At 59.6% G+C, this 113392-nt stretch carries 113 protein-coding genes (2 of these 113 running past the window's edge); 54 read left to right on the forward strand and 59 right to left on the reverse strand.

The window, feature by feature from the left end; all coding sequences use genetic code 11:
- From ACA066_RS18095 to ggt, 4 genes are all read right to left on the reverse strand, one after another.
- Nucleotides 1-290 carry the 5' portion of a GNAT family N-acetyltransferase gene (locus ACA066_RS18095; RefSeq protein ID WP_497696034.1) on the reverse strand. Its footprint begins 169 nt before the window's first position, so the window shows 290 of its 459 coding nt (coding positions 1-290); it begins with the start codon at nt 288-290; its stop codon lies beyond the left edge, outside the window.
- Nucleotides 191-1297, reverse strand: coding sequence for a sterol desaturase family protein (locus ACA066_RS18100; protein ID WP_497696035.1), 1107 nt, complete (start codon nt 1295-1297; stop codon nt 191-193). Before ACA066_RS18100 ends, ACA066_RS18095 begins: the two co-directional genes overlap by 100 nt.
- Before the next feature lie 171 nt (nt 1298-1468).
- Nucleotides 1469-2002 (reverse strand): cysteine hydrolase family protein, encoded by a 534-nt coding sequence (locus tag ACA066_RS18105; protein ID WP_497696036.1) that lies wholly within the window; start codon nt 2000-2002, stop codon nt 1469-1471.
- A 65-nt stretch (nt 2003-2067) separates the two neighbouring features.
- The gene (gene ggt, locus ACA066_RS18110) at nt 2068-3795 is read right to left on the reverse strand and encodes a gamma-glutamyltransferase (protein WP_497696037.1); all 1728 of its coding nucleotides are present in this window, start codon (nt 3793-3795) and stop codon (nt 2068-2070) included.
- A 149-nt stretch (nt 3796-3944) separates the two neighbouring features.
- On the opposite strand from ggt, the gene ACA066_RS18115 reads away from it, so the two are divergent.
- A complete protein-coding gene (locus ACA066_RS18115) occupies nt 3945-4454 on the forward strand; it encodes a methylated-DNA--[protein]-cysteine S-methyltransferase (RefSeq protein ID WP_497696038.1) in 510 nt (169 codons plus the stop codon).
- A 107-nt stretch (nt 4455-4561) separates the two neighbouring features.
- Here the strand turns inward: ACA066_RS18115 and ACA066_RS18120 are convergent, their stop codons facing one another.
- Both ACA066_RS18120 and ACA066_RS18125 read right to left on the reverse strand, forming a co-directional pair.
- Nucleotides 4562-5149: an NUDIX domain-containing protein gene (locus ACA066_RS18120; protein WP_497696039.1), complete on the reverse strand. Its 588-nt coding sequence runs from the start codon at nt 5147-5149 to the stop codon at nt 4562-4564.
- Nucleotides 5150-5201: 52 nt separating this feature from the next.
- Complete coding sequence (locus tag ACA066_RS18125) at nt 5202-5639, reverse strand: hemerythrin domain-containing protein (RefSeq protein WP_497696040.1); 438 nt, start codon at nt 5637-5639, stop codon at nt 5202-5204.
- A 149-nt stretch (nt 5640-5788) separates the two neighbouring features.
- On the opposite strand from ACA066_RS18125, the gene ACA066_RS18130 reads away from it, so the two are divergent.
- On the forward strand, nt 5789-6232 hold the full coding sequence (locus ACA066_RS18130) for a GNAT family N-acetyltransferase (protein ID WP_497696041.1): 444 nt from the start codon (nt 5789-5791) through the stop codon (nt 6230-6232).
- Between the two features lie 86 nt (nt 6233-6318).
- Here ACA066_RS18130 and ACA066_RS18135 read toward each other — a convergent pair whose 3' ends face one another.
- On the reverse strand, nt 6319-6669 hold the full coding sequence (locus tag ACA066_RS18135) for a hypothetical protein (RefSeq protein WP_497696042.1): 351 nt from the start codon (nt 6667-6669) through the stop codon (nt 6319-6321).
- 161 nt (nt 6670-6830) lie between these two features.
- On the opposite strand from ACA066_RS18135, the gene ACA066_RS18140 reads away from it, so the two are divergent.
- The 9 genes from ACA066_RS18140 to ACA066_RS18180 all read left to right on the forward strand — a co-directional run bounded on the left by ACA066_RS18140 (nt 6831) and on the right by ACA066_RS18180 (nt 11839).
- Nucleotides 6831-7076 (forward strand): hypothetical protein, encoded by a 246-nt coding sequence (locus ACA066_RS18140; protein WP_084321269.1) that lies wholly within the window; start codon nt 6831-6833, stop codon nt 7074-7076.
- Between the two features lie 20 nt (nt 7077-7096).
- Nucleotides 7097-7426, forward strand: a complete 330-nt coding sequence (locus ACA066_RS18145; protein ID WP_497696043.1) for a DUF6388 family protein — start codon at nt 7097-7099, stop codon at nt 7424-7426.
- Between the two features lie 28 nt (nt 7427-7454).
- Nucleotides 7455-8159, forward strand: a complete 705-nt coding sequence (locus ACA066_RS18150) for a YoaK family protein (protein ID WP_497696044.1) — start codon at nt 7455-7457, stop codon at nt 8157-8159.
- A 208-nt stretch (nt 8160-8367) separates the two neighbouring features.
- Complete coding sequence (tusD, locus tag ACA066_RS18155) at nt 8368-8760, forward strand: sulfurtransferase complex subunit TusD (protein ID WP_497699912.1); 393 nt, start codon at nt 8368-8370, stop codon at nt 8758-8760.
- A gap of 1 nt (nt 8761) precedes the next feature.
- Entirely contained in the window at nt 8762-9124 is a 363-nt protein-coding gene (tusC, locus tag ACA066_RS18160) for a sulfurtransferase complex subunit TusC (protein WP_497696045.1), read from the forward strand.
- Entirely contained in the window at nt 9124-9417 is a 294-nt protein-coding gene (tusB, locus tag ACA066_RS18165) for a sulfurtransferase complex subunit TusB (protein WP_497696046.1), read from the forward strand. The genes tusC and tusB overlap by 1 nt, the downstream gene beginning before the upstream one ends.
- The gene (locus tag ACA066_RS18170; RefSeq protein ID WP_214377197.1) at nt 9414-9749 is read left to right on the forward strand and encodes a TusE/DsrC/DsvC family sulfur relay protein; all 336 of its coding nucleotides are present in this window, start codon (nt 9414-9416) and stop codon (nt 9747-9749) included. Before tusB ends, ACA066_RS18170 begins: the two co-directional genes overlap by 4 nt.
- Nucleotides 9746-10747 (forward strand): glycosyl transferase family protein, encoded by a 1002-nt coding sequence (locus tag ACA066_RS18175; RefSeq protein ID WP_497696047.1) that lies wholly within the window; start codon nt 9746-9748, stop codon nt 10745-10747. Before ACA066_RS18170 ends, ACA066_RS18175 begins: the two co-directional genes overlap by 4 nt.
- Before the next feature lie 90 nt (nt 10748-10837).
- Nucleotides 10838-11839, forward strand: coding sequence for a glutathione S-transferase family protein (locus ACA066_RS18180; protein ID WP_497696048.1), 1002 nt, complete (start codon nt 10838-10840; stop codon nt 11837-11839).
- A 132-nt stretch (nt 11840-11971) separates the two neighbouring features.
- On the opposite strand, the gene cysG is transcribed toward ACA066_RS18180, so the two are convergent.
- The 6 genes from cysG to ACA066_RS18210 form a co-directional block, all read right to left on the reverse strand.
- Nucleotides 11972-13366 carry a siroheme synthase CysG gene (gene cysG, locus ACA066_RS18185; protein WP_497696049.1) on the reverse strand — a complete coding sequence of 465 codons (1395 nt, stop codon included), beginning with the start codon at nt 13364-13366 and terminating at the stop codon, nt 11972-11974.
- Nucleotides 13367-14647: a serine--tRNA ligase gene (gene serS / locus ACA066_RS18190; RefSeq protein WP_497696050.1), complete on the reverse strand. Its 1281-nt coding sequence runs from the start codon at nt 14645-14647 to the stop codon at nt 13367-13369.
- Nucleotides 14648-14662: 15 nt separating this feature from the next.
- Complete coding sequence (gene crcB, locus ACA066_RS18195) at nt 14663-15037, reverse strand: fluoride efflux transporter CrcB (protein ID WP_497696051.1); 375 nt, start codon at nt 15035-15037, stop codon at nt 14663-14665.
- Nucleotides 15037-16359, reverse strand: coding sequence for a replication-associated recombination protein A (locus ACA066_RS18200; protein ID WP_497696052.1), 1323 nt, complete (start codon nt 16357-16359; stop codon nt 15037-15039). The genes crcB and ACA066_RS18200 overlap by 1 nt, the downstream gene beginning before the upstream one ends.
- A 226-nt stretch (nt 16360-16585) precedes the next feature.
- Nucleotides 16586-17209 carry an outer membrane lipoprotein periplasmic chaperone LolA gene (gene lolA / locus ACA066_RS18205; protein ID WP_497696053.1) on the reverse strand — a complete coding sequence of 208 codons (624 nt, stop codon included), beginning with the start codon at nt 17207-17209 and terminating at the stop codon, nt 16586-16588.
- An 80-nt stretch (nt 17210-17289) separates the two neighbouring features.
- Entirely contained in the window at nt 17290-19698 is a 2409-nt protein-coding gene (locus ACA066_RS18210; protein WP_497696054.1) for a DNA translocase FtsK, read from the reverse strand.
- 295 nt (nt 19699-19993) lie between these two features.
- On the opposite strand from ACA066_RS18210, the gene trxB reads away from it, so the two are divergent.
- From trxB to infA, 4 genes are all read left to right on the forward strand, one after another.
- The gene (trxB, locus tag ACA066_RS18215) at nt 19994-20953 is read left to right on the forward strand and encodes a thioredoxin-disulfide reductase (protein WP_497696055.1); all 960 of its coding nucleotides are present in this window, start codon (nt 19994-19996) and stop codon (nt 20951-20953) included.
- Between the two features lie 63 nt (nt 20954-21016).
- Nucleotides 21017-21697, forward strand: coding sequence for a leucyl/phenylalanyl-tRNA--protein transferase (gene aat / locus ACA066_RS18220; protein WP_497696056.1), 681 nt, complete (start codon nt 21017-21019; stop codon nt 21695-21697).
- 57 nt (nt 21698-21754) lie between these two features.
- Nucleotides 21755-22462 (forward strand): arginyltransferase, encoded by a 708-nt coding sequence (locus ACA066_RS18225; RefSeq protein ID WP_497397838.1) that lies wholly within the window; start codon nt 21755-21757, stop codon nt 22460-22462.
- A gap of 100 nt (nt 22463-22562) precedes the next feature.
- Nucleotides 22563-22781 carry a translation initiation factor IF-1 gene (gene infA, locus ACA066_RS18230; RefSeq protein ID WP_002553999.1) on the forward strand — a complete coding sequence of 73 codons (219 nt, stop codon included), beginning with the start codon at nt 22563-22565 and terminating at the stop codon, nt 22779-22781.
- A gap of 357 nt (nt 22782-23138) precedes the next feature.
- Here the strand turns inward: infA and clpA are convergent, their stop codons facing one another.
- Together clpA and clpS are read right to left on the reverse strand one after the other, a co-directional pair.
- Nucleotides 23139-25409: an ATP-dependent Clp protease ATP-binding subunit ClpA gene (clpA, locus tag ACA066_RS18235; protein WP_214377208.1), complete on the reverse strand. Its 2271-nt coding sequence runs from the start codon at nt 25407-25409 to the stop codon at nt 23139-23141.
- Between the two features lie 30 nt (nt 25410-25439).
- Nucleotides 25440-25802 (reverse strand): ATP-dependent Clp protease adapter ClpS, encoded by a 363-nt coding sequence (gene clpS / locus ACA066_RS18240; RefSeq protein WP_015094394.1) that lies wholly within the window; start codon nt 25800-25802, stop codon nt 25440-25442.
- Nucleotides 25803-26027: 225 nt separating this feature from the next.
- Between clpS and ACA066_RS18245 the strand changes: the two genes are divergently transcribed.
- A complete protein-coding gene (locus ACA066_RS18245; RefSeq protein WP_497696057.1) occupies nt 26028-26360 on the forward strand; it encodes a cold shock domain-containing protein in 333 nt (110 codons plus the stop codon).
- 61 nt (nt 26361-26421) lie between these two features.
- Here ACA066_RS18245 and icd read toward each other — a convergent pair whose 3' ends face one another.
- Nucleotides 26422-27678 (reverse strand): NADP-dependent isocitrate dehydrogenase, encoded by a 1257-nt coding sequence (gene icd / locus ACA066_RS18250; RefSeq protein WP_305446148.1) that lies wholly within the window; start codon nt 27676-27678, stop codon nt 26422-26424.
- Between the two features lie 505 nt (nt 27679-28183).
- On the opposite strand from icd, the gene ACA066_RS18255 reads away from it, so the two are divergent.
- The 24 genes from ACA066_RS18255 (at nt 28184) to ACA066_RS18370 (ending at nt 55420) form a co-directional block, all read left to right on the forward strand.
- On the forward strand, nt 28184-30409 hold the full coding sequence (locus ACA066_RS18255; protein ID WP_497696058.1) for an NADP-dependent isocitrate dehydrogenase: 2226 nt from the start codon (nt 28184-28186) through the stop codon (nt 30407-30409).
- Nucleotides 30410-30621: 212 nt separating this feature from the next.
- Entirely contained in the window at nt 30622-31068 is a 447-nt protein-coding gene (locus ACA066_RS18260; RefSeq protein ID WP_497696059.1) for an NUDIX hydrolase, read from the forward strand.
- Between the two features lie 59 nt (nt 31069-31127).
- Nucleotides 31128-32273, forward strand: coding sequence for a tRNA 2-thiouridine(34) synthase MnmA (gene mnmA / locus ACA066_RS18265; RefSeq protein ID WP_497696060.1), 1146 nt, complete (start codon nt 31128-31130; stop codon nt 32271-32273).
- Nucleotides 32270-32893 carry a high frequency lysogenization protein HflD gene (gene hflD, locus ACA066_RS18270; protein ID WP_497696061.1) on the forward strand — a complete coding sequence of 208 codons (624 nt, stop codon included), beginning with the start codon at nt 32270-32272 and terminating at the stop codon, nt 32891-32893. Before mnmA ends, hflD begins: the two co-directional genes overlap by 4 nt.
- A 127-nt stretch (nt 32894-33020) precedes the next feature.
- A complete protein-coding gene (gene purB, locus ACA066_RS18275; RefSeq protein WP_497696062.1) occupies nt 33021-34391 on the forward strand; it encodes an adenylosuccinate lyase in 1371 nt (456 codons plus the stop codon).
- Between the two features lie 86 nt (nt 34392-34477).
- On the forward strand, nt 34478-35647 hold the full coding sequence (locus ACA066_RS18280; protein ID WP_497696063.1) for a ribosomal protein uL16 3-hydroxylase: 1170 nt from the start codon (nt 34478-34480) through the stop codon (nt 35645-35647).
- Complete coding sequence (locus tag ACA066_RS18285; protein ID WP_497696064.1) at nt 35640-36065, forward strand: GNAT family N-acetyltransferase; 426 nt, start codon at nt 35640-35642, stop codon at nt 36063-36065. The genes ACA066_RS18280 and ACA066_RS18285 overlap by 8 nt, the downstream gene beginning before the upstream one ends.
- A gap of 288 nt (nt 36066-36353) precedes the next feature.
- Nucleotides 36354-37115: a secretin N-terminal domain-containing protein gene (locus ACA066_RS18290; RefSeq protein ID WP_497696065.1), complete on the forward strand. Its 762-nt coding sequence runs from the start codon at nt 36354-36356 to the stop codon at nt 37113-37115.
- A gap of 500 nt (nt 37116-37615) precedes the next feature.
- On the forward strand, nt 37616-38941 hold the full coding sequence (gene aceA / locus ACA066_RS18295; protein WP_497696066.1) for an isocitrate lyase: 1326 nt from the start codon (nt 37616-37618) through the stop codon (nt 38939-38941).
- Nucleotides 38942-39575: 634 nt separating this feature from the next.
- Nucleotides 39576-39989 (forward strand): NADH-quinone oxidoreductase subunit A, encoded by a 414-nt coding sequence (locus ACA066_RS18300; protein WP_008146033.1) that lies wholly within the window; start codon nt 39576-39578, stop codon nt 39987-39989.
- Nucleotides 39990-39999: 10 nt separating this feature from the next.
- Nucleotides 40000-40674 (forward strand): NuoB/complex I 20 kDa subunit family protein, encoded by a 675-nt coding sequence (locus tag ACA066_RS18305; protein WP_007946424.1) that lies wholly within the window; start codon nt 40000-40002, stop codon nt 40672-40674.
- Nucleotides 40675-40746: 72 nt separating this feature from the next.
- Nucleotides 40747-42531, forward strand: a complete 1785-nt coding sequence (gene nuoC / locus ACA066_RS18310) for an NADH-quinone oxidoreductase subunit C/D (protein ID WP_214377215.1) — start codon at nt 40747-40749, stop codon at nt 42529-42531.
- Nucleotides 42532-42533: 2 nt separating this feature from the next.
- Nucleotides 42534-43031 carry an NADH-quinone oxidoreductase subunit NuoE gene (nuoE, locus tag ACA066_RS18315; RefSeq protein WP_497696067.1) on the forward strand — a complete coding sequence of 166 codons (498 nt, stop codon included), beginning with the start codon at nt 42534-42536 and terminating at the stop codon, nt 43029-43031.
- On the forward strand, nt 43028-44383 hold the full coding sequence (nuoF, locus tag ACA066_RS18320) for an NADH-quinone oxidoreductase subunit NuoF (protein ID WP_017339604.1): 1356 nt from the start codon (nt 43028-43030) through the stop codon (nt 44381-44383). The genes nuoE and nuoF overlap by 4 nt, the downstream gene beginning before the upstream one ends.
- Before the next feature lie 137 nt (nt 44384-44520).
- Nucleotides 44521-47235 (forward strand): NADH-quinone oxidoreductase subunit NuoG, encoded by a 2715-nt coding sequence (gene nuoG, locus ACA066_RS18325; protein ID WP_497696068.1) that lies wholly within the window; start codon nt 44521-44523, stop codon nt 47233-47235.
- Entirely contained in the window at nt 47232-48239 is a 1008-nt protein-coding gene (gene nuoH / locus ACA066_RS18330) for an NADH-quinone oxidoreductase subunit NuoH (protein WP_017339606.1), read from the forward strand. Before nuoG ends, nuoH begins: the two co-directional genes overlap by 4 nt.
- 12 nt (nt 48240-48251) lie before the next feature.
- The gene (gene nuoI, locus ACA066_RS18335; RefSeq protein ID WP_177331423.1) at nt 48252-48797 is read left to right on the forward strand and encodes an NADH-quinone oxidoreductase subunit NuoI; all 546 of its coding nucleotides are present in this window, start codon (nt 48252-48254) and stop codon (nt 48795-48797) included.
- 9 nt (nt 48798-48806) lie between these two features.
- Nucleotides 48807-49310 (forward strand): NADH-quinone oxidoreductase subunit J, encoded by a 504-nt coding sequence (gene nuoJ, locus ACA066_RS18340; protein WP_497696069.1) that lies wholly within the window; start codon nt 48807-48809, stop codon nt 49308-49310.
- Between the two features lie 2 nt (nt 49311-49312).
- Entirely contained in the window at nt 49313-49621 is a 309-nt protein-coding gene (nuoK, locus tag ACA066_RS18345; protein ID WP_007940879.1) for an NADH-quinone oxidoreductase subunit NuoK, read from the forward strand.
- Nucleotides 49618-51471, forward strand: a complete 1854-nt coding sequence (gene nuoL / locus ACA066_RS18350; RefSeq protein ID WP_497696070.1) for an NADH-quinone oxidoreductase subunit L — start codon at nt 49618-49620, stop codon at nt 51469-51471. Before nuoK ends, nuoL begins: the two co-directional genes overlap by 4 nt.
- A gap of 40 nt (nt 51472-51511) precedes the next feature.
- The gene (nuoM, locus tag ACA066_RS18355; protein WP_497696071.1) at nt 51512-53044 is read left to right on the forward strand and encodes an NADH-quinone oxidoreductase subunit M; all 1533 of its coding nucleotides are present in this window, start codon (nt 51512-51514) and stop codon (nt 53042-53044) included.
- Nucleotides 53045-53051: 7 nt separating this feature from the next.
- Complete coding sequence (gene nuoN / locus ACA066_RS18360) at nt 53052-54515, forward strand: NADH-quinone oxidoreductase subunit NuoN (RefSeq protein WP_497696072.1); 1464 nt, start codon at nt 53052-53054, stop codon at nt 54513-54515.
- Nucleotides 54516-54765: 250 nt separating this feature from the next.
- Nucleotides 54766-55116 carry a toxin gene (locus tag ACA066_RS18365; RefSeq protein ID WP_497699913.1) on the forward strand — a complete coding sequence of 117 codons (351 nt, stop codon included), beginning with the start codon at nt 54766-54768 and terminating at the stop codon, nt 55114-55116.
- Nucleotides 55106-55420: a helix-turn-helix domain-containing protein gene (locus ACA066_RS18370; RefSeq protein ID WP_497696073.1), complete on the forward strand. Its 315-nt coding sequence runs from the start codon at nt 55106-55108 to the stop codon at nt 55418-55420. Before ACA066_RS18365 ends, ACA066_RS18370 begins: the two co-directional genes overlap by 11 nt.
- Before the next feature lie 103 nt (nt 55421-55523).
- Here ACA066_RS18370 and ACA066_RS18375 read toward each other — a convergent pair whose 3' ends face one another.
- From ACA066_RS18375 to ACA066_RS18400, 6 genes are read right to left on the reverse strand one after another with little or no spacing between them, the layout of a single operon-like run.
- Nucleotides 55524-57266 (reverse strand): ABC transporter substrate-binding protein, encoded by a 1743-nt coding sequence (locus ACA066_RS18375; protein WP_084321334.1) that lies wholly within the window; start codon nt 57264-57266, stop codon nt 55524-55526.
- Between the two features lie 47 nt (nt 57267-57313).
- Nucleotides 57314-57586 (reverse strand): DUF2160 domain-containing protein, encoded by a 273-nt coding sequence (locus tag ACA066_RS18380; protein ID WP_497699914.1) that lies wholly within the window; start codon nt 57584-57586, stop codon nt 57314-57316.
- 10 nt (nt 57587-57596) lie between these two features.
- Nucleotides 57597-58397: a carbohydrate ABC transporter permease gene (locus ACA066_RS18385; protein WP_017339615.1), complete on the reverse strand. Its 801-nt coding sequence runs from the start codon at nt 58395-58397 to the stop codon at nt 57597-57599.
- Between the two features lie 8 nt (nt 58398-58405).
- Nucleotides 58406-59272: a carbohydrate ABC transporter permease gene (locus tag ACA066_RS18390; protein ID WP_033057091.1), complete on the reverse strand. Its 867-nt coding sequence runs from the start codon at nt 59270-59272 to the stop codon at nt 58406-58408.
- Entirely contained in the window at nt 59269-60366 is a 1098-nt protein-coding gene (locus ACA066_RS18395) for an ABC transporter ATP-binding protein (protein ID WP_497696074.1), read from the reverse strand. Before ACA066_RS18395 ends, ACA066_RS18390 begins: the two co-directional genes overlap by 4 nt.
- Nucleotides 60366-61460 carry an ABC transporter ATP-binding protein gene (locus tag ACA066_RS18400; protein WP_497696075.1) on the reverse strand — a complete coding sequence of 365 codons (1095 nt, stop codon included), beginning with the start codon at nt 61458-61460 and terminating at the stop codon, nt 60366-60368. The genes ACA066_RS18395 and ACA066_RS18400 overlap by 1 nt, the downstream gene beginning before the upstream one ends.
- A gap of 473 nt (nt 61461-61933) precedes the next feature.
- On the opposite strand from ACA066_RS18400, the gene ACA066_RS18405 reads away from it, so the two are divergent.
- Nucleotides 61934-63781: a sigma-54-dependent Fis family transcriptional regulator gene (locus tag ACA066_RS18405; RefSeq protein WP_497696076.1), complete on the forward strand. Its 1848-nt coding sequence runs from the start codon at nt 61934-61936 to the stop codon at nt 63779-63781.
- A 215-nt stretch (nt 63782-63996) separates the two neighbouring features.
- On the opposite strand, the gene cysS is transcribed toward ACA066_RS18405, so the two are convergent.
- On the reverse strand, nt 63997-65379 hold the full coding sequence (cysS, locus tag ACA066_RS18410; protein WP_497696077.1) for a cysteine--tRNA ligase: 1383 nt from the start codon (nt 65377-65379) through the stop codon (nt 63997-63999).
- A 17-nt stretch (nt 65380-65396) separates the two neighbouring features.
- Complete coding sequence (locus ACA066_RS18415; RefSeq protein WP_497696078.1) at nt 65397-67097, reverse strand: glutamine--tRNA ligase/YqeY domain fusion protein; 1701 nt, start codon at nt 67095-67097, stop codon at nt 65397-65399.
- Nucleotides 67098-67357: 260 nt separating this feature from the next.
- Here ACA066_RS18415 and ACA066_RS18420 point away from each other — a divergent pair, with 260 nt between their 5' ends.
- Together ACA066_RS18420 and lpxH are read left to right on the forward strand one after the other, a co-directional pair.
- Entirely contained in the window at nt 67358-67861 is a 504-nt protein-coding gene (locus ACA066_RS18420) for a peptidylprolyl isomerase (protein ID WP_497696079.1), read from the forward strand.
- Entirely contained in the window at nt 67858-68616 is a 759-nt protein-coding gene (gene lpxH, locus ACA066_RS18425) for a UDP-2,3-diacylglucosamine diphosphatase (RefSeq protein WP_497696080.1), read from the forward strand. The genes ACA066_RS18420 and lpxH overlap by 4 nt, the downstream gene beginning before the upstream one ends.
- Before the next feature lie 109 nt (nt 68617-68725).
- Here the strand turns inward: lpxH and ACA066_RS18430 are convergent, their stop codons facing one another.
- From ACA066_RS18430 to ACA066_RS18460, 7 genes are all read right to left on the reverse strand, one after another.
- The gene (locus ACA066_RS18430; RefSeq protein ID WP_497696081.1) at nt 68726-70255 is read right to left on the reverse strand and encodes a DHA2 family efflux MFS transporter permease subunit; all 1530 of its coding nucleotides are present in this window, start codon (nt 70253-70255) and stop codon (nt 68726-68728) included.
- A gap of 201 nt (nt 70256-70456) precedes the next feature.
- Nucleotides 70457-71659, reverse strand: a complete 1203-nt coding sequence (locus ACA066_RS18435) for an HlyD family secretion protein (RefSeq protein WP_497696082.1) — start codon at nt 71657-71659, stop codon at nt 70457-70459.
- Nucleotides 71660-71674: 15 nt separating this feature from the next.
- Nucleotides 71675-73144 carry an efflux transporter outer membrane subunit gene (locus ACA066_RS18440; RefSeq protein WP_497696083.1) on the reverse strand — a complete coding sequence of 490 codons (1470 nt, stop codon included), beginning with the start codon at nt 73142-73144 and terminating at the stop codon, nt 71675-71677.
- Nucleotides 73141-73614: a MarR family winged helix-turn-helix transcriptional regulator gene (locus tag ACA066_RS18445; protein WP_214377232.1), complete on the reverse strand. Its 474-nt coding sequence runs from the start codon at nt 73612-73614 to the stop codon at nt 73141-73143. The genes ACA066_RS18440 and ACA066_RS18445 overlap by 4 nt, the downstream gene beginning before the upstream one ends.
- Nucleotides 73615-73868: 254 nt before the next feature.
- Nucleotides 73869-77546, reverse strand: coding sequence for a translocation/assembly module TamB domain-containing protein (locus tag ACA066_RS18450; RefSeq protein ID WP_497696084.1), 3678 nt, complete (start codon nt 77544-77546; stop codon nt 73869-73871).
- Entirely contained in the window at nt 77543-79270 is a 1728-nt protein-coding gene (locus ACA066_RS18455) for an autotransporter assembly complex protein TamA (RefSeq protein WP_497696085.1), read from the reverse strand. Before ACA066_RS18455 ends, ACA066_RS18450 begins: the two co-directional genes overlap by 4 nt.
- 66 nt (nt 79271-79336) lie before the next feature.
- A complete protein-coding gene (locus ACA066_RS18460) occupies nt 79337-79987 on the reverse strand; it encodes a GNAT family N-acetyltransferase (RefSeq protein WP_214377235.1) in 651 nt (216 codons plus the stop codon).
- 327 nt (nt 79988-80314) lie between these two features.
- Between ACA066_RS18460 and xthA the strand changes: the two genes are divergently transcribed.
- Together xthA and ACA066_RS18470 are read left to right on the forward strand one after the other, a co-directional pair.
- Nucleotides 80315-81127: an exodeoxyribonuclease III gene (xthA, locus tag ACA066_RS18465; protein WP_461954090.1), complete on the forward strand. Its 813-nt coding sequence runs from the start codon at nt 80315-80317 to the stop codon at nt 81125-81127.
- A 203-nt stretch (nt 81128-81330) separates the two neighbouring features.
- Nucleotides 81331-82671 carry a substrate-binding domain-containing protein gene (locus ACA066_RS18470; RefSeq protein WP_497696086.1) on the forward strand — a complete coding sequence of 447 codons (1341 nt, stop codon included), beginning with the start codon at nt 81331-81333 and terminating at the stop codon, nt 82669-82671.
- A gap of 141 nt (nt 82672-82812) precedes the next feature.
- Here the strand turns inward: ACA066_RS18470 and ACA066_RS18475 are convergent, their stop codons facing one another.
- The gene (locus ACA066_RS18475; protein ID WP_017339632.1) at nt 82813-83331 is read right to left on the reverse strand and encodes an ankyrin repeat domain-containing protein; all 519 of its coding nucleotides are present in this window, start codon (nt 83329-83331) and stop codon (nt 82813-82815) included.
- A 96-nt stretch (nt 83332-83427) separates the two neighbouring features.
- A complete protein-coding gene (locus tag ACA066_RS18480; protein WP_497696087.1) occupies nt 83428-85266 on the reverse strand; it encodes a long-chain-acyl-CoA synthetase in 1839 nt (612 codons plus the stop codon).
- Nucleotides 85267-85598: 332 nt separating this feature from the next.
- Here ACA066_RS18480 and ACA066_RS18485 point away from each other — a divergent pair, with 332 nt between their 5' ends.
- Entirely contained in the window at nt 85599-85877 is a 279-nt protein-coding gene (locus tag ACA066_RS18485; RefSeq protein ID WP_017339634.1) for a DUF3509 domain-containing protein, read from the forward strand.
- A gap of 185 nt (nt 85878-86062) precedes the next feature.
- On the opposite strand, the gene mtnC is transcribed toward ACA066_RS18485, so the two are convergent.
- The 5 genes from mtnC to aroC are packed head-to-tail and all read right to left on the reverse strand — an operon-like array spanning nt 86063 to nt 90197.
- Nucleotides 86063-86746, reverse strand: a complete 684-nt coding sequence (gene mtnC, locus ACA066_RS18490; protein ID WP_497696088.1) for an acireductone synthase — start codon at nt 86744-86746, stop codon at nt 86063-86065.
- Between the two features lie 4 nt (nt 86747-86750).
- Entirely contained in the window at nt 86751-87296 is a 546-nt protein-coding gene (locus ACA066_RS18495) for a 1,2-dihydroxy-3-keto-5-methylthiopentene dioxygenase (protein WP_034151296.1), read from the reverse strand.
- A 12-nt stretch (nt 87297-87308) separates the two neighbouring features.
- Nucleotides 87309-87929, reverse strand: a complete 621-nt coding sequence (locus ACA066_RS18500) for a methylthioribulose 1-phosphate dehydratase (protein ID WP_497696089.1) — start codon at nt 87927-87929, stop codon at nt 87309-87311.
- A complete protein-coding gene (locus ACA066_RS18505) occupies nt 87926-89071 on the reverse strand; it encodes an MFS transporter (protein ID WP_497696090.1) in 1146 nt (381 codons plus the stop codon). Before ACA066_RS18505 ends, ACA066_RS18500 begins: the two co-directional genes overlap by 4 nt.
- Before the next feature lie 34 nt (nt 89072-89105).
- The gene (aroC, locus tag ACA066_RS18510) at nt 89106-90197 is read right to left on the reverse strand and encodes a chorismate synthase (RefSeq protein WP_497696091.1); all 1092 of its coding nucleotides are present in this window, start codon (nt 90195-90197) and stop codon (nt 89106-89108) included.
- A gap of 129 nt (nt 90198-90326) precedes the next feature.
- Between aroC and ACA066_RS18515 the strand changes: the two genes are divergently transcribed.
- Both ACA066_RS18515 and ACA066_RS18520 read left to right on the forward strand, forming a co-directional pair.
- Entirely contained in the window at nt 90327-91280 is a 954-nt protein-coding gene (locus ACA066_RS18515; RefSeq protein WP_497699915.1) for an alpha/beta hydrolase, read from the forward strand.
- A gap of 98 nt (nt 91281-91378) precedes the next feature.
- Entirely contained in the window at nt 91379-92170 is a 792-nt protein-coding gene (locus ACA066_RS18520; protein WP_497696092.1) for a hypothetical protein, read from the forward strand.
- 147 nt (nt 92171-92317) lie between these two features.
- On the opposite strand, the gene prmB is transcribed toward ACA066_RS18520, so the two are convergent.
- A complete protein-coding gene (prmB, locus tag ACA066_RS18525) occupies nt 92318-93226 on the reverse strand; it encodes a 50S ribosomal protein L3 N(5)-glutamine methyltransferase (RefSeq protein WP_497696093.1) in 909 nt (302 codons plus the stop codon).
- A 239-nt stretch (nt 93227-93465) separates the two neighbouring features.
- On the opposite strand from prmB, the gene ACA066_RS18530 reads away from it, so the two are divergent.
- The 5 genes from ACA066_RS18530 (at nt 93466) to ACA066_RS18550 (ending at nt 96935) form a co-directional block, all read left to right on the forward strand.
- Nucleotides 93466-94056 carry a cysteine hydrolase family protein gene (locus ACA066_RS18530; RefSeq protein WP_497696094.1) on the forward strand — a complete coding sequence of 197 codons (591 nt, stop codon included), beginning with the start codon at nt 93466-93468 and terminating at the stop codon, nt 94054-94056.
- 131 nt (nt 94057-94187) lie between these two features.
- Complete coding sequence (locus ACA066_RS18535) at nt 94188-94508, forward strand: hypothetical protein (protein WP_497696095.1); 321 nt, start codon at nt 94188-94190, stop codon at nt 94506-94508.
- An 87-nt stretch (nt 94509-94595) separates the two neighbouring features.
- Entirely contained in the window at nt 94596-95153 is a 558-nt protein-coding gene (locus ACA066_RS18540; RefSeq protein WP_497696096.1) for a Smr/MutS family protein, read from the forward strand.
- A gap of 553 nt (nt 95154-95706) precedes the next feature.
- A complete protein-coding gene (locus ACA066_RS18545) occupies nt 95707-96282 on the forward strand; it encodes a DUF4760 domain-containing protein (RefSeq protein ID WP_497696097.1) in 576 nt (191 codons plus the stop codon).
- Between the two features lie 320 nt (nt 96283-96602).
- Nucleotides 96603-96935: a hypothetical protein gene (locus ACA066_RS18550; RefSeq protein ID WP_497696098.1), complete on the forward strand. Its 333-nt coding sequence runs from the start codon at nt 96603-96605 to the stop codon at nt 96933-96935.
- Here ACA066_RS18550 and ACA066_RS18555 read toward each other — a convergent pair.
- From ACA066_RS18555 to ACA066_RS18600, 10 genes are read right to left on the reverse strand one after another with little or no spacing between them, the layout of a single operon-like run.
- Entirely contained in the window at nt 96916-97434 is a 519-nt protein-coding gene (locus ACA066_RS18555) for a lysis system i-spanin subunit Rz (protein WP_497696099.1), read from the reverse strand. The genes ACA066_RS18550 and ACA066_RS18555 overlap by 20 nt on opposite strands.
- The gene (locus tag ACA066_RS18560) at nt 97434-97859 is read right to left on the reverse strand and encodes a cell wall hydrolase (protein WP_497696100.1); all 426 of its coding nucleotides are present in this window, start codon (nt 97857-97859) and stop codon (nt 97434-97436) included. The genes ACA066_RS18555 and ACA066_RS18560 overlap by 1 nt, the downstream gene beginning before the upstream one ends.
- Nucleotides 97860-97918: 59 nt before the next feature.
- Nucleotides 97919-98311, reverse strand: a complete 393-nt coding sequence (locus tag ACA066_RS18565; RefSeq protein WP_497696101.1) for a hypothetical protein — start codon at nt 98309-98311, stop codon at nt 97919-97921.
- Nucleotides 98312-98313: 2 nt separating this feature from the next.
- The gene (locus ACA066_RS18570; protein ID WP_497696102.1) at nt 98314-98982 is read right to left on the reverse strand and encodes a gp53-like domain-containing protein; all 669 of its coding nucleotides are present in this window, start codon (nt 98980-98982) and stop codon (nt 98314-98316) included.
- Nucleotides 98983-98985: 3 nt separating this feature from the next.
- Complete coding sequence (locus tag ACA066_RS18575; protein WP_497696103.1) at nt 98986-99576, reverse strand: YmfQ family protein; 591 nt, start codon at nt 99574-99576, stop codon at nt 98986-98988.
- Between the two features lie 8 nt (nt 99577-99584).
- On the reverse strand, nt 99585-100643 hold the full coding sequence (locus ACA066_RS18580) for a baseplate J/gp47 family protein (RefSeq protein WP_497696104.1): 1059 nt from the start codon (nt 100641-100643) through the stop codon (nt 99585-99587).
- Nucleotides 100643-101110: a phage GP46 family protein gene (locus tag ACA066_RS18585; protein WP_497696105.1), complete on the reverse strand. Its 468-nt coding sequence runs from the start codon at nt 101108-101110 to the stop codon at nt 100643-100645. The genes ACA066_RS18580 and ACA066_RS18585 overlap by 1 nt, the downstream gene beginning before the upstream one ends.
- Nucleotides 101110-101628, reverse strand: a complete 519-nt coding sequence (locus ACA066_RS18590) for a phage baseplate assembly protein V (protein WP_497696106.1) — start codon at nt 101626-101628, stop codon at nt 101110-101112. Before ACA066_RS18590 ends, ACA066_RS18585 begins: the two co-directional genes overlap by 1 nt.
- Nucleotides 101625-102740 carry a phage baseplate assembly protein gene (locus ACA066_RS18595; RefSeq protein WP_497696107.1) on the reverse strand — a complete coding sequence of 372 codons (1116 nt, stop codon included), beginning with the start codon at nt 102738-102740 and terminating at the stop codon, nt 101625-101627. Before ACA066_RS18595 ends, ACA066_RS18590 begins: the two co-directional genes overlap by 4 nt.
- Nucleotides 102733-103977: a DNA circularization protein gene (locus ACA066_RS18600; protein ID WP_497696108.1), complete on the reverse strand. Its 1245-nt coding sequence runs from the start codon at nt 103975-103977 to the stop codon at nt 102733-102735. The genes ACA066_RS18595 and ACA066_RS18600 overlap by 8 nt, the downstream gene beginning before the upstream one ends.
- A gap of 127 nt (nt 103978-104104) precedes the next feature.
- Here ACA066_RS18600 and ACA066_RS18605 point away from each other — a divergent pair, with 127 nt between their 5' ends.
- On the forward strand, nt 104105-104692 hold the full coding sequence (locus ACA066_RS18605; RefSeq protein ID WP_497696109.1) for a hypothetical protein: 588 nt from the start codon (nt 104105-104107) through the stop codon (nt 104690-104692).
- Nucleotide 104693: 1 nt separating this feature from the next.
- Here the strand turns inward: ACA066_RS18605 and ACA066_RS18610 are convergent, their stop codons facing one another.
- From ACA066_RS18610 to ACA066_RS18655, 10 genes are all read right to left on the reverse strand, one after another.
- A complete protein-coding gene (locus ACA066_RS18610; protein ID WP_497696110.1) occupies nt 104694-106433 on the reverse strand; it encodes a phage tail tape measure protein in 1740 nt (579 codons plus the stop codon).
- Nucleotides 106434-106533: 100 nt separating this feature from the next.
- Nucleotides 106534-106836: a phage tail assembly protein gene (locus ACA066_RS18615; RefSeq protein WP_497696111.1), complete on the reverse strand. Its 303-nt coding sequence runs from the start codon at nt 106834-106836 to the stop codon at nt 106534-106536.
- Entirely contained in the window at nt 106836-107204 is a 369-nt protein-coding gene (locus ACA066_RS18620) for a phage tail tube protein (protein WP_497696112.1), read from the reverse strand. The genes ACA066_RS18615 and ACA066_RS18620 overlap by 1 nt, the downstream gene beginning before the upstream one ends.
- Before the next feature lie 24 nt (nt 107205-107228).
- Nucleotides 107229-108701 carry a phage tail sheath subtilisin-like domain-containing protein gene (locus ACA066_RS18625; RefSeq protein WP_497696113.1) on the reverse strand — a complete coding sequence of 491 codons (1473 nt, stop codon included), beginning with the start codon at nt 108699-108701 and terminating at the stop codon, nt 107229-107231.
- Nucleotides 108698-108895 carry a DUF2635 domain-containing protein gene (locus tag ACA066_RS18630; RefSeq protein ID WP_497696114.1) on the reverse strand — a complete coding sequence of 66 codons (198 nt, stop codon included), beginning with the start codon at nt 108893-108895 and terminating at the stop codon, nt 108698-108700. The genes ACA066_RS18625 and ACA066_RS18630 overlap by 4 nt, the downstream gene beginning before the upstream one ends.
- Entirely contained in the window at nt 108892-109446 is a 555-nt protein-coding gene (locus ACA066_RS18635; protein WP_497696115.1) for a hypothetical protein, read from the reverse strand. Before ACA066_RS18635 ends, ACA066_RS18630 begins: the two co-directional genes overlap by 4 nt.
- Before the next feature lie 2 nt (nt 109447-109448).
- Entirely contained in the window at nt 109449-109781 is a 333-nt protein-coding gene (locus ACA066_RS18640; RefSeq protein ID WP_497696116.1) for a head-tail joining protein, read from the reverse strand.
- A gap of 14 nt (nt 109782-109795) precedes the next feature.
- Nucleotides 109796-110146, reverse strand: coding sequence for a DUF2190 family protein (locus ACA066_RS18645; RefSeq protein WP_497696117.1), 351 nt, complete (start codon nt 110144-110146; stop codon nt 109796-109798).
- A gap of 84 nt (nt 110147-110230) precedes the next feature.
- A complete protein-coding gene (locus ACA066_RS18650) occupies nt 110231-112240 on the reverse strand; it encodes a prohead protease/major capsid protein fusion protein (protein WP_497696118.1) in 2010 nt (669 codons plus the stop codon).
- Nucleotides 112200-113392, reverse strand: partial view of a phage portal protein gene (locus ACA066_RS18655; protein ID WP_497696119.1) — the 3' portion only. Its footprint extends 331 nt past the window's final position; 1193 of the gene's 1524 nt are visible here — the last part of the coding sequence; its start codon lies off the right edge, out of view; the stop codon is at nt 112200-112202. The genes ACA066_RS18650 and ACA066_RS18655 overlap by 41 nt, the downstream gene beginning before the upstream one ends.

Here is a 113392-nt window from a genome sequence, read left to right on the forward strand (position 1 = left end):
CCGACCCCGCGGCCTCGGGCGGCGGGTGCGGTGAACAGGTCGCCGAGCAGCCAGGTGCGATGCGCGTCGATGGAGGAAAACGTCGGGAACAACTGGACGAAACCCAGCGCTTCGCCGGCGGCGTCCCGGGCGAAGAAGATCACGGACTCATCCCGGGCGATGCGCTCGGCGATAAAGTCGCGTGATTGCGTCAGGTTTGAGGGCTGGCCGTAGAAACCTCGATAGGCGTCGAACAGGCTGGCAATATTGTCGAGGTGGGTGGCGTCGGCGCGATGGACCTGGACATCCATGAGAGGGGTCTCCGTGAGGCAGCAGTGGTGTGTCGGGCGATGTCGATAAACGGCGTGACGATCAGGCTGTAGACCGTCTGGTAACGCTCATGATCCTGTTCACCTGTGCCGAACCGAAGGATTTCGGGCTTCGGCGTGGTGACGTAAAGCGTACCGAACATCCAGTCCCACAGTGACAGGTTGATGCCAAAGTTGAGGTTGAAATGTTGCGGTGCATCGCTGTGATGAATCTGGTGCTGGGCCGGGCTGTTCAGCACATGTTCGAACACAGGCCCGAACGAAAACCAGACATGGCTGTGACGCAGGTTGGCTGCCAAAGCATTGAGGATGAACACCAGATAGGTCACGCCAAACAGGGTATAACGGCTGATCTCGCCGCCACAGGCGTACCAGAAGACGCCGGCATAGGCGCCGATGCCGATGATCGTCGACAGCCTGTCGACAATCTTCTCCACGAAATGAACACGGCTGGCCGTCGCCGGCACCAGTACAGGTGCCGAATGATGGACTTTGTGAAATGCCCATAGCCATCGGGAATGGAAGGCGCGGTGCGCCCAGTAGCTCATGAAGTCTCTCACCAGAAAAACGCCGAGGCCGTAGAGCAAGGACAATGACAGGTTCTGCTCCACTTGCACCCGCGCGCCCCACAGGTTGGTGAAAAAGGCGATGTAGTCTCCGGACCGCAGGACGAGCGGGTCCACCAGTCCGACAATGGGCAACACCAGCGCGACTTTGAGGATCGCCCGCACAAAGTAATAGCGGTAATCGAGCAACGCCGAACGATGGAAATACACCCGGCGCCCACCGATGAACTCTCCAAACGACTGCGCGTCGGTGAGATTTCGATGTTTCCGGAAAAGGAACAGGGCGTAGGCCATGCTGTACGACGTGAACAGAAACAGTAAGCCCATGCGTCCATTCAGATCGAAAAGGCCCAGAAACTGCTGCGTGACGGGCCCGATCACCCAATCGGTCAGACCGTTATAGAGCAGCGCAAGAGCATCCACGTTAGGCTCGCCTCCATCAAAGCAAGATCATTACAAAATCACACTTTAACCGAGAACGGTTCTTAACTGTAGTTCCAGCTCCGACCTCTGCACGTCCCTCCCCTCTGCGGTTTTCTCAGTGACCAGGTATCGAGAGTCGATCCGAAGGGAAAGCCCCTCTCCCTTCGGGCGCTAGTAGGTGATGTCCGCCACAGGCATCACGTCGATTCGCGCCACCGAACCGGTCAAATGAGCCAGGTCCTTGTTGTGCTCGGCGATGATGTCTTCGGCGGCGAGGTTTCCGTTGTCGACGGTGGAGTGAGCGTCAGCCGCCAGCACCACGTCGTACCCCAGTTGCAGCGCCTGACGCACGGTGGCGTTCACGCAATAGTCGGTTTGCAGGCCGCAGATGACCAGGCGTTCGAAATCCTGCACCGGCAGCAGCTTTTGCAGGGTGGTCTGGTAGAACGAATCCGGTGTGGTTTTGCGTACACGCCTATCCTCGGGCGATGTTTCTAGCCCTTCGGCCAGTTGCCAGCCGACGGTGTTGTACGCCAGCGGACTGCCCTCTTCCTCATGCTGGATCAGCACCACCGCAATCCCGGCCTTTCGGGCGCGGGTGCTGAGGCCGTTGATGCGTTCGATGACACGCGCAATCTCGAAGCACTCGTACTCGCCCGCGCAGAGCGCCTGCTGGACATCGATGATCAACAATGCGGTGTTCATGATTCCGTCCTTGATCTATTGGTGAGTCAGGGGACAGAAAGTCTGTCCCCCTCCGGAAACAACCCTCAATAACCCAGCGACAACCCGGTGTTGCGACGCGGATCGTTCGCCCCGTAGAAACGGTTTTTGCCCACCGGTTTACCGTCCAGCGACGGCGCCCCGACCAGAATCGCGGCGATATGGTTGGCATCCTGCGGCCCGGCGAACTTGTGCCCCCAGCTTTCGAGCAGCTTCACCGTGTCCGGGCTGGTGGTGAAGGTTTCCAGGTTGGTCTCTTCCGGCAACCACTGCTGGTGGAAACGCGGCGCATCCACCGCTTCCTGGATGTTCATGCCGTAGTCGATCACGTTGAGGATTGTCAGCAAGGTCGCGGTGATGATGCGACTGCCACCCGGCGTGCCGACAACCATTACGACTTTGCCGTCCTTGGTGACGATGGTCGGGCTCATTGACGACAGTGGTGCCTTGCCGGGCGCGATGGCGTTGGCCTCCCCTTGCACCAGGCCGTACATGTTCGGTACGCCGATTTTCGAGGTGAAGTCGTCCATTTCGTCGTTGAGAATGACCCCGGTCTTGCTGGCCATGACGCCGGCGCCGAACCAGTCGTTCAAGGTGTAGGTCACCGAGACCGCGTTGCCCCATTTGTCGACGATTGAGTAATGGGTGGTGTTGCTGCCTTCGTGGGGCGCTACGCCGGGTTTGAGCTCGCTGGACACAGCGGCCTTCTGTGGGTTGATGGCGGCGCGGATTTTGGTCGCGTAGTTTTTATCCAGCAAATGGGCGATCGGGTTCTTCACGAAGTCTGGGTCGCCGAGGTAGCTGTTGCGGTCCACATACGCGTGGCGCATGGCTTCGATCTGGTAATGCATGCCCTGCGCCGAGTGATAGCCCAGGTCCTTCATCGGGTAGCCGTCGAGAATGTTCATGATCTCGCAGATGACCACACCGCCAGAGCTTGGCGGCGGTGCCGAGACCACGTGGTAACCGCGATAGTCACACTCGATCGGCGCCAGTTCGCGGGTCTTGTATTTGTCGAGGTCGGCCTGGGTGATGATGCCCTTGTTGGCCTGGCTGGAGGTGACGATGGCATCGGCCACCCAACCCTTATAGAAACCGTCGGCACCTTTTTCGGAAATTTCCCGCAGGGTCTTGCCCAGGTCTTTTTGCACGAGTGTCTGCCCGACCTGCATCGGCTCGCCGTTGCTCAGGAAGATCGAGCCGGAATCCTTGATGTCCTTCTTGAACACGTCGGTGGCGTACTCCAGCAAATCGACATCGCCCTGCTCCAGCGTGAAACCGTCTTCAGCGAGCTTGATGGCCGGTGCGATCACTTCCTTGCGCGGTTTGGTGCCGTACTTGCTCAGCGCCAGCTCCATGCCGGATACCGTGCCCGGCACGCCGACCGCGAGGTGGCCACGGGTGCTGAGGTCCGGGACGACATTGCCCGCTTTGTCGAGGTACATGTCGGCAGTCGCGGCCAGGGGGGCTTTTTCGCGGAAGTCGAGGAAGGTCTTGCGCCCGTCCGCCAGTTGAATGGTCATGAAACCGCCGCCGCCCAAGTTGCCTGCCGCGGGATACACCACCGCCAGCGCATACCCGACCGCGACGGCGGCATCGACGGCGTTGCCACCGTTCTTGAGCACATCCACACCCACGTGGCTGGCCAGATGCTGGGCGGTGACCACCATGCCGTTTTCGGCTGCGACGGGCGCGACGGAGGCCGCATGGGCCATCAGGCAGCTGAGCGCCAAGGAGGTCGCGATGAGCGATTTGGCAAAAGGTTCGAACTTCATGAGTCGGTCTCTTTTTGTTTTTAGGGTCGGTAAAAAAACAGAGAAAACGTTTCAAGAGCAGTACGCAGTATGGCTGGGATTACGTATTGCGCCTCCCCGATGAGGCAGTATGCTTGCCCCCTGCCCACCTGTTTTCGGAGTTCGCCGGCATGACGTTTACCTTCACCACCATGGCCTCCCCGGTCGGCGAATTGAAGCTGGTCGCGAACGGCTCGAGACTGGCGGCCATCCTCTGGGAAAACGACAAACCGGGCCGAGTGCGGCTCGGCCCACTGAGCGAAGCCCCGGACAACCCGATCCTTGTTCGCGCCCGACAACAGCTGACGGAATACTTTGCCGGCACACGAAATCGCTTCGACCTGGAACTGGATTTCGTCGGGACGGACTTTCAGAAGAAGGTGTGGCAAGCGCTGCTGACCATTCCGTTCGGCGAAACGCGTAGCTATAGCCAGATTGCCCTGCAGATCGGCAACCCAAGCGCGGTTCGCGCGGTGGGTGCGGCGAATGGCAAGAACCCGATCTCGATCGTTGCGCCGTGTCATCGGGTGATTGGCGCGTCGGGGAAACTGACGGGGTTTGCGGGTGGGCTTGAGGCGAAGGAATTGTTGCTGACGCTGGAAGGTGGTCGAGGTAAAACCGGGCGTCTCGAAGGCTTTTGACTTGCTTTACGTAGGAGCGAAGCTTGCTCGCGAAGGTGTGTCAGCAACGGTACTGTCGCCTGACACTCCTTCGCGAGCAAGCTTCGCTCCTACAGAGGATTGCGTGCTCAGGAGAAGATGTTTCTCATCGCCGCATATTGCAGCAGCATGATGGTCTTCGCATCGCAGATTTCGCCGCGATAAAACGCCTCGAGCGCCTCATCGAACGACCACTCCAGCACTTCCAGTTCTTCGGTCTCTTCCTCCAGCCCCCCACCCTCGCCGACTTTCGATGAAGCGTCGTATTCGGCGATGAAAAAGTGCAGTTTTTCAGTCACCGAGCCGGGGCTCATGTAGGCCTCGAAGAGCTTCTGCACATGGTGCACGCGGTAACCGGTTTCCTCTTCCGCTTCATCGCGTATACGCTCTTCCGGCGCGGCACCTTCAAGCAACCCCGCCGCCACTTCGATCAGCAAACCGTCGTGACCGTTGACGAACACCGGCAAGCGGAACTGCCGCGTCAGCACGACGGTTTTCTTTTCGCGGTTGAACAGCAGAATCGCCGCGCCATTGCCACGGTCGTAGACCTCGCGGGTCTGGCGTTGCCATTCGCCATTGTTGCGCTGGTAATCAAAGGTGATTTTCTTCAGCAAATACCAGTCGTGGGACAACACCTGGGACTCGATGATGTTGACCCGCTCGGCTGTGTTCGGCATGACAAGGCGTCCTTATATCGTCAGAAGACGCCCATCTTAGACGAAAAGACCCTCATGACAGTTGAGCCTTGTATTCCTTCTCATATTGCCCGGCGAGCGTTTCTTTCTGCTTGTCGTCGAGCAACTTGCCGGCCATCTGGAAGAACTTCTGCTCTTCCTCTTCCAAGTGGTGATGGACCTTCTCGGAGAGTTTTTTCGCGGTCGCCAGCCAGGCCGGGCTGGACATCTCGGTCTCGTCGAGTACCTCCATCATTTCATCCATCTCGTGGTGTTCGGAAATCGCATGGCGGCTGAGGTCGACGCCGCTATCGAATTCCATCAACGGGATATAGAAATGCCGTTCTTCAGCGGTTTCGTGGGCCTGGAGTTCGGACTTGAGCTGTTTGTACGCTTCGACGCGTTCCGGGGTGTCGCCGCTGGTCTTGATCAATGCATCCGCGTAGGTGCGTTGACGGTCATGGCTTTCGCGCAAGGCTTCAAAAATGTTCAAGGCAGGTGGCCCTCATCGGCTGCGTTCTGGAATGACGCTGTAAAGGCTAGACATCTGCGCGCTGCCGACGGTTCCTCTGTTCATCGGGGGATAGAACAATCGTCGCGACCCGGATACGCTCGTGCCTCACTGCCATAAGGATGTAGCCGATGACACTAAGCATCGAACTGTCGCAAAACCCGACACCGGAAGATCGCGAAGCGATCCTTGCACCGTTGCGGGCCTACAACGTCGCGCAAGCGGGTGACGGCAACGCGCAACCGCTGGCCTTGCTGGTGCGCGATGACCAGGGTGAAATCCTGGGCGGACTGTATGGCCGATTTTTCTATCAGTGGTTGTTTATCGAATTGCTGTCGGTGCCGGAACAGGGCCGGGGACAAGGCATCGGCTCCAGGCTGATGCAGATGGCCGAAGACCTGGCGCGGGAGAAGGAATGTGTGGGGATCTGGCTGGACACCTTCGATTTTCAGGCGCCGGAGTTTTACAAGAAGCTTGGGTATAGCGAACTGGGGCAGATCGCTGACTACCCGCCGGGGCATAAGCGGTTCTTTTTTCAGAAGCGCCTGATCAACAACGCCGAACTCTCCCTGTAGGAGCATGGCTTGCCAGCGAAGGCGTCCGTGAAATCGCCTTCGCCGGCAAGCCGTGCTCCTACAAGGGTATTGCGGTGTTCAGAAGATCAGAGGCAAGTCGCCAGCGCCGCCAACCGGCGCTTGGCGACAAAGTCGTCATGCTGCGCGTAGTAACTCAACGCCGTACCCGACGCATCCGCGGTGATGTCCACAAAGGATTCCGCCGAGCGCGTGTAAACAGTCGACCCACCCTTCTTGCCCGGCTGCAGATACGCGCCCGCATCAACGCCGAACACCGCCTCGTCCTGCCAGGAAAACTGCACGCACTGGGCAACGACCTTTTCCGGCTTGTCCGACGTCAGGGTTTTGTACGGGGTTCCGGTGCGGGCATCGTTCATTGCCGAACCCGCACATCCCGCCAGCAACGTTGCGGCCAGCGCCACCATCAGTATTCGCATTGCATGTGCTCATCAAGAAAAAGCGGACTGTATCACCGTGGGCGGGCGTATCGTTCTGCTTTACTTCATTTATACCGCGACACCGCGCAACGATTCGCGCACCCTGTCGCGCCAAACGCTGCATCGCCCCTCTTTCCGGGCCCATTTTTTCTGGAACGTCCATGACACCCAACGCCGAGTTTTACAAACCGACCGCTGAATATGCCGACAAGCTGATCAGCCAGATCGGTCAGACGCCTTCCTGGATCGCCAAGCGAATCGGCGTCACCGACAAGCGGATTCGTTACATCCTCGACGGCGAACGCACCGTCAAGGGCGAAACCACACCGATCCAGATGACCTACTGCGAGCAGTTTGCCCTCGAATGCCTGGCCGCGGCTGCCAAGGCCAAGAAACAGTCTTCGTAACCCATTCTCAAGGAGCGACCATGGCGGCAACCGAACAGCAACACGAGCAGGCGCTGAAGAAATTTCTCGATGAGCGCCCCGAGCTGCGCCACGAACTCGACAACCTCAACCCGCTGTTGGCCCAGGCCAAGGGTGAAACCGCGGCGCAATTTCGCGACGAACGCTTGCATGAAGCGTTCGAAGCCGAGGCCGAGCGCCTGGGGTTGTTCGCCTGGGAGCTGACCCTGCAACTGACCGCCGCCACACCTGAAGACTACGAGGCGCAACGCCTTGAAGTGCACAGAGAAGTGGCCGAAATGGCAGGGATGGACTGGCTGGAATATTGCGAGTTATATGGGTTGAATCCGTAACCGTTGCTGCTCAAGGATCCTGTCGCCGATGCTGCCTTCGTCCTCCACTACCCACGCCAGTCCGGGGCACCTGCACACCCAGAAATGGCGCGGACGCATCGGCCTGTCGCTGGTGGCCGCGCTCTCGGTGCTCGCCGGCATGACCGACGCCATCGGCTTCATGGCCAGCGGCGACTTTGTCTCCTTCATGAGCGGCAACACCACTCGCCTGGCCGTGGCGATCAGCGACGGCGACATGGGCCTGACTTTGCGCCTGCTGCTGCTCGTGGCGACGTTCATCATCGGTAACGCCTTGGGCATTGTTGTCAGTCGGGTTGGCGGGCGTCGGGCGCTGCCATTATTGCTGTGCATCGCCATGCTGTTGTGTGCGGCCGCGGCCTGGCCCTATGACGAACAACTGCCGGCGCTGCTGGCAGCGATCATCGCCATGGGCATGCTCAATGCCGCTGTCGAAGAAGTGAACGGTCTGCCGGTGGGGCTGACCTATGTCACCGGCGCCCTGTCGCGCTTCGGCCGCGGATTGGGACGCTGGATGCTCGGCGAGCGGCGCAACGGTTGGCGGGTACAACTGATCCCCTGGACCGGCATGTTTGCCGGCGCAGTGCTGGGGGCTGTACTGGAACATCATCTTGGGCTCAAGGCGCTGTTTGTCAGCGGGTTGCTGGCGGGTGCGCTGGGGGTGCTGTCGCTGAAGATTCCGCGGCGTTGGCAGTTGGGGTATATGCCGCGTTGAATCTGCATTGACTGTTCGGGCCTCATCGCCGGCAAGCCGGTCTCGCTCCCACAGGTTTTTTGGTTGGATTCCGATTTTGTATACAACACAAATCCCTTGTGGGAGCGAGCCTGCTCGCGATGGCGTCGACTCGGTCTCGAGTAAACGCCCTTCGCCGCACCACCGATAAAGCTTTATCATGACCGCAGTTTCGCTGATCGAGTCCGTCATGAAGTTCGCCATCGCGCTGTTTTCCGCCGCCCATGCCCCCTCCTCGCGCCGCGCCTTGCTGTTCGCCCAGGCTGCGCTGGCCGGCGGGCATGAAATTGTCCGGCTGTTTTTCTATCAGGACGGCGTGTACAACGCCTCCGCCAGCGTGGTCACGCCGCAGGATGAACAGGATTTGCCCAAGCAATGGCGCGCCTTTGTCACCGAGCACCAGCTGGACGGCGTGGTCTGCATCGCCGCCGCCCTGCGCCGTGGCGTGTTGAACGAAGAAGAAGCCCAGCGTTATCAGCGCGAAGCGGTCGCCGTCGGCGCGCCCTGGGAATTGTCCGGGCTCGGCCAGTTGCATGACGCGGTGCAGGATGCCGACCGCTTGATCTGCTTCGGAGGTGCGTGACATGCCCAAATCCCTGCTGATTATCAGCCGTCAGGCACCGTGGTCCGGGCCGAATGCGCGGGAAGCGCTGGACATCGTGCTGGCCGGCGGCGCGTTCGACCTGCCAATCGGCCTGCTGTTTATCGATGACGGGGTGTTCCAGCTCGCCGCGAAACAGGACGCCAGGGCCCTGCAACAGAAAGACCTGAGCGCCAACCTGCAAGCGTTGCCGATGTTCGGCGTCGAAGACCTGTTCGTCTGTGGCGACAGCGCCGCTGAACGCGGTCTGGACCCGACCGGTCTGGCACTCGAAGAAGCCCAGGTGCTGGCCGCCCACGAAATCACCGCCCTCATTGACCGTTACGACCAGGTGATCACCCTCTGATGTCGACTTTGCATGTGTTGTCTCATTCCCCGTTCGGCGACGATCGCCTGACCAGTTGCCTGCGCGTGATCGGTGCGAACGATGCGTTGCTGCTGACCGGCGACGCGGTGTACGCGTTGCAGCCGGGCACCGCGCCCTGCAACGCGCTGAATGCTCGCAACCCAACGCTGTTCGTGCTGGCCGAAGACGCCCAGGCACGCGCGCTGGGGGTTCCTGACACCGCCAAGGCCATCGACTATCCAGCCTTCGTCGAATTGTCGATTCACTACGACAAGGTCAACAGTTGGCTATGAATTCACTGACCGTCGGCGCCCGCGCCATTGAGCTGGACAAGGATGGATTTCTGGTTGAACTGAGCGACTGGTCCGCCGAAGTAGCCAGTGCCCTCGCCGCTGCCGAAGACATCGAGTTAAGCCCTGACCATTGGGAAATCCTCGAACTGCTGCGCAGCTTCTACGCCGAATTCCAGCTGTCCCCGGCGACGCGCCCGCTGATCAAGTACACCGCATTGAAGCTCGGCCCGCTAAAAGGCAACAGCCTGCACCTGAACCGACTGTTCAAAGGCACCCCTGCCAAACTCGCCGCGAAACTGGCGGGCCTGCCCAAACCGACGAACTGCTTATGACCGACTACCCAGCGCTGACCCTCGAAACGCCCGCCGAACACCCCTTCGCTCAGTTCGTTCGGATCCTCGGCAAAGGCAAGCGTGGCGCCCGGGATCTGACCCGGGAAGAAGCCCGCGAAGCCATGGGCATGGTGCTCGACGACAAGGTCGAGGACACCCAGCTCGGCGCCTTTCTGATGCTGTTGCGGCACAAGGAAGAAAGCGCCGAAGAGATGTCCGGGTTCACCGAAGCCTTGCGTGAGCGTTTGCGGCCACCGGCGTTGAATGTCGATCTGGACTGGCCAACCTATGCCGGCAAGAAGCGTCATCTGCCGTGGTATCTGCTGGCGGCCAAGTGCCTGGCACAAAATGGCGTGCGGATCTTCATGCACGGTGGTGGCGCGCACACCGCCGGGCGGCTGTACAGCGAGCAACTGCTGGATGAATTGAACATCCCGTTGTGCCGCAACTGGCAACAGGTCGGATCGGCCCTCGATAACGGCGGCCTGGCGTTCATGCCACTGGTGGATTGGGCACCGCAGCTTCAACGCATGATCGACCTGCGCAACACCCTCGGCCTGCGTTCGCCGATCCATTCCCTGGCGCGAATTCTCAATCCGTTGAACGCTCGCTGTGGCCTGCAAAGCATTTTCCACCCCGGCTATCAGGCGGTGCACCGTGATGCCAGCGGTTTGCTCGGCGACACCGCGATCGTGGTCAAGGGCGATGGCGGCGAGATCGAGATCAACCCGGACGTCGACAGCCACTTGTACGGCACCACCGGTGGCGAGAGCTGGGATGAGGAATGGCCACAACTTTCGAGCCAGCGCCACGTCAAACCCGCCTCGCTCGACCCCGAGCATTTGAAAGCCGTGTGGCGTGGGGACGTGGTCGACAGCTACCCGCAAATGGCGCTGATCGCGACCATGGCCTTGGCCTTACGCGGCCTCGGCAAGACTCGCGAGCAAGCCTTTGCAACCGCCCAGCAGTATTGGGACGCTCGGGACAGATCGATTTAACCGATCATAAACGCCCAACCTTTGCGCTATTTTATCGAACCTATCCGAATAGACTCCTCTCCAACGCTTATTGGTTAAGGAGTCTTGAACATGGGTTTGTTAGTTGAAGGTCGCTGGCATGACCAGTGGTACGAAAGCAGCAAGGACGGCGCGTTCCAGCGTGAACAGGCGCAGCGTCGCAACTGGCTGACCGCCGACGGCAAACCCGGCCCGACCGGTGTCGGTGGCTTTGCGGCCGAAGCGGGTCGCTATCATTTGTACGTGTCCCTCGCCTGTCCGTGGGCGCATCGCACGTTGATCCTGCGCAAACTCAAAGGCCTCGAAAGCCTGATCGACGTGTCGGTGGTCAGCTGGCTGATGCTGGAAAACGGCTGGACCTTCGACCAGCACTTTGGCTCGACCGGCGACAAGCTCGATCACTTCAACTTCATGCACCAACGCTATACCGCGGATACCGCCGACTACACCGGACGCGTCACCGTGCCGGTGCTTTGGGACAAGCAGCAGAATCGGATCGTCAACAACGAGTCGGCGGAGATCATCCGCATGTTCAATGGCGCGTTCGACGAGTTGACCGGCAATGACCTGGACTTCTATCCGGCGCCGTTGCGGGGCGAGATTGATGCGCTGAACGAACGGATTTATCCGGCGGTGAACAACGGCGTGTATCGCGCCGGGTTTGCCACGTCGCAGAACGCTTATGAAGAGGCATTCGATGAGGTGTTTGCCGAGCTGGATCGGCTGGAGTTACTGCTCGGCGCCAATCGCTACCTGACCGGAGAATACCTGACCGAAGCGGACATTCGGCTGTTCACCACGCTGATTCGCTTTGATGCGGTGTACCACGGGCACTTCAAGTGCAACCTGCGACGGATTGCCGATTATCCGAACCTGTCGAATTGGCTGCGCGAGATTTATCAGTGGCCGGGGATTGCCGAGACGGTGGATTTCACCCACATCAAAAACCACTACTACGGCAGCCATAAGACTATCAACCCGACGGGTATCGTGCCGAAAGGGCCGAAGCAGGATTTCACCGCGGCCCATGATCGGGCGCGGTTGAGCGGGAAAGGGGTTTGGCGCAAGGCCTGAGGTTTGTGCAGTTTTTGAGGACCCCAATCGCTAGCAGGCTAGCTCCCACACTGGATTTGTGTCGTTCACAAATCCCCTGTGGGAGCTAGCCTGCTAGCGATGGGCCGGGGTCGCGCTCGACCGACTCGGTCTTCAGACTTGTGATTGAGCCCCTTCAAACCACGCCAGTTTCTCGCGCAGTTGCACCACTTCCCCAACAATCACCAGCGTCGGCGCGTGCACTTCATGCTCCGCCACCAGCCGTGGAAGATCAGCCAGCGTGCCGGTAAACACCCGCTGATTGACCGTGGTGCCCTGCTGGATCAACGCCGCCGGGGTATCCGCCCCGCGACCATGCTTGATCAACTGCTCACAGATGATCGGCAAGCCCACCAGCCCCATGTAAAACACCAGGGTTTGCGCCGGTGCGACCAGATCGGCCCATGGCAAATCGGTGGAGCCGTCCTTCAAGTGGCCAGTGACGAATCGCACCGACTGCGCGTAATCGCGGTGGGTCAGCGGAATCCCGGCATACGCCGCGCAACCGCTGGCCGCCGTAATCCCCGGCACAACCTGGAACGGGATGCCATGGGCCGCCAGCTCTTCGATCTCTTCACCGCCGCGTCCGAAAATAAACGGATCACCGCCCTTCAACCGCACGACACGCTTGCCCTGTTTGGCCAGATCCACCAACTGCTGATTGATCTGATCCTGCGGCACGGCGTGATCGGCGCGACGCTTGCCGACGTAGACCCGCTCTGCATCGCGACGGCATAACTCCAGAATCGCCGGCGCCACCAGACGGTCATACAGCACCACATCGGCTTGCTGCATCAGGCGCAAGGCGCGGAAGGTCAGCAGATCCGGATCACCCGGCCCCGCCCCCACCAAATAGACTTCGCCAGTGGCAACAGGCGCTTCGCCATCGATTTTTGCCTGCAACAGACGCTCGGCTTCGGCGCCCTGCCCGGCCAGTTGCCGGTCGGCAATCGGGCCCTGGAACACATCTTCCCAGAACGCACGGCGCTGCTGTACATCCGGGAACAGACCTTTGACCTGGTTGCGAAAACGCGCCGCCAACCCTGCCAGTTGACCGTAGGTGGAAGGAATCCAGGTTTCGATTTTCGCCCGGATCAGACGCGCCAGCACCGGCGCATCGCCGCCGCTGGACACGGCGATGATCAGCGGCGAACGGTCGACGATGGCCGGGAAGATCACGCTGCACAGCGCAGGCGCATCCACCACATTGACCGGCACGCAACGCCGATGGGCATCGGCGGACACCTGCGCGTTCAGCGGTTCTTCGTCGGTGGCGGCAATGATCAGCCCGCAACCTTCAAGATCCGCTTCGACGTAGCCACGCAGCAGGCACTCGCCACCGCTGCCGGCAACCAGTTCGCGCAATTGCGGTTCGATTTCAGGCGCGACCACCCGCAGCAGCGCACCGGCATCGGCCAGCAGGCGGGATTTGCGCAAGGCAATCTCCCCCCCGCCGACGACCAACACACGACTGCCGCGAAGGTTGTGAAACAGCGGCAGATAGTCCATTTAGCCGATGACCTCGAGGCCACCCATGTACGGTTTCAGCACTTCAGGCACACGGATCGAACCGTCGGCCTGCTGGTAGTTTTCCAGCACCGCCACCAGCGTACGACCGACCGCCAGACCGGAACCGTTCAGGGTGTGAACCAGTTCAGGCTTGCCGGTTTCCGGGTTGCGGAAACGCGCCTGCATACGACGGGCCTGGAAATCGCCGCAGTTGGAGCACGACGAAATCTCGCGGTATTTGTCCTGGCTCGGAATCCACACTTCCAGGTCGTAGGTCTTGACCGCACTGAAGCCCATGTCGCCGGTGCACAGGGCAATCGTGCGATAAGGCAGTTCCAGCAGTTGCAGGACTTTCTCGGCGTTGGCAGTCAAGCCTTCCAGCGCTTCCATCGACGTCGATGGCTCAACGATCTGGACCATCTCGACTTTGTCGAACTGGTGCTGACGGATCATGCCGCGGGTATCACGGCCCGATGCGCCGGCTTCACTGCGAAAGCACGGGGTATGGGCGACGAACTTGATCGGCAGCAGTTTCGAATCGACGATTTCGCCGGCAACGATGTTGGTCAGCGACACTTCAGCGGTCGGGATCAGGTACAGATCGGCCTCGCCTTCGCGAGCGATCTTGAACAGATCCTCTTCGAATTTCGGCAACTGACCGGTGCCTTGAAGGGCCGGCGCCTGAACCAGATAAGGCGTGTAGGCCTCTTCGTAACCGTGTTCGCTGGTGTGCAGGTTGATCATGAACTGCGCCAGGGCGCGGTGCATCCGGGCGATCGGGCCGCGCAGCAAGGCGAAACGCGCGCCGGACAACTTGGCGGCGGTTTCAAAGTCCAGCCAGCCGAACTTCTCGCCCAGGGCGACGTGGTCCTGGACCGGGAAATCGAACGCGGTCGGGGTGCCCCAGCGGCGCACTTCGACGTTGCCGTCTTCGTCATCGCCGATCGGCACGGACTCGTGGGGCAGGTTCGGGATGCCGAGCAGGATCGAATCCAGATCGGTCTGGATCCCGTCCAGCTCGACTTTACCGGCGCTCAATTCATTCGCCATGCGCTCGACGTCCGCCATCAACGGCGCGATGTCTTCGCCGCGCTGCTTGGCTTGACCGATGGATTTGGAGCGCGCATTACGTTCAGCCTGCAGTGCTTCGGTGCGGGTCTGGACGGTCTTGCGCTGTTCTTCCAGCGCTTCGATGCGCGCAACATCCAGCGTATAGCCACGGGAAGCCAGGCGGTCCGCTACGTCCTGAAGGTTGCTACGTAACAGTTTGGAATCGAGCATGTCGGTCTCTCGTTATCAAAGTTTGGTCAAGGACAGGCCAGCCCAGGTGGCGAGCAGCCCGCCGAATACGCTGATGGCCAGATAACCGAAGGCTATCGGAGCCTGCCCGGTTTCCAGCAGACGCAGCGTATCCAGTGAAAAGGATGAAAAGGTCGTCAGACCGCCTACAAAACCGACAATCAGGCCGGCGCGAATTTCGATCGGCACTTCCGGGCGCGTCAGAAACAGCCCGTAGAGCAAACCGATGATCAGGCAACCCACCAGATTGACAGCCAAAGTCGCCAAATAAAAATGCCGGGGCCAGTTAGCGCTGACCCAATTGCCGGCGGCGAAACGCAGTAATGTACCAGCGATACCGGCGACGGACACCGCAAGAATAGTTCGAATCACTATTTTCTCCGTTGCCGGGGGCTGAGACGGTCAAGTTGCGCAAGGTGATTGAGCTTTTCGCCGATTTTCAACTCCAGGCCACGCGGCACCGGCTGATAGAACGGTTGTGGCTCAAGCTCTTGCGGGAAGTAATCTTCGCCAGCGGCGTAGGCGTCCGGCTCATCGTGGGCATATCGGTATTCGTCGCCGTAACCGAGTTGCTTCATCAGCTTGGTCGGTGCGTTGCGCAGGTGCAACGGCACTTCCAGCGAACCATGTTCAGTGGCGCTACGCATCGCGGCTTTGAAGCCCATGTACACCGCGTTGCTTTTCGGCGCGCAAGCCAGATAAGTGATGGCCTGCGCCACCGCCAGTTCGCCTTCGGGACTGCCGAGGCGCTCCTGCACTTCCCACGCCGCCAGGCACAGGCTCAATGCGCGCGGATCGGCGTTGCCGATGTCTTCGCTGGCCATGCGCACCACGCGCCGGGCCAGGTACAGCGGATCACAACCGCCGTCGATCATCCGCGCGAACCAGTACAACGCGCCATCGGGATTGGAGCCGCGTACAGATTTATGCAGCGCGGAAATCTGGTCGTAAAACGCTTCGCCGCCCTTGTCGAATCGGCGACGAGTATCGCCCAAAAGACTTTGCAGCAGATCGACGCCGATCTCGCTGTTGTCTTCGGCGAGGTCCGAAGCGTTTTCCAGCAAATTAAGCAGACGCCGACCATCGCCATCGGCGGCCGACAACAGCATCTGAAAGCCTTCATCGCTGAGGGTCAGTTGTCGCTTGCCCAGGCCACGCTCTTCGGTGAGCGCGCGGTACACCAGCTTGCGCAGGGCCGCTTCGTCGAGGCTTTTGAGCACGTAGACGCGGGCTCGGGAGAGCAACGCGTTGTTGAGTTCGAACGAGGGGTTTTCCGTGGTCGCGCCGATGAAAATCAGCGTGCCGTCTTCAACGTACGGCAGAAACGCATCCTGCTGCGACTTGTTGAAACGATGCACTTCATCGACGAACAGGATGGTGCGCTTGCCGTACTGACCGGCCTGCTGCTTGGCGATTTCCACCGCCTGGCGGATTTCCTTCACACCGGCCAGGACTGCCGAGACCGTTTCGAAGTGCGCATCCGAGACCTCTGCCAGCAACCGCGCCAACGTGGTTTTGCCCACGCCCGGCGGCCCCCAGAAAATCATCGAGTGCAGGGCACCCTGCTCGAGCGCTTCGCGCAATGGCTTGCCGCGAGCGAGCACGTGTTCCTGACCGACGTACTCATCCAGATTGGCTGCGCGCAAACGGGCGGCCAAGGGCTGAGCAATCGGGGCACTGCGAAACAGGTCCATCACGTACTTTTAAAACCTCACTTATTGCGCAGTTCTCGTGTCTGGCGAAAATCCTGTGGCGAGGGGGCTTGCCCCCGTTCGGCTGCGAAGCAGTCGTAAAACCAGCATGCGCGGTTTAACTGATACACCGCGATTGCAGGTTTTGGGGCCGCTTCGCGACCCAACGGGGCGGTGCGGCGTTCCGACAAGCCCCCTCGCCAAAAAAGCCCGCTCCCAGGCTTGTGTCTTATTCCTGGATCACGTCCGCACCTTTCGGGATGTCGAACTTGAACCTGGACGCCGGGATCGGCTCGTTGGCCTTCACGCCGGTGAACAGGATGTTGGTGCGCTGACCGACGCTGTCGATCAGTTGCATGTCATTGACCAGGCCATTGCGGAACGACAGGCGCAGGCTGTCGAACAGGGTGTCCTTGGTTTTCGGCTTCAAGGTGAAGTCGATCACGCCGCCAGCTTCCTTGGCGCTGATGGCGAAGCTCTGGCTGATCTTGGACACGTCGCCGGACAGCAACAACGCCGGCGTCTGGCTCAGACGCAGGTCGAGGGTCTTGATGGTGGCCTGTTCCAGGTCCGGGTCCCACAGCGTGACCTTCTTGCCGTCGGAAACCACGACTTGCTCGGCCGGCGCATCGGTGTGCCAGTAAAACAGGCCAGGACGCTGCAGCGACATATCACCGGCCGTTTCCTGCAGCTGGGTGCCGCTGCCATCGAGGGTCAGCTGCGAGAAGCGCGCGGTCAGGGTCTGGGATTTTTCCAGGAGTTGGGTCAGACGCGCCACGTCCCTGTCATCGGCGTGGGCCGAGAGCGTGGTCAAAGCCAGTACCGGCAGCAACAGCATGCGGATAAGACGCATGGGAGTCCTCTTAACATTCGTGGGGAGTGCGATGACGCATCACTGTGCCATCGCTTTTCAATTCAAGGCATCAAATCAAATCAGTCGCGTACCGGGCCAGGGGCCAGGACTTCACGGGAACCGTTGGTGTTCATGGACGTCACGACCCCGGCCATTTCCATGGCTTCGATCATGCGTGCGGCGCGGTTGTAGCCGATTTTCAGCTTGCGCTGAACCGCGGAGATGGACGCACGACGGCTTTCCAGCACGAACTGCACCGCTTCGTCGTACAGCGCATCGGTTTCGGCATCGTCATCACCGCCACCACCGCCATTCTCAAAGCCGCTGCCGGCCTCTTCGACACCGGCGAGGATGTCATCGTTATATTCCGGTGCACCGCGCAGTTTCCAGGCTTCAACCACCCGGTGAACCTCGTCATCGGACACGAACGCACCGTGAACCCGAATCGGCAGACTGGTGCCTGGCGGCATGTAGAGCATGTCACCGTGGCCCAACAGTTGCTCGGCGCCGCCCTGGTCGATGATGGTCCGCGAATCGATCTTGCTCGACACCTGGAACGCCATGCGCGTCGGAATATTCGCCTTGATCAGACCAGTGATCACGTCAACCGACGGACGCTGGGTCGCGAGAATCAAGTGGATACCGGCCGCACGGGCCTTCTGGGCGATACGGGCAATCAGTTCTTCAACCTTCTTGCCGACGATCATCATCATGTCGGCAAATTCGTCGACGACCACAACGATGGTCGGCAGCTTGGTCAGCAGCGGTGCTTCGTCGTGAATGCTTTCGCGCTTGTACAAAGGGTCGGTCAGCGGCGTTCCGGCGTCCTGTGCTTCCTTGACCTTGGCGTTGAAGCCGGACAGGTTGCGCACACCCATCTTCGCCATCAGTTTGTAGCGACGCTCCATCTCCGCCACGCTCCAGCGCAGGGCGTTGGCTGCGTCCTTCATGTCGGTCACGACCGGGCACAGCAGGTGCGGAATGCCCTCGTAGATCGACAGCTCAAGCATTTTCGGGTCGATCATGATCAGCTTGGCGTCTTCCGGGCCGGACTTGAACAGGATCGACAGGATCATCGCGTTCACACCCACCGACTTACCGGAACCGGTCGTACCGGCCACCAGCAAGTGCGGCATTTTCGCCAGATCGGTAATGACCGGCTTGCCGCCGATGTCGTGGCCCAGGGCCAGGGTCACCGGGGATTTGAAGTTGTCATACTCAGGGGTCGACAGCACTTCGGAGAAGCGCACGATCTGCCGGTCTTCGTTCGGAATCTCGATACCGACGGTGGTCTTGCCCGGAATCACTTCCACCACCCGCACGCTGGTCACGGCCAGGGAACGCGCGAGGTCTTTCGCCAGGTTGGAGATGCGGCTGACTTTAACCCCGGCCGCAGGCTGGATTTCGTAACGGGTAATCACCGGCCCCGGATGAATCGAATCCACCGAGACTTCGACGCCGAACTCCTTGAGCTTGATTTCCAGCAAATGGCCGACGGCTGCCAGGGATTCAGGCGAGTAATTGAGTTGTTTCTTTTCCGCGGGATCGAGAATCGAGATCGGCGGCAAGGTGCCTTCCACGGCACTGTCGACGAACAGCGGCGCCTGCTTCTCTTTTTCCACGCGTTTGCTCGGCGCGGCGGGTTTCGGCGGCGCGGGGGCAATCACTGGCGGCACCTGCTTCTCGCGGTCCGACATGTGCTTGCTCAGTGCCTGTTCGCGCTCGATCAGGCGTTCCTTGACCTTGGCCTGCTCGCGTTTGTCGGTGACGGTCGGCGCGACCACGTCATGCACGCGATCGTCGACTTCACGCAACTGCGCAACCAGTTGCTTGCGCTCGACACGGGCGGCCCACCAGCGATTGGCCGCGCCCTGGAACAGTTCGAACAAGTCGAGGGTGATCTTGCCGGTGACGTCCATCACCTTGAACCACGACAGGTCGGTGAATACCGTCAGGCCGAACAGGAACAGGGCGATGAACAGCAAAGTGCTGCCCTGAATGTTCAGCGCATTGCGGGCCAGGTCGCCAAGGCTTTCGCCCAGCGCACCGCCCGCACCGGCTGGCAGACCTGTCGCGGCATGGAAATGTATATGCGCGAGCGCCGCGCCCGACAGCACCAGGAACACCAGGCCGATCAGACGCCAGGAGAACAGCCAGCCGCTCCACTGCCACGGTTCGTGGCGTTGACGGAAAATCTGATAAGCCTTGATCGCCAGCAACAACGGGAAGATGTAAGCGAAGTAACCCAGCACCATGAACAGGATGTCGGCGCTGTAGGAGCCGACCGGTCCGCCGAAGTTTTGAACATCGTCGATCTTGCTGTTATGGCTCCAGCCCGGATCGTCCTTGCCGTAAGTCAACAAGGCCATCATCAGGAACAGGCACAAGCCGCCGATGGCGATCAATGCACCTTCCTTGAGTCGGTAGTGCAAATGCTGGCGCCAAAGCGGAACGACGGCTGGTTTAGGTGCTGCGGTGGATTTCTTCAAAACGCTTCTTTTCCTGCGCCTTTGGCGCGTCCATCTGTTGAATGACTATAAAAAACTGCCCAATCCAGGCAGGTAAAAAAGTTAACAGGCGCAACTGGGACTACTTTTAACACTGCACTCCGGTTTTTATAAACACGGCGTGCACGGAATATTCAAGTGACCGGCACGCATTGTACGGGTTTGTTCGTACGATGCCATGCTGGCAGGCCATGGATCAGCATAGCTAACGGCACACCACCTGCGATTCAATTTGAGCACGCATTCTCTTTTGTGACAAAGGCTTATGAGGTGTTTTATGAGCGAATCCAAGCATTGCCGCCTGATCATTCTGGGTTCCGGCCCTGCCGGTTACAGCGCGGCCGTTTATGCCGCCCGCGCCAACCTCAAACCGGTGGTCATTACCGGGATACAGGCAGGTGGCCAGCTCACCACCACCGTCGAAGTCGACAACTGGCCCGGTGACGTCGAAGGCCTGACCGGCCCGGTACTGATGGAACGCATGCAAAAACACGCCGAGCGCTTTGACACAGAGATCGTTTACGACCACATCCACACCGCCAAGTTGCAACAGCGCCCGTTCGAACTTATCGGTGATGGCGGCACTTACACCTGCGATGCACTGATTATCGCCACCGGCGCTTCGGCGCAATACCTTGGCCTGCCCTCGGAAGAAGCCTTTGCCGGCAGAGGGGTTTCAGCCTGCGCGACGTGCGACGGTTTCTTCTACCGCAATCAAGTGGTCGCCGTCGTCGGTGGCGGCAATACTGCCGTTGAAGAAGCGCTGTACTTGTCCAACATCGCCAAGGAAGTTCACCTGATCCACCGGCGCGACAAGTTGCGTTCGGAGAAAATCCTTCAGGACAAACTCTTCGAAAAAGCCGCCAACGGTAATATTCGCCTGCACTGGAATCAAAATCTCGACGAAGTCCTGGGTGATGCCAGCGGCGTGACCGGCGCCCGCCTGCGTGACAGCCATACCGGTGAAACCAGCGAACTGCCGCTGGCCGGCGTGTTCATCGCCATCGGTCACAAGCCCAATACTGACCTGTTCATTGGTCAACTGGACATGCACGACGGCTATCTGCGGGTCAGAGGCGGCAGCGAAGGCGATGCCACGGCCACCGAGATCCTCGGCGTGTTTGCCGCCGGCGATGTCGCGGATCACGTTTATCGCCAGGCCGTCACCTCCGCCGGGGCCGGTTGCATGGCCGCGCTGGACGCCGAAAAATACCTCGACGACATTCCGACCGTTTGACGGCAAACTTCACGGTGGGCCTACCGCCCACCACTGCCCTCCCCTTCTGTAAGCCCGGATGCCATGCTGACTTGGTTACAACGCAACACCCTGACGTTCCCGCCGCTGGAAAAAGCCATGCGCGATCCCAACGGATTGCTGGCTGCGGGCGGCGATCTGTCCGCCGATCGTCTGATTCAGGCTTATCGCCACGGCTGCTTTCCCTGGTTCTCGGAAGGCCAGCCGATTCTCTGGTGGTCGCCGGACCCGCGCACCGTGTTGTTTCCCGACGAATTGCATGTCTCGCGCAGCCTGAACAAGCTGCTGCGCCAGCAACGCTATCAAGTGACCTTCGATCAGGACTTTGCCGCGGTCATCCGCGCGTGCGCCGCGCCGCGGGATTACGCCGACGGGACCTGGATCACCGAAGCGATGCAGAACGCCTACCTCGCCCTGCATCAGCGTGGATACGCGCATTCGGTTGAGGTCTGGGACCAAGGCGAACTGGTTGGCGGGCTTTATGGATTAGCGATGGGCCAGCTGTTTTTCGGCGAATCCATGTTCAGCCGCGCCGACAATGCCTCCAAATATGGCTTTGCCACACTGGTCCGACATCTGAAAGACTCCGGTTTTGTGCTGATCGATTGCCAAATGCCCACCGACCATTTGCACAGCCTGGGCGCGCGGGCCATTCCCCGTCGCGAGTTTGCCCGCTACCTGGCGCAGCATCTGGATCAACCCAGCCGTGCCACCTGGGTTTGCTGAGCGACTTTTGCCCGTGTGGCTTACACTTAATTGGAAAGTTTATCCCGAGGGTTGATCATGACCGAGTTGGCGCGTTTGAAGTTTTATGCCACTCAGCCCCACTCTTGCAGTTATCTGCCCGAGGAACAGGCCACGACCTTGTTCCTCGACCCTAGTCAGCCCATGGATGTGCATGTCTATGCAGACCTGTCTGAAATGGGTTTTCGTCGCAGTGGCGATCATCTTTACCGGCCTCATTGTCAGAATTGCAATGCGTGTGTGCCGGCGCGCATTCCCGTGGCGCAATTTACGCCCAACCGTCAGCAGAAACGCATTTTCAAGCGCAACGCCGACTTGCAGATACGCCCCGCCAAACCCAAGTTCAGCGAAGAATACTTCGACCTGTATCAGCGCTACATCGAACAGCGGCATGCCGACGGCGACATGTACCCGCCGAGCCGTGACCAGTTCTCGACGTTCCTGGTGCGTGACCTCCCGTTTTCCCGTTTTTACGAATTTCGCCTGGATGGCCAACTGCTGGCGGTGGCCGTCACCGACTTGCTGCCGAACGGTCTGTCGGCGGTCTACACCTTCTACGAACCCTCTGAAGAACGACGCAGCCTGGGGCGCTACGCGATCCTCTGGCAAATCGCCGAGGCCCAACGGCTGCGGCTGGAAGCGGTCTACCTGGGCTACTGGATCAAAAACTGCAAAAAGATGAGCTACAAGACCCAATATCGCCCCATCGAACTGCTGATTAATCAGCGCTGGGTCATCCTGAACTAGAACCCCTTGGCTTAAACCCCATTTTTCGGGCACAATGCACGCCGCTTTTGCCTGGCGCAGTTGCACCGGGCCATTCATTGGACACCGAGGGCTTTACTGCATGTCGAAAGAAGACAGCTTCGAAATGGAAGGCACTGTCGTCGACACCCTGCCCAACACCATGTTTCGCGTGGAGTTGGAAAATGGGCACGTCGTAACCGCGCATATCTCCGGCAAGATGCGCAAGAACTACATTCGTATTCTTACCGGTGACAAAGTGCGCGTCGAGCTGACGCCCTATGACTTGAGCAAAGGGCGCATCACTTACCGCGCTCGCTAAGGTAGGAGCGAGCTTGCTCGCGAAAAACCTGAGAGCACCGCGTCAAGTCAGACACCCCGCCTCATCGTTGACGACCATCGCGAGCAAGCTCGCTCCTACAGAGATAGGGCCCGTTCGCTAAGCAAGTCAATACAAAACGCCCGGCATTGCCGGGCGTTTTTGTTTGTGCGGGATTTCCCCCCCCCTGTAAGAGCGAGTTTGCTCGCGAAAAACCTGAGGGCGCTGCGCGAAGTCAGGCTTCCCGCGTAATCGTTAACGACTATCGCGAGCAAGCTCGCTCCTACAGAGGGCCGGCGCATTATCCATAAATAGCAAAAAGGCGCCAAAAGGCGCCTTTTTGCTTTGTTGCGGTTAACGTCAGGCCATTTCCGCCGTGGTTTCGAACTCGAAGGTCAGCTCGCCGTCCTTCAGGTCGATGTGTACCACGCCGCCATGGTCGGCCAGTTCGCCAAACAGAATCTCTTCCGCCAGCGGACGCTTGATCTTGTCCTGGATCAAACGCGCCATTGGTCGAGCGCCCATTGCCGAGTCGTAGCCACCCGCCGCCAGCCAGCTGCGCGCCGCGTCGGTCACTTCCAGCTGAACGCGCTTGTCTTCCAGCTGCGCCTGAAGCTCGGTAAGGAACTTGTCCACCACGCTTTTGATGACCTCATGGCTGAGGCGACCAAACTGGATAATGGTGTCCAGACGGTTACGGAACTCCGGCGTAAAGCTCTTCTTGATCACTTCCATCGCATCGGACGAGTGGTCCTGATGGGTGAAACCGATCGAAGCACGCGCTGCGGTCTCGGCACCGGCGTTAGTCGTCATGATGACGATCACGTTACGGAAGTCCGCCTTGCGCCCGTTGTTATCGGTCAGCGTACCGTGGTCCATGACCTGCAGCAGCAGGTTGAAGACTTCCGGATGCGCCTTCTCGATCTCATCGAGCAACAGCACGCAGTGAGGCTGCTTGGTGATGGCTTCGGTCAGCAGACCGCCCTGATCAAACCCGACATAGCCAGGAGGCGCACCAATCAGACGCGATACGGTGTGGCGCTCCATGTATTCGGACATGTCGAAACGAACCAGTTCGATACCCAACGCCTTGGCCAACTGACGCGCCGCTTCGGTTTTACCGACACCGGTCGGGCCTGCGAACAGGAACGAACCGACAGGCTTGTCAGGCGACTTGAGACCGGCACGAGACAGTTTGATCGCGGTCGACAGCGAGTCGATTGCGGCATCCTGGCCAAATACCGTCAGCTTCAGGTCACGCTCAAGGTTGCGCAGCAGTTCTTTATCGGAACTGGTGACGTGCTTAGGCGGAATCCGCGCGATTTTCGCGACGATGTCCTCGACCTGCGGCACTTCGATGCGTTTCACGCGTTTCTCGATGGGTTGCAGACGCTGGTAGGCACCCGCCTCGTCGATGACGTCGATCGCCTTGTCCGGCATGTGCCGGTCATTGATGTAACGCGAGGCCAGTTCGGCAGCGGCGCGCAGGGCTTCATCACTGTATTCGATATTGTGATGGAGCTCGAAACGCCCTTTCAGGCCGCGCAGAATGCCAATGGTGTCTTCCACCGAAGGCTCCGACACATCGACCTTCTGGAAGCGTCGTGCCAGGGCACGGTCCTTCTCGAAGATCCCGCGGAATTCCTGGAAGGTGGTCGAACCGATGCAACGGATATCACCGGACGACAGCAACGGCTTAAGCAGGTTCGAGGCGTCCATGACGCCACCGGACGCGGCACCCGCACCGATGATGGTGTGGATCTCGTCGATGAACAGGATCGCCTGCGGACGTTTTTTCAGCTCATTGAGCAACGCCTTGAAGCGTTTCTCGAAATCGCCACGGTATTTGGTCCCGGCCAGCAAGGCCCCCAGATCGAGGGAATACACCACGCTGTTGGCCAGCAGGTCCGGCACCTGGTTGTCGACAATGCGTTTGGCCAGGCCTTCGGCAATTGCGGTTTTACCCACGCCCGCCTCGCCCACCAGCAGCGGATTGTTTTTGCGACGACGCGCGAGGATCTGCGCGACACGCTCCACTTCGAGCTCACGACCGACCAGCGGATCGATACGACCCTGGCGCGCGAGTTCGTTGAGGTTGCTGGCATAAGCATCCAGAGGATTGCCTGAGGAAGAAGACTCACCGCCCTCGTCGTCCTGCATATCTTGCTCACCTTCAGAGTGATCGCCATGCCCCGGCACTTTGGAAATGCCGTGAGCGATGTAGTTGACGACATCGATGCGCGCAACGCTCTGCTGTTTCAGCAGGAACACTGCCTGACTCTCTTGCTCACTGAAGATCGCAACCAGCACGTTGGCGCCAGTCACTTCGCGTTTGCCCGAGCTCTGTACGTGGAAAACAGCACGCTGCAGGACACGTTGGAAGCCCAGGGTTGGCTGGGTCTCGCGATCCTCGTCATGAACGGGAATCAACGGCGTAGTGGAGTCGATGAACTCCTGCAGATCATGCTTGAGTTTGTCGAGGTTTGCGCCGCAGGCACGCAAAACGGTGGCGGCAGCCTCATTATCCAATAGGGCCAGCAGGAGATGTTCGACGGTCATGAACTCATGACGCTTCGAACGGGCTTCCTTGAAGGCAAGATTGAGGGTGACTTCGAGCTCGCGGTTTAACATAGCTTCACCTCATACCCAAGTGGTCGGCGATTAACCGTCCTTCTCGATTTCACAGAGTAGCGGATGCTGGCTTTCCCTGGCGTACTGGTTGACCTGCATGGCCTTGGTCTCGGCAATGTCGCGGGTAAACACTCCACATACTGCCCGCCCTTCTGTGTGGACGGCCAGCATGACCTTGGTCGCCAGCTCGCGATTCAGGTTAAAAAACACCTCGAGCACTTCGACGACGAAATCCATCGGTGTGTAGTCATCATTGAACAAAACCACCTTGTACATCGGCGGCGCCTGTAAAGCAGGCTTGGCCTCCTGAACAGCAATGCCTGCGGAATCGTCGTCGTGTAAATCAGGGCGATCCTGATTGAATGTTAGTCGAATCTGGCTGATTGCATGCATGGAAAGAAAGGTTCGTCAGTTGTGCGAATACAGTAGTGGGGACGGCTATCAACGATTTCAACACCGACTGCCTGGTCACCTTGACTATCGGCAAAACGGTGTTACAACCAATAGAGCCCACAGTGGGTAAAAAAGGTCCGCGGAGTCAATCTTATTTACAGGATTCGACTGCGGATGAACTGGATGATACTCCAGTGATGGAGTCTGTTGCAGAGGGATATGAGCATGGCAGTGGGTAAGGTGAAATGGTTCAACAATGCCAAAGGGTTCGGTTTCATTAACACCGACGCCAGAGAAGGTCGTGACGAGGACGGTAAAGATATCGACTTCTTTGCCCATTATTCGGCCATTGAGATGGACGGATACAAGACCCTCAAGGCCGGGCAAAATGTAAGCTTCGAGATCGTCCAGGGCCCCAAAGGATTGCACGCCGTGAAGATCACGGCAGCGCCTGTTGAGCATGATCACGCCAAGCCCTCCCATCATGACCATCATGACCATCATGACCATCATGACCATCATGACCATCATGACCATCATGAAAAGGTATCGAACTGACGCGACCTATCATCCAGTCATAAAAAAACCGCCCGAAGGCGGTTTTTTTTGGTGCGAATGCTTACATGTGCGAGATCAGCGCGTCGCCGAAGCCGGAAGAAGACACCAGCTTCGCGCCTTCCATCAGACGTTCGAAGTCATAGGTCACGGTCTTCGCGGAGATCGCGCCGTTGGTGCCCTTGATGATCAGGTCGGCGGCTTCGGTCCAGCCCATGTGACGCAGCATCATCTCTGCGGACAGGATCAGCGAACCCGGATTGACCTGGTCCTTGCCGGCGTACTTCGGCGCAGTACCGTGGGTGGCTTCGAACATGGCCACGGTGTCGGACAGGTTGGCACCCGGCGCGATACCGATACCGCCCACTTCCGCCGCCAGGGCGTCGGAGAGGTAGTCGCCGTTCAGGTTCAGGGTCGCGATCACATCGTATTCGGCCGGGCGCAGCAGGATCTGCTGGAGCATGGCGTCGGCGATGGCATCCTTGACGATGACGTTCTTGCCGGTTTTCGGGTTTTTGAACTGCATCCATGGACCGCCGTCGAGCAGGGTCGCGCCGAACTCTTCAGCCGCCACTTCGTAGGCCCATTCCTTGAAGGCACCTTCGGTGAACTTCATGATGTTGCCTTTATGCACGATGGTCAGCGAATCGCGGTCATTGTCGACCACATATTGCAGGGCCTTGCGCGCCAGACGCTTGGTGCCTTCCAGGGACACCGGCTTGATGCCGATACCGCAGTTCTCATCGAAACGGATCTTGGTGACGCCCATTTCTTCTTTGAGGAACTTGATGACCTTGGTCGCTTCCGGGGAACCGGCCTTCCATTCGATACCGGCATAAATGTCTTCCGAGTTTTCGCGGAAGATCGTCATGTCGACGTCGCCTGGCTTCTTGACCGGGCTCGGCACGCCTTCGAACCAGCGCACCGGGCGCAGGCAGACGTACAGGTCGAGTTGCTGACGCAGGGCCACGTTCAGGGAACGGATGCCGCCGCCGACCGGCGTGGTCAGAGGGCCCTTGATGGAAACCACGTAGTCCTTGACTGCGTCCAGGGTTTCCTGAGGCAGCCAGGTGTCCTGATCGTAAACCTGAGTCGCTTTCTCCCCGGCGTAGACTTCCATCCAGGAAATTTTGCGCTCGCCGCCGTAAGCCTTCTTAACAGCAGCATCGACAACCTTGATCATGACCGGGCTGATATCAACCCCAATACCATCGCCTTCGATGAAGGGGATGATCGGGTTGTTAGGAACATTGAGAGAATGGTCCGCGTTGACGGTGATTTTGTCGCCGACGGCTGGAACCTGAATCTTCTTGTATCCCATGCTGAACTCCATTGTTTGGATTGAACATCTGGCTTCGTTCGAGCGTACCCCAGTTAAATCGGCACGCAAACCCTATGTTCCATCCATCTGCCGCAAAGCTGCACAGTTCGCGACGTACAAGCCTGAAAGCAAAGGGAAAAGCGCCAAACTCAAGCACGGTGCAAGACTCTACGCTCCACGCTCCCCTGCGACCTTTAGACCAATGGACGAGAATCGTTGCATATGAACCATCGGCAGATTGCCAGCTACCTATGTATAATGCCGCCCGTTGACCATAGAGTCACCACGGCCGACCTCTCCTGCGACTGAATAAGTAGCCGAGACTTCGGGCCTGAAAGCAGGATTGTTACCACAGTCCACCCGCTTGACGCTCGACTGATGCACCCAACATCACCGCGCACAAATCTCGACATTCGGCTCATGGATGACTTTGAACGAACGCGCTTACCCGGCGCCCTCGAGTTTCTGCGCACGCTTTAGCAAAGAAGAGAGAGTTAATCCGAATATGCCCACCCGCTCGAAGATCATCTATACCTTCACCGACGAAGCCCCAGCCCTCGCCACCTATTCACTGCTGCCTATCGTAGAGGCTTTCACCGCCTCGGCTGATATCGCCGTTGAAACCCGCGATATCTCTCTTGCAGGGCGCATCCTGGCCAGCTTCCCCGAGCAATTGGGTGACAAAGCCGTAGCCGACCACCTCGCCGAACTGGGCGACCTGGCCGTTACGCCTGAAGCCAACATCATCAAGCTGCCTAACATCAGCGCTTCGGTTCCGCAACTGCAGGCCGCGATCAAAGAGCTGCAAGCCCAGGGCTTCGCACTGCCGGACTACCCGGAAACCTTGACCAGCGACGCCGACAAAGAAGCCAAGTCGCGTTACGACAAGATCAAGGGCAGCGCCGTGAACCCGGTTCTACGCGAAGGCAACTCCGATCGTCGCGCCCCGCTGTCGGTCAAGAACTATGCACGCAAGCACCCGCACAAAATGGGCGCCTGGGCTGCGGACTCCAAGTCCCACGTCGCGCACATGAGCACCGGTGATTTCTACGGCAGCGAAAAAGCTGCCCTGATCGACGCCGCTGACGCCGTCAAAATCGAACTGATCGCTCAAGACGGCACAACCACCGTCCTGAAAGAAAAGACCACCGTGCAAGCCGGTGAGATCCTCGATTGCGCGGTCATGAGCAAAAACGCTCTGCGCAGCTTCATCGCTGCCGAGATCGAAGACGCCAAAGCCAAGGGCGTGCTGCTGTCGGTTCACCTGAAAGCCACCATGATGAAGGTCTCCGACCCGATCATGTTCGGCCAGATCGTTGCCGAGTTCTATAAAGACGCACTGGCCAAGCACGCTGACGTGCTGGCACAGATCGGCTTCAACCTGAACAACGGCATCGGCGACCTGTACGCTCGCATCAAGGCTTTGCCTGCCGAGCAGCAAGCGCAGATCGAAGCGGACATCCAGGCGGTCTACGCCGTTCGTCCGTCGTTGGCCATGGTCAACTCCGACAAAGGCATCACCAACCTGCACGTGCCGAGCGACGTGATCGTCGACGCCTCGATGCCGGCGATGATCCGTGACTCCGGCAAAATGTGGGGCACTGACGGTCAGTTGCACGACACCAAGGCTGTGATCCCGGATCGCTGCTACGCCACCATCTACCAGGCGGTGATCGAAGACTGCAAGGTCAATGGCGCTTTCGATCCAACCACCATGGGCAGCGTGCCAAACGTTGGCCTGATGGCGAAAAAAGCCGAAGAGTATGGCTCGCACGACAAGACTTTCCAGATCAAGGCAAACGGCGTTGTTCGCGTTACTGACAGCAAAGGCAGCCTGCTGCTGGAGCAATCGGTGGAAGCCGGCGACATCTTCCGCATGTGCCAGACCAAAGACGCGCCGATCCAGGACTGGGTCAAACTGGCCGTCAACCGCGCTCGCGCCAGCAGCACCCCGGCGATTTTCTGGCTGGACCCGATGCGCGCCCACGACGGCGTAGTGATCGAGAAAGTTCAGGCTTACCTGAAGGATCACGACACTGCCGGCCTGGACATCCAGATCATGGCGCCAGTCGACGCGATGAAGTTCACTCTGGACCGTACTCGCGCAGGCAAGGACACCATCTCGGTGACCGGCAACGTATTGCGCGACTACCTGACCGACCTGTTCCCGATCATGGAACTGGGCACCAGCGCCAAGATGCTGTCGATCGTTCCGCTGATGAATGGCGGCGGTCTGTTCGAAACCGGCGCTGGCGGTTCGGCACCGAAGCACGTTCAACAGCTGCTGGAAGAGAACTTCCTGCGCTGGGATTCCCTGGGCGAGTTCCTGGCCCTGGCCGCTTCCCTTGAGCACCTGGGTGTGACGTACAACAACCCTAAAGCGCTGGTTTTGGCCAAGACCCTGGACCAGGCCACCGGCCAGTTCCTGGACAACAACAAGTCGCCATCGCGCAAAGTCGGCAACATCGACAACCGCGGCAGCCACTTCTACCTGGCGCTGTACTGGGCTCAGGCCCTGGCCGCCCAGACCGAAGACGCTGCACTGCAAGCGCAGTTCGGCCAGCTGGCCAAAACCCTGACCGAGAACGAAGTAACCATCGTTGCCGAGCTCAATGCCGTTCAGGGCAAGCCAGTGGACATCGGCGGTTACTACCACGCCAATGCCGAGCTGATCAGCAAGGCCATGCGCCCGAGCAACACCTTCAACGCCGCGATCGCTGCGCTGGTTTAAGGTTGTAAGGATGCAAAGAAGCCCCGGCCCTGCGCCGGGGTTTCTGTTTTTGAAGACAACGCAAAACCCTGTGGGAGCTGGCCTGCCAGCGATAGCGGCTTATCATTCAACATTGATGGTGACTGACTAATCGCAATCGCTGCGATGCGGCGTTCCGACAGGCCAGCTCCCACAGGGATAGTGTTTCAACCTTTGGAATTTGAGGAAGCGTCATGGACTGGAAACCCCACATCACCGTCGCCACCATCGTCGAAGACAACGGCCGTTTCCTGATGGTCGAAGAAACCAAACACGGACGAACGGTACTCAACCAGCCCGCCGGCCACCTCGACCCGGACGAAACCCTGATCGAAGCCGCCGCACGCGAAACCCTTGAAGAAACCGGCTGGGACGTCGAGCCGACCGGCGTGGTGGGCATTTACCTCTACACAGCCCCGAGCAACGGCGTGACCTACCAGCGGGTCTGCTTCAGCGCAAAACCGCTCAAGCATCACCCCGACTATCAGTTGGACGACGGTATTGTCGGCGCAAAATGGCTGACACGTGACGAACTGCTGGCACAGCGCGCAAACTGGCGCAGTGAGCTGATCATCCGCTGTATCGATGATTATCTGGACGGCAAACACTTCAGTCTCGAACTGATCCGCCCTTCTCTTTAGCCTTGCGGGCTTCGGCCTGCTAGAATCGCGTCCTTTTTCAAGACACTCATTGAATCCCTATGCGTGATCCAGCCCCTTCTGACACACAAAAGAAGCGCGTCATTGTCGGCATGTCCGGCGGCGTGGACTCTTCCGTTTCCGCTCTCCTGCTGATCGAGCAGGGTTATGAGGTGGAAGGCCTGTTCATGAAGAACTGGGAAGAAGACGATGGAACGGAATACTGCACCGCCATGGATGACCTGGCGGACGCCCAGGCCGTGTGCGACAGGATTGGCATCAAGCTGCACACCGCCAACTTCGCTGCCGAGTACTGGGACAACGTGTTCGAGCACTTCCTGGCCGAATACAAGGCCGGCCGCACGCCGAACCCGGACATCCTGTGCAACCGCGAGATCAAGTTCAAGGCGTTCCTCGACTACGCCATGGTGCTCGGTGCCGACCTGATCGCCACCGGTCACTACGTGCGCCGTCGTGACATCGATGGCCGTACCGAGCTGCTCAAGGGCCTGGACCCGAACAAGGACCAGAGCTACTTCCTGCACGCCGTCGGCGGCGAACAGATCGCCAAGACGCTGTTCCCGGTCGGCGAACTGGAAAAACCCCAGGTACGTGCGATTGCCGAGAAATACGAACTGGCGACCGCAAAGAAAAAGGATTCCACCGGGATCTGCTTTATCGGCGAGCGCCGTTTCAGCGATTTCCTCAAGCAATACCTTCCGGCCCAGCCCGGCGAAATCAAGACCACCGAAGGTGAAGTCATCGGCCGCCACCACGGCTTGATGTACCACACCATCGGCCAGCGTCAGGGCCTCGGCATCGGCGGCTTGAAAGACGCCAGCGACGAGCCGTGGTACGTGCTGATCAAAGACCTGGAACACAACGAGTTGATCGTTGGCCAGGGCAATGACCACCCTTATCTGTTCTCCCGCGCCCTGCTCGCCTCGGACATCTATTGGGTCAACCCGATCGACCTGACCGAGCCGCGCAAGCTGACCGCCAAAGTCCGTTATCGCCAGAGCGACCAGCCTTGCACACTGGAAAAAACCGCCACCGGCTACCGCGCGACCTTCGATGACCCGCAACGCGCGGTCACCCCGGGGCAGTCCGTGGTGTTCTACGACGGTGAAATCTGCCTTGGCGGCGGCGTGATCGAAGTGGCGGAACCGTGGACGAGCAAGGGCACCCTTCAAGGCGCGCAGCAATGAGCCCGACTCAGGAGCAATTGACGGCCCTGGGCGGCGTGTTTCTCGCTGCCGTACTGGTCGACAAGATCGCCAAAACCGGCCAGAGCACCGAAGCCGGCCTGACGTGCATGCTCGGTAGCCTGTTGATTCGCGACCCCAAGGACACGCTGGAAGTCTACGGCGGTGACGACATCAACTTGCGAGAAGGCTACCGCGCCTTGATTGGTGCCCTCGAACGCGACCCGAGCACCCTTCAGCGCGAACCGCTGCGTTACGCCCTGGCGATGCTGGGGCTGGAGCGCCAACTGGCCAAACGCGGCGACATGCTCGACGTAATCGGCAAGCGCCTGCCGCAGATTCAGTCTCAGGTCGAGCATTTCGGCCCGGCTCACGAAAACGTGATCGCGGCGTGCGGCGCGTTGTACCAGGACACGCTGAGCACCTTGCGCCAACGGATTCAGGTTCACGGTGACATGCGCAACCTGCAGCAACCGAGCAACGCCTCGAAGATCCGCGCGCTGTTGCTGGCGGGGATTCGTTCGGCGCGCCTGTGGCGGCAGTTGGGCGGTCATCGCTGGCAGTTGGTGGTCAGCCGTCGCAAGTTGCTCAAAGAGCTTTACCCGCTGATGCGCAGCAGCTGAACCGCGCCCGCAACACCGTTTTGTAGTCAGTAACGCGTAATACGCTGGTCAGTTGGCAACGGACCGGCGGATTTTTTCATGTATGATACGCGCCCCATTTCGTTGCCCGACTGTCCGAGAACACCCCATGCAGCTTTCTTCGCTCACTGCGGTTTCCCCTGTTGACGGCCGCTACGCCGGCAAAACCCAGGCCCTGCGCCCAATTTTCAGCGAATACGGTCTGATCCGTGCTCGCGTTCTGGTTGAAGTGCGCTGGCTCCAGCGCCTGGCCGCCCACCCTGCCATCAGCGAAGTGCCGGCGTTCTCCGCCGAAGCCAACGCTGTGCTGAACACCCTGGCGGAAAACTTCTCTCTGGAGCACGCCGAGCGCGTCAAAGAGATCGAGCGCACCACCAACCACGACGTCAAAGCCATCGAATACCTGCTCAAAGAGCAAGCGGCCAAACTGCCGGAACTGGCTGCCGTGAGCGAATTCATCCACTTTGCCTGCACCAGCGAGGACATCAACAACCTGTCCCACGCCCTGATGCTGCGCGAAGGCCGTGATGACGTGATGCTGCCGCTGATGCGCCAGACCGCCAACGCCATCCGCGAGCTGGCCATCCGTTTCGCCGACGTGCCAATGCTGTCGCGCACCCACGGTCAACCAGCCTCGCCGACCACCCTGGGCAAAGAGCTGGCGAACGTGGTTTACCGCCTGGAGCGTCAGATCGCTCAGGTCGCTGCCGTTCCGCTGCTGGGCAAGATCAACGGCGCTGTGGGCAACTACAACGCTCACCTGTCGGCCTACCCTGAGATCGACTGGGAAGAAAACGCCCGCGCTTTCATCGAAGACGAGCTGGGCCTGGGCTTCAACCCGTACACCACGCAGATCGAACCGCACGACTACATCGCCGAGCTGTTCGACGCGATCGCCCGTTTCAACACGATCCTGATCGACTTCGACCGCGACATCTGGGGCTACATCTCCCTGGGTTATTTCAAACAGCGCACCATCGCTGGCGAAATCGGTTCGTCGACCATGCCGCACAAGGTCAACCCGATCGACTTCGAAAACTCCGAAGGCAACCTGGGTATCGCCAACGCACTGTTCCAGCACCTGGCGAGCAAGCTGCCGATCTCCCGCTGGCAGCGCGACCTGACCGACTCCACCGTTCTGCGTAACCTCGGTGTCGGCTTCGCCCACAGCGTGATCGCGTACGAAGCCAGCCTCAAAGGCATCAGCAAACTGGAGCTCAACGCTCAGAAGATCGCTGCTGACCTCGACGCTTGCTGGGAAGTATTGGCCGAGCCGATCCAGACCGTGATGCGTCGCTACAACATCGAAAACCCGTACGAGAAGCTGAAAGAGTTGACCCGCGGCAAGGGCATCAGCCCTGAAGCGCTGCAAACTTTCATCGACGGCCTGGACATGCCTGCCGCCGCCAAGGCCGAGCTGAAATTGCTCACCCCGGCGAACTACATCGGCAACGCTGTAGAGCAAGCCAGGCGCATCTGATCGACCGCTTTACCCGTTTGAGACGCCCGGCAGCGCCGGGCGTTTTTATTCCCGTCTGAAAAGTGCTTTTTTTCAATAGGTTACACATGAATCCTGATATTCCTCTTCAACTTCTGGGTGGCATCACGGCGCGCGAATTCCTGCGTGACTACTGGCAGAAAAAACCGCTGCTGATCCGTCAGGCAATTCCTGATTTCGAAAGCCCGATCGACGCCGACGAACTGGCCGGCCTGGCGCTGGAAGAAGAAGTCGAATCGCGTCTGATCATCGAGCACGGCGAGCGCCCTTGGGAATTGCGCCGCGGCCCGTTCGCCGAAGACGAATTCAGCAAATTACCGGAACGCGAGTGGACCCTGCTGGTTCAAGCGGTTGACCAGTTCGTGCCGGAAGTCAGCGAATTGCTGGAACAGTTCCGCTTCCTGCCGAGCTGGCGCATCGACGACGTGATGATCAGCTTCGCCGCCCCCGGTGGCAGCGTCGGTCCGCACTTCGATAACTACGACGTGTTCCTGCTGCAGGGCCACGGCAAGCGCAACTGGAAAATCGGCCAGATGTGCAACTCCGAGAGCCCGCTGCTGCAACACGCGGACCTGCGCATCCTCGCCGATTTCGAAGCCACCGATGAGTGGGTGCTGGAACCGGGCGACATGCTGTACCTGCCGCCGCGCCTGGCTCATTGCGGCGTGGCCGTTGATGATTGCCTGACCTATTCCGTCGGTTTCCGTGCGCCGAGCGCCGCTGAAGTGCTGACCCACTTCACCGACTTCCTCAGCCAGTTCCTGACGGACGAAGAGCGTTACACCGACGCCGATGCCCTGCCGGCGGTCGATCCGCATCAGATCCAGCACGACGCCCTAGATCGCTTGAAAGGCCTGCTGGCCGAGCACATGAGCGACGAGCGCCTGCTGCTGACCTGGTTCGGCCAGTTCATGACCGAGCCGCGTTACCCGGAACTGGTGGTCGGCCCGGAAGAAATCGAAGAAGACGATCTGCTCGCCAGCCTCGAGCAAGGCGCTGTGCTGATCCGCAATCCGAGTGCGCGCCTGGCGTGGTCCGAAGTCGATGACGACCTTCTGCTGTTCGCCAGCGGCCAGAGCCGCTACCTGCCAGGCAAACTGCGCGAGCTGCTGAAAATGATCTGCGCCGCCGATTCGCTGCACATCGACAACCTCGGCGAGTGGCTGAGCGACGAAGATGGTCGCGGCCTGCTGTGTGAACTGATCAAGCAAGGAAGCCTGGGGTTCGCTGATGAATAAAATTCACGTACGTGTCGCAGACTGGCAAAAGGACAACGCTGAGATCCGGCGCATTCGTGAGACGGTGTTCATCGCCGGGCAATCCGTTCCGCCTGAACTGGAATGGGACGCCGATGATGCGACAGCGGTGCATTTCCTGGCCTTCGAAGGCGACTTCCCGATTGGCACCGCCCGCCTGCTGCCCGATGGGCATGTCGGCCGGGTGTCGGTGCTGAAAGACTGGCGCGGCTTGAAGGTGGGCGATGCACTGATGCAAGCGGTGATCGGTGAAGCCGAGAAGTGCGGGTTGAAGCAGCAGATGCTGAGCGCGCAGGTTCAGGCTACGGCGTTCTATGAGCGCCTGGGCTTCAGCCTGGTCAGTGAGGAATTCCTGGAAGCCGGGATTCCGCATGTGGACATGGTACGTCACTCGGCTTGAGACCTGTGGCGAGGGGGCTTGCCCCCTCGCCACAAAGGCCCGAAAGAACACCACAAAATGCCCCGCCATCGACCGATGCCGGGGCGTTTTGCTGTCTACGATTCAACTTGCCCCACGGCGGGCCGACAAACTGGCAATATCAAATCCTGTAGGAGCGAGCTTGCTCCGGGCGGCGTTCCGACGATGGACTTCAAAGCACCACGCTTATCCAGTAAACGCGTGTCATCGTTCACGTCCATCGCGAGCAAGCTTGCTCCTACAAACATCAAGAAGTCGGAGATAACGGATATGTCCCTACGCACCCTGCTCACCACGCTGCTGCTGACCTGCAGTTTTTCGGTCATGGCCGCCACCGAGATCGTGCCGCTGAACTACCACACCAGCGCCGACATGCTGCCGATGGCCCAGGATTTTATCGGCAAGGATGGCCAGGTCAGCGCCTATGGCAACCAACTGATCGTCAATGCTGATCAGCGCAAGATCGACGAACTTAAAGCCCTTGTCGCCCAACTCGATACTCAGCCAAAGCGCCTGCTGATCACCGTCGACACCAACGAAAACAACTTCCAGGGTGACCAGGGTTATTCGGTCAATGGCGCCAAACCGAGCCAGACCCGAATCATCAATCGCAGCACCGAAAGCCGTGACGGCGGCATTCAGCAAGTCCAGGCCAGCGAAGGCGCACCGGCGCTGATTCAGGTAGGCCAAAGCGTACCGCTGACCAGCACGCAGATCGATGGCTATGGCGATCCGCGCAGCCAGACCGAATACCGCAACGTCACCCAGGGTTTCTATGTCACCGCGAGCGTCACCGGCGACATCGTTCACCTGTCGATCAGCACCAACCGTGACCGCATGAGCCAGGAACGTCCCGATGTAGTGAACGTGCAAAGCACCGACACAACCGTCACCGGACGCCTCGGCGAATGGATCACCCTGGCCGGCATGAACCGCCAGACTCAGGCCGACAAACAGGGCCTGACCCGCAGCTACTCGACTCAGGGCCGGGATGACATGACCCTGCGGGTGAAAGTCGACACTTTGGACTAAACCACCGAAAACTGACTGATTAGTCGTATTAGACCAAAGATGTAGTGCTTGAAAAAAAGCACTACAAAACGTTTGACGAGCCAAAAAAGCGAAGGCATGATGGCCTCGCTCCCGCTAATCAGGGGCCCTGGCAAGGGCCTTCGAAGCGATGCTCGCATCTACTCCGCGAGCCGTTTCGTGTCTGTACCGCCCACAAGGTGTGTTTGACGAGGTTGCCGACTGGAACGAAGTTGTCCCGAGGGACGGAAGCGTAATTAGGTAACCCGGCTCCACACTGAAGTTCGTACCAAGGCCCACGACGCCCGAATGCGCTCGCCAGTTCGCCCTTACCTGCTCACTTCCCCTCGAGCCCATCGTTCATCCCGTCGCCAATCCCGTCGAATCCGACTTGACCGCCTAAGCTTCTGGTCAGCGAGCAGCCTCATGCGCCCCTTTGAAATTGCGTGTTTGGCAGGAGCAGGAATTTTCCACCCCAGACCTATGCGACGAGGTTTATCTCCATGGCACTGACACGCGAACAGCAAATTGCAGCCCTCGAAAAAGACTGGGCTGAAAACCCACGCTGGAAAGGCGTGACACGCGCTTACTCCGCTGCTGACGTCGTCCGCCTGCGTGGCTCGGTTCAACCTGAGCACACCTTTGCAAAAATGGGCGCCGAGAAGCTGTGGAACCTGGTGACCCAGGGTGCCAAGCCATCCTTCCGTCCTGAGAAAGATTTCGTCAACTGCATGGGCGCCCTGACCGGCGGCCAGGCTGTGCAACAAGTCAAAGCCGGTATCCAGGCGATCTACCTGTCGGGCTGGCAAGTAGCAGCGGACAACAACTCCGCCGAATCGATGTACCCGGATCAGTCGCTTTACCCGGTGGACTCGGTTCCAACCGTGGTCAAGCGCATCAACAACTCGTTCCGTCGTGCCGACCAGATCCAGTGGAAAGCCGGCAAGAACCCGGGCGACGAAGGTTACATCGACTACTTCGCACCAATCGTGGCTGACGCCGAAGCCGGTTTCGGCGGCGTACTGAACGCTTACGAGCTGATGAAGAGCATGATCGAAGCAGGCGCCGCAGGCGTTCACTTCGAAGACCAACTGGCTTCCGTGAAAAAATGCGGCCACATGGGCGGCAAGGTACTGGTTCCTACCCAGGAAGCTGTACAGAAGCTAACCGCTGCCCGTCTGGCGGCTGACGTTGCCGGTACTCCGACCATCATCCTGGCGCGTACCGACGCTAACGCAGCTGACCTGCTGACCTCCGATTGCGACCCGTACGACCAGCCATTCGTGACTGGCGAACGTACCCAGGAAGGCTTCTACAAAGTGCGCGCCGGCCTGGACCAGGCGATCTCACGCGGCCTGGCTTACGCGCCGTACGCCGACCTGATCTGGTGCGAAACCGCCAAGCCGGATCTGGACGAGGCTCGTCGCTTCGCTGAAGCGATCAAGAAGGAATACCCGGACCAACTGCTGTCGTACAACTGCTCGCCTTCCTTCAACTGGAAGAAAAACCTGGACGACGCGACCATCGCCAAGTTCCAGCGCGAATTGTCCGCCATGGGTTACAAGCACCAGTTCATCACCCTGGCCGGCATTCACAACATGTGGCACAGCATGTTCAACCTGGCGCACGACTACGCCCGCAACGACATGACTGCCTACGTGAAGCTGCAAGAGCAGGAATTCGCTGACGCTGCCAAGGGTTACACCTTCGTGGCCCACCAGCAGGAAGTGGGCACCGGCTACTTCGACGACATGACCACTGTGATCCAGGGTGGCTCGTCTTCGGTCACCGCGCTGACCGGTTCGACTGAAGAAGAACAGTTCCACTGATCTGACTCACCGGAACAAACGGCCGTTGCGGACCGAATAAGAACTAACCGCAACGCCGCACATCTGACGCCCCGACTGGTTCGGGGCGTTTTTTTGCCTGCATTTTTTGAAACACCACCACCCCGTAGGAGCGAGGCTTGCCCGCGAAGAACGATGACGCGGTAAGCCTAAAGCACCGCGGCGTATTCTTCGCGGGCAAGCCTCGCTCCTACAGGGGCACGCGTGCAGCAAAAAACGTTGATCCAGAGCAGTTTCCCGATCAGGAAAAGACGGTAAAACGACCCCGCCCGCTACTTGCAGTAACGCGCATATAAGACAACTTCCCAGCCACCCACCCGTTAAACACTTTAAAAACCAAGCCAAACAATATTGATTATCATTTAGCAACAACTATGTTCGTTACATTCCCTACAAAACAATATTGATGAAAACCCGGCTAATGCCCGCAACGCATGGGCTGCGTGGCTTTGGAGGTACCCTATGTCCTTATTCCGCTAAATAATTTCGCTATCTGAATTTTACTTGCACGGTGTTTAGCCATAAAATCAGCGGGATTGATTGCTGCGACATATCGTCACTGCTTTGTTTCTTTTTCAAGCTCAGAGACCTTTGCTCTCTGTTAAGGATTACCAGCATGCCCGAAGCGACAGGACTCATGGCCCATAACTGGGGCTTTGCCATTTTCCTTCTGGGCGTTGTCGGCCTTTGCGCCTTCATGCTCGGCGTCTCCAGCCTCCTCGGGTCAAAAGCCTGGGGCCGCAGCAAAAACGAACCGTTCGAGTCCGGCATGCTACCTACAGGTGGCGCCCGCTTGCGGCTCTCAGCCAAATTCTATCTGGTCGCGATGCTCTTCGTGATCTTCGATATCGAAGCCCTCTTTCTCTTTGCCTGGTCTGTGTCCGTCCGCGAAAGCGGCTGGACCGGATTCGTCGAAGCTCTCGTTTTCATAGCAATTCTGTTGGCAGGCCTTGTCTACCTATTTCGAGTGGGTGCCCTTGACTGGGCTCCGGCAGCTCGTCTTAAGCGGCAAGCGAAGCTGAAACAATGAGGCTTTGGCAATGCAATACAATCTCACCAGGATCGACCCCGATGCTCCTAACGAGCAGTATCCGATTGGCGAACGGGAAACCGTTTCCGATCCGTTAGAAGATCAAGTCCACAAAAACATCTTCATGGGCAAGCTCGAAGACGTGCTTAACGGCACGATCAACTGGGGGCGCAAGAACTCCCTGTGGCCGTATAACTTCGGTCTTTCGTGCTGCTATGTGGAAATGACTACCGCCTTCACGGCGCCCCACGACATCGCGCGCTTTGGCGCCGAGGTTATCCGGGCATCGCCGCGCCAGGCGGATTTCATGGTTATCGCCGGTACCTGCTTCATCAAGATGGCGCCGATCATCCAGCGTCTCTACGAGCAAATGCTCGAACCAAAGTGGGTTATCTCCATGGGTTCGTGCGCCAACTCCGGTGGCATGTACGACATCTACTCCGTCGTTCAAGGGGTGGACAAGTTCCTGCCCGTGGACGTCTACGTGCCTGGCTGCCCGCCCCGCCCTGAAGCTTTTCTGCAAGGCTTGATGCTCTTGCAGGAGTCGATTGGACAGGAGCGTCGTCCACTTTCCTGGGTCGTTGGTGATCAAGGCGTGTATCGCGCCGAGATGCCTTCCGAGAAGGAAAAGCGCCGCGAACAGCGAATCGCAGTCACCAACCTGCGCAGCCCCGACGAAGTCTGATCCAGATCTGCTTCTTTAATAGAACGAGACACTGGCTTCATTCTTTACGTTGACCGAAAGCGATAAATAACCATGACTACAGGCAGTGCTCTGTATATCCCGCCTTATAAGGCAGACGACCAGGATGTGGTCGTCGAACTGAATAACCGTTTTGGCCCTGAGGCGTTCACCGCCCAGCCTACCCGCACCGGCATGCCGGTGCTTTGGGTTGCCCGTGCCAAACTCGTCGAAGTCCTGACCTTCCTGCGCAACCTGCCCAAGCCGTACGTCATGCTCTATGACCTGCACGGCGTGGACGAGCGTCTGCGCACCAAGCGTCAAGGGCTGCCGAGCGGCGCCGACTTCACTGTGTTCTATCACCTGATGTCGATCGAACGTAACAGTGACGTGATGATCAAGGTCGCCTTGTCCGAGGGCGACCTCAGCGTGCCGACCGTTACCGGCATCTGGCCGAACGCCAACTGGTACGAGCGTGAAGTGTGGGACATGTATGGCATCGACTTTGCCGGTCACCCGCACCTGACCCGCATCATGATGCCGCCGACCTGGGAAGGTCACCCGCTACGCAAGGACTTCCCGGCCCGTGCCACCGAGTTCGACCCGTTCACCCTGAACCTGGCCAAGCAACAGCTTGAGGAAGAAGCCGCGCGCTTCAAGCCTGAAGACTGGGGCATGAAGCGTTCCGGGGCGAACGAGGACTACATGTTCCTCAACCTCGGCCCCAACCACCCTTCCGCGCACGGTGCGTTCCGCATCATCCTGCAGCTGGACGGGGAAGAGATCGTCGACTGCGTGCCGGACGTCGGTTACCACCACCGTGGTGCCGAGAAGATGGCCGAGCGTCAGTCCTGGCACAGCTTCATTCCGTACACCGACCGTATCGACTACCTCGGCGGCGTGATGAACAACCTGCCGTACGTGCTCTCGGTCGAGAAGCTGGCCGGTATCAAGGTGCCCGAGAAGGTCGACGTCATCCGCATCATGATGGCCGAGTTCTTCCGGATCACCAGCCACCTGCTGTTCCTGGGGACTTACATCCAGGACGTTGGCGCCATGACCCCGGTATTCTTCACCTTCACCGACCGCCAGAAGGCGTACACGGTGATCGAAGCCATCACCGGTTTCCGTCTGCACCCGGCCTGGTACCGCATCGGTGGCGTCGCCCACGACCTGCCGCGCGGCTGGGAAAAACTGGTAAAAGACTTCGTCGAGTGGATGCCTAAGCGTCTGGACGAATACCAGAAAGCCGCACTGGACAACAGCATCCTCAAAGGCCGGACCATCGGCGTCGCCGCCTACAACACCAAAGAGGCCTTCGAATGGGGCGTCACCGGTGCCGGCCTGCGTTCGACCGGTTGCGACTTCGACCTGCGTAAAGCCCGCCCGTACTCCGGGTACGAGAACTTCGAATTCGAAGTGCCGCTGGCCGCCAATGGCGATGCCTACGATCGTTGCATCGTACGCGTCGAGGAAATGCGCCAGAGCATCAAGATCATCGAGCAGTGCATGCGCAACATGCCGGAAGGCCCGTACAAGGCGGATCACCCGCTGACCACGCCGCCGCCGAAAGAGCGCACGCTGCAGCACATCGAGACCCTGATCACGCACTTCCTGCAAGTTTCGTGGGGCCCGGTCATGCCGGCCAACGAATCCTTCCAGATGATCGAAGCGACCAAGGGCATCAACAGTTATTACCTGACGAGCGATGGCGGCACCATGAGCTACCGCACCCGGATTCGCACCCCAAGCTTCCCGCACCTGCAGCAGATCCCTTCGGTGATCAAAGGCAGCATGGTCGCGGACTTGATCGCGTACCTGGGTAGTATCGATTTCGTTATGGCCGACGTGGACCGCTAAGCATGAACAGCACGCTTATCCAGACAGACCGTTTCACCTTGAGTGAAACCGAGCGCTCGGCCATCGAGCACGAGCTGCATCACTACGAAGACCCGCGCGCGGCGTCGATCGAAGCCCTGAAGATCGTCCAGAAGGAACGTGGCTGGGTGCCTGACGGCGCGCTCTACGCCATCGGCGAGATCCTCGGCATCCCGGCGAGCGACGTTGAAGGCGTGGCAACGTTCTACAGCCAGATCTTCCGTCAGCCAGTCGGCCGCCACATCATTCGCGTCTGCGACAGCATGGTCTGCTACATCGGCGGCCATGAATCGGTGGTCAGTGAAATCCAGAGCAATCTGGGCATCGGCTTGGGTCAGACCACCACCGACGGTCGTTTCACCCTGCTGCCGGTCTGCTGCCTCGGCAACTGTGACAAGGCGCCGGCGTTGATGATCGACGACGACACTTTCGGTGATGTGCAGCCTGCCGGCGTTGCCAAATTGCTCGAGGGCTACGTATGACCCTGACTTCCTTCGGTCCTGCCAACCGCATCAAGCGTTCGGCCGAGACTCACCCGTTGACCTGGCGCCTGCGTGACGACGGCGAAGCCGTATGGCTCGACGAGTACCAGGCCAAGAACGGTTACGCGGCTGCGCGCAAGGCCTTTGCCGACATGGCTCAGGACGACATCGTCCAGACCGTGAAAGACGCCGGCCTCAAGGGTCGCGGCGGTGCAGGCTTCCCCACGGGCGTGAAGTGGGGCCTGATGCCGAAAGACGAATCCATCAACATCCGCTACCTGCTGTGCAACGCGGATGAAATGGAGCCGAACACCTGGAAAGACCGCATGCTGATGGAGCAACTGCCCCATCTGCTGATCGAAGGCATGCTGATCAGTGCTCGCGCGCTGAAAACCTACCGTGGCTACATCTTCCTGCGTGGCGAATACACCACCGCCGCCAAGCACCTCAACCGTGCCGTGGAAGAAGCCAAGGCAGCCGGCCTGCTGGGCAAGAACATCCTGGGCAGCGGCTTCGATTTCGAGCTGTTCGTCCACACCGGTGCCGGGCGTTACATTTGCGGTGAAGAAACCGCACTGATCAACTCCCTCGAAGGCCGCCGCGCCAACCCGCGCTCCAAGCCGCCCTTCCCTGCCGCCGTTGGCGTGTGGGGCAAGCCGACCTGCGTGAACAACGTTGAAACCCTGTGCAACGTGCCGGCGATCATCGCCGACGGCGTGGACTGGTACAAATCGTTGGCGCGCGAAGGCAGCGAAGACATGGGCACCAAGCTCATGGGCTTCTCCGGCAAGGTCAAGAACCCGGGCCTGTGGGAATTGCCATTCGGCGTCACCGGTCGCGAGTTGTTCGAAGACTACGCCGGCGGCATGCGCGACGGTTACAAGCTCAAGTGCTGGCAGCCAGGCGGCGCCGGTACCGGTTTCCTGTTGCCGGAACACCTCGACGCGCAAATGTACGCCGGCGGCATCGCCAAGGTGGGCACCCGTATGGGTACCGGCCTGGCCATGGCGGTGGACGACAGCGTCAACATGGTGTCCCTGCTGCGCAACATGGAAGAGTTCTTCTCCCGTGAGTCGTGCGGTTTCTGCACCCCGTGCCGTGACGGTTTGCCGTGGAGCGTCAAGCTGCTGCGCGCGATCGAGAACGGTGAAGGGCAAGCCGGCGACATCGAGACCCTGCTGGGTCTGGTCGGTTTCCTCGGCCCAGGCAAGACCTTCTGTGCTCACGCACCGGGCGCCGTGGAGCCGTTGGGCAGCGCAATCAAATACTTCCGCCATGAGTTCGAAGCCGGCATCGCGCCTACCAGCGCCGTCGTCCCGCCTCTGGCCAGGCCGATCGTAGTCGGCGCTTAACGCTTTAAAAGGCGAAGGGTCCGTGCCCTTCGCCTTTCGTTCGATGACGCCTTTATATGGGCTGTTTGGATTCGGACGAATAACAAGATTCCATTAGCCACGCCCGCTGACACCGGGCCAACGAAGAACTTTGAACCATGGCCACTATCCACGTAGACGGCAAAGAGCTCGAAGTCGATGGGGCAGACAACCTGTTACAGGCATGTCTGTCGCTAGGCCTCGATATCCCTTATTTCTGCTGGCACCCCGCCCTTGGCAGCGTTGGCGCTTGCCGCCAGTGCGCGGTCAAGCAGTACACCGACGAAAACGACAAGCGTGGTCGGATCGTCATGTCGTGCATGACACCAGCGACCGACGGAAGCTGGATCTCCATCGACGACGAAGAAGCGAAAGTCTTCCGCGCCAGCGTCGTTGAATGGCTGATGACCAACCACCCTCACGACTGCCCGGTCTGTGAAGAAGGCGGTCACTGTCACCTGCAAGACATGACGGTGATGACCGGCCACAACGAGCGCCGTTATCGCTTCACCAAGCGCACTCACCAGAACCAGCAACTGGGCCCGTTCATTTCCCACGAAATGAACCGCTGCATCGCTTGCTACCGCTGCGTGCGCTTCTATAAGGACTACGCCGGCGGCACCGACCTCGGTGTGTTCGGCGCCCACGACAACGTGTACTTCGGTCGCGTTGAAGACGGCACCCTGGAAAGCGAGTTCTCCGGCAACCTCACCGAGGTCTGCCCGACCGGTGTGTTCACCGACAAGACTCACTCCGAGCGCTACAACCGCAAGTGGGACATGCAGTTCTCGCCGAGCATCTGCCATGGCTGCTCCAGCGGTTGCAACATCTCCCCGGGCGAGCGTTACGGTGAACTGCGTCGTATCGAAAACCGCTTCAACGGTTCGGTCAACCAGTACTTCCTGTGCGACCGTGGCCGTTTCGGCTATGGCTACGTCAACCGCGAAGACCGCCCGCGTCAGCCTTTGCTGGCCAACGGCACCAAGCTGAGCCTCGACGAAGCGCTGGATAAAGCCGCTGACCTGCTGCGTGGTCGCAACATCGTCGGTATCGGTTCGCCGCGTGCCAGCCTCGAAAGCAACTACGCGTTGCGCGAGCTGGTCGGCGCTGAGCACTTCTACTCCGGTATCGAAGCTGCCGAGCTGGAGCGCATTCGTCTGGTCATGCAGGTGCTGAAAGACAGCCCGCTGCCGATCCCGAACATGCGCGACATCGAAGACCACGACGCGATCTTCGTCCTCGGTGAAGACCTGACCCAGACCGCTGCCCGTATGGCGCTGTCCCTGCGTCAATCGGTCAAGGGCAAGGCCGAAGACATGGCCGACGCCATGCGCGTTCAGCCTTGGCTCGACGCTGCGGTGAAGAACATCGGTCAGCACGAACTGAACCCGCTGTTCATCGCCAGCCTGGCTGAAACCAAGCTCGACGACATCGCCGAAGAATGTGTTCACGCCGCGCCAGACGACCTGGCCCGCATCGGTTTCGCCGTGGCTCATGCCCTCGACGCCAGCGCACCTGCCGTTGAAGGCCTGGACGCTGAAGCCGTTGAACTGGCTCAGCGCATCGCCAATGCCCTGCTCGCCGCCAAGCGTCCACTGATCATCGCCGGCACCTCGTTGGGTTCCAAGGCGCTGATCGAAGCCGCTGCAAACATCGCCAAAGCCCTGAAGCTGCGCGAGAAGAACGGTTCCATCAGCCTGATCGTGCCAGAGGCCAACAGCCTCGGCCTGGCCATGCTCGGTGGCGAATCGGTCGATGCAGCCCTGCAAGCGGTGATCGATGGCAAGGCCGACGCCATCGTCGTGCTGGAAAACGATCTGTACACCCGCACCGACAAAGCCAAGGTCGATGCTGCCCTGACCGCCGCGAAAGTGGTGATCGTGGCGGACCATCAGAAAACCGCCACCAGCGATCGCGCGCACCTGGTTCTGCCAGCCGCCAGCTTCGCTGAAGGCGACGGTACGCTGGTCAGCCAGGAAGGTCGCGCCCAGCGCTTCTTCCAGGTCTTTGATCCGAAGTACATGGACGCGAGCATCCTGGTTCACGAAGGCTGGCGCTGGCTGCATGCCCTGCGCTCAACCTTGCTGAACCAGCCGATCGACTGGACCCAACTGGACCATGTCACTGCTGCCGTTGCTTCGAGCACACCGCAACTGGCGCGCATTGTCGATGCCGCACCGTCCGCCGCGTTCCGCATCAAAGGCATGAAACTGGCCCGCGAACCGCTGCGTTATTCCGGTCGTACCGCCATGCGCGCCGATATCAGCGTGCACGAACCGCGTACCCCGCAAGACAACGACACCGCGTTCAACTTCTCGATGGAAGGTTACTCGGGCTCGGTCGAACCGCGTCAGCAAGTGCCATTCGCCTGGTCTCCGGGCTGGAACTCGCCGCAAGCCTGGAACAAGTTCCAGGACGAAGTCGGTGGTCACATCCGCGCAGGCGACCCGGGCACCCGCCTGATCGAAAGCAGCGGTGACTCGCTGAACTGGTTCGCCGCTGTTCCGCGCGCATTCAACCCGGCGCCGGGCACCTGGCAGGTTGTGCCGTTCTTCCATCTGCTCGGCAGTGAAGAGAACTCTTCGAAAGCCGCACCGGTTCAGGAACGCATTCCGGCTGCTTACGTGGCATTGGCCAAGTCCGAAGCCGATCGTCTGGGTGTCAATGACGGCGCCCTGCTGAGCTTGAACGTCGCTGGCCAGACCTTGCGTCTGCCACTGCGCATCAACGAAGAGCTGGGCGCCGGTCTGGTTGCATTGCCGGCCGGTATCGCGGGCATTCCGCCAGCGATCTTTGGCAAATCCGTTGACGGTCTGCAGGAGGCAGCGCTATGACTTGGTTCACTCCTGAAGTGATCGGTGTGATCATCTCGGTCATCCAGGCCATCGTGATTCTGCTCGCCGTTGTGGTGTGCGGCGCGCTGCTGAGCTGGGTCGAGCGTCGTTTGCTCGCCCTCTGGCAGGACCGTTACGGTCCGAACCGCGTCGGCCCGTTCGGCGCGTTCCAGATTGCGGCCGACATGATCAAGATGTTCTTCAAGGAAGACTGGACGCCACCGTTCGCCGACAAGATGATCTTCACCCTGGCACCGGTCGTGGCCATGAGCGCCCTGCTGATTGCCTTCGCGATCATCCCGATCACCCCGACCTGGGGCGTGGCGGACCTGAACATCGGCATTCTGTTCTTCTTCGCCATGGCCGGCCTGTCGGTCTACGCGGTGTTGTTCGCTGGCTGGTCGAGTAACAACAAGTTCGCCCTGCTGGGCAGCTTGCGGGCCTCGGCGCAAACCGTGTCGTACGAAGTGTTCATGGGCCTGTCGCTGATGGGCATCGTGATCCAGGTCGGCTCGTTCAACATGCGCGACATCGTTGATTATCAAGCCCAAAACCTGTGGTTCATCATTCCGCAGATCTTCGGTTTCCTGACCTTCTTCATCGCCGGCGTCGCCGTGACTCACCGTCACCCGTTCGACCAGCCGGAAGCGGAGCAGGAACTGGCCGACGGTTACCACATTGAATACGCCGGCATGAAATGGGGCATGTTCTTCGTCGGCGAGTACATCGGTATCGTGCTGATTTCGGCGCTGCTGGTGACCTTGTTCTTCGGTGGCTGGCACGGTCCGTTCGGCATTCTGCCGCAGATCCCGTTCATCTGGTTCGCGCTGAAAACCGCGTTCTTCATCATGATCTTCATCCTGCTGCGCGCCTCGATTCCGCGCCCACGGTATGACCAAGTGATGGATTTCAGCTGGAAGTTCTGCCTGCCGCTGACCCTCGTCAACATGCTGGTGACCGCTGCGATCGTGTTGCTCAACACGCCCGCCGTCGCGGCTCAGTGAGGATAGAGAATCATGAAGTACATATTTGACATCGTGCATGGCTTCTTCACCCAGCTTCGCAGCCTGGTGATGATTTTCGGCCACGCCTTCCGCAAGCGCGACACGCTGCAGTACCCGGAAGAAGCCGTGTACCTGCCGCCGCGCTACCGTGGCCGTATCGTCCTGACCCGCGACCCTGATGGTGAAGAGCGTTGTGTAGCCTGCAACCTGTGCGCCGTGGCGTGCCCGGTCGGGTGCATCTCGCTGCAGAAAGCTGAAACCGAAGACGGTCGCTGGTACCCGGACTTCTTCCGCATCAACTTCTCGCGCTGCATTTTCTGCGGCCTCTGCGAGGAAGCCTGCCCGACCACCGCGATCCAGCTGACACCGGATTTCGAGATGGCCGAGTTCAAACGTCAGGACCTGGTTTACGAGAAAGAAGATCTGCTGATCTCCGGCCCCGGCAAAAACCCTGATTACAACTTCTATCGTGTTGCAGGTATGGCGATTGCCGGGAAGCCGAAAGGCGCCGCGCAGAATGAAGCCGAACCGATCAACGTGAAGAGCTTGCTGCCTTAAGGAAGAAAGATGGAATTCGCTTTCTATTTCGCATCGGGTATCGCTGTGGTGTCCACGCTTCGCGTGATCACCCACACCAACCCTGTGCACGCCCTGCTCTACCTGATCATTTCGCTGATCGCCGTGGCCATGACGTTCTTCGCCCTCGGCGCACCGTTTGCCGGTGTTCTGGAAGTGATCGCCTACGCTGGCGCCATCATGGTGCTGTTCGTGTTCGTGGTGATGATGCTGAACCTGGGCCCGGCCTCGGTTCAGCAAGAGCGCGTCTGGCTCAAGCCCGGCATCTGGCTCGGCCCGGTGATTCTCGGTGGCCTGCTGCTGGTTGAACTGCTGTACGTGCTGTTCGCCCATCAGAGCGGCCAGGCCGTCGGTCACACCACCGTAGACGCCAAGGCCGTGGGCATCAGCCTGTTCGGTCCTTATCTGCTGGTGGTCGAACTCGCCTCGATGCTGCTGCTCGCCGCAGCCGTCACGGCGTTCCACTTGGGCCGCAACGAAGCCAAGGAGCAATGACGATGCCTGCTATCCCTCTGGAGCATGGTCTGGCGGTCGCCGGCATCCTGTTCTGCCTCGGTCTGGTCGGCCTGATGGTCCGCCGCAACATTCTCTTCGTGCTGATGAGCCTGGAGGTCATGATGAATGCCTCCGCTTTGGCGTTCATCGTTGCCGGTAGCCGCTGGGCGCAGCCGGATGGACAGATCATGTTCATCCTGGTGATCAGCCTGGCAGCCGCCGAGGCCAGTATTGGCCTGGCGATTCTGTTGCAGCTGTATCGCCGCTTCCACACTCTCGATATCGACGCTGCCAGCGAGATGCGCGGATGAATCTTCTCTATCTGACTTTCGTATTCCCTCTCATAGGTTTCCTGCTGCTGTCGTTCTCCCGTGGACGCCTCTCGGAAAACCTGTCGGCGCTGATTGGCGTCGGTTCCATCGGCTTGTCTGCCATCGTTACGGCCTACGTGATCTGGCAATTCAACGTCGCGCCACCTGAAGGCGGTCACTACACCCAGGTGTTGTGGCAGTGGATGGCGGTGGAAGGCTTCACGCCGAACTTCGCGCTATACCTGGATGGTCTGTCCCTGACCATGCTCGGTGTGGTGGTCGGCGTCGGCTTCCTGATCCACCTGTTCGCGTCCTGGTACATGCGCGGTGAAGCCGGTTACTCGCGCTTCTTCGCCTACACCAACCTGTTTATCGCCAGCATGCTGTTCCTGGTGCTTGGCGATAACCTGTTGTTCCTGTACTTCGGCTGGGAAGGCGTGGGCCTGTGCTCGTACTTGTTGATCGGTTTCTACTACAGCAACCGCAACAACGGTAACGCAGCACTGAAAGCCTTTATCGTGACCCGCATTGGCGACGTGTTCATGGCCATCGGCCTGTTCATCCTGTTCGCACAACTGGGCACGCTGAACGTCCAGGAACTGCTGGTGCTGGCACCGCAGAAATTCCAGGCGGGCGACTTCTGGATGGTCATGGCCACCCTGATGCTGCTGGGCGGCGCTGTCGGTAAATCGGCGCAACTGCCGCTGCAAACCTGGCTGGCGGATGCGATGGCCGGTCCTACCCCGGTTTCGGCACTGATCCACGCCGCGACCATGGTGACCGCCGGTGTCTACCTGATCGCCCGTACCCACGGTCTGTTCACCCTGGCGCCGGAGATCCTGCACCTCGTCGGCATCGTCGGCGGCGTGACCCTGGTTCTCGCCGGTTTTGCCGCACTGGTCCAGACCGACATCAAACGTATCCTCGCCTACTCGACCATGAGCCAGATCGGCTACATGTTCCTGGCGCTGGGCGTGGGTGCCTGGGATGGCGCGATCTTCCACCTGATGACCCACGCGTTCTTCAAGGCGCTGCTGTTCCTTGCGTCCGGTGCGGTGATCGTTGCCTGCCACCACGAGCAGAACATCTTCAAGATGGGCGGCCTGTGGAAGAAACTGCCACTGGCCTACGCCAGCTTCATCGTCGGCGGCGCGGCCCTGGCGGCCCTGCCACTGGTGACCGCAGGCTTCTACTCCAAGGACGAAATCCTCTGGGAAGCGTTTGCCAGCGGCAACCACGGTCTGCTGTACGCAGGTCTGGTCGGTGCGTTCATGACCTCGCTGTACACCTTCCGCCTGATCTTCATCGCGTTCCACGGTGAAGCGAAGACCGAAGCGCACGCCGGCCACGGCATTGCTCACTGGCTGCCACTGTCGGTGCTGATCGTATTGTCCACCGCCATTGGCGCGATGATCGTTCCGCCGCTGCACGGTGTGCTGCCACAAAGCGTCGGCCACGCCGGCGGCGAAGCCAAGCACAGTCTGGAAATCGCTTCGGGCGCCATTGCCCTGGCCGGTATCCTGCTGGCCGCGCTGCTGTTCCTCGGCAAGCGTCGTTTCGTCACTGCAATCGCCAACAGCGGCATCGGCCGCTTCCTTTCGGCCTGGTGGTTCGCTGCCTGGGGCTTCGACTGGATCTACGACAAACTGTTCGTCAAGCCATACCTGGCGATCAGCCACGTACTGCGCAAAGACCCGCTGGACCAGACCATCGGCCTGATCCCGCGTATGGCCAAAGGCGGTCACACCGCCCTGAGCCGTACCGAAACCGGTCAACTGCGTTGGTACGCGGCATCGATGGCAGCCGGCTCCGTGCTGGTCATCGGCGCCATCGTGCTGGTAGCGGTCTGAATATGAACCTTGCGAACTTGCGAAAGGAATTGAGCCCGTCATGATTCTGCCTTGGCTAATCCTGATCCCCTTCATCGGCGGCCTGCTGTGCTGGATGGGTGAGCGCTTCGGCGCCACCCTCCCCCGCTGGATTGCGCTGATCACCATGTCCCTGTTGCTCTCCCTCGGCCTCTGGCTGTGGGCCAACGGTGACTATTCATTTGCCCCGGCGCCTGGCGCCGACCCGACCTGGGCGCTTGAGTTCAAGCACATCTGGATCGAGCGCTTCGGCATCAGCGTGCACCTGGCCCTCGACGGCCTGTCGCTGCTGATGATCATGCTGACCGGTCTGCTGGGCGTACTCTCGGTCCTCTGCTCGTGGAAAGAGATTCAACGTCACGTTGGCTTCTTCCACCTGAACCTGATGTGGATCCTGGGCGGTGTCGTCGGCGTGTTCCTCGCCCTCGACCTGTTCATGTTCTTCTTCTTCTGGGAAATGATGCTGGTGCCGATGTACTTCCTCATCGCGCTCTGGGGTCACAGTTCTTCGGACGGCAAGAAAACCCGGATCTACGCGGCGACCAAGTTCTTCATCTTCACTCAGGCTTCCGGCCTGATCATGCTGGTGGCGATCCTCGGTCTGGTACTGGTCAACTTCAACGACACCGGCGTGATTACCTTCAACTACGCCGACCTGTTGAAAACCAAAATGTCGCTGACCACCGAGTACATCCTGATGCTCGGCTTCTTCATCGCCTTCGCGGTGAAGCTGCCTGTGGTGCCGTTCCACTCCTGGTTGCCTGACGCTCACGCCCAGGCGCCAACCGCGGGTTCGGTCGACCTGGCCGGTATCTTGTTGAAAACCGCTGCCTACGGTCTGCTGCGTTTTGCCCTGCCGCTGTTCCCGAATGCCTCGGCCGAGTTTGCGCCGATCGCCATGACCCTCGGTCTGATCGGGATCTTCTACGGCGCGTTCCTGGCTTTCGCACAAACCGACATCAAGCGTCTGATCGCCTTCTCGTCCGTTTCCCACATGGGCTTCGTCCTGATCGGCATCTACTCCGGCAGCCAACTGGCGCTGCAGGGCGCGGTGATGCAGATGCTGGCGCACGGTCTGTCGGCCGCGGCACTCTTTATCCTCAGCGGTCAGTTGTACGAGCGCACCCACACCCGCGACATGCGTGAAATGGGTGGCCTGTGGTCGAAGATCGCTTACCTGCCGGCGCTCAGCCTGTTCTTTGCAGCGGCGTCCCTGGGCTTGCCGGGTACCGGTAACTTCGTCGGTGAGTTCCTGATCCTGATCGGCACCTTCCCCGCTGCGCCTTGGGTCACCATCATCGCGACGTCGGGCCTGGTGTTCGGTTCGGTCTACTCGCTGATCATGATCCACCGTGCGTATTTCGGTCCGGCCAAGTCGGACGCGGTACTGCATGGCATGGACGGTCGCGAACTGATCATGGTGGTCGGGCTTGCGGCGCTGCTGATCTACATCGGCGTGTACCCGCAACCGTTCCTCGATACCTCTGCCGCGACGATGCATGGCGTGCAGCAATGGCTCGGCACCGCCTTCACTCAACTCGCTTCGGCCCGGTAAGAGCGCTATGGAATTCACGACTCAACACTTTATCGCGCTAGCGCCGTTGTTGATCACCAGCGCCACGATCATCGTGGTGATGCTGGCGATCGCCTGGCGTCGCAACCACTCACAGACCTTCCTGATTTCCGTGGCGGGCCTGAACCTGGCGTTGCTGTCGATCCTGCCAGCCTTGAAGGTCGCACCATTAGCTGTGACCCCTCTGCTGCAGATCGATAGCTTTGCGTGTCTGTACATGGCGCTGATCCTGGTCGCCACCCTCGCCTGCGTGACCCTCGCCCACGCCTACCTCGGCGATGGCGGTTCGGGTTACCCAGGCAACCGTGAAGAACTGTACCTGCTGATCCTGATGGCCGCCGCCGGTGGCCTGGTTCTGGTCAGCGCGCAGCACCTGGCCGGGTTGTTCATCGGTCTGGAACTGCTGTCGGTGCCGGTCTATGGTCTGGTGGCGTACGCCTTCTTCAACAAGCGTTCGCTGGAAGCCGGTATCAAGTACATGGTGCTGTCGGCCGCCGGTTCCGCGTTCCTGTTGTTCGGTATGGCCCTGCTCTACGCCGACTCCGGCAGCCTGAGCTTCGTCGGTATCGGCCAAGCCCTCGCGGCCACCGGCCTGCCAAGCTCGCTGGCACAATTGGGCCTGGGCATGATGCTGATCGGCCTGGCGTTCAAACTGTCGCTGGTACCGTTCCACCTCTGGACCCCGGACGTCTACGAAGGTGCTCCGGCACCGGTGGCGGCGTTCCTGGCGACCGCTTCCAAAGTCGCTGTGTTCGCGGTGATGGTGCGTCTGTTCCAGATCTCGCCAGCGGCGAGCAGCGGTGTACTCAGCGACGTGCTGACCATCATCGCTATCGCCTCGATCCTGTTCGGTAACCTGCTGGCACTGACCCAGAGCAACCTCAAGCGTCTGCTGGGTTACTCGTCCATCGCTCACTTCGGTTACCTGCTGATCGCCCTGGTGGCGAGCAAGGGTCTGGCCGTGGAAGCCATCGGCGTGTACCTGGTCACCTACGTGATCACCAGCCTCGGCGCGTTCGGCGTGATCACCCTGATGTCCTCGCCGTACAACGGCCGTGACGCCGATGCGCTGTACGAATACCGCGGCCTGTTCTGGCGCCGTCCGTACCTGACCGCCGTCCTGACCGTGATGATGCTGTCCCTGGCCGGTATCCCGCTGACCGCGGGCTTCATCGGCAAGTTCTACATCATCGCCACCGGTGTCGAGTCGCACCAATGGTGGCTGGTCGGTTCCCTGGTACTGGGCAGCGCCATCGGCGTCTTCTACTACCTGCGCGTCATGGTCACCCTGTACCTGATCGAGCCCAACCTGCGTCGCCACGATGCACAACTGCACTGGGAACAACGCGCAGGCGGCGTGATGCTGCTGGCCATCGCCGTACTGGCGTTCTTCCTCGGGCTGTATCCTCAGCCGTTGCTGGCACTGGTTCAGCAGTCGGGGCTGGCGGGTTGATCGCTTAGCGATACTCGGTAGAAAACAGAAACGGCACCTTCGGGTGCCGTTTTTGCGTTTGTAGGATTTGTTACCGCTGCCCTGCCCTCCTTCTGCAATCCCCGAAACCTCTCGCTAAATTGGTCGCCTCGTCCTACAGGTGTTTTTACGGCCGGCGTCTACCGTTGAAAACGGGAACGAAAAGCTTGGCTTGAATGCCTTGACCATTTCGATTATCGGGACAAAACTATACGTAGGTAGCGTACAGAACATGGATGCTCTATTTGTCGAGTTACGTATGTTTCAGAAACATCGAGACGATTACCTGGATGACGATCTGTTTCGCAGCTTTCAGCTGGAGTTGCTGAAGAACCCCGAAGCGGGCGATCTCATTGAGGGCACCGGTGGGCTGCGCAAAATTCGCTTCTGCGATCAACGACGAAGTAAAGGCAAGCGCAGTGGCTTACGGGTGATTTATTACTGGTGGTCAGGCTTCAATCAATTCTGGCTGTTCACCGTGTATGGCAAAGACGAGCAAGACGACCTGTCACCCTCCCAGAAAAAGCTTTTCAGACAAACGCTGGATAGAGAAATCAAAACGAGATCCCACTATGAAACGTGACATTTTTGCCGAACTGATGGATGGCCTCGAAGCCCTGGCCGATGAGCGCCAAGGCAAGATCACGCTGCGAACCCACAAGGTTCAGCTGCCAGAACTGATGCCCATCACTGCCGAGGAAGTGCTCGCCATCCGCCAACAGCTCAACCTCTCCCGGTCGGTGTTTGCGATGTATCTGCGCACCAATACCCGAACCCTGGAAAACTGGGAACAGGGACGGGCAACGCCCAATGCCCAGGCCACGACCCTTATCCGCTTGGTCGAGCGCTTTCCGCAGACGATCGAACATCTCGCAGCCCTGACCTGAACTCAGAGGGTCTTGCACCCTTCGCTATCCGCGATGGCATTTGTACAGGCACAAATAAAAACGGCACCTTCCGGTGCCGTTCGCATTTCACAACTTCAGCGTTTTATTTGCGCGCCGCCTCCCACGATTTCAGCAGTTCGGCATAGTTCACGGTTTCACCCTTAGGCTTCTCGTTCGCCAGTTTCGGTTTCGGTGCACCCGGCTGATCGAACCAGTATTGCGCATCGCGCTCGGGGTTCATCTTCGGTGCGCAGGTGGCTTGTGCCTTCGAGCGTTCCAGACGGGTCATGATCGCGTCCTGATCCTTGGCCAGTCCATCAAGTGCCTGTTGCGGGGTTTTCTCGCCGCTGGCGGCTTCGGCGATGTGGCTCCACCACAGTTGCGCCAGACGCGGATAGTCCGGCACGTTGGTCCCGGTCGGGGTCCATTGCACACGGGCCGGGCTGCGATAGAACTCCACCAGGCCACCGAGTTTCGGTGCCAGGTCGGTCATCGCTTGCGAGTTGATGTCCGACTCGCGGATCGGGGTCAGGCCGACAATGGTTTTCTTCAGCGAAACGGTTTTCGACGTCACGAACTGCGCATAGAGCCAGGCGGCGAGTTTCTGTTTCTCAGGAGTGGACTTCATGAACGTCCAGGAACCCACGTCCTGATACCCCAGCTTCATGCCCTCTTCCCAGTACGGTCCGCGTGGTGATGGCGCCATGCGCCATTTCGGCGTGCCATCGGCGTTCATCACCGCCAGGCCCGGTTTGGTCATGTCGGCGGTAAACGCGGTGTACCAGAAGATCTGCTGGGCGATGTTGCCCTGGGACGGCACCGGACCGGATTCGGAGAAGGTCATGCCCGCCGCTTCCGGTGGCGCGTACTTCTTCAGCCAGTCGACGTATTTGGTGGTGGCAAACACTGCCGCCGGGCCGTTGGTGTCGCCGCCGCGGGTTACGCTGGAGCCGACCGGATGGCAGTCCTCGACGCGGATGCCCCACTCGTCCACCGGCAAACCGTTGGGGATGCCTTTGTCGCCGGCGCCGGCCATGGAGAACCAGGCGTCGGTGAAGCGCCAGCCCAGGGACGGGTCTTTCTTGCCGTAGTCCATGTGCCCGTAAACGCGCTTGCCGTCGATCTCCTTGACGTCTTCGCTGAAGAATTTGGCGATGTCTTCATAGGCCGACCAGTTCACCGGTACGCCCAACTCGTAACCGTATTTTTCCTTGAACTTGGCTTTCAGGTCCGCGCGTTCGAACCAGTCGGCGCGGAACCAGTACAGGTTGGCGAACTGCTGGTCGGGCAACTGATAGATCTTGCCGTCCGGTGCGGTGGTGAAGGAGATACCGATGAAGTCCTTGATGTCCAGGGTCGGCGAGGTGAAATTCTTGCCTTCGTTGGCCATCAGGTCGGTGATCGACTCGGTCTTGCCGTAGCGAAAGTGCGTTCCGATCAGGTCCGAGTCGTTGACCCAGCCGTCATAGATGTTTTTGTCCGATTGCATCTGGGTCTGCAGCTTTTCCACCACATCGCCTTCCTGCAGCAAGTCGTGGGTCAGCTTGATCCCGGTGATTTCGGTGAAGGCCTTGGCCAGCGTTTTGGATTCATATTCGTGGGTGGCGATGGTTTCCGATACCACCTTGATGCTCATCCCGCGAAACGGCTCGGCCGCCTTGATGAACCACTTCAGTTCTTCGAGTTGTTGTTCGGCCGTCAGCGTGGACGGCTTGAACTCACTGCCGATCCATTTCTTCGCGGCGTCTTCATAGGCATCGGCCCAGGCCGAAGCGCTCAAACCGCTGAGTGCCAGCATGGCTGCCAATGAAATGCTATGTCGCAGCTTATTGTTTTTGTCGAACATAGAGACCTCCTTATTGGGTTTCGGAGCAACATTGCCGAGCGATTCGACTAGCCCCAACGCATCACAGCCAACAGCCACACCAGGGACAACGCGGACGCTACCCAGATGCTCCAGTCGGTGACGCCGATTACCAGCAAATGCAGGTAGGCGCTGCCGAGAAGACCGATAAACAGCCGATCGCCACGGGTGGTGGCAATCGGCAAAAAACCACGCCGAAGAATGCTCGGCGAACGCAATTCCCAGGTCGTCATGCCGACCAGGATCAAGGCAATGACACAGAAAAACGTTGCCGTCGGGGCGGTCCAGCTCATCCATTCCATCATCAGTTCCTCATACCCGGCCCAGGGCAAAGCCCTTGGCCACGTGGTTACGGACAAACCAGATCACCAGCATGCCCGGCAGGATGGTCAACACCCCTGCCGCCGCCAGCACACCCCAGTCGATGCCGGACGCCGAGACAGTGCGGGTCATCACCGCTGCAATCGGTTTGGCATTCACCGACGTCAGCGTCCGCGCCAGCAGCAGCTCGACCCAGGAAAACATGAAGCAGAAAAACGCCGTCACACCGATCCCCGAACCAATCAGCGGCACGAAAATCTTCACGAAGAACTTGGGAAAACTGTAGCCATCAATGTAGGCGGTTTCGTCGATTTCTTTCGGAACGCCGGACATGAAACCCTCGAGAATCCACACCGCCAACGGCACGTTGAACAGGCAATGCGCCAGTGCCACCGCGATGTGCGTGTCGAACAGACCGATCGAGGAATAAAGCTGGAAGAACGGCAACAGAAACACCGCCGGCGGCGCCATGCGGTTGGTCAGCAGCCAGAAGAACAGGTGCTTGTCGCCCAGGAAGCGATAGCGCGAGAACGCATACGCTGCCGGCAACGCCACGCTCAGGGAGATCACCGTGTTCAGGCTCACGTAATACAGCGAGTTGAGGTAACCGGTGTACCAGGCCGGATCGGTGAAGATCACCTTGTAGTTGGCGAAGGTGAAATCCTGCGGAAACAGCGTCAGGCCGCTGAGGATTTCGGTGTTGCTCTTGAAGGACATGTTCAGCAGCCAGTAGATCGGCACCAGCAGGAACAGGATGTAGATCAGCAATGGAATCAGCTTTCTCTTGCTCATGATGGGCCTCAGCGGTTGGCGTCAGAGTGAGTCATGGCGGTGTAGAACAGCCAGGACACCAACAGGATGATCAGGAAGTACACCAGCGAGAAAGCCGCCGCCGGGCCGAGGTCGAACTGCCCGATGGCCATCTGCGTCAGGGTCTGGCTGAGGAAGGTCGTGGCATTCCCCGGCCCGCCGCCCGTGAGCACGAACGGCTCGGTGTAGATCATGAAACTGTCCATGAACCGCAGCATCACCGCGATCAACAGCACGCTCTTGAGCTTGGGCAACTGGATGTGTCGGAAAACCGCCCAGGCGGATGCCCGATCAATCCGCGCTGCCTGGTAATACACATCCGGAATCGCCCGCAGACCTGAGAAACACAACAACGCCACCAACGACGTCCAGTGCCAGACGTCCATCACCAGCACCGTGACCCAGGCGTCCATGGTATTGGCCGCATAGTTGTAGCTGATCCCCATCGCATTGAGGCTCGAACCGAGCAAGCCAATGTCGGCCCGGCCGAAAATCTGCCAGATCGTCCCGACCACGTTCCACGGAATCAGCAGCGGAATCGCCAGAATGATCAGCACCAGCGACGACCAGCGCCCCTTGGTCGGCATGGTCAGGGCGATGGCGATTCCCAGCGGGATTTCGATCAGCAGCACACAGCCGGAATAGATGAACTGACGGAGCAGCGAATCGTGCAGCCGTGGGTCGAGCAGCACCTGTTTGTACCAGTCGGCGCCGACGAAGTAGCGGCTGGACTGGTCGAAGATGTCCTGCACCGAATAATTGACCACGGTCATCATAGGGATCACCGCACTGAACGCCACCAGCAAAAACACCGGCAGGACCAGCCACCAGGCCTTGTTGTTCTGCACCTTGTTCATGGCTGCACCTCCAGCAGGTATTCGTCGGCATAAACCATCAACCACTGCGCCGGGAAGCTGATGTACGCCGTGCCTTCCGGCACCGGCTTGTCCTCGGCCAGGCGCACTTTCAACGGCGCGCCATCGAGGTTGAGGGTCATGATCTTGTAGGTGCCGAGGTCTTCGACGTGTATGACCTGTGCCTGCATCGCGTCATCAAACGGCTCGTCCCACACATGCACGAACTCCGGACGGATGCCGACCTTCAGGGTTTTCCACTCGGACTCAGCGATGCGTTGCTGCTGCGCCTCGGACAACGGCAAGTGCGTCGAAGCAAATCCGACGCCACCCGGTTGCGGCTGCACCTCGATCAGGTTCATCCCCGGACTGCCGATGAAGTAGCCGACAAACGTGTGGCTCGGCCGCTCGAACAATTCTCGCGGCGTACCGAATTGCACGATCTGCCCGCCGTACATCACCGCAATCTTGTCGGCGAAGGTCGAGGCCTCCAGTTGATCGTGGGTAACGTAGACCATGGTGATGTTGAACTGCTCGTGGATCTGCTTGAGCTTGCGCCGCAGCTTCCACTTCAGGTGCGGGTCGATCACGGTCAGCGGTTCATCGAACAGGATCGCCGACACGTCATCGCGCACCAATCCGCGGCCCATGGAGACTTTCTGCTTTTCGTCGGCGGTGAGGTTGCGCGCCTTTTTGCTCAGCAGTGCCTGGAGGTCGAGTACTTCGGCAATTTCCTGCACCTTGCTGTGAATTTTCGCTTCGGCCATGCCCTGATTGCGCAGTGGGAAGGCCAGGTTGTCGAACACCGTCATGGTGTCGTAGACCACCGGAAACTGGAAAACCTGGGCAATGTTGCGCTTCTCCGGGGTCAGGTCGTTGACCGCTTTACCGTCGAACAGGACATTGCCCTGGGACGGACTGAGCAACCCGGAAATGATGTTGAGCAAGGTCGACTTGCCGCAGCCCGAAGGCCCGAGCAAGGCGTAGGCACCACCTTGCTCCCAGACATGGTCCATCTCGCGGATCGCGTAATCCTCGGGACCGCTCGGCGTGCGGGTGTAACTGTGGGCGAGGTTCTGCAAACGGATTTCGGCCATCAGGCAACCCTCGCGATACGGCGGCCGGGCGCCTGGACCAGTCGTCCCTGCGCATCGAACACAAACAGTTTATGGGTCGGAATGTAGATGCGAATCGGCGCATCCACGTCGTACTCGTGGACCCCGGGCAAATGCAGCACCAGCAGGAAATGCTCGTTGCGCACGTGCAGGAAGGTTTCCGAACCGCTGATCTCGGCGACCTCGACGGTCACCGCCAGTTCGAGGTCATCGTCATTGCTCGGCACCAGCGAGATATGGCTGGGGCGCACGCCGAAACGGAATTCGCCCTCGCCCACCGGGCGCAAATCCACGTTCAGCGGGAAGTGCACGAAGTTGGCGAAGCTGACTTCGTTGCCGGCGATGCGCCCCGGCATCAGGTTGATCGGCGGTTCGGAGAACAACTCCGCCGCCAGCACGGATTGCGGCTGGTGATAGACCTCGGAGGACTTTCCGCTCTGGATCACCCGGCCTTCGTGAAGAATGGTCGTGGTGCCGCCCAGCGCCAGCGCTTCGTTGGGCTCGGTGGTGGCGTAGATGGCGATGGTGTGCCGCGCCTTGAACAGCTCGCGCATTTCCTGACGCAGTTCTTCGCGAAGTTTGTAGTCGAGGTTGACCAGCGGTTCGTCGAACAGGATCAGCTCGGCGTCCTTGACCAATGCGCGGGCCATGGCCGTGCGCTGTTGCTGGCCGCCGGAGAGCTCCAGCGGAAAGCGCTGGAGAAACTTCTCGATGCGCAGCATCTTCGCGGTTTCCAGCACTTTGCTCTGGATCAGCTCATTGGAAACGCCGCCCTGGCGCAACGGCGAGGCGATGTTCTCGAACACCGTCATGGTCGGGTAATTGATGAACTGCTGATAGACCATCGACACGTTGCGCAACCGCACCGGGCGTTGGGTGACGTCGACGCCGTTCATCAGGATGCGCCCGCTGTCGGGCTTGTCCAGACCGGCCATCAGGCGCATGAGGCTGGTTTTGCCGGACAGCGTGCGGCCGAGCAAAACGTTGAAGGAACCGGGTTCAAAACTAAGGCACGCATCGTCGATCCAGGTCTGGCCCTCGACGGTGCGGCTGACGTGCTCCAGAGTGAGTGACATGGCTCGGCCTTTTTATTATTGGAGTCAAGCGACCGGAGCTACAGAGCGACTTTCGTGCCAGAAATTGCAAGTTGTTGATGTGGCTTGGAAATCCTTCAGCAAGAGGAAAAACCGGGTTCGTTGCTGAACAGAAATGAACAACCGCGACTGAACAATTGAACAGTTCAACGGTTGACAATGAACAATAGTGAACAACACTCTACGGACTGTTCACTGTCCTTGTAGGAGCCGGCTTGCTGGCGATGGCGTCATCGAAATCGCCATCGCCATCGCCATCGCCAGCAAGCCTGGCTCCTACAGTACGCTTCAGGTGCAAGGACAGAATTGCAAAACCTGTGGGAGCGAGCCTGCTCGCGATAGCGGTGGGTCAGTCGACATCCACAATGACTGACCCACCGCTATCGCGAGCAGGCTCGCTCCCACAAGGGAATACCTATAACAACAATAAAAGCGTTATTCAGAGGCTGACTGTAATGGCCGCACCTGCCCCCGTTTTGTCCCACGACGCCATCATCCAGGACTCCTGGTCCCGTTGCCGCGCGTTCGGTCTCGATCACCAAAGCACCCCCGCCTTCGATCAGCTTCCGGCCGAGGGCATTGCGCAATTGCTGGAAAGCCAGCATTCGCTGGTGCAGACCACCCATCAGGAAGTCCTGCCGTACTACGAAAACATCCTGAGCAATTCCAATTGCCTGATCATGCTCGCCGATAACCAGGGCCAGGTCCTGACCTCCTGGGGCACCCAGCGCTTCATCGAGCCGAGCCTGACCCGCGGTTTCAGCGCCGGCGCAAGCTGGATGGAACGCTGCAGCGGCACCAATGCGATCGGCACCGCACTGGCCTGCGAGCAAGCGGTACACATCGAGCACGATGAACACTTCCTCAAGGCAAACCGCTTCATGACCGGCTCCGCCGCACCGATTTTCGATGCCGAACGCAAGGTGATCGCGGTACTGGACGTGTCCAGCGACAGCTACCTGCCGCCGTCCCATACCCTCGGCATGGTCAAGATGATGAGCCAGACCGTGGAAAACCGGCTGATCCTCAACCTGTTCCATGGTCAACATTTTCAACTGACGTTCAACACCGGGTTGAACAACCTCGACAGCCAATGGGCAGGGTTGCTGATTTTCGATGAGAGCGGCCAAGTGCTGTCCGCCAACCGCCGGGCGGACAATCTGCTTGGCATCAGTCTGTCGCGGGTCAGTATCGAAAGCCTGTTCAAGGTGTCGCTGCTGGAGCTGCTGAATCAGCCGGATGGTCTGCCCTTCTCTCTCCAGGCCTCCGGGCGTAACCGCTTCCAGTGTCTGTTGAAACGTCCGAAACAGGCACCGATTCAGGCGCGGCTATTCTCTGAAACAAAGAGCGCCGAACCTGCCGTAACCGCGCCCGCCGTGATCAGCCTCAATACGCTTCACTTCGGTGACAGCCGCGTGGAAAAAGCAGTACGCCAGGCCGAGCGCCTGCTGGAGAAAGACATTCCGCTGTTGATTCATGGCGAAACCGGAGTCGGCAAGGAAGTCTTCGTCAAAGCCCTGCATCAGGCCAGCTCTCGCAGCAAACAGCCGTTCATTGCCGTCAACTGTGCAGCGATCCCCGCCGAACTGGTGGAATCCGAGCTGTTTGGCTACGAGAAAGGTGCGTTCACCGGCGCGAATCAGAAAGGCAGCATCGGGCTGATCCGCAAGGCGGACAAAGGCACGCTATTCCTGGATGAAATTGGCGACATGCCACTGCCGACTCAGGCGCGGTTATTGAGGGTTTTGCAGGAACGTTGCGTTCAACCGGTGGGCAGCAGCGAGTTGTACCCGGTGGACATCCGCATCATTTCGGCGACCAACCGCTCGCTACGTGAGCAAGTGCAGTTGGGACGGTTTCGTGAAGACCTGTATTACCGCATTGGCGGTTTGACCCTGGAGTTGCCGCCGCTCAGGGAACGCAGCGACAAGCAGGCGCTGTTCAAGCGCTTGTGGGAGCAGCACCGTGAACCGTCACAGTGGGCCGGGTTGAGCGGTGAGGTGATGGAGTTGTTCAGCCGTCATCCATGGCCGGGGAATCTGAGGCAGGTCAGTAGCGTCATGCAGGTGGCGCTGGCGATGGCCGAGGAACAACCGGTGCGGCCGGAGCATTTGCCGGATGATTTTTTTGTCGATCTGGAGATGGAGTCGGTGGAATCACCGGAAACCCTGGCGGTGGATTTGAACGATGCCGAGGATTTGAATCGGCAGTTGCAGGCGGCTGGGGGGAATATCTCGCATCTGGCCCGGCGCCTTGGGGTCAGCCGCAATACCCTTTACAAGCGGTTGCGCCAGACCGAGTAACGAGTGAGCCGTGCTGGTGGTGTTCGGCTCAAGACCATTCGCGGGCAAGCCTCGCTCCTACAGGACCGCGTCGTACGCGAATATTGCGAACGACTCGCCCCTGTAGGAGCGAGGCTTGCCCGCGAAGACGTCAGCCCAGACTCCGCCTCACTTACGCCCAACCCATAAACAAAAACCCGCACAAGGCGGGTTTTGTTTTGTAGCAATCACAGCAATCAGTCAGCCAGACGCCAGGTCGTGCCGCCCTTGCCATCTTCCAGCACCACGCCCATGGCGGTGAGCTGGTCGCGAATACGGTCGGATTCAGCCCAGTCTTTAGCCGCACGAGCCGCCAGACGCGCCGCAATCAGCGCATCAACCTCAGCCGCATCAACCCGCCCTTCAGCGCCGGCCTGCAGGAAGTCATCCGCCTCAAGCTGCAACACCCCCAGCACACTGGCCAGTTCCTTCAAGCGCGCCGCCAAACCCGCCGCCGCATCAAGATCGCTCTCGCGCAGGCGGTTGATCTCGCGAACCATCTCGAACAGCACCGCACACGCTTCCGGCGTGCCGAAGTCGTCGTTCATCACCTGGGTGAAACGCTCGACAAAGGCTTCGCCGCCAGCCGGCGCCACGCTCGGCAGGCCTTTCAACGCATGGTAGAAACGCTCGAGTGCGCCTTTGGCGTCCTTGAGATTGTCTTCCGAGTAGTTGATCGCGCTGCGGTAGTGGCTCGACACCAGCAGGTAACGCACGACTTCCGGGTGGTACTTTTCCAGCACGTCGCGAATGGTGAAGAAGTTGTTCAAGGACTTGGACATCTTCTCGCCATTGATGCGAATCATGCCGCAATGCATCCACGCGTTGGCGTAGGTCTTGCCGGTGGCCGCTTCGCTCTGGGCGATTTCGTTTTCGTGGTGCGGGAACTCGAGGTCACTGCCGCCGCCATGAATGTCGAAGGTCTCGCCGAGGCAGCAGGTCGACATCACCGAGCATTCGATGTGCCAGCCCGGACGACCGTCGCCCCACGGCGAAGCCCAGCTCGGTTCACCCGGCTTGGCGCCTTTCCACAGCACGAAGTCCAGCGGGTCCTGCTTGGATTCATCGACTTCGATCCGCGCGCCGATGCGCAGGTCTTCGATCTTTTTGCGCGACAGCTTGCCGTAGCCCATGAACTTGGCCACGCGGTAGTACACGTCACCATTGCCCGGGGCGTAAGCGTAACCCTTGTCGATCAGGGTCTGGATCATGGTCTGCATACCGGCGATGTGATCAGTGGCCCGCGGCTCCATGTCCGGCTTGAGGATGTTGAGGCGCGCCTCGTCCTCGTGCATCGCGGTGATCATGCGCTCGGTCAGCACATCGAACGGCTCGCCGTTCTCCTTGGCCCGATTGATGATCTTGTCTTCAATGTCGGTGATGTTGCGCACATACGTCAGGTTATAACCGCTGAACCGCAACCAGCGGGTCACCAGGTCAAACGCGACCATGCTGCGGCCGTGGCCAATATGGCAGTAGTCGTACACGGTCATCCCGCAGACGTACATACGCACATTGTTGCCATCCAGCGGCTTGAAAACTTCTTTGCTCTTGGTGAGCGTGTTGTAGATCGAAAGCACGTTAGAGGTTCCTTGAATCACTGGCCCCACGAATCACGCAAGGTCACGGTACGGTTGAATACCGGAGCACCTGGTTTCGAGTCCTTGATATCCGCGCAGAAGTAACCTTCGCGCTCGAACTGGAAACGGTCTTCCGGCTGTGCATTGCCAAGCGAAGGCTCAGCACGACAACCGGTCAGCACTTGCAGCGAGTCAGGGTTGATGTTGTCCAGGAAACTGGCGCTGTCTTCGGCCTTCTCCGGGTTCGGCGAGCGGAACAGGCGATCGTACAGACGCACTTCGCACTCGACGCTGGCCGCGGCCGGCACCCAGTGAACCACGCCTTTGACCTTGCGGCCTTCAGGGTTCTTGCCGAGGGTTTCCGGGTCGTACGAGCAACGCAGTTCGACGATGTTGCCATCGGCGTCCTTGATCGCTTCGTCGGCACGGATCACGTAGCTGCCGCGCAGACGCACTTCGCCGTTCGGCTCCAGGCGCTTGTAGCCCTTTGGTGGCTCTTCCATGAAGTCATCGCGGTCGATGTAGATTTCACGGGAGAACGGAAGCTTGCGCACGCCCAGTTCTTCTTTTTGCGGATGACGCGGCAGTTCGAGGTGATCGACCTTGTCTTCCGGGTAGTTGGTAATCACGACCTTCAGCGGACGCAGCACGCACATGGCGCGCGGAGCGTTCTGGTCCAGATCCTGACGAATGCTGAATTCAAGCATGCCGAAGTCGACCACGCCGTCGGAACGGTTAGTGCCGACCATGTCGCAGAAATTGCGGATCGACGCCGGCGTGTAGCCACGGCGGCGGAAGCCGGACAGCGTGGACATGCGCGGATCGTCCCAACCGTGAACGTGCTTCTCATCGACCAGTTGCTTGAGCTTGCGCTTGCTGGTGATGGTGTAGTTCAGGTTCAGGCGGCTGAACTCGTACTGGCGCGGGTTCGCCGGCACCGGCAGGTTCTCGAGGAACCATTCGTACAGCGGACGGTGGCTTTCGAACTCCAGGGTGCAGATCGAGTGGGTGATGCCTTCGATGGCGTCCGACTGACCGTGGGTGAAGTCGTAGTTCGGGTAGATGCACCACTTGTCGCCCGTCTGGTGGTGATGCGCGTGACGGATGCGGTACATGATCGGGTCGCGCAGGTTCATGTTCGGCGAGGCCATGTCGATCTTGGCCCGCAGCACACGTGCGCCGTCCGGGAATTCGCCGGCGCGCATGCGGGCGAACCAGTCGAGGTTCTCTTCCACCGAGCGATCGCGGAACGGGCTGTTCTTGCCCGGCTCGGTCAGGCTGCCACGGTATTCCCTGGCCTGTTCCGGGCTCAGGTCATCGACGTAGGCCTTGCCGGCCTTGATCAGTTCGACGGCCCAGTCGTGCAACTGGTCGAAATACTGCGAGGCGTAGCGCACTTCGCCGGACCATTCGAAGCCCAGCCATTTGACGTCGCTTTCGATCGCGTCGATGTATTCCTGGTCTTCCTTGGCCGGGTTGGTGTCGTCGAAACGCAGGTGGGTGACGCCGCCAAACTCCTGGGCCAGGCCGAAGTTCACACAGATCGACTTGGCGTGACCGATGTGCAGGTAACCATTGGGCTCAGGCGGGAAACGGGTGACGATCTGCGTGTGCTTACCCGAGTCCAGGTCCGCCTGGATGATCGGGCGCAGGAAATTGACCGGCACGGCAGGGCCGGTCTTGGAATTCGAGGTAGGGTCGACAGTGGGCTTGCTCATAGGATCCTTGAACGTACAAGTGCGCGGCCAGTTGGCCAAATCAAAGCGGCGGTTAAAACAAAGGGGCTTATCATAGCCGATGCCGTCAAGTCGCTGACAGTACAGGCCCGAAAACGGCTGCATTTAATCGGATGCAAATGAAAAACAGCCTCGAAATTCGCGCCCGGCACGCTAAACTGCGTGCCTTGGCCGAATCTGGCCGGACCGGTTGAGGGCTGCAGAGCCTCGAAACCCATGAATTCCTTGAAAGAGTACCGATCATGACCCAAGTCAAACTGACCACCAACCACGGCGACATCGTCCTGGAACTGAACGCTGAAAAGGCACCGCTGACCGTTGCCAACTTCATCGAGTACGTCAAAGCCGGTCACTACGAAAACACCGTTTTCCACCGCGTCATCGGTAACTTCATGATCCAGGGCGGCGGTTTCGAGCCAGGCATGAAAGAAAAGAAAGACAAGCGCCCAAGCATCCAGAACGAAGCCGACAACGGCCTGCCGAACGAGAAGTACACCGTGGCCATGGCCCGCACCATGGAGCCGCATTCGGCTTCCGCCCAGTTCTTCATCAACGTCGCTGACAACAGCTTCCTGAACCACAGCGCCAAGACCACCCAGGGCTGGGGCTACGCGGTATTCGCCAAAGTCGTTGCAGGCACCGACGTTGTCGACAAGATCAAAGGTGTTTCCACCACCTCCAAGGCCGGCCACCAGGACGTGCCAGCAGACGACGTGATCATCGAGAAAGCCGAGATCATTGAGTGATACTGCTGATTTCAGACTTGCATCTGGAAGAGGAGCGCCCGGACATCACCCGGGCGTTTCTGGATTTGCTCGCCGGACGCGCCCGTTCGGCGAGCGCGTTGTACATCCTGGGCGACTTTTTCGAGGCGTGGATTGGCGACGATGCCATGACGCCCTTTCAGCGTTCCATCTGCCAGGCCCTGCGCGACCTCAGCGACAGCGGCACGGCCATTTTTCTGATGCACGGCAATCGCGACTTCATGTTGGGCCAGGCCTTCTGCAAACAGGCCGGCTGTACGTTGCTGAAGGACCCGAGTGTCGTGCAGCTCGCAGGCGAGCCGGTGCTGTTGATGCACGGCGACAGCCTGTGTACCCGCGATGTCGGCTATATGAAGCTGCGTCGCTACCTGCGCAACCCGATCACCCTGTTCATCCTGCGCCACCTGCCCCTGCGCACTCGCCATAAACTGGCGCGCAAACTGCGCAGCGAAAGCCGGACGCAGACACGGATGAAGGCCAATGACATCGTGGATGTCACGCCGGAAGAAGTGCCGCGGATCATGCAGGCCTATGGCGTGAAAACCTTGATCCACGGGCACACCCATCGCCCCGCTATCCACAAGTTGCAGATTGGCGAGCAAGCGGCCAAGCGCATTGTGTTGGGGGATTGGGATCGTCAGGGGTGGGCGTTGCAGGTGGATGAGCACGGGTTTGCGTTGGCGCCGTTCGACTTCGCCCCGCCGCCGGCGTTAACCAACAACACAAATCCCCTGTAGGAGCGAGCCTGCTCGCGAAAAACCAGAGGTCGCCGCGGGGTTTCAGGCACCCCGCGTTATCGTTCACGACCATCGCGAGCAGGCTCGCTCCTACAGGGACTGCGAGTCCTTAGTGGCCGGAGGCAGCAGGCCCCGCCTTCGCCGCAAACGGCGGTTTCGCCAGCCACACAATCACGATCAATCCCATGAACGCCCACCCCAGCAACGTGAAGTAATCCACGGTGGAGAGCATGTATGCCTGACTGGTCAGCACATGATCCAGCTGCGCATACGCCGGATTACCCGCCCCGCCCAGGCTGTTCAACGCCTCCCGGGTCGCCGGTTCATAAGTGCTGATGCTTTCACTCATATAGGCATGATGCTGATCCGCCCGGCGAATCCAGATCCAGGTCGTCAACGACGCCGCAAAGCTACCGCCCAACGTCCGCAGGAAGGTCGCGAGGCCCGCGCCATCGGCGATCTGGCTCGGTGGCAGGTCCGACATCAAAATGCTCAAGGTCGGCATGAAGAACAGCGCCACGCCAATCCCCATGAACAGTTGCACCAGCGCGATGTGCTGGAAGTCCACCTCGCTGGTAAACCCGGCGCGCATGAAGCAGCTCAGGCCAATCGCCAGGAACGCCAGACCCGCCAATAACCGCAGGTCGAACTTGTGCGCGTACTTGCCGACAAATGGCGACAGAATCACCGGCAGAATCCCGATTGGCGCCACCGCCAACCCGGCCCACGTTGCCGTGTAGCCCATCTGGGTTTGCAGCCATTGGGGCAGGATCAGGTTGATCCCGAAGAAACCGGCGTAACCCAACACCAGCACAAGCGTGCCGATGCGGAAGTTGCGATACGCGAACAACCGCAGGTTGACCACCGGGTGCTGGTCGGTCATTTCCCAGATCACGAACACCGCCAGCGCAATCACCGAAATCGCCGCGCCGATGAGGATGAAGTTCGATTCGAACCAGTCGAGGTCGTTGCCCTTGTCGAGGATCACCTGCAACGCTCCGACCCCGATGATCAGCGTGATCAGACCGACGTAGTCCATCGGCTGATAACTGGTCACCACCGGCCGCGCCTTGAGCTGCGAGCGCACGACCATCACCGCGAAAACTCCGATTGGCACGTTGATAAAGAAAATCCACGGCCAGCTGTAGCTGTCGGTAATCCAGCCGCCAAGAATCGGCCCGGCAATCGGCGCCACCACCGTGACCATCGCCAGCAACGCCAGGGCCATGCCGCGCTTGGCGGGCGGATAGACCGCGATCAGCAGCGTCTGGGTCATCGGGTACAACGGCCCGGCCACCAGGCCTTGCAGCACCCGAAAACCGATCAGCTCCGGCATCGAGGTGGAAATGCCGCAGAGAAACGAGGCCAGCACAAACAGAATGGTCGCCCAGAGAAACAGCTTCACTTCACCAAACCGTCGGCTGAGCCAACCGGTCAGCGGCAGCGCGATGGCGTTGCTCACCGCAAACGAGGTGATCACCCAGGTGCCCTGCTCCGAACTCACGCCGAGGTTGCCGGAAATCGTCGGCAACGCCACGTTGGCGATGGTGGTGTCGAGCACTTGCATGAAGGTCGCCAGCGACAGGCCGATGGTGCTGAGCAGCAGGCTGGGCGGCGTGAAAGACGCGTTATTGCTCATCGCGAATCCTTTGAAACCTGATTGGCGCTGCGCCTGTTACAGACGCAGCTGACCTTGTGGGAGCGAGCCATTGTGGCGAGGGAGCTTGCTCCCGCTGGGTCGCGAAGCGACCCCAAAAGCTTTGCGACTGCTTCGCAGCCGAGCGGGAGCAAGCTCCCTCGCCACAAAGGCTCACTCCCACAGGGTCGGTGTGATGGCGAATCAGCGGTTCGCGGTTTTGCTGACCGCGGCGCTGTTGTCGTGGATCAACTGAGTGATCATGGCGTCGGCCTCGGCCAACTGACGGTCGTAGACGGTGGTGCTGAACGAAGCCTTCTGCGGCGGCTGTTGCGCCAGCACCGGGCCGCTCTGGTCGCGCAGGTTCACATCGACCTGAGTGGACAGGCCAACGCGCAACGGGTGTTTGGCCAGTTCTTCGGCGTTGATGTGAATCCGCACCGGCACACGCTGCACGATCTTGATCCAGTTACCGGTGGCGTTCTGCGCCGGCAGCAGGGCAAACGCGCTGCCGGTGCCGGCGCCGAGGCTGTCGATGGTGCCGCTGAACTTCACGTCGCTGCCGTAGAGGTCGGCCTGGATATCGACCGGCTGGCCGATGCGCATGTCGCGCAGCTGGGTTTCCTTGAAGTTGGCGTCGATCCATAGCTGATCCAGCGGAATCACCGCCATCAGCGCAGTGCCCGGCTGGACACGTTGACCGAGTTGTACAGAGCGCTTGGCGACGTAACCGGTCACCGGTGCAATCAAGGTGCTTCGGGAGTTGTTCAGGTACGCCTGACGCAATTGCGCGGCGGCCGACATCACGTCCGGGTGCGACGACACCACGGTGTCATCCACCAGGGCGCTGGTGGTTTTCAGTTGCTGCTTGGCATTGGCCAAGGCGTTTTGCGCCGAGGTCAGGTCGTCGCGAGCGTGGGACAGTTCTTCCTGGGAAATCGCCCCGCCAGCAGCGAGATTTTTCCGGCGGTTGAAGTTGTCCTGGGCCTTTTGCACTTCCGCCTGCTGAGCATTGACCTGGGCTTTCATGCCGTCGACGTTGCTGTACAAACCGCGCACCTGACGCACGGTACGGGCCAGATTGGCTTGGGCACTTTGCAGGCCGACTTCGGCATCGTTCGGGTCGAAGTTGATCAGCACCTGGCCTTCATGGACCAGGTCGCCATCGTCGGCGCCAATGCTGACCACGGTGCCGGTGACCAACGGCGTGATTTCCACCACGTTGCCGTTCACATAAGCGTCGTCGGTGCTCTCGTTCCAGCGCCCGTAGAATTCGTGATAACCCCAGACGCCGATACCGGAGAGGATCACCACGATCGCGAGCACCACCAGCATGACCTTGCGCTTGCGCGGGTTGCTGGTGTCTTGCGCGTTGTCCGGGGTTTGGGGGTTTTCTGCAGTGGCCATGACCATTACCTTGAATTAGTTGTGCTGCGTGGCTGGGGTTGCGTTGGCCGCGGTCAGGGTGTCGCCCTGAAAACCGCCGCCCAGCGCTTGCATCAATTGGATCGACAGGTCGATCTGCTCGGCATTCAGGTTGGCCAGCTGACGCTGGGCCTGGAGCAATTGCTGCTCGATGCTGAGCACGTCCAGGTAGTTTCCGATGCCGGAACCGTAACGCTGGACCACGGTGTTGTAAGAATCCTGGGCAATGTCGGTGGCGTGCTGTTGAGCACCGATTTGCCGGCCGATATCGCGCAACTGGTTGATGGTGTCGCTGACATCACCCAGCGCTTTCACCAGGCTTTTGTTGTACTGCGCCACCGCGAGGTCGTAATCGGCGTCACGGGAATCAAGGTCGGCGCGCAGGCGGCCGCCGTCGAAAATCGGCACCGAGATCGTCGGCGCGATATTGAAGAAACGACTGGCCGAACCGAACATCGCGTCGCCCAACAACGATTCGGCACCGGCCGCCGCGCTAAGGTTGAGGTTGGGATAGAACCGGGTTTTGCCGGCATCGATATTCTTGCTCGCCGCCTCGACGCGCCAACGTGCGGCGACCAGATCTGGGCGCCGACCAAGCAGCTCGGCGGGCAGGACCGACGGCAACGCAACAGCGCTGGCCTGAAGGATCTTCGGCCGGGCGATTTCGTTGCCGCGATCCGGACCTTTGCCGAGCAATACCGCCAAGGCGATTTTCGCGCTTTGCAGGCGTTTCTCGGCATCGATCAGGCTGGCTTCGGACGTGGCTTCGAGACTTTCGGTTTGCTGGAACTGGTATTGACTGTCGATCCCGGAACTCAGGCGACGCTGGCTCAGGTCGAGCATCTGCCTGGTGCGCTTGAGGTCTTCCTGGGCCAGGTCATGGACGATATGCGCCTGCCCCAGATCGCTATAAGCGCGGGCAACGTCGGCGGACAACGTCAGCTGTGCCGCTTGCTGATCGACTTCGGCAGCGCGGGCCTGGCCCAACGCAGCTTCCCAGGCGTCACGTTGACCGCCCCAAAGGTCGAAGTTGTAATTGAAACTGGCGCCGATGTTGCGCACGGTGGAGTACGCATCGCCATCGCCTCGCGGGTCTTGATCCCGCGCCAGACGCGAACGGCTGACGCCGGCGCTGGCATCGAGGGTCGGCATCCGCGCAGCGTCGGCGGCGTACGCAGCAGCGCTGGCCTGATGGGCGCGGGCGTCGGCGATCTGCATGTCGGGGCTGTCGTGCAGGGCTTCGCGAATCAGGCCGTCGAGTTGTGGGTCACCGAGGCTTTTCCACCAATCGCTTTTCGGCCAGGCCGCGGGCGACAGGGTCAAATTGCTGAGGGATTGCCCGGCCTTGAGGGTTTTCGCATCGAGGCTTTTGCCTTCAGTGGTCAGGCCGCTGTAGCTGGCGCAACCGGCCAGGGTCATGGACGCCAGCACCAGGCTCAGGCCGACACGCAGGGTTTTGCTGCTCATTTGTCACCTACCCGCAGCAGCGTGATCGAGTCACCGGCTGCCACCAAAATTTTCTTCAGGATCCGTTCCAGGGTTTTCAACTCTTCCGGGGTGATCGCGCCGGCCAGTTCGTTCATGGCGTCGGCGCCGATTTCCGGCAGGCGGTCGGTCAACTGTTGGCCTTGCTCAGTTAACACAAGCTGCACCTGACGGCGATCCGCCTCGGAACGCTGGCGGGCGAGGAAACCTTTCTGTTCCAGACGATCGAGCATGCGGGTCATCGAACCACTGTCGAGCGACAGATGGCGGCACAGCTCGGCCGGGGTATCAACGCCGAACTGAGCCATGATGATCAGCACTTTGAACTGCGCGGCGGTGATGCCGTGGGGTTCCATGTGCGTATCGATGATGCGGTCCTTGAGCAGCGCAGCGCGCCCGAGCAAGAGGCCGAGATGGCAAGTGTGGAATTCGTCCGGGGTGAAATGCTTCATCTGACCACCAATTAGCTGCCTAGGCAGAGAATGTATGTCGAGATGTTACTGCCTAGGCAGCGAATGTCAACGCAATAGTTAGGTTGCTTTGTATTTAGTTGATAAAGGCGACCCACAATTCCTGTGGCGAGGGGGCTTGCCCCCGTTCGGCTGCGCAGCAGTCGTCGCTTTTAGATGTATGGAGTTGCATCTGAGGGGGCCGCTGCGCAGCCCAACGGGGGCAAGCCCCCTCGCCACAGGGATCGCGTGGGGTTTTAGAAATCCCGCTTATAGAAGATATCCAGCGAACTGGCCACGCCGCCCGCCGCTTCGAGGTAGACCTTCTTGCTCAGCTTGTAACGCAAGGCAATGGTGTTGGCCGGCTCGAACACGCCTACGCCATAACGCAGGCTGAGCTTTTCGGAGAGGTTGCCGCTGGCGACCACGCTGGTCGTGTTGCCGCTGCCTTCGGTATCGAGCTGGAAATCCTGAATCCCCAGATCACTGGCCAGTTTGCCGGTCATGCCGGAACTGCCCATCAAACCCAGACCGAGCGCGGCCTGCGCCAGCATGTTGTTGTCTTCACCGGTGGTGCTCAGCGGACGCCCCAGCACCAGATAGGACAAGGCCTGTTCCTGACTCATCGCCGGTTCGGAAAAAATCTGCGTGGTCGGCTGCTCGGCGCTGCCGCTCAGGCGAATACCGGCGATGACGTCGTCGGTCTGGCGAATCGCCTCGATGTCGAGATACGGCTGATCGATCGAACCGGCAAACAGCAAGCGCGCCCGACGCACTGTCAACCGCTGGCCATAGGCGCGATAGCGCCCGTCGTTGAGCCACAGCTCGCCGCGGGTGTCCATGTTGTCGCCAATGTGCACATGCCCTTGCAGGTTGGCGGTGAGGCCAAATCCGGCGAAGCTCAGTTTGTCCTCGCCGACCACCACATCGATGTCCATTTTCATCGCCAGCGGCGGTTTGCCCTCTTCGGTTTGCTGACCGATGATCACCGTGTCATCGGACACTTTGACCGTCGACGGCGGCAACTCGCGCACGGTGATTTCACCCCGCGGCACCAGCACTTTGCCGGCGATGGCCAGCTCGTCGCCCTTCATCGAGATCTTCAGGTCCGGCGCCACTTCAAGCTTGGCGTACGGCTCGACCGTGACCGGCAATTGCGTGCCCTTGAGCGCCAGATCCACCACCAGCGCCTGACCCCAGCCGATACTGCCGTTCAGGCTGCCCTGCCCGCTCTTACCGCTTTTCCAGCCACCGTTCAATTGCACGGTTTCACCGGCGATGACTGCTTGAAGCTGCAAGGCTTCAAGGCCCATCGGCAGCTCAGGCCCGGAGATTTCACCCTCGCTGAGCAGCAGGTTGCCGTTCACCAAAGGCGCCATCAGCGTGCCTGCGATCGTGCCGCTGCCATTCAGGCGTCCGGTCAGTTTCTCGACCATCGGCACAAACGGTCGCGCCACGGACAAATCGAGGCCATTGAGACGGAACGCGCCGGTCAGCGGTTTGTTCTTCGGCAGCGGATTGATCTGCGCCTGCACACTCAATTCGCCGAGCTTGCCACCGACGAAGTTGAGGTCGGTGTCGATGCGCTTGGGCGTGAGTTTGCTGGTGAGTTTCAGGGTCTGGTACGGAAAATCCAGCCACTGGTCCTTGTCCTTGATGCGCAAAGTGCCACCGCTGGCATCGAGGCTGATCTGGCCGTTCGGGCCGCTGGCGGGCAGGTCCAGTTGCAGGTCGGCGTTGAGCCGGCCCTTCCAGGCGAAATCCTTCGGCAACCACTGCGCCAGGCTGTCGATCGGGAATTGCTTGAGGTGGTAACGCAGCTTCGGCTCAGGCATCAGGCGCTGGTCTTCACCGCATAGACTGGCCGGCCCTGACATCCAGCAATGGGCACCAAAGTTGATTTTGCCGTCCGCCAGACGCTCGAGTTTCGCCGGACCTTGCAGCTTCCAGTCCTGACCGCCGGCCTGTATATCGCCACTGGCCAGACGCCCACGCCAATTGCCTTTGTCCAGATTGCCGTCGAAGCCGAGGGCCAACTTCAGCTGCGGGCCTTGCAGATCGAGCGCCAGTTTCTGGTTTTTGATATCGCCCTGACCGGTGGCGGTCAGCGTGCCCAGCGAGGTGTCGCCGGCCTGGATGCCGCTGCCTTTGAGGTCGATTTTCGCCCGTTGCGCGCTGTCAAGGGTGGCGTCGAGGTTCAGGCTTTGCAGGCGATTGTCTTCGAAAGCCAATTGCGTGCCCTGCAACCCGAGCTTGCCTTGCGGCGCCTTGAGCGTGCCGGCGACATCAACGCGGCCGTTGAGCTGTCCACGCAATTGCGGCCAGAGCTGTGCCAGGCGCGACAGCTTGATGTCGATCTGGCCGGTGAGTTTCTGTTGCAGGCTGCCCTTGCCGGTGATGCTGTTATCGCCCAGACGGATTTGCAGCGCGCTGAGGTTCCATAGCTCACCGGCACCATCAGCCTTGGCTTGTAGAACGGCCGGTTGGCCGCGCAGCTTGCCCTTCAGATCAAGGTCCGCGTTCAGGCTGAGTTTTTCATTCTTCATCTCACCTTTGCTGCGCAACGGTCCGGCCAGGGTGCCCGGCAACTCCGCGACCCAATACGCCGGGTTGATCGCCGAGAGGTCGAGCGCGGTGTCCCAGGCAATGCCGTCGGCAAATTGCAGGTTCAGGTGCCCTTCGGCCTTGCCCTGCCCGGCTTCGAGCTGGATTTGTTGCAGGTAGATCTTCGTCAGGTCACCGGCGAACGGGCTGCTCAGGCTGAACGCCCCGGCCGGGCCATCCAGTGCAGCCTTGAAGTTGCCGAGGTATTTGCCGTCGGTATAGGAGACTTCACCGTTGAAGCTGCGCAGGGCCACTTCCGGCTCGTCGATCAGCGGATAGAGCCGGTGCCAGGGGAAATCCAGCCAGTCGATTTTCGCCGTGGCGTTCAGGCCTTTGCTCCAGTCCAGTACGCCGGTGAGCTTGAGGCTTTGCTTGTCGTTGGCGGTCAGGTCCAGCGCGGCGATCTGCGCGCCGTTGGCGTCGACCTTGCCTTGCAGCAACAACGCGACCGGGCCTTGCTCGGCGGGCAACGTGGCGTTGCCGCGCAATTGGTAGCCGTTTTTCAGGTCGCCGTCGCCGGTGAGTTCCACTTGATTGAGTTGCAGCGTATCCGGCAGATCGGCGCCGGGTTTGAAGCCGTCGGCGGTGATCCGCACCTTGGCCGGCAGGTTGTCCACCAGCGGCTGCAACTCGCCGGTCAGTTGGCCGTTCAGGTAACCGCTGCTGTCGGCTTTCACGTTCAGGGTTTTCAGCAGGTCGCCGTCAACCTTCAGCGCCAGCGCCCAGGGTTCGGGGGCCGGCAGGGTCAGTTTGCCCTCGGCACTGAGCGGCCAGTTGCCGGTGGGTTGCAGCAGGCCGGACAGGTTCAGGCTCAAGTCGTCGCGTTGCAGCTGCACGGAGTCGATCTGCAACCCCTGTTCGGTCCAGTGCGCCGCCAGTTGCAGGCCTTTGAGTTCTTCGCTGCCGTTGAACAGCAGGCTGCCAATCTGCACGTCGCCCAGTTGGATGGCCAATGGCAACTTCAGGTCCGGCAGCGTGATCGGTCCGCTGCTTTCTTCTTCGGGGCCCGGCGGGAATTGCAGGCTGACCTGGTCGGCCTTCAACTGCTCGATACACAACGTCATGCGCGTCAGGCACAACGGCGACCAGGCGAAAATCACTTTATCCAGCTCAACCCGGCTGGTGTCTTGCTGCCAGATCAAATGGTCGGCGCTCCACTGCCCGCCCAGACGGCCCTGGAAATTCTCGACGGTCAGACCCGGCACAAACCCGAACGCCCAGCGGCTGCCCGTCGCCGTGCCCAGCACCGTGGTCACGGTCAGCAGCACCAGCATCAGCAGCGCCAGAATCGCCAGAATCGCCAGCAGCGTTACTTTCAAACCACGCTTCACAGCTCAGGCCCCATGGAAAAGTGCAGTCGAATGCCGCCGTCGTCGTCCATCGCGTGGGCCAGGTCGAGGCGAATCGGCCCCACCGGCGACACCCAGCGCACGCCGATACCGACGCCGGTCTTGAGATCGGGCAGTTCGAGTTTGTTGAAGGAGTTACCCTGGTCAATGAAGGTCGCGACCCGCCATTTTTCGGCGATGGAATATTGATACTCGACACTGCCGGCAATCATGTAGCGGCCACCGATGCGGTCGCCGTCGGAGTTTTCCGGGGATAGGCTCTGATAGTCATAACCGCGCACGCTCTGATCGCCACCGGCAAAGAAGCGCAGCGACGGTGGCACCGATTTGTAGCCGTTGGTGGCGCTGCCGCCTACCTGCACCCGACCGAGGAAACGGTGTTTATCGAACACTGTGGTCAAGCCTTTCACCAGCGCCGTGCCGTACAGCAGGTTGGTGTCGGAACCCAATCCTTCCTTGGCGACTTTGGTTTCGAATTGCAGGCGATAGCCGTTGTGCGGATCGATGCGGTTGTCGCTTTTCAGGTACGAATAGCTGACGCCGGGCATCAGCAAGGTGCTCAGCCCCGAATCGTCGCCGAGACGATATTCCTCGCGCTGCCATTTCAGCGAAACCACCCGCTGCCAGCCGCTGGGCAACTTGCTGTGCCACTCGGGGCCGAGGGTCAGCAACTTGCTCAGGCTGTCCTTGTCGGCAATTTCTTCACTTTGATAGCCACCGGCGAAGCGCAGTTTGTCGGTCAGTGGCGGGTCGAGCGGAATGTCGTAGAACAGCCCGACGTTTTGGCGTGGTGCCGAGACTTCGGTTTCCCAGCCATAGCTGTGGCCCTGAGGGTTGACCCAGTGCCGGGTCCAGTTGGCCTTGACCCGAGGGCCGACGTCGGTGGAAAAACCCAGACCGAGGCCCATTGTCCGTGGCTTGCGGGTTTCGAGTTTGACGTCCACCGGGATCTCGTCGTTCTTGGACGCCGTTGGCGCGGCATCAACGCGCACGCCTTCAAAGTAGCCGCTCGATTGCAGATTCTGATTCAGCTCAGCGATCAGTTCGGAGTCATAAGGCGCACCCGCCTTGAACGGCACCATGCGTTGCAGCAGTTCTTCGTCGAACGGCGTATCGCCTTCGAAACTGACCTTGCCGAGGGCATAACGCGGGCCGCTTTCATAGATCAGTTCGATGTCGGCAACGCCCGCTCGCGGGTCGACCGACAGCTTCTGCCGAGAGAAGTAGCCACTGAAAAAACCGAAACGCGAAGCCTGGTTCTGGATCAGCCGCTTGGCGTCTTCGTAGCGGCCATGATTAAGCACCGCGCCGGTTTTCAGCGCGTCGCTTTTCGGTACACGAAAGGATTTGAGGGAAGCGGCAGGACCGTCGATGCGAATAGTGACATTGCGCAAATGCACCGGCTCGCCGGGATCGATGTTCAGCACCAGACGCGGCGTCTTGCCACCCTTCACGTCCGTGTCGATCTGCGGCTGGTAATAACCCAGGGCCTGGGCGGCCTTGCGCGCCTGTTCTTCAGCGCCACGACTGAAGCGCAACAAGGCTTCTTCGTCACGATCGCCGAGGCTGCCGATATAGCCTTCTATATTGGCCTTCAGTTCGTCGTTGGACGGTTTGATCCGCACATCCAATTCACTTTGCGCCAGCGCCGCGCAGCTGGTGATCAGCATCAGCACGCCGCTGGTAATTCTTCCTGGAAACTTCATAGGCGCGGATGCTATCACGAGCTTGGGAGCGTGATAGAACCTCGCGTCCCGCGAAAGTTCTACCGTTTATGCCGAGGCGGTTTGCAGCACCTGTGGATTGGCGTGGAAAAACACGTGTTCGCGGATCGGTCCTACGGCGACCTCGCCGATTTCCTCATAACCCTGACGCTTGTAAAACTCCAGATAACGCGGATTCCCGGTATCGAGCACCACACCTTCAGAGTGCTCATCGACCGCGCACCAGTTGTGCACCGCTTGCAACAGCTGCTCACCGAAGTGCTTGCCCTGGAATTGCGGATGAATCCCCAGCAACGGCAGCAGGTGCACCGAGTCGGACGGCACGCACGCCATCACCGCATCGTGGTACTCGAGGTAGCGGCGGGTGCAGCGAAACCCGGTGCTGAGCACCATCCGCAGGCGCCAGGCCCAGCTTTCGGTAATGCCCAGGCGACGTTGCGGTGGCGCGATCAGCGCGATGCCGATCAAGCGGTCGTTGACCAGCAGGCCGATGGCTGGCAAATCCTGAAGAAAGTGTTGTTTGACCAGTTCGCGCACGGTGGCGCGGACCCGCTGTTCATAACCGGGGCGCTCGGCTTCGAAGAGGTAGCCGAAGGTCGGTTCGTGGCGGTAGGCCTGGTACAACAGGGAACGGGCTTCGCGGGAATAGCCGCTGTCGAGCATGTGGATATCGGCGATGGCGGTCGAAGTTTCGGGCATAACGGTAGATCTCCCCGGGACAGCTCAAACGGCTGTGCTCTTATTGGTACGAGCGTTTGGGTGGCTTCACAGTTCCCCAGACAGGTATAGACCAAGTGGAGATCTTCATCGACCGGGCTGCCGCCTTCGCGGGCAAGCCATGCTCCTACAGGTCCTGTGTTTGCCGAATCATTTGGTACGACACGAAACCTGTAGGAGCAAGGCTTGCCCGCGAAGAGGCCGGTGCTGCCAGTAGAGATCTGACAGATCACAGTGAATCCCCTCACCCCACCCTAGCCCCAATCCCACAGGTCAGCTAGCATCGCCCTTTTGCCAGGACTGCCGACCATGAAGATCGTCTCCTTCAACATCAACGGGCTGCGCGCTCGCCCCCATCAGCTGGCGGCGCTGATCGAAAAGCATCAACCCGACGTCATCGGCCTGCAGGAAACCAAAGTCCATGACGACCAGTTCCCGCTGGCCGAGGTTCAGGCGCTGGGCTATCACGTGTATTTCCACGGGCAAAAGGGTCACTACGGTGTCGCCCTGCTCTCGCGCCAGGAACCGCTGGCGCTGCACAAAGGTTTCGTCACCGATGAAGAAGACGCGCAGCGCCGCTTCATCTGGGGCACCTTCGCCGACGCCAATGGCGTGCCGGTGACCATCATGAACGGCTATTTCCCACAGGGCGAAAGCCGCGACCATCCGACCAAGTTCCCGGCCAAGGAACGTTTCTACAACGATCTGCAGCACTTGCTGGAAAGCCAGTTCAACAACGAACAGCCGCTGGTGGTGATGGGCGACGTGAACATTTCTCCGGAAGACTGCGACATCGGCATCGGCCCGGACAACATGAAGCGCTGGCTGAAAACCGGCAAATGCAGCTTCCTGCCGGAAGAACGCGAGTGGATGGCCCGCCTGAAGAACTGGGGCCTGGTGGACAGCTTCCGCCACCTGAACCCGGACGTGGCCGACCGTTTCAGCTGGTTCGACTACCGCAGCCGCGGCTTTGAAGATGAACCCAAGCGCGGGCTGCGGATCGACGTGATCATGGCGTCCCACGGTTTGTTGCCGCGGGTGAAGGATGCCGGCGTGGATTACGAACTGCGCGGGATGGAAAAACCTTCGGATCACGCGCCGATCTGGCTTGAGTTGAGCTGATCCCTACCTGTCGACATAGATCACCTGTAGGAGCGAGCTTGCTCGCGATGAGCCTGAGCCCACTGCGGTGTGTCAGGCCGCCAGCATTATCGTTGACGACCATCGCGAGCAAGCTCGCTCCTACAATGCTGATAACTGTCATCTTTCGGAAACCTTACTGACTTATTCTCCCCGCACTTTCTTTGGCTTTATAAGGTGCCGGCATGACGCTGCGCGTTTTATTCCTGTTAATGCTGTGCGCCGGGCAGCCAGTCACCGCATCGGCCGGTGACTTGCCGACCCCCAAACAGGGTCCGGTGCTGCGCATCCAGGGTTCCAACACCATTGGCGCGGCATTGGGTCCGGCGCTGGTCGAGGGTTTGATGCGCGAGCAAGGCTTGCTCAAGGTCCACAGCGAAGCCCCGGACACTGCCAATGAACTGCGCGTAGTCGGCGAAACCGCGCAGGGTCGCCGGGTCGAGGTGGAAGTCGCGGCCCACGGCTCCAGCACCGGCTTCACCGCCCTGAAAAACGCCACTGCGGACCTTGCCGCCTCTTCGCGCCCGATCAAGGACAGCGAACTGCTGGCCCTGCAATCCCTCGGCGATCTGAAGAGCCCCGGCGCCGAGCAGGTCATCGCCATCGACGGCCTGGCAATCATCCTTCATCCGCAAAACCCGCTGAATCAACTCAACACCGAGCAACTGGCGCGCATCTTCAGCGGCGAAGCCCACACCTGGGAAGAACTCGGCGGCAGCGGCGGAGCGATTCATCTTTACGCGCGGGATGACCAATCGGGCACTTACGACACCTTCAAGGAAGTAGTGCTCAGCCGTCGCGGGAAAACGCTGAACAGCGCAGCGAAACGTTTCGAATCCAGCGAGCAATTGTCCGACGCGGTCAGCCTCGACCCGCAAGGCATCGGCTTCATCGGCCTGCCCTACGTGCGCCAGGCCAAAGCCGTGGCGATCGTCGATGGCCAGTCCCAGGCCATGTTGCCGCTCAACAGCCTGATTGCCACCGAAGACTATCCGCTGTCGCGCCGGCTGTTCTTTTACCTGCCGCCCAACGGCAAAAATCCCTGGGCCGAAGCCTTGGTGGCGTTCGCCCAAAGCAGCAAAGGCCAGGCTATCGTCGCGGCCAACGGGTTTATTGCCCAGACCGTCCAGGCCATGGCCGTCACACCGAATGCGCTGATGCCCGAGGGCTATCAGGCACTCAGCCGCCACGCCCAGCGCCTGAGCGTGAATTTCCGTTTCGAAGAAGGCAACGCGACGCTGGATAACAAGGCCCGGCAGGATCTGACGCGGGTGCTCGATTACATCCGGCAGAACGAGAAGACCAACCGGCAGGTGACGCTGGTAGGGTTTGGCGATGCCAAAAGCGATCCGGCGCGGGCCGACCTGCTGTCGAAACTGCGGGCCATGGCGGTGCGGCGGGAACTGGTGAAAAGCGGCGTGGTGTTTCGCGAGATCCGCGGCTTTGGCGCCGAGATGCCGGTGGCGGCCAACAGTGCGGATGAAGGGCGGATCAAGAATCGGCGGGTTGAGGTTTGGGTGTATTGAATGGCGAAAGGCGAAAGCGTACGCCGATCCCCTGTAGGAGCGAGCTTGCTCGCGATGGACGTTTAGGCAACGCGTTCATTCAGACAGCACGCGTTATCGTTATCGTCCATCGCGAGCAAGCTCGCTCCTACAGGAGCCGAATCAGCCGAGCAGCTTCTCCAACTGCGCCGTGGTATCCACCGCCCCCAACGTCTTGGCCGCATCCAGCGCGGACACGCCATTGGCATCCTTGGCTTTCGGATCAGCCCCCTTGCTGATCAGGTAATCGACGATTTCCACGCGGTTGAACATCGCCGCCATCATCAGCGCCGTGCGACCGTCAAACGACGAGCCTTCCACTTGCGCGCCACCTTCGACCAGCGCCTTGACCACGGCCAGGTCGCCCTTGAACGCTGCGCCGGCAATCGGGCTCTGGCCGTTGTCGTTGCGGATTTCCGGGTCGGCCTTGTGCTCGAGCAGGACTTTCACGGTTTCCACATGGCCGTGGTAAGCGGCCAGCATCAGCAAGGTGTCACCCTTGTGGTTACGCAGGTTCGGCGGCAGGCCTTTGGTCAGCAGCGCAGCCATCATGGCCGCATCGCCCTCGCGCGCCTTGTTGAAGACCTGTTCGGCAAACTCGGCGGCTTCTTCGGGGGTCATCTGGCGGCTTTGATCGGACATTTGAGACTCCACTCACAGTTATTCGCAAAGCCGACAGTTTCCCGAGCGGCCCCGACACTGTCACTTCTTTTTTCTCAAGGCGTGCCATAGCCACATTCAATAGCGGTACTTGCCACCGTGAATGTCCGCCAGCAATTGTTCAGTGACCTGCACGTAAGTCTCGGTCCCCGGCAACCAGGCGTAGATCGGATCATCTCCGGTTTTGCCTGGGTCGAAGGCTTCATCCTTGAGCCGGGTCTTCTGGTATTTGAAGGTGCCCGTGGTTTCCATTTTCACTTTCACCCGCAGGAACAACGGCACCGCATACGCCGGCATGTGCTCGCGGGCGAAGGCCAGCAGCTCGCTGAAATCCAGGGTTGCCAGGGATTCGGCGGGTGTGATCGCCGCCATCCCGGCGCGCCCGTTGGTGTTGCGCACTTCTACGCCATAGGCCACGGCTTCGGAAATGTTCGGGTGCTGCAGCAGGATGTTCTCGACTTCGGTGGTCGAGACGTTTTCACCCTTCCAGCGGTAGGTGTCACCGAGGCGATCGACGAACTGCGCATGGCCAAAACCGATATTGCGCAGCAGGTCGCCGGTATTGAAGTAACGGTCACCCTTTTCGAACACGTCGTGGAGCACGACTTTTTCGGTCTTCTGTGGATCGGTGTAGCCGTCCAGTGGCGCCTTGTCGTCGATCTTCGCCAGCAACAGCCCCTGCTCGCCCTTGGCCACCTTGCGCATGAAGCCTTTGGCATCACGCGTTGGCGCACCGCTGTCGTGGTCGTAGGCCGCCAGTTCCCAGGACATCAGGGAAAAACCGACGGTGTTGTCGAAGTTGAGAATGTTGGTGAAGCCGATATTGCCGTCGCTGGCGGCGTACAACTCGCAGATGTGGTTCACGCCAAAGCGCGTCTTGAATTCGCGCCACGCACCGGGGCGCAGGCCGTTGCCGATCATTTTCGTCACGCCGTGCCGGTTGTCGTCGGCGCTCGGCGGCTGATCGACGAGGTAGCGGCACAACTCACCGACGTAACCGAGGGTGGTCGCCCGGTAGTTGCGCACATCGCTCCAGAACTGACTGGCGCTGAACTTGCGGCGAATGGCAAACCCCGACGCCCCGCTGATGGCCGAGCCCCAGCACACGCACAGCCCGGTGGCGTGATAGAGCGGCAACGTGCAATAGACGATGTCTTCGGGGCGCATGTCCAGCGCGATCAAGCCAAAGCTCGCGGAGCTGCGCATCCAGCGGCCATGCTTGAACACGCCGGCCTTGGGCAATCCGGTGGTGCCCGAGGTGTAGATATAGAAACACGGGTCGTCGAGAAAAACCTGCTGGCTGCTGGCGGGGTTGTCGCTGGGGCTGTCCGCCGTCGCCGACATCAGGTTGATGAAGCCGTCGGGCGCAATGCCCGGTTGGTTGTAAGTGTCTCGGTCGGCGACAAACCAGGTGCGCGCCGCGTCGATCGAAACCCGCTCGCGCACCACCGAAAACGCCGGGACCAGCTCCTCACCGACGATGATCGCCGCAGGCGCCACCAGGTTCAGGCTATGGGCCAGGGTATCGCGAGTCTGCGAGGTGTTGAGCAAGGCGCTGATCGCGCCGACCTTGGCCACCGCCAGGATCGTCACCATCAGCTCCGGACGATTCTCGATGAAGACCGCCACCACGTCGCCCTTGCGGATGCCTTGGGCAATCAAGTGATGGGCAATGCGGTTGGCCCACTGATTGACTTGTGAATAGCTGAGTTTCACGGCGCCCTGCAGCAACGCCGGACCCTCGGGATTGCGCAACGTTGCCTGCTCGAAGCTCCAGCCGAGGCCACACGGTTGGGTCGGGTCCTTGACGTTGGCGGCCTTCATGCCCTTCACCACCCGCGGGATGGCCTTGGCAATCGAAGGCAGCTTGCGGAGCATCATGCCCCAGGTGATCGTGTCGTTCGTCGTGCGGCTCATGGTGATTCCCGTGCGATTTTTTATTGTCGGGCGACGGTGATTGGGCCCGAAAATACGTCAACGGTTCTTGAGCTGTACACGCGGTTTTTGAAATGTTTTGTATCCGCGCCGACATGGTGATCGCCGAGGTGTTGATTGGTTCCATGCAATCGACTCCAACCTCGCAAAATGCAGGATGCACGATGGCCATTCATGCAGATTGCACGAAAACAAAAAATCGACTAAAAATTAACTTGTTGATTTATAACGATTTTTAAAAATTCAGGTGCTGGCACAATCACTGCAACTACCTCTGCATGCTTGCCATTCAAGAGCTTACGGAGCTGATAGACATGAACCTGATCCAAGAAAAATTTTCGTCCCTGTTCTCCAACTTCGAAGTGACCACCCAGCCTCGTCCGGACGGCGGCATTCTGCTGACCCTGCGCAGCACCGAAGGCAAAGTGTTCAAACGCTCGATTTCCTACCAGCAATTGCATGCCGGTGATCAGCTGTCGTGGGTGATCAGCGCCATCCGCCGTGACCTGGCTGAACAGGCCAGCGAACTGCCGCAGATTTCCATGCTGCAGAGCCAGCAGCGGTTCGCACTGCCGACTTATCATTCGGCGTAAATTGTTTTAACGCTGCAAACAAACAGGCCGTGAAAGCTTTCGCTTCACGGCCTGAGTTGTTTCTGAAGCTGCACCCATCCCCTGTAGGAGCCGAGCTTGCTCGCGATGGCGGTGTGTCAGGCGACATTCATGTTGACTGACAGGCCGCCATCGCGAGCAAGCTCGGCTCCTACAGGTTATGTGGGTTATAGGGTGGACGGGGCAATCCGCGCAAAGCTGTCGACGGTCAGATGCCCCGCCAACTCCCCGCCTTCACGGGCCAGGCCACACGTCGCCATACCCGCCGTACGCGCCGCATCCAGCTCTTCGACGATATCGGACAGAAACAAAATCTGCGAAGCCTCAAAACCAATCGCCTGGGTAATGCGCTGGTAAGACTGCGCCTCACGCTTGGGTCCCGAGGTGGTGTCGAAATAGCCGCTGAACAGCGGCGACAAATCCCCCGCCTCCGAGCAGCCGAAAATCAGCTTCTGCGCCTGAATCGAACCGGAGGAGTAAACAAACAGTTTGAACCCCTCCTGATGCCAGCGCTTCAGCGCTTCGACGGCGTCCGGGTACACGTGGCCTTTCAACTGCCCGGCCTGATAGCCCTGCGCCCAGACCATGCCTTGCAACGCCTTGAGCGGCGTGGCTTTGCGGTCTTCGGCGATCCAGCCCAGGAGGATCTCGATAACGCGCTCGACGTCCGCGTCCGGCTCATTGTTGTCCCGGCGCACGGCGGTCAGTTGCTCGGCCACATCGGCGCGCGTGGCGTGCTGGCGAACGAAGTCCGGCAGGTGTCTGGCGGCATACGGAAACAGCACGTCGAACACAAAACTCACCGCGCTGGTGGTGCCTTCGATGTCGGTGAGAATCGCTTTGATCGGCATCGGCTCAGTCCTCAAGACGCGGGAAGCGGCTGGCGATGTCTTCGCCGGTGAAATTGGCCACCCAGCCTTCAGGATTGTTGAACAGACGAATGGCGACGAAATGCGGATGCTCGCCCATGTCGAACCAGTGCGGCGTGCCGGCCGGCACCGAGATCAGGTCGTTCTTCTCGCACAGCACGGCGTACACGTAATCGTCGATGTGCAGGGTGAACAAGCCACGGCCGGCGACGAAAAATCTTACTTCGTCTTCGCCATGGCGGTGTTCGTCGAGAAACTTGGCGCGCAGCTCGGCTTTTTGCGGGTGGTCGCTGTTCAGGCTGATCACATCGACGGTGATGTAGCCGCGCTCGGTCATGAGTTTGTCGATTTGCTCCTGATACGCGGCGATCACCTCTTCCTGGCTGGCGCCCGGCTGGATTTTCGCCGCCGCTTGCCAACGGTCGAAGCGCACGCCCTGCTCGGCCAGGGTCGAGGCGATGTCTTCGAAATGGGTCAGCACCTTGTTCGGAATGTCAGGGCTTGAGACGTGGTAAACGGACAGGCTGCTCATCAGGGCAACTCCTTAACGGTTCAAGAGAGCGCGCGTCTTCAACTCGCACTCGAACAAAAATTCAAAGGCCTCGATCTGCCGCAGCGCATCGCTCATGCGCGCACCCCAGGTGTAGAGGCCATGACCGCGGATCAGATAGCCGACGCAATCGGGATGGGCTTCCAGCCAAGGCTGCACCTCGGCGGCGAGCCGCGCAATGTCCTGATCGTTGTCGAAAATCGGCACACGCACCCGGGATTCGTGGGTGGATACGCCGCTGAAGGCTTTTTGCAGTTCGTAGTCTTCGAACTCGATGAAATCTTCTGGCGTCAGGCGCGACAGCACCGTGGCGTTCACCGAATGGGTGTGCAGCACCGCGCCGATTTCCGGACGCCAGCTGTAGAGCTGGGTGTGCAGCAAGGTTTCGGCGGACGGCTTCTTGCCCGGCTCCAGGCTATTGCCGGACAGATCCGTGGCCAGCACATCATCGAGGCCCAACTGGCCTTTGTGCTTGCCGGACACGGTCAGCAAGGCTTCGGTCGGCGACAGACGGGTCGAATAGTTGCTGCTGGTGGCCGGCGACCAGCCGCGGCCATACAGAAAACGCCCGGCGTCGATGATTTCCTGGGCGAGGTGTTCACGGGTAAGGCTCATGGCCTGTCCTCTTGCATACGTGTGGCAATGATAACGGCAGCGGCGAAGGCTGCGAGACTGGCAATACTAAAGGTGAACGTGGCCCCGAGGGCATTCCAGCTGTAGCCGGAGTACAACGCGCCCAGTGCGCCGCCGGTGCCGGCCAGCGCGGCGTACAACGCCTGGCCCTGTCCTTGCTGGCGCGCACCGAAGCTACGTTGCACGAATTGGATGGCAGCCGCGTGAAAGCTGCCAAATGTCGCGGCGTGCAGCACTTGGGCAAACAGCAGCACCCAGACAAATTCGGCAAACGAACCCAGCAATAACCAGCGCAGTGCCGCCAGCAGAAAACTCGCCAGCAGTACGCGGCGCACCGAGAAGCGCGCAAGGATCTTGCTCATGGCCAGAAACATCAAGACTTCCGCCACCACGCCGAGCGCCCAGAGCATGCCGATCAATCCACGGCTGTAACCCAATCGCTCAAGGTGCAAGGTCAGAAAGGTGTAATACGGGCCATGGCTCATCTGCATCAGCGCCACACAACCGTAGAACGCCAATACGCCGGGGTTGCGCATCTGCTTGAGAAATCCGTCTCCCGTGATTCGCTCACCCTGAACCGGTTGGGCGTTCGGCACCCACAGGCTGCTGACCACGATCCCGGCCATGATCAGCACCAGCGCCACCGGGTAAATGTCGAGGCTGAGCCATTCGAACAACCGGCCCAGCGCAACCACGGTGATGATGAAGCCGATGGAGCCCCACAAACGAATTTGGCTGTAGCGCTGCGTCTGGCCCTTCAGATGCGCGAGGGTGATGACTTCGAACTGCGGCAACACCGCGTGCCAGAAAAACGCATGTAACGCCATGACCATCACCAGCCAGGCGTAGGACTTGCTGACGAAAATCAGCGAAAACGTAATCAACGTGCAGACCGCGCCGAAACGCACGATGGCCAGGCGCCGGCCGGTGTAGTCACCGAGCCAGCCCCAGATGTTCGGCGCGACACAACGCATCAGCATCGGGATCGCCACCAGCTCGCCGATTCGCGCGCTGGAAAAACCCAGGTGATCGAAGTACAGCGCCAGAAACGGCGCTGTCGAACCGAGCAAGGCGAAATAGAACAGATAGAAACTGGAGAGCCGCCAGTACGGGAGCGCCGCCACGGCCGTCAGGCCGCTGCGGCGTAAAGGTCAGCCATCAAAGCTGACCCAGCACCGGCGTGCTCACGCGCACATCGGCGTTTTGCCCGCGGTGACGCAGCAGGTGATCCATCAGCACGATGGCCATCATTGCTTCGGCAATCGGCGTGGCGCGGATGCCGACACACGGGTCGTGGCGACCTTTGGTGACGACTTCCACCGAATTGCCATGGATGTCGATGGAACGGCCCGGCGTGGTGATGCTGGAGGTCGGCTTCAACGCGAGGTGCGCGACGATCGGCTGACCGGACGAGATACCGCCCAAAATGCCACCCGCGTTGTTGCTGAGGAAACCTTCCGGCGTCATTTCATCGCGATGTTCGGTGCCGCGCTGGGCAACGCTGGCGAAACCGGCGCCGATTTCCACGCCTTTGACCGCGTTGATGCTCATCAGCGCATGGGCCAGTTCGGCGTCGAGGCGGTCGAAGATCGGCTCGCCGAGGCCTGGCATCACGCCTTCGGCGACCACGGTGATCTTCGCACCAACCGAATCCTGGTCGCGGCGCAGTTGGTCCATATAGGCTTCCAGTTCTGGCACCTTGTCCGGATCAGGGCTGAAAAAGGCATTCTCTTCCACCGAATCCCAGGTCTTGAACGGGATTTCGATCGGGCCGAGCTGGCTCATGTACCCCCGAATGACGATGCCCTGGGTGGCCAGGTACTTCTTGGCAATCGCGCCAGCCGCCACGCGCATGGCGGTTTCCCGCGCCGAGCTGCGACCGCCGCCGCGATAATCGCGTTCGCCGTACTTGTGGTGATAGGTGTAGTCGGCGTGGGCCGGGCGGAACAGATCCTTGATCGCCGAGTAGTCCTTGGACTTCTGGTCGGTGTTGCGGATCAACAGGCCGATCGAGCAACCGGTGGTGCGGCCTTCGAAAATGCCGGAGAGGATTTCGACTTCGTCCGCTTCCTGACGCTGCGTAGTGTGGCGGCTGGTGCCGGGCTTGCGGCGATCGAGGTCGCGCTGCAAATCCTCCAGGGAAATCTCCAGACCCGGCGGGCAGCCGTCGACAATGGCGACCAACGCCGGACCATGGCTTTCGCCTGCGGTGGTGACAGTGAACAGCTTGCCGTAGGTATTGCCGGACATGCAGGACGCTCCGTGAAATGAACCTGAATACGTAATGCGCGCCAGTATACGCAGGCTACCCAAGTAGTTCATCCTCGAACCTTATGGGTGCCCGCGAGTCCAACCGGCACCTTTGTGAATGACGGCGTGATGATGCTGCGAGTTTTAGCCTTGAGCCTTACCTTGTTTACCGGCTTTGTACAGGCCACTGTCCTGCAACGGCCGATCACGCTGGATACCGGCACCGGAGAGCTTTTCGGCTCGTTGTTGCTGCCGAAATCCGACAAACCCGTGCCGGTTGTCCTGATCATTTCCGGCTCCGGTCCTACGGATCGCGACGGCAATAATCCCGACGGCGGGCGCAACGACAGCCTCAAGCGCCTCGCCTGGGTGCTGGCCAAACACAACATCGCCAGCGTGCGTTACGACAAGCGCGGCGTGGCGGCGAGCCTCGCAGCGACCCCGGATGAACGCAATCTGTCGGTTGAGGCCTATGTGGCCGACGCCGAAGCCTGGGGCCAGAAGCTCAAAGCCGATCCGCGATTCGGCCCACTGATTCTGTTGGGCCACAGCGAAGGCGCGCTGATCGCCAGCCTCGCGGCACCGACCGTCGATGCCGCGGCGGTGATTTCCATGTCCGGCAGCGCCCGGCCGATCGATCAGGTGTTGCGCCAGCAACTGGGCAATCGCCTGCCGCCGCCGCTGATGCTGCGCAGCAACGAATTGCTGGACAGCCTCAAGGCCGGCCGCACCGACGACAATGTGCCGCCGCAGTTGCAGGTAATTTTCCGCCCGAGTGTGCAGCCGTACCTGATTTCGCTGTTCCGCCAAGACCCGGCGGCGGCGTTCGCCAAATTGAAAATGCCGGCGTTGATCATTCAGGGCAGCAATGACATTCAGGTCGGTGTCGATGACGCCAGGCTGCTCAAGGCCGCCAAACCCGACGCCGAACTGGCACTGATCGACGGCATGAACCACGTCATGCGCATCGTGCCCAACGACGTCAAACGGCAATTGGCCTCTTATAAAGATCCGCAATTGCCGCTGGCCGCCGAGCTGGGCACGCGAATCCTCGGGTTTATTGACGGACTTCGCTCCAGTTAAGCTCTTTTGCCCTCCAGTACTGAAAAAAACGGCCGATAAGCCTTTGTCGCCAGCGTTATGACTGGCGACAAGCTGAGCTTGGACAGGATCTCGCCGTTATGACTGATACCCCGACTTCACCCGACACCACCGCTGAAAAAGACGCACCGCCAGCGGTCGAGCTGCCGTGGGCGGACGTCCACGTCGAGCACCACAAGATGCTCCGTCTGGCGCCGTTGCAGACCGATCGCAACACCGGCGGGCGGCCATTGCGCTTTGTCGAATTCGGCTACGCCGAACGCAACGACAAGCAACACAGCCTGTTGCGCATGAACATTTCGCTGCCCGGCCAGCGGGTGCGCAAGGAACAGAACCACCTCGACGTGTGGGTCGATCACGCCAGCAAACGCGTGCATTTCGGGCCGGACAGCGGTTTGCAGATCGAACCAATGAACCGTGGCATCGGGCGCTACATGGCGGCCCAGGGCATTACCTGGGCGAAAAAGCGCTGGCCCGGCTACACCGTCGACGGCACCGACCTGAACAACAAGGACGCGCTGAACGAAGACACGCGCCTGCGCCGCGATCATTTTCTGAAAGCGCATGGTTTTGAGGTGGCGTATGCCGATGCCCAGCATTTGAAGGGCAGCGTCAAAGAGGTGCAGGTCGGCGACCTGCTGGCCGACTGGAACAGCGAGAAGCTGCAACAGGTGGAAATTCTCGAAGCGGCGCAGATGCTCCAACAGGCTGAGCAGAATCTGGCCGAGCAGGAAGTAAAGCTGAAGAAGCACGAGGAAAAGGTCAGCAAGTACAAGCGTGAAGACGCGGGGCTGCGTTTCACCATTACATGCCTGGTGGCGTTTGCGGTGTTTCAGGCGGGGTTGTTGATCTGGATTGCGACGCACCGCTGAAGGCTTGAGATCGCGGCGCGGCCGTTCTTTGTAGGAGCGAGCTTGCTCGCGATGGACCTGAGCGCGACGCGTTTTTCCAGTAAACACGCGTTATCGTTGACGTCCATCGCGAGCAAGCTCGCTCCTACAAGGGATAGCGTCCTTGAGTCAGACGCGGGACGCGAACAACGCCTGATGCTCGCGGCACTGCTCGGCGCTCAACATGAACACGCCATGCCCACCGCGCTCGAAATCGAGCCAGGCGAAGTCGACTTCCGGGTACAACGCGTCAACGTGAACCTGGCTATTGCCCACTTCGACAATCAGCAAGCCCTTCTCGGTCAGGTGATCCGCCGCTTCGGCGAGCATGCGGCGCACCAGGTTCAAACCATCATCGCCACAGGCCAGGCCCAACTCGGGTTCGTGCTGGTACTCCTGCGGCATGTCGGCGAAGTCTTCGGCATCGACGTAAGGCGGGTTCGACACGATCAGGTCGAAACGCTGCCCCGGCAAACCGTCGAAACCATCGCCCTGAACCGTGTACACACGCTCATCGGCGCCATGACGCTCGATATTCTTGTTGGCCACTTCCAGCGCTTCGAACGACAGGTCGGCCAGCACCACTTCGGCGTTCTGGAACTCATAGGCACACGCGATACCGATGCAACCGGAGCCGGTGCACAGGTCGAGAATCCGCGCAGGTTCGGCGCCGAGCCACGGCTCGAAACGCTTTTCGATCAGCTCGCCAATCGGTGAACGCGGGATCAACACACGCTCGTCGACAATGAACGACATGCCGCAGAACCAGGCCTCGCCCAGCAGGTAAGCGGTCGGGATGCGTTCTTCGATACGACGCTTGAGCATGCGTTGCAGTCTGACCACCTCGTCCTCTTCGAGGTTACAGTCGAGGTAACTGTCAGCAATTTCCCACGGCAGGTGCAACGCACCCAACACCAGTTGACGGGCTTCGTCCCAAGCGTTGTCGGTCCCATGGCCGAAAAACAGATCCTCCCCATGGAAGTGGCTGACGGCCCAACGGATATGGTCGCGCAGGGTACGAAGTCGGGAAGTGATCACGGGGGCAAACTCCAAAAAAAACGACTGGCGATTCTAACAGCCAAAACGCGCCACGACGACGCAGGAAAAACATCGGCCCCGATGTAGGACGCATCCATTTTTCGCGCTGGCTATTGAACAAAACGAGTATCTTGACAACGCTACGGGCCAGCAACGACGGCCCCTGCGATGGTAGCGATTCACAGAAGCGCTCAGCCAGAGGACAATGTCGCAAAAGCCCCACTCCAAGGAGCCCCAGAATGTCCGTTCCAAAAACGATGTTTCAACTCAGCGGCCGCGGTTATGCAGCAGCCAATCTGGGCCATGCGACCCTGGTTATCATCGACGCCCAGAAAGAATACCTCAGCGGCCCCCTGGCCCTGGTCGGCATGGATACTGCCGTCGCGAACATCAAGCAACTGGTGAGCGCTGCCCGCGCCGCCGGCCGGCCGATCGTGCATGTGCGTCACCTTGGCACCGTCGGCGGGCTGTTCGACCCGCAAGGCGAACGCGGCGAATTCATCCCGGGCCTGGAACCACAGGCCGACGAAACCATCATCGGCAAACTGCTGCCGAGTGCGTTTCACGGCACCGAACTGCTGGAGCGCCTGCAGAATCTCGGTTCGCTGGACCTGATCGTGTGCGGTTTCATGAGCCATTCCAGCGTCAGCACCACCGTTCGCGCCGCGAAAAACCTGGGCTTTCGTTGCACCCTGGTTGAAGACGCTTGCGCAACGCGGGATTTGCCCTACAAGGGCGGCGTGTTGAGCGCAGACCACGTTCAACAGACCGAAATGGCGATCATGGCGGACAACTTCGCCACCCTCGCCCTGACCCACGATCTGATCTAATTGACGCTTGATGAGCGGTTCATGCCGCCGCTCATCCGCAAAAGCCTCTCATTAGCTGTAAATGTCATAGCCTCAGGAACATCCCGGTCAACTCCCGGTCGAAGGGCCGATACCCATTGAGGAAGGTCGGAATGAAGTTATCCGATGGTTTTGACGCACGCCGCTTGCGGCCCAAAGGCCAAAGCAACTGGCGTTTTCGATTCGGCGCAGCGTTCGCTGCCCTGCTGGCAACGTGCGGTGTGTTGCTGGCGATGGCCGGCGCCGCCAGCCTGCTGGGACGCCCGCCGGCACTCGGCGAGCTGAACGCCAGCCCGCTGGGCTCGGCCATCATTCTGGCGGTCGGGCTGTTCCTGCTCTACCTGGGCGTGTGGCTGTGGCGGCGTTGCCGTCGCCGCGCGCGCCAGTCGCAAGAGTTGAACATGTCCCCGCATTTGATGAAAAAACACGACTGAATTGAAGGCTCGGCATGTTGGCGGGCCCCAATTGTTATCGATCGTGTCTCGACTTGGGTAAACTGGCCGCCCTTCGCGGAGGCTGACATGCACGACGACGATTTTTCCCTGTTCAAAAGCGCGATCCAAGGCGTCAAGCCGATCAAGCACGACCGCGCCGAAACCGGCAAACCCAAGGCTGACCGCGCGCAGATCGCCAAGCTGCGTCAAGCCGCCACCGTGCGCACCGATGCCACCACCGTTGACGGTCTGTCCGATCAGTTCGTGATCGATGTCGGCCCGGAAGACGAGTTGATGTGGGCGCGCGACGGCGTGCAGGAAAGCCAGATGCGCAAGCTCAAGATCGGACAGATCCCGTTCGAAGGCAGCCTCGACCTGCACGGCATGAGCGTGGAGAAGGCCAGGGAAACCCTCTGGGCGTTCCTGGCCGAAGCGACCAAATTCGAAATCCGCTGCGTGCGCGTCACCCACGGCAAAGCCGTGCGTCTGGACGGCAAGCGGCCAATGATCAAAAGCCACGTCAACACCTGGCTGCGCCAGCATTCACAAGTGCTCGGTTTCACCTCGTGCCAGGCGAAACATGGCGGTGCCGGAGCGGTTTATGTGATGCTCAAACGCACCATGATGGAAGGTCGCGACGAGTAAAGCTGTTGCGTCAAGCTTGCAGCACCGTGTTTGCCACCGTACCCTTGCCCTTTGCGTAAAATCCCACAGGTAGTTTCATGTCCCTGGAACAGAATTACACCGCGATTCTAAAGGGGTAAGGCAAAGTAACAATAGTCAATGATTCCGGGCACTTAATTACTTAGGCGTACCCGGTTTTGACCTGCTTTACACGGTCATTGGTACAAAAAATGGTACAAGATCCGACCGACTCGCAGGTAGTGTCACTCCGAGATCACGCAACAAATTGGCCCGGCTCTACTTCGCGTCTGTGTTAGGGTCACGCGATACAATCTGACACCCAGTTTCCCCTGCTGCCTGTCGATCCCGCTTTAAGGCTGGTTGACAAAGGTGTCAACGACCACCAAGATAGGTTTAGCAGAAATCGGGCATAATCTGCCCCCAATCACTAGGAGATGAGCCATGACTGAGATCATTATCAAGCGTGAAGAGTACGAAGGTCTGTAAAAGCCCGCTCATTAATCCCTAAAAAATGGAGGCCATTGGTCTCCATTTTTTTCGTCGAGAATTTCATATGGAAATGCTTTGCCAATCTGTCTCGCCGCTACTCACAGATCTTGGTTCTGAAGTACTACGCAATGTTCTCTTAATTTTTGGCCTGGCAACGGCAATCGCATCTGTCTGGACGAGCAAGGTCATAGCCAAGCGAAAGCAAACAGCTGATCTGATGTTCGGCAGCCGAACAGACGATCAATTGAGAGATGGATACGCTGTGATCCGACAGCTCCATGATGATCCGAACGGCAACATTCGAGCGATCTTATCTGATAAAAAGGCCATCCCTGACGATCCGGTCGAAGCAACTAAATACGAGAAGCAGAAAGAAAATTCCGTAAAAGTCAGCTACGTATTGAATTATTGGGAACGGATAAGCATCGGTATTGATGAAGGTATTTATGACGAGCGTATGCTGAGGTACGCAAGCAATACCAGCCTAATCAATCTATACACCCAGTCGCTGCCATTCATCGAAGCTGTTCGTGAACGCTCACGCGTACCAACTTATTTTGTGGATATCGAGCGACTCGCGCTTCGCTGGAAAAGTATGCCGCTGAAGCCTAAGAAGATTAAGAGAATTAACCTGATTTGATTCGCCCCACTCGCTTTGTTCAGAATTTGGATCGTGTTAAAGCCTGGGATGCCGCATAAAAATAGACCAAGGCCTTTTAAATCAAGGCCTTGAGTTCGAAATCCCCCTCTAAAACCACCCACTTTTGCGACTCTTTGGAACCCAATAAACATTGGTCCAAACGGTTGCGTTTTGGGGAAGAATTGTCAGCAGCTTTCCACCCTCCCCGGCGTCCTGCCGAACGAACACAAACCTCAAATCCTACTGCTCGTCGCCGCACCCTCGCCCAATCATCGCGGCTCGATTACTGTATATCCAAACAGTACAGATAAGGCCTCACCGTGGACACACACGAAATCGAAGACACCAGCGACTGGCTGGGCTCGCCCTCCCGGCTGGAGACTGTCCAGCATTATGCGAGCATGCTCGAGGAAGACATCCAGGCGCTGAAGCGGGAGCTGCGCGCAGCGAAGGAAAACATTTCAGGCTTGGTCAAAATGAACGACGAGCTTTCGGCGGATCTGACGAGAGCCCGAGCATGGCTGGCGAACCGAGAAGCCGAAACCACTGTGCAATTGGGCGAGATCCAAAGCCTTACCTTGGTCTTGTCCCAAAAGGAAAGGATCATTCGCGAGCTGCAGGCGCGAATGCCCATCAGCGATTCACTTCTCTGACGTATGCCTGGCACGCCTTCAGCGCAATCAATCCTTGGTCGCCGGCATCGGTGATGGCGACAATTCGTTGAGCATGCGCTGGGTCAAGTCGGGCGCGCGTTCCTCCATGAACCACGCTGACGGTTTCGGAACCGGTGAGCACTGAACAGCCACTGGCTGAATCCGCGGCGTCGATAAGGACTGACAGGCGCAGATCAGAAGTGGCAAGGCGATCGCGCAGACGAGCTTGATTGGTTTGAGCATCGCTCAGTTCCTTGTGGTGGGTTTGGTCGCTCGCCGCCAGACGCTGCTCCAGCGCAAGGCGCTTGTCCTGATCGGTGCGCACCTGAACAGCGGCCGCATTGCTGATGCCAGTCAGATCGGACTGGTGCAGTCGGGCCTGCTCGGCAAGCTGCTTTCCATAGCGCCAGTCCTGCACCTTCCATGTGCCAGCTGCGGCGCCACCCATCAACACCGCAACCAACACCAACAGAGCTATCAGCTTCTGCGCCGCAGTCATCAGGGCACATCCTTGAAGAAGACGTGACCACCAATCTTCACCGTCTGTTTTGCCCCCTTCGTCCATGTCGGCGCCTTCATCATCGCAGAGGCGTAGTAGTGCGTGGCGCCGCCGGTGGGATCTGGCACCTTCCCATCGATCACCTGGTCAGCCGCAATCCGTGCCTGCGCCAGCTCTCGAAATTGGATCTGTTTAATGCCGATCAAGAACACGTAGTTCGGGTCGTTCTTGTTCCAGCAACTGAACTGGTACGACTTCTGGCACACACCGGCGTAGCCCTCGCCCCACCATGATTTGTCCTTGCCGTCGTTCACGCGGTTGCGGATAGTCCAGGCCACAGCGATCTGGCCGGCCAGGCTTTCGCCGCGCGCCTCCCCCCACAGAGTGCGGGCGAGGATGTCTCGGTCTTTTTCGGTAACTGGCATTGCTTTTCTCCGGGCACAAAAAAACCGCTCAATGGCGGCCTGTTTACAGCTTCTACGGCTTACGGCCAGGGATAGAGTTGCTGGATTTCCTCGAAGCGAGAAATACCCGCATCACGTATCGCCTCCCAGCCGTTCTCGCCCATCGCCTGCATGCGCTGCGCTTCGGAGAAATAGCGGTCGCTACCCGTCAATGGCTCGGCATAGGCCTGCAAGCGCAGTACTTCGATTTCCTCGCGGGAGAGCGGCAGCAAAGGTGGTAAGTCAACCCAGGCCGGGCGACCATCAACAGAGCCAAGCCGTTTGCTTTCAGGCGGGGGTTGCTTCCAGTACTTAGCCTGCTCTTCACCATCAAGAAGGACCGCAGCAGCAGGCCAGCGTTCTTCCGGGTAGGTGCCGTCATCCCTAAATTGAGCCGGGATGAAGCCGAGTGTTTCTGGATTAAAATAAACCATGGTTAGTATCCTATGCAGAGGGCGCGTGGGATGGCCGTACCAGAAACACCTGTTGGGTTCCCGACGGTGAGACTGGCCTTCGATGTTGTGAGCCCTGTCGGCGACTCAAATGCAACCATCGCAGCGCCACTAACATATTTGGCAGTTGGGATCACAGCCACCACTCCATTAGGAAACGTTATAGGGAAGTTGACGTCCTGAGCGGCGGACCCGCCGCCTACAACAGTCGCGCTAACGCCTGAAGCCCACTGAAAGATTAATCCGCCAGGTACGTCGGGGATGCGGATATAGTCGCTGGCTGCGAAAGTTCTCTTCGGGAACCATGCAGTAATAAGCGCCAGTACCCCGGCCGGATTGGACATCACAGTTGTCAGTACGCCGGCCAATTGCTCGGGCGACGTGCCAAATCTGGAGATACCTTTGATCGTTGTGGTCGCATCTGCAGCGCCAGCTGCAATCAGCTTCTTGATGGCGGCAACCAGCTGATTGTTGGCGGCCTTGTTAAGAGGAATTGCTGGAACAACCGCCGGGTCGCTGATTACAGAGATGATCTCTTCTTGTATGGCGTTTGCCCAATCGTCGGTAACCATCGTGGCTTGTACACCACCAACCGGATCGCCATCGGTGAACCTGTTGTCGGCAGTAGCTCCAGGCCCGTCAATTCTGTGCATGCGTCAATCTCCGTAGGCGAAGAGCGCGATCGTGTGCGCTGGCTTCAATTGATTTATTTTGCATTCGAGGGTGTCGTTACCCCAGGTGCGCAACCTTTCCCCCACGGCAGACCGGCCAACTCGGAAGCTGGTTACTGTTACTTCGGGGGCACGGATCAGCCATGTGAAAACCCATGGCCCGTTTGTAAGGGAGTCACCTGCGCGCGACATGCCCACCCTGAAAGGTCTGAACTGCTCGATCGTCACCGTGTACCCAAGCGATGCGGCCAGCTCAATGAAGTACGCGGCGGATTGACCGCCGGTACTGGTGAGCTTGGTCAGCAATGCGTTTCGGCGCCCCTGCAACGTCTCCTCGAGGACGCCCGAACACTTATCGGGAAGCCCTGCCACCCGCTCCCAATCCGACAGCAACTCTGCCGACGTGGTTGGGTTTGCCTCCTGTGGCAAGACGCTGGCCCGCCCATCGACGCGTGCGAGCTCGATCGACATGCCGTCGAGGAGATCATGCAAAGTGGTGCCTGGATCGCGAGGGAAGGCCTGACCAGGTGGAAGCAGCGCTTTTAGCTGCTCCCTGTATTCAGCAGCTGTCGGCATTGCGCCTCCTACAGGGCAGAAAAGGTGAACGTTCCGGGAACAGCCATGTGCCCAGCAGCGTGCGTAACGTCCGCGGTGGGCGCGTCGATCCGGTTGTTATCCTCGCCCGCAGCCAGTGACACGGCTTCGTGCAGGCGGCTGACCAGAATCACACCGCCTGGCTCAGAGTCACGATCGATGAGGTCACCAACCTCAGCACGGACTGCGTTCTGAACAGCAGTGGTGTTCGGCTGAAGCTTGATGTTCATGTTCAGCGGGTCGGGTATAGGCGCCACAACGAAGACCTCTGCTGTTACTGGCGCGCGCTCATTGATGTATGCCTGCACCTCGGCGACCTTTGCTGGCGATGGGATGATGTCCTCATCCTCGTCGCAGACGAACATCACCGTCACGGTGCCGACGCCCATCTGCTGCGGGTAAACCCAAACTCGAGTTACACCCGCCACTTCCAGCGCCCACTGTTCGTAGTCGGACTTCGCCCCGCCGTGTGGGGGCTGTTGAATCCGCGCCAGCAAGCGGGCCAGCAGTCTTTCGTCCGACTCAACGTCGACACCACCCTCAAGCTTGGTGGTGGTCACCCCTGTCGATTGAACGCCTTCGACTGGTGACAGCAAGAAGATGGGCAGGCCTGTGCCGAAATTGCCCTGCTCGCCAGCCTCCAGCGCCAAGACCGGAAAGCTCAGCGAGCCACCGCTGAATGTCGAATCCGCGAGCGCCTTGTACTGCACTCTGTCCTGTCGCTGCACAATCGTGCCGGCGAGAACGGTCGAAGTAGCTGCGCCCGGGAAAGCCACCTGACCACCAGCAAAGCCGGCCGTCTTCGGGATGACTTTCCAGATCGCAGCCCAGCGCCGCAGATATTCGCCCGTGGAAGTGTCGATGATCGTTTGCTTGGCTATCCAGTCGAGGTAGCCGTACAGCAGGTGGACGGCACCAGCCTCAGACTGGCCAACAACCCCAAGCAGAGATCGGCGCAGCACCGCGCTGTCGACACCCGTCACCCGGCTGCTGATGTCCGTGATTACTCGGTTGATCAGCTCGGTTAATGTGGGTCTTGCAAATGGCATCAGGCAGACCTCTTCGCGGCTTGAGCCGCCCATTCGTAGTTGAATCGATAACGAACCGGCGAGCCGGTTGGCTTGTAAATATCGACGAGGATCAGCATCCAGCCTTGGGCTATAAACTCGGCGGTGACATCGACGCGAGTCGCGACCAAGTCTTCAATCATCCAGGCCAGCGCTTCGCGGCAATACTGCTGGGCACGGCTCAAGACTTGAGGCAGTTGCTTTTCACGGGCCAGAAGCCAGAGCAGCGAACCGGTCTGATCAGACGGTGAAGCGTTGCTGATATCGCCCCAGTAGCCCCGCAGATCGTCTTGCGGAAGCTCGACCGGGATCTGTTCAGGACTGGCGCGACGATCGGTGAAAAGGCTAATGATCACGGCGGTTTCGAGGCCGTCGTCGCGAGCCAGATCGAAGCCGGACAAAACCAACTCCCCGCCGTTTTCGGTCATTACCATCGCGGCATCGGCCATCAGTTAGGTACTCCTGCGCCACCGCTGGCATGTGTATGGGTGCTGTCGACGCGCTTGCCGTTGTTCGTGATCATCCCCGTGGAATCGAAGTTCCCCAGGATTTTCATGTTTCCGACCAGTTCAAGGTCGCCGATCAGCTTGATCGTCGGCGCCAGCACTTCGGCGTGCTGAACCGCTGTGACTTTCACCATCTCGCGCAGCAGCTCGATCTTGTTGCCCAGGTCGTCATAAATCGCGACTTCGCCGGCCTCCAGCGGAATCCGGTACCGGCGATCATCGATCACAAGAACAATGCCCTGCTCACGGTTTCCGCCATTAAATGCGACGGCGCAGTCGCCGCCGGTTGGGTGGCTGGTGAAGCCGTAGTTCTGCATGTGCTCCAAGCCGTCGCGTAGCTCGTCCTTGAGCAGTTCGACCTGCACCTGTTGCCGAGGGCCGGTGTCGGTAACGCTGCGCAATACGCCGCGACCGAACATCATCCTTACCCGGCTACCTAATTCTCGGAGAGCGTCACTCATTTATTTCGATCCTCTTCCGGGATTGCCTCACGCCAAATGTTTCGCGAGCCCTTCTTACTTTTTTTGGATTGCTTACCATCTGGTGGCTCAGGATCGAATGCCTGCGGGCTGACGATTTCGAGCTTCGCAGTGGTACCACCCTCGCCTCGCTCGTAGGTCACCTGACGGATGAGCATCCAGCCATCCATACGAAGCCAGGACGACCGCACATAGACCAACAACCCAGGTTCCCAAAGCGGGCCGTCTGGGCTCTGGCGCCAGCCCTGCACAGAAACACTCGCGGCGGCTCCCTTGCCGATCCGGCTGTTCGCTTCCCAGGTGGCGCGATCCTTGAGGCTCGATGATGTTCCCCCCGTCTCGGCGACCAGCAACATCGGCCGATATCGCTTGATGCCACTGTCGGTGACCGCGCCCTCGATATGCGCCTCGGTCTCCCCGGTGCTGTCGGGGCTGTAACTGGACTGACCTTTCACCAGGTAGCTGCTGAAGCGCTGGCTGTGATCGATCGTTCCGCTCGCGCTCAGGATGTTTTCACCCTGGACCAGCGAAGCGGATGCGCGACGTACACCTGCGCGGGTGATCAACAAACCGCCGGCGCCGTCCGGCATCAACAACGCTTTGCGCTGGCGGGCGTATCGCTCGATAGCTTTGAATGCTGTCTCTCCCTGTTGCAGCTTGCAGACTGGAAACGGCTCGCCCACATCAATATCGGCAATCACCTTCACGTCGAATGGCGCTGCGAGAATCTGCGCGAACCTGAGCAAATCGATGTTTTTCCACTCGTCCGGGGCGTGCACGGCGCTGCAATCGACGAGGTCGGCGACTTTGTCCCGGCCTTGGATATTGATGGTGTGGTCATTGGAGCCGTACGAGGGTTTGAAGATGTCGACGTAGCCAACCACCATTCGGAAGCTGGCCAGCCGAACCTCGCACTTGTCACCAGGGATGATCGGCCACGGCTCCAATTGGGCGGCGGAACTCTCACTCCCCTCCCATCTTTCGGTGAGCGTGGCAGTGAAAGCAGTGGTCGCCGCGTCAATTGCCCGGGTCACGCCGAGTGACGTCCAGCCGGAGTAGTTCATACCATTGACCAGCAGTTCGAGGTCATCCATCTGCAAGAACCTCGAGCTGGTTACCACCCATCAGGAAGCCAGGGTGAGGCGGATTGTTTCGGGCGGCGATTTCGTCGGCCCGGCCGGCATCGCCATAAATCTGGTAAGCCACCAACAGAGACGGCAATGTTTCCCGAGGTACGTACTGAACAATGCGAGCAAGGTCTTGCTCTGGATTTGGAACAGCCTGAACTACGCTGGTGCGCAAATCCGAGAGCGCAACGTAAACCTCGTCGTTTGGAGTTGTCTCTGCTTCGGTGTCGATGCGGCCAACCAGGTCCTCGCGGACTTTGATCGCCGCTTGGTAGCTGTCGTACACGACAGGGCTGACAGATACTTGAGTCACGCCACTCGGTGTAACCGTCGCGGTCTGCGTGACAACCGCGGCTTTGGCAGCCTCGGCTACAGCGACCTGGCGCACCAAGGAATTCATGGCCGTGTAGTTCGTAGCCTGCTGCTGACGACTCGGCGTCGCCGTGCTGCCCGAATAACTGCCGGTCGATCGATCAAAAAGACTGGTCAGCATACTGAATGCGTTGCTACCAAAGGCCGACCGGACCGAACCGATTAAACTCGTAATCCGGTTCACCATATTCAAAGGCTGCTGCACCAAGCTGAACGCATCAGATGCCAACCCTTGGGCTTGCATATAGAAATCAGAAGCGGCCTGAAGGTCGCCGCCGAAAGTCTTTCCGGGAGCCGCCATAAACTCGCCCAGATCAGCAAGGCCAGTTGCAGCCGAGTCCGCGACGTGAGCCGGAAAACCATTTGTAAGGAAGTCCGAAACAAAGCTTTGTTCAGCAGCGGCGGTGACCGTGTTTGCCTTCGCGTCGATCGCATTGACGGTGTCGACCTTTGCCGAAGGGTAAGAGGCCTCGCCTGACTCCAGGAAGGTCAGTTTAACCAGGCACATGCCGCCTTCGTTGGAGCTCTCGCTTACGCCAAGCCCTCGACAGGTGACCGTCATCTCGCCGCGATACGGATGAACCAGAACGCCAGGGCCTGCGGTTTCGCAAGCCTTGATCAGTTCGTCCCGCTGGGTCTGGTATTCAGCGCCGATCAGATACCCGGATACAGAAAATTCACGAGCCTTTCGGCCGAGATCCTCGGTATAAGGAACATCCCTTTGCGCGTGCTCGTGCACTGCTTGGCGGCGACCATGGGTACTGTCGGCTGACTCCACGTAAAATGCCACGCCGCGAAAACTCGCGGGGCGGTAGTTGTCTCGCCAGGTCATGTCCTCGCTCCAGCACAAAGACCCAGCAAATGGCCGGGTGCGGTAAAAGTGGTTGGCAGGCCCCAACACAAACCGCGAATAGCAATTTATGATTGGGCGCACTCATGGTTTTAAAAGGAATTGCGAAGTGAAAATAATCGGAGCTGTATTTCTATCGGTGTTGGTGGGCAGTACTCACGCAGCCGATCGCTTACAAACCGTTCAGGTAGCTGGTCTGTCAGTACCCGGCACGCCTACAACAGGCAAAGAACTGGGATTCACAGACTGCGTCGACAAATACAGCTATTACGAATGCAAGAGGACAAAGCCGACTGTGATCTATGGCGCAAAGGCCAGCACAGCTTCAGTATTTATCGATGGCAAAGACAATTTCTCGACAAGCAATAACGTCTCCAGCGGCCCCAAAGTTTCTGACGTGGCGCCGGACAAGTTGTCGTATAAATCCATTCGGCTGGACTTCCACATTACTGAGCGTGAGTTGCTAGAAAACGCGCTTGTTGCTGACGGATGGCTGAAAAGTGGCACCGGGAACTCACGGGCCTATTTCAAGGAGGGTGTGCCCGCCACTTTCAGCATCCATCGGTCACTTACGCAGCTCAGCCCAATGGATTTAGCCGAGGTGAACAGCCAGGTTGTGGAGCTGAAAGCAAAGGCCGCCGAAGCAGCCAAGGCCAGCGCCAGCGCCACCTCTTTCATTGACGCAATGAAAAAGTAGGTCAGCCAGGTGAAGCCATGGAGTAGCCAAGGTTCGTATCAAACTGCGCGCCTTGACTACCCTCGGTTTTTACCTGAACACCTCTTGGCATGTTCGTAAAGTCCACCTTCACGCGTACTTCAGCTGGATCCTGAGATGCTTGGGTGATCTTGGCCGTAGTATTGCCGACCTGAGCTGCGCGCCGACCGATATCGGCCAGATCCTTTTCAGCTCCAGGAGCAGCAGCCCCGGACTCAGGTGCCTGCGTTTGTGCCGCTGACTGACCTGAGCCAGAGCCATCGCCCGCTGCAATATCGCCCGAAACTTCGATCCCGAGCATTTTCGCCGCCCAGTCAGGAATGGCGCTTTTCATTGCGCTGATTGCGTCCTTGACCTTCGCCCCGAGGATCGCCCCTAAGTCCCAGCCAGTCAGGTACTGGACCAGCCCCATGAACGCCTCGGTCATCAACGTAACGGGGTTATATTCTTTCCACAGCTTCCAGATGCCGTTGATGATCCCGTCGCTGAATGCGGCTTTCACGCCAGCCCACTTCTCTTCAAAGAAGGCCACGATCTGATCCCAGTTCTTGTAGATGATGTAAGCAGCAGCACCCACCGCCGCGATAGCCGCTAGAAACCAGCCAACCGGCGTGGTAAGGATCGCTACGCCCAGCCCCTTGAACGCCAGCGCGAGATTGAAAATGCTGACGATGAGCCCACCACCGATGTACGCACCCAAGGCAGCGAACACGACATTGGCCCCGCCGAAGGTGTCTGACAGCCATCCAATCGCGCTGATGACCGGCTGAATACCGTCGTACAGATCACCAAGGAAGCCGGTGATTTTCTGGATGTTACCCGGCAAATTCTTGGCAAAGCTGGTGGCGAATGCTTCGATCTGAGGGCGATACTTGACGATCGTATCCGTCAGCCATTTACCCATTTTGCTCAGTTCTGGGACAAGCGCGGTACCGATGACGTTACCGGCGCCCTGCAGTGCGAATTTCAGCGTGTCGATTACGTCGCCAAATTCCTCTCCTTGGCGAACTGCGTCGTCGCTCAGAACAATACCAAGCCGAGCGGCCTCTGCTGTCATCTCCCCCAACCCAGCACTACCACCTCGGATCAGCGGCAGAAGCTCAGTCGCGCTCTTGCCGAAGATTTTCACGGCAGCTTGCGCTTGAAGCGCCGGATCCTTAATTTTCGAGATTCGATCAACGAACATGTTGAACTGCTCGTCGGTATTTTTTAAAGAGCCGTCCGTGTTCTTGAGATTAATACCAAGGCCCGCGAACATATCCTTGAACTCTTTCGAGCCCTTTGTAGCGTTGCCTACCGCGAGATTCATTTTCATAAGCGCGCCGGCCATTGTCTCGGCTGACGAGCCCGTGAGCTTTGCGGCGAATCCCAGCTGCTGCAAGCGCTCACGGCTAGCACCAGTGCGCTCAGCGGTGTCACCAATGGCGCCCGTTGCGTCGGCGTATCCATTGATGAAAACACCAAGCGCCGCGCCAGTGATGCCCAGCGTCGCGCCGAGCCCCAATAGCTTTGATGAGCTCTCGCCTACCGCGCTGCCGACGCCACCAACAGCATGGCCGACATTCTTCAGGCTGTTAGTGAAAACTGGCAGGCCGGCGCGATCGAGCGCCTTACTGACGCCGGCACTGGCTGCCTGGACTTTGCCCATGATTCCGCGCAAAGGACCGGTCAGCTGGTCAACGGCCTTGATGATTACGTTTAGTCCGTAGCCTTTGTCTGCCACCCCGTCCACTCCTCTGCCCGCTCAAGCCACCAGTTCAACTCGTCGAAGTCCATTTCCATGACCTCAGAGGGCTGCACGCCCATTACCTTGACGACAGCAGTCACGCCGGACTGCCACCCCCCAGGTGCTTCAGCAAAAAATCGCGCGCTTCCTGAATGATTACACCCTGATCGTCCTCACCCATCTCATCGACGAAAGCCGGTGCTCGCCCAACCATCTTGGAGCCGAGGTCAATAAGGGTGGAGAAATCGAGATCGAGAGCACCGTTGCCCTTGCCGTCCGACGTGACCCGCAGCGAGTAACCCCGCAGGTACTTCAGCTTGCGAGTCACGGTAACCTCAGTGATCGTTTCGCTGCCGAACTCGACCGGTTCGATCAGCACGATCTTTTTTTCCTTCGCCATTACTTGACCTCCTCGGCCGACTTACCTTCAAAACGCGCGCCCACGTTACCCTCGCCGGTGTTGCCCGTGCCTTCACTGGCGTACCAGGCTTCACGCAAGACGATTACTTTGCCGTTGGCCAACTCGAGAGTGATCGTGGATTCGCTGATACCCACCAGCGCCTCAAGACTCATCTCTTGGCGATCAGTAACCTCGCCCTCGATGAACGGGATCTGCGGAACCTCCTTATAGCCGTGGACGCCGTCGGAACCGACAACGCCCTCTTTTTTCGGCAAGCCGAGGTTGTAGGTGAAGTCACCCTTGGCGAAATACATATCGCCGTCGATCTTCAAACTGATGATGCCGCCAATGCGGTTTTTGCCAGCCATGTGATGTTTCTCCCGGAGGCCGCCTTACAGGCGGAATTGAATCTTGTTGGCGACGATCCGCAGTTGGTTGACCAGGTCCGGCGGCAAAAGCATGTCGAGACGATTCGGGTCACTGACGTTGCGCTCAGAGATGAGGTTGGCCTTGAAGTCGTCGATGTTCTCGACGAGCCCGATGTCCTCCCACTCACGGAACTTGGCGATGGCCTCAGCCTTCATCACGTTCGGCGTGACGACGGCTTGGCCAATACCGTAGCGAGTACCGTTGTTTGCCAGCTTGTGGCGCGGGTACTTTCGCAGGACGTAGTCGCGCCAGTCATGGCGGATGAACATCAGAGTGAACATGGTTTCACTGTCTAGGTAACTGATGTCGGACGCGCCGGCGGCGTTGGTTTTGTAAGTGGTGATCAGGCGCTCGACGAGCATGGTGCCGTCGGTGGAAACCTTGCTGGTGGCGATGCCATCGAACAGCAGCAGGTTGCGCTCTTCGTTGGTGAGTCGATCAGCGGCAGCAGGCGGCAAGCACCATGCGTAAGCCAGGTTCTGAATCGGCCGGGCCGGATCGATGGCCGCGTAATACGCCGCAATCGCCATCGTTTCAGCAGCCTTCTCATAAGCCGGCATCGGCTCATCGTTGGCCATGATGATGGTGAGGTGCTGGCTGTTGTGACTGTCGCCGATGGTGCCGAGCGAACCCTGGGTACCGCGCGCGGCCGCAAAGGCGTGCGCCTCGATCTCACGATTCCAAGCGAAGCGACTGTTCAGTTCGGTTTTGATGCTGGCCAGACTGGCGGCGTCGGTGTAAGGAACCGCCCAGGTATGCAACCACTCATCACCGAGGGCGGCCAGCGCGGTGTCCAGCGAAGGGTTGCCGGAACCGTTCGTGAATGCGGTGACGGTGGCACCGACACCAGCAGGCAAAGCCTGACCCGCGTAATAGTTCACCCGCGCATCAAGACTGTTGCCCGCCTCGCCTTTGTGGCGACTGGTCAGTGTCACAGTGGCGGTGGCTGCGGCGGCAGTGACTGGCATATCGGCTGCAGCATTGATTGCGGCGGCAGCCGCAGTGGCAATGGCTGTCGCTGCGTCACCGCTGACAACACCAACCGAAACGCGGCGCCCCGCAATCATCAGTTCGATAGTGCCGGACGCGGTAGCCGGGCCGGTGAAGACCACGGTGCCCGTCGCGGCAACGCCGGCGGCATTGTCGATCAGCGGCATCACCAGCAGTTCGGTGTAGGTGTCGATTGCCATGGCGGCACGCACCATACCGGCGAGCATGGAGCCGGCGCCGAACTGGGTATCCGCTTGCGCAGGGCTGGTCACACGGATCAGGGTATTGGCCGCTGCGAGCCCGGCAGTCAACTTTTGGCCGATCAACAGACGGCGGTAGGTGACAGACTGCGGACCGCGTACGGCCTTGCTGTTGTCGATCTCGCTGACAACGCCCGGCTTACGCAGCGATCCAGGCCCAGGGATGGTGTCGAATCCGAGACTCATTGTTTTTCACCTTTCACGGTTGAGGCCTGGGCTTCAGGCTGTTCAGTTTCAAAAACCACGTCACCGGACGCTTCCTTGCGGATCCAGTAACTGTTCTTTTCCAGCGTCTTGCCTTCTTCCGGCAATGCCTCATAGCTGCCAGGGATCCGCACCAGGCGCCCCTCGACGGGTTTAACCAGCACTCGGGTGGTCATGGGTTCAGGTCCTCTATGATCGTTTTGGCACGATCCGCCGGATTGGGTTGGGCATTGCCAAGGCTGAACTCGGTTTTGATCGACTTCATATCTGGCAGGCTTTCGTTGAAGAGATCGTCGGGGTGACGATCGAAGTACTCGGCCTCGAAGATGAGGCGACAGGCGCCGGTCAAATGTTCTGACTGATCGAGAAGCACCATGCGAGATCGCACGTATTGCAGGTCGTTCGCCGTATCGCCGAGCGTGTCGTCCATGAGCAGCAGCCTTTCGACTTGCCGGGCCAACGTGTCCAGCGTGTCGTCCAGCGCCTCGTTACCTTCGGCGTGGATCTCCACCACCAATTCCACCCGGCGCCGGTATTCCCGCGGCGCCTGGTTAAAAATCTCGCCGGAGTCGTCCATGGTGTAAACGATGATCGCGGGGAGTTCGCTCTGCCATCCGTTGGAAATGAGCGGCGCCACGCGGCTGGCATAGACGCTTGCGCCGGCATTGGTGGCCCCCATCAAGACCGCAACGGCCTGCTTGCGGATCAGTTCTCTTGGGTGAGCCATTTTCAAACCTTCCGGAGGGTAATCGTTACGCCAGCCACACCATCGAACTGAGGCTCGTTGATCATGTACAACACACCGCGCGCCCGAACTCGGTCACGGTTTGTTGGGTTGTTGGGCAGATCAATAAGGCGAACGCCAAGAATCGGGCTATTGGTCGATACCGGCGCGCCCGTCTCCGGATCAACGGTGACGTGAGCGGTATCAAACACGGCTTGGGCCAGCGGCACGCCGGGCTCGATTCCATCGGTCAGCCAGTACACGGCCCCCAATGGATCAAGGGCCGCCGTTGGCTCGCTGAAGGTTCGAATCGAAACGCCGAGCATGCGCTGGGCCATGGAGGCCCAGCCCATTACACGGGCGCCGGGGCAGAAACGCCGTTGAGACGGCAGGCGCCGGTCGCGCTCGGGTTGGCCGCGATCTCGGTTGCCGCGCCCACCAGCACCAGGCCGGTTGCAGAAACGTTGGTGAGCGCCCGGCTGGTGGTGTTCATGTAGATCAGGTCGCCCTGGGCCCAGGCCTGCGCACTGATTTTGGTCAGGCCGAACACACCGCAGAGCTTCAGCACTACCGATGCGCCTGCTACTTCAGTGGTGGCCGCAACGCCAATGAACGCGCCGACTTTGTAGAGCTCGCCCGAGAGGGTACCGCCCGCCGGGGCGATGACGGTGATGCAGTCGCCGGACTGGATAAAGGTCTTCATGCAAGGTCCCCTTCAGAGACTGAAACTGGAAAGACAAAAAGGGCGCCACTTGGCGCCCTTTGGGGTTCAGGTTGAAATGGAGAGTTACGCGCCTGGGTTTTTGTACGCGCCGCGGTAGTCGATCCAGCCAGCACCGAACACGAGGCGCGCCTTGATCTCCATGCCGTCGACTTCGAAGCCTTCGCGGGTTTCAGTGAATACACCCTGCTCACCTTCGAGGTAGGCGTATTCAAAGGTGTCGACCGCACCCGGAGCGGCGTACAGGAACCACTGGTTACCGGTGATGCGAGCATCGACGATTACGGTCAGCGAAGCGTTGCGAACGTCATTGATGTCTGCGTTCTTCGCCGGCACGTAGTTGGAACTGGTGAACTGAAAGGCTTCGAGCTCTTTATCAGGGCCGACAACGAGATACTCCGGCGACAGGTTCAGGAACTCGCCGGCTTTGGTTTTCTGCTTGCGCATGGCAGAACGAGCGGCGGCCAGCGTGGTGGTGTTGATGGCTCCACCGCTACCTGCAACGTTACCGTGAGAGGCATCGAAGATCGGGTTGCCGTCGATATAGTTTGGGTTGCCGAGCAACAGAGCCCAAACCACGTTCGATTCGGTCGACGCCGCCGCGACGCCGAACGCAGCAGGAATGCGCGTCAAAGCCCCGAGATCGTCATTCACAATGGTTTCCCAAGTGATTGCGATGATGTTGCCGTATTTGGCTACCTTGATTGGAGATCCATCCTCGGCCAGCGTGCGGTACTTATATTCGCCGTGCTCCTTGACTTGATCCAAGGCGGAGATATCACCGAGCGCTGCACGGGTCACTGCGCGGAAGTCAGGAACCGTGGTTTGACGACCAAGCGGGCGCCAAGTTTGCGGGGCAGTGGTGTACGCATCACGCAAGGTTCGATTGACGGTGCCACCCAACAGCAGCGGGAAATCACTGGTAGAGTGCATACCCGCAGCACGAACTGCTTGACGGTCGCAGCCCAAGGCTGCGCGAGCCAGCTCCTGCGGAGTCATGCCGCGCACATTGCCACCGGACATCTCGACGAACTCGCGAGCCATGTCCACCAAGCGCATTCCGCGGAACTCGCGGCCAGCGTCTTCGAGTTTTATCTTCGGATCGCAGCGGTGCAGCAAAGCATTCTGCATGGCTTCGCGTTTAGCCGTCAGAACGGTCAGATCTTGTCCGCCAGTCACAACAGTTTGCTGGCTGTTGCGGGTGTTCGGCTGCGTGCTCTCTTGCTGCTCAGCAAGTTTGTCGATCAGGGCGGCGCTTGCTTCCGACACAGGGACGCCGCGCGCGATCAAGTCTTCGATGAAGACCTCATCATTGAGTTTCACCTTACGCGCCATGGTGCGGATGGTGAGGCTGCGCAGGCGTTCGCCTTCAGCCGCTTCCCGGCGAAGTGTTTCCTCGGCCGCGCGCTTCTCTTCTTCGGTCATTGCATCTTCCTCTTGGATAGTAGGCACGGCGGCCGGTTCTACGATCGGCGCAACCGCCGACCGAACTTCAAAAATGGTGTTGAATCGCTGGCCTTCGTAATCGGCCGGGGTTTTGGCGCTGCGCACCTTCGCGCCATCGTCGAAGCCGATCGGAACGAGAGAGAGCTCCAATGGCTCCCAGTCGACGGCGCGGTAAGTGGGGAGCTTGTCGTCTTCCTCATCGACAACCTCGTAACGGTGCACGGCGTAGCCGACGCTGATGTTCCGAAGGATGCCGTCTACAACATCCTTGAAAACCACATCTGCATCGTCACGCTTGCTGAACCTGACCAGAGCGTGGCCTTCGCCACCCTCAAGCCAAGCCCGCTCAACCACAGCCAGTACGGCACTCAGCTGGTACTGGTTGTGCGTATCGAGCAGCGGCGCGCCGTTGTTGAGCCGGTCGAGGCGCACAGCGCCGTCGCTGACATCAAGCTCTTCCATGTAGCTGCCAATGTCCCAAGACCAGCGCCGGCCTTTGGCGCCGGTAGTCCATGTCAGCTCAACGGTTCGGGCATCGATGTCGACTGAGCCAGGCCTCACGGCAGCGCGCAGACTGAACGCCGGCGTCTCATGTGTCTTGCGTGTCATCACCTGGTTCGGAGTTGGCATCGTCTGTTTTCTCTTCGGTGATTGGCGGCTGACTTGGTGATCCGGCGGCCGCGACGCGACGCGGGTCGCAATCTAGGACCAGGCCGTACTTGTCGATCATTTCGTTGGCTTTTTTGATCTGCTCGGCATGCCGCTTTGGGTCTGTGATCCCAAGCTCGCGCAAAGCATCGGGCCAAGTGGTCAGGCCGTTGCGCACGCGGGTGATGACGTTTTCCGTTTCTGATTTGGGATCAACCATGTCTCGCCGTGGCGGCACCCAGTAGGCCTTGACGTCGTCCATCACCCCGCCTGGCAGCAGGACCTGCGCCTCCATAAACCAGCGCCAAACCTGATCACAAAGCTGGGGGATCAGCATTCGCCACTGCCACACATCGACGCGGCGGGCAAAATTGAGCCAGCCCATGCGACCGCTGGAAAAGTTGACACCCTTGAGGTCGCCCGTGAGAAGCTCATAAGGGACGCCAAGACCCACAGCAATTGCGTGAAGCGCCTGCAACGAATACGGCGCGTAGCCGTTGAATGTTGGCGGGGTACCGAAACTTACCTCCTCCCCCATCGACAGTTCCTGGAGCATTCCAGGTTCCATGCGGTCAATCAGCGGCGGGCGTTTCGTGGTACCCGTTGGGCTGTTGTCTGGATCCTTGGTTATGAACCCAGCGAAGCAGGCGGCTATCTTTGCCTGCTCCATCACCGCATCTTCCATTTCGTCGAAGTTGCGCATCCGCTGAATAACCGGTGCCAGCCAGGTGTAGCCTCGGGCCTGCCCCGGCCTCTTCCGGAAGAACACATGGATTACGTCTTCAGCAGGAACGCGGCGAGATTGGAGCGAACCCCATGCAGCGTTTGCCCCTGGGTGTTCATCAAACAACCAATAGGCGACCCGCTTGCCAAGGGCGTCGAATTCGATCCCTTGAATAATTCGGTTGAGCCCAACGATGACTGACTTTGACTCGTCGAGAAAATCGGCCTCGATTACCTGAAGCTGGACTGGGACAGGCAGTCCGTCGGAACTGAACCGGCGCCGGCGGCGAATCAGGCACTCACCACTTTCGGCGACTGCCTCCATGATCATGTGCTGGAGGCCGTAGAAATTCTCCAGACCATCAGCGTCGCAGTCGGTTGTCTCTGCCCACGCCTGCCAAAGGTCCATCA

The sequence above is a fragment of the Pseudomonas sp. LBUM1651 genome (assembly GCF_059716135.1).

What these genes read in the sequence shown, in the direction of transcription:
- ACA066_RS18105 (WP_497696036.1), bottom strand. Translation starts at nt 2,002, where the DNA reads ATGAACACCGCATTGTTGATCATCGATGTCCAGCAGGCGCTCTGCGCG.
- ggt (WP_497696037.1), bottom strand. Translation starts at nt 3,795, where the DNA reads ATGAAGTTCGAACCTTTTGCCAAATCGCTCATCGCGACCTCCTTGGCG.
- ACA066_RS18115 (WP_497696038.1), top strand. Translation starts at nt 3,945, where the DNA reads ATGACGTTTACCTTCACCACCATGGCCTCCCCGGTCGGCGAATTGAAG.
- ACA066_RS18120 (WP_497696039.1), bottom strand. Translation starts at nt 5,149, where the DNA reads ATGCCGAACACAGCCGAGCGGGTCAACATCATCGAGTCCCAGGTGTTG.
- ACA066_RS18130 (WP_497696041.1), top strand. Translation starts at nt 5,789, where the DNA reads ATGACACTAAGCATCGAACTGTCGCAAAACCCGACACCGGAAGATCGC.
- ACA066_RS18135 (WP_497696042.1), bottom strand. Translation starts at nt 6,669, where the DNA reads ATGCGAATACTGATGGTGGCGCTGGCCGCAACGTTGCTGGCGGGATGT.
- ACA066_RS18140 (WP_084321269.1), top strand. Translation starts at nt 6,831, where the DNA reads ATGACACCCAACGCCGAGTTTTACAAACCGACCGCTGAATATGCCGAC.
- ACA066_RS18145 (WP_497696043.1), top strand. Translation starts at nt 7,097, where the DNA reads ATGGCGGCAACCGAACAGCAACACGAGCAGGCGCTGAAGAAATTTCTC.
- ACA066_RS18150 (WP_497696044.1), top strand. Translation starts at nt 7,455, where the DNA reads ATGCTGCCTTCGTCCTCCACTACCCACGCCAGTCCGGGGCACCTGCAC.
- tusD (WP_497699912.1), top strand. Translation starts at nt 8,368, where the DNA reads ATGAAGTTCGCCATCGCGCTGTTTTCCGCCGCCCATGCCCCCTCCTCG.
- tusC (WP_497696045.1), top strand. Translation starts at nt 8,762, where the DNA reads ATGCCCAAATCCCTGCTGATTATCAGCCGTCAGGCACCGTGGTCCGGG.
- tusB (WP_497696046.1), top strand. Translation starts at nt 9,124, where the DNA reads ATGTCGACTTTGCATGTGTTGTCTCATTCCCCGTTCGGCGACGATCGC.
- ACA066_RS18170 (WP_214377197.1), top strand. Translation starts at nt 9,414, where the DNA reads ATGAATTCACTGACCGTCGGCGCCCGCGCCATTGAGCTGGACAAGGAT.
- ACA066_RS18175 (WP_497696047.1), top strand. Translation starts at nt 9,746, where the DNA reads ATGACCGACTACCCAGCGCTGACCCTCGAAACGCCCGCCGAACACCCC.
- ACA066_RS18180 (WP_497696048.1), top strand. Translation starts at nt 10,838, where the DNA reads ATGGGTTTGTTAGTTGAAGGTCGCTGGCATGACCAGTGGTACGAAAGC.
- cysG (WP_497696049.1), bottom strand. Translation starts at nt 13,366, where the DNA reads ATGGACTATCTGCCGCTGTTTCACAACCTTCGCGGCAGTCGTGTGTTG.
- serS (WP_497696050.1), bottom strand. Translation starts at nt 14,647, where the DNA reads ATGCTCGATTCCAAACTGTTACGTAGCAACCTTCAGGACGTAGCGGAC.
- ACA066_RS18200 (WP_497696052.1), bottom strand. Translation starts at nt 16,359, where the DNA reads ATGGACCTGTTTCGCAGTGCCCCGATTGCTCAGCCCTTGGCCGCCCGT.
- lolA (WP_497696053.1), bottom strand. Translation starts at nt 17,209, where the DNA reads ATGCGTCTTATCCGCATGCTGTTGCTGCCGGTACTGGCTTTGACCACG.
- trxB (WP_497696055.1), top strand. Translation starts at nt 19,994, where the DNA reads ATGAGCGAATCCAAGCATTGCCGCCTGATCATTCTGGGTTCCGGCCCT.
- aat (WP_497696056.1), top strand. Translation starts at nt 21,017, where the DNA reads ATGCTGACTTGGTTACAACGCAACACCCTGACGTTCCCGCCGCTGGAA.
- ACA066_RS18225 (WP_497397838.1), top strand. Translation starts at nt 21,755, where the DNA reads ATGACCGAGTTGGCGCGTTTGAAGTTTTATGCCACTCAGCCCCACTCT.
- infA (WP_002553999.1), top strand. Translation starts at nt 22,563, where the DNA reads ATGTCGAAAGAAGACAGCTTCGAAATGGAAGGCACTGTCGTCGACACC.
- clpA (WP_214377208.1), bottom strand. Translation starts at nt 25,409, where the DNA reads ATGTTAAACCGCGAGCTCGAAGTCACCCTCAATCTTGCCTTCAAGGAA.
- clpS (WP_015094394.1), bottom strand. Translation starts at nt 25,802, where the DNA reads ATGCATGCAATCAGCCAGATTCGACTAACATTCAATCAGGATCGCCCT.
- ACA066_RS18245 (WP_497696057.1), top strand. Translation starts at nt 26,028, where the DNA reads ATGGCAGTGGGTAAGGTGAAATGGTTCAACAATGCCAAAGGGTTCGGT.
- icd (WP_305446148.1), bottom strand. Translation starts at nt 27,678, where the DNA reads ATGGGATACAAGAAGATTCAGGTTCCAGCCGTCGGCGACAAAATCACC.
- ACA066_RS18255 (WP_497696058.1), top strand. Translation starts at nt 28,184, where the DNA reads ATGCCCACCCGCTCGAAGATCATCTATACCTTCACCGACGAAGCCCCA.
- ACA066_RS18260 (WP_497696059.1), top strand. Translation starts at nt 30,622, where the DNA reads ATGGACTGGAAACCCCACATCACCGTCGCCACCATCGTCGAAGACAAC.
- mnmA (WP_497696060.1), top strand. Translation starts at nt 31,128, where the DNA reads ATGCGTGATCCAGCCCCTTCTGACACACAAAAGAAGCGCGTCATTGTC.
- hflD (WP_497696061.1), top strand. Translation starts at nt 32,270, where the DNA reads ATGAGCCCGACTCAGGAGCAATTGACGGCCCTGGGCGGCGTGTTTCTC.
- purB (WP_497696062.1), top strand. Translation starts at nt 33,021, where the DNA reads ATGCAGCTTTCTTCGCTCACTGCGGTTTCCCCTGTTGACGGCCGCTAC.
- ACA066_RS18280 (WP_497696063.1), top strand. Translation starts at nt 34,478, where the DNA reads ATGAATCCTGATATTCCTCTTCAACTTCTGGGTGGCATCACGGCGCGC.
- ACA066_RS18285 (WP_497696064.1), top strand. Translation starts at nt 35,640, where the DNA reads ATGAATAAAATTCACGTACGTGTCGCAGACTGGCAAAAGGACAACGCT.
- ACA066_RS18290 (WP_497696065.1), top strand. Translation starts at nt 36,354, where the DNA reads ATGTCCCTACGCACCCTGCTCACCACGCTGCTGCTGACCTGCAGTTTT.
- aceA (WP_497696066.1), top strand. Translation starts at nt 37,616, where the DNA reads ATGGCACTGACACGCGAACAGCAAATTGCAGCCCTCGAAAAAGACTGG.
- ACA066_RS18300 (WP_008146033.1), top strand. Translation starts at nt 39,576, where the DNA reads ATGCCCGAAGCGACAGGACTCATGGCCCATAACTGGGGCTTTGCCATT.
- ACA066_RS18305 (WP_007946424.1), top strand. Translation starts at nt 40,000, where the DNA reads ATGCAATACAATCTCACCAGGATCGACCCCGATGCTCCTAACGAGCAG.
- nuoC (WP_214377215.1), top strand. Translation starts at nt 40,747, where the DNA reads ATGACTACAGGCAGTGCTCTGTATATCCCGCCTTATAAGGCAGACGAC.
- nuoE (WP_497696067.1), top strand. Translation starts at nt 42,534, where the DNA reads ATGAACAGCACGCTTATCCAGACAGACCGTTTCACCTTGAGTGAAACC.
- nuoF (WP_017339604.1), top strand. Translation starts at nt 43,028, where the DNA reads ATGACCCTGACTTCCTTCGGTCCTGCCAACCGCATCAAGCGTTCGGCC.
- nuoG (WP_497696068.1), top strand. Translation starts at nt 44,521, where the DNA reads ATGGCCACTATCCACGTAGACGGCAAAGAGCTCGAAGTCGATGGGGCA.
- nuoH (WP_017339606.1), top strand. Translation starts at nt 47,232, where the DNA reads ATGACTTGGTTCACTCCTGAAGTGATCGGTGTGATCATCTCGGTCATC.
- nuoI (WP_177331423.1), top strand. Translation starts at nt 48,252, where the DNA reads ATGAAGTACATATTTGACATCGTGCATGGCTTCTTCACCCAGCTTCGC.
- nuoJ (WP_497696069.1), top strand. Translation starts at nt 48,807, where the DNA reads ATGGAATTCGCTTTCTATTTCGCATCGGGTATCGCTGTGGTGTCCACG.
- nuoK (WP_007940879.1), top strand. Translation starts at nt 49,313, where the DNA reads ATGCCTGCTATCCCTCTGGAGCATGGTCTGGCGGTCGCCGGCATCCTG.
- nuoL (WP_497696070.1), top strand. Translation starts at nt 49,618, where the DNA reads ATGAATCTTCTCTATCTGACTTTCGTATTCCCTCTCATAGGTTTCCTG.
- nuoM (WP_497696071.1), top strand. Translation starts at nt 51,512, where the DNA reads ATGATTCTGCCTTGGCTAATCCTGATCCCCTTCATCGGCGGCCTGCTG.
- nuoN (WP_497696072.1), top strand. Translation starts at nt 53,052, where the DNA reads ATGGAATTCACGACTCAACACTTTATCGCGCTAGCGCCGTTGTTGATC.
- ACA066_RS18365 (WP_497699913.1), top strand. Translation starts at nt 54,766, where the DNA reads ATGGATGCTCTATTTGTCGAGTTACGTATGTTTCAGAAACATCGAGAC.
- ACA066_RS18370 (WP_497696073.1), top strand. Translation starts at nt 55,106, where the DNA reads ATGAAACGTGACATTTTTGCCGAACTGATGGATGGCCTCGAAGCCCTG.
- ACA066_RS18375 (WP_084321334.1), bottom strand. Translation starts at nt 57,266, where the DNA reads ATGTTCGACAAAAACAATAAGCTGCGACATAGCATTTCATTGGCAGCC.
- ACA066_RS18380 (WP_497699914.1), bottom strand. Translation starts at nt 57,586, where the DNA reads ATGGAATGGATGAGCTGGACCGCCCCGACGGCAACGTTTTTCTGTGTC.
- ACA066_RS18385 (WP_017339615.1), bottom strand. Translation starts at nt 58,397, where the DNA reads ATGAGCAAGAGAAAGCTGATTCCATTGCTGATCTACATCCTGTTCCTG.
- ACA066_RS18390 (WP_033057091.1), bottom strand. Translation starts at nt 59,272, where the DNA reads ATGAACAAGGTGCAGAACAACAAGGCCTGGTGGCTGGTCCTGCCGGTG.
- ACA066_RS18395 (WP_497696074.1), bottom strand. Translation starts at nt 60,366, where the DNA reads ATGGCCGAAATCCGTTTGCAGAACCTCGCCCACAGTTACACCCGCACG.
- ACA066_RS18400 (WP_497696075.1), bottom strand. Translation starts at nt 61,460, where the DNA reads ATGTCACTCACTCTGGAGCACGTCAGCCGCACCGTCGAGGGCCAGACC.
- ACA066_RS18405 (WP_497696076.1), top strand. Translation starts at nt 61,934, where the DNA reads ATGGCCGCACCTGCCCCCGTTTTGTCCCACGACGCCATCATCCAGGAC.
- ACA066_RS18415 (WP_497696078.1), bottom strand. Translation starts at nt 67,097, where the DNA reads ATGAGCAAGCCCACTGTCGACCCTACCTCGAATTCCAAGACCGGCCCT.
- ACA066_RS18420 (WP_497696079.1), top strand. Translation starts at nt 67,358, where the DNA reads ATGACCCAAGTCAAACTGACCACCAACCACGGCGACATCGTCCTGGAA.
- ACA066_RS18430 (WP_497696081.1), bottom strand. Translation starts at nt 70,255, where the DNA reads ATGAGCAATAACGCGTCTTTCACGCCGCCCAGCCTGCTGCTCAGCACC.
- ACA066_RS18435 (WP_497696082.1), bottom strand. Translation starts at nt 71,659, where the DNA reads ATGGCCACTGCAGAAAACCCCCAAACCCCGGACAACGCGCAAGACACC.
- ACA066_RS18440 (WP_497696083.1), bottom strand. Translation starts at nt 73,144, where the DNA reads ATGAGCAGCAAAACCCTGCGTGTCGGCCTGAGCCTGGTGCTGGCGTCC.
- ACA066_RS18445 (WP_214377232.1), bottom strand. Translation starts at nt 73,614, where the DNA reads ATGAAGCATTTCACCCCGGACGAATTCCACACTTGCCATCTCGGCCTC.
- ACA066_RS18455 (WP_497696085.1), bottom strand. Translation starts at nt 79,270, where the DNA reads ATGAAGTTTCCAGGAAGAATTACCAGCGGCGTGCTGATGCTGATCACC.
- ACA066_RS18460 (WP_214377235.1), bottom strand. Translation starts at nt 79,987, where the DNA reads ATGCCCGAAACTTCGACCGCCATCGCCGATATCCACATGCTCGACAGC.
- xthA (WP_461954090.1), top strand. Translation starts at nt 80,315, where the DNA reads ATGAAGATCGTCTCCTTCAACATCAACGGGCTGCGCGCTCGCCCCCAT.
- ACA066_RS18470 (WP_497696086.1), top strand. Translation starts at nt 81,331, where the DNA reads ATGACGCTGCGCGTTTTATTCCTGTTAATGCTGTGCGCCGGGCAGCCA.
- ACA066_RS18475 (WP_017339632.1), bottom strand. Translation starts at nt 83,331, where the DNA reads ATGTCCGATCAAAGCCGCCAGATGACCCCCGAAGAAGCCGCCGAGTTT.
- ACA066_RS18480 (WP_497696087.1), bottom strand. Translation starts at nt 85,266, where the DNA reads ATGAGCCGCACGACGAACGACACGATCACCTGGGGCATGATGCTCCGC.
- ACA066_RS18485 (WP_017339634.1), top strand. Translation starts at nt 85,599, where the DNA reads ATGAACCTGATCCAAGAAAAATTTTCGTCCCTGTTCTCCAACTTCGAA.
- mtnC (WP_497696088.1), bottom strand. Translation starts at nt 86,746, where the DNA reads ATGCCGATCAAAGCGATTCTCACCGACATCGAAGGCACCACCAGCGCG.
- ACA066_RS18495 (WP_034151296.1), bottom strand. Translation starts at nt 87,296, where the DNA reads ATGAGCAGCCTGTCCGTTTACCACGTCTCAAGCCCTGACATTCCGAAC.
- ACA066_RS18500 (WP_497696089.1), bottom strand. Translation starts at nt 87,929, where the DNA reads ATGAGCCTTACCCGTGAACACCTCGCCCAGGAAATCATCGACGCCGGG.
- aroC (WP_497696091.1), bottom strand. Translation starts at nt 90,197, where the DNA reads ATGTCCGGCAATACCTACGGCAAGCTGTTCACTGTCACCACCGCAGGC.
- ACA066_RS18515 (WP_497699915.1), top strand. Translation starts at nt 90,327, where the DNA reads ATGATGCTGCGAGTTTTAGCCTTGAGCCTTACCTTGTTTACCGGCTTT.
- ACA066_RS18520 (WP_497696092.1), top strand. Translation starts at nt 91,379, where the DNA reads ATGACTGATACCCCGACTTCACCCGACACCACCGCTGAAAAAGACGCA.
- ACA066_RS18530 (WP_497696094.1), top strand. Translation starts at nt 93,466, where the DNA reads ATGTCCGTTCCAAAAACGATGTTTCAACTCAGCGGCCGCGGTTATGCA.
- ACA066_RS18535 (WP_497696095.1), top strand. Translation starts at nt 94,188, where the DNA reads ATGAAGTTATCCGATGGTTTTGACGCACGCCGCTTGCGGCCCAAAGGC.
- ACA066_RS18540 (WP_497696096.1), top strand. Translation starts at nt 94,596, where the DNA reads ATGCACGACGACGATTTTTCCCTGTTCAAAAGCGCGATCCAAGGCGTC.
- ACA066_RS18545 (WP_497696097.1), top strand. Translation starts at nt 95,707, where the DNA reads ATGGAAATGCTTTGCCAATCTGTCTCGCCGCTACTCACAGATCTTGGT.
- ACA066_RS18555 (WP_497696099.1), bottom strand. Translation starts at nt 97,434, where the DNA reads ATGACTGCGGCGCAGAAGCTGATAGCTCTGTTGGTGTTGGTTGCGGTG.
- ACA066_RS18560 (WP_497696100.1), bottom strand. Translation starts at nt 97,859, where the DNA reads ATGCCAGTTACCGAAAAAGACCGAGACATCCTCGCCCGCACTCTGTGG.
- ACA066_RS18565 (WP_497696101.1), bottom strand. Translation starts at nt 98,311, where the DNA reads ATGGTTTATTTTAATCCAGAAACACTCGGCTTCATCCCGGCTCAATTT.
- ACA066_RS18570 (WP_497696102.1), bottom strand. Translation starts at nt 98,982, where the DNA reads ATGCACAGAATTGACGGGCCTGGAGCTACTGCCGACAACAGGTTCACC.
- ACA066_RS18575 (WP_497696103.1), bottom strand. Translation starts at nt 99,576, where the DNA reads ATGCCGACAGCTGCTGAATACAGGGAGCAGCTAAAAGCGCTGCTTCCA.
- ACA066_RS18580 (WP_497696104.1), bottom strand. Translation starts at nt 100,643, where the DNA reads ATGCCATTTGCAAGACCCACATTAACCGAGCTGATCAACCGAGTAATC.
- ACA066_RS18585 (WP_497696105.1), bottom strand. Translation starts at nt 101,110, where the DNA reads ATGGCCGATGCCGCGATGGTAATGACCGAAAACGGCGGGGAGTTGGTT.
- ACA066_RS18590 (WP_497696106.1), bottom strand. Translation starts at nt 101,628, where the DNA reads ATGAGTGACGCTCTCCGAGAATTAGGTAGCCGGGTAAGGATGATGTTC.
- ACA066_RS18595 (WP_497696107.1), bottom strand. Translation starts at nt 102,740, where the DNA reads ATGGATGACCTCGAACTGCTGGTCAATGGTATGAACTACTCCGGCTGG.
- ACA066_RS18600 (WP_497696108.1), bottom strand. Translation starts at nt 103,977, where the DNA reads ATGACCTGGCGAGACAACTACCGCCCCGCGAGTTTTCGCGGCGTGGCA.
- ACA066_RS18615 (WP_497696111.1), bottom strand. Translation starts at nt 106,836, where the DNA reads ATGGCGAAGGAAAAAAAGATCGTGCTGATCGAACCGGTCGAGTTCGGC.
- ACA066_RS18620 (WP_497696112.1), bottom strand. Translation starts at nt 107,204, where the DNA reads ATGGCTGGCAAAAACCGCATTGGCGGCATCATCAGTTTGAAGATCGAC.
- ACA066_RS18625 (WP_497696113.1), bottom strand. Translation starts at nt 108,701, where the DNA reads ATGAGTCTCGGATTCGACACCATCCCTGGGCCTGGATCGCTGCGTAAG.
- ACA066_RS18630 (WP_497696114.1), bottom strand. Translation starts at nt 108,895, where the DNA reads ATGACCACCCGAGTGCTGGTTAAACCCGTCGAGGGGCGCCTGGTGCGG.
- ACA066_RS18635 (WP_497696115.1), bottom strand. Translation starts at nt 109,446, where the DNA reads ATGGCTCACCCAAGAGAACTGATCCGCAAGCAGGCCGTTGCGGTCTTG.
- ACA066_RS18640 (WP_497696116.1), bottom strand. Translation starts at nt 109,781, where the DNA reads ATGGCCCAGCGCATGCTCGGCGTTTCGATTCGAACCTTCAGCGAGCCA.
- ACA066_RS18645 (WP_497696117.1), bottom strand. Translation starts at nt 110,146, where the DNA reads ATGAAGACCTTTATCCAGTCCGGCGACTGCATCACCGTCATCGCCCCG.
- ACA066_RS18650 (WP_497696118.1), bottom strand. Translation starts at nt 112,240, where the DNA reads ATGCCAACTCCGAACCAGGTGATGACACGCAAGACACATGAGACGCCG.